This is a genomic window from Vibrio sp. V31_P5A7T61 (assembly GCF_009904895.1).
GTDB lineage: Bacteria > Pseudomonadota > Gammaproteobacteria > Enterobacterales > Vibrionaceae > Vibrio > Vibrio metschnikovii.
The window spans coordinates 1-110024 of sequence record NZ_WXWI01000051.1; the positions used below are offsets into that span (position 1 = coordinate 1).

A 110024-nucleotide genomic window follows, 5' to 3' on the forward strand; every position below is an offset into this window, starting at 1 on the left:
GTATTCACTCTGTTTAAATTAATCCAATAAACATGCCAACTTTTCAAACGAACTCAATGAAAATTTTAAACCTTTATAATCAATAAGTTAATTTCAATTATTTACAAAACTCTCTTTCGTTCAGCACTGATAACATACCGTTGCCGCTTTTTTTGCCGCTCCGCCTGCTGTCGACTGGCAAAGGAAAGCCGACCGAAGACAAGATGAGATTTAAAGCAAAAAAACACCTCTCTTTTCGCACTGATGGCATAGCACATAAGGCACAAAGATAGGATTTATTAACCTTTCGAGGTTAAGCGTTGTTCGAGAGAAACAAGTTCTTGTCCCGAACTCAAACAACGACTTAATGATGCTGAGCAAGCGATTCTCACTAACCTCTAAAGGTAATTAAATAGGGTTAAATCTTTCGCTTTGCCAAACGCCAATTGAGAGGCTTGCAGCGCTCTCGAGTTTTCATTAAATTCAATCACTGCTTGCGAGTAATCGAGATCTTCAAACTGACTCTTCGAGCGAGCCAGACTGATTTTAAAATCTTCATGCTGATCTTCTTGTAGATCTAAGGTGCTCAATCGAGCACCGACATCCGAACGAACTTGGTTTAAATGAATAAAGGCAGTGTGTAATTCTTCGGTGATTTGATGAAGCTTGCCAGTGGTTGAAGCATCGGAAACAGAACCTTTCGAGTACTCAATGGCTTTTTTAAAACTATCAAATACTGTAAATGTTTTACGTGGATTCAGAGTGATGCTGTCTCCGGCTGTGATACTGCCTTTGATATTAATAGTGAGACCTTGATATTGAACCCCTGTTCTTGGATCAAAGTCATTAACCTCGACAACCTCACCATCACGCTCTAACTGATAAGCAAAGCCGCCATTGAGCATATCCACAAACGTTACCGTATAGCTGGCATTATCACCGTCATCACTGTTCGTTGCCCGCTCAAGCAATAATTCCGATCCTTCTTGTAATGCATACTCAGGTTCAAAATCACCAAATGGATTATTAATATCCATAAACATTTGGTTGCCTGGGGTATTGAAGGGCATTTCTAAATTATTGGAGATACGCATTTTTCGCTGATAATCATCACCGTAATAGGTCACGTTACCTTGATTATCTCGAAAAAAAGGTTGGTTCTTCGGCCGAGTTCCCGCAAAAATAAAATTACCCGTTTCGTCTTGTACATTGGCAAGATTCAAAAAGTTATTAGCAATTTCTTGAATTTGCCGCGCCTGAGTTTCACGATCTTCGGGAGATAATGAACCGTTGATCATTTCCATGACCATACGCTTGGCTTTATCGGTAAACTCTTCGGCATTAGAAATGATCACTTCTTGGTGCTCAAGACGATTACGAACCAGTACAATGGCATCTAAGTATTGGCGCAACTGCTCTTCTTGTTGTGTTACATTTTGAATGTAATGCGTCGCGAGTGGGTTATCTCCGGCAGACAAAAGCTTTTTTCCCGAAGCTAATTGCGCTTGGTTGTGATGAACTTTATTTTCTTGGCGACGTAAATCGTTTTGCACCGACTGATAGTTATGGAAGCTAGAAATTCGATTTAACATTTACTTGTCCCCCTACCTGAGCTGCAAAATGGTATTAAACGTGTCATTTGCAGCCTGCATGATGCGCGATGAGGCCATATAAGCATGCTGAAACTTCATCATATTTGCTGCTTCTTCATCCAAGTTAACTCCAGACACTGAGCCAATACGCGATTCCGCCGCCTCTTTTTCTAAACGAGCCACATCGGCTAAGCGAGTCGAAGTCGAGAGTTTTAAACCGAAATCGGTATTCAAGTTATGATACAAACCGATAATGGTTGACTCATTGTCATTCATTTTTTTGGTCGTTTGCAGATGAATCATCTTGCGTAAATTACCGTTATCACCTTCCGCCGGATTTAAATTGGCGGTAAATTTATCATTCTCAATCGCCCCTCGAGTCAGGGTAAAGACGGTCGGTTGACCACTCGCTTGTTGAGCAGGGATAACTATCGGTAACTTTGATTGGTCGTCATTAAATAAATAAGGTTGCGTTGCGAGCAACTGGCCATTTTTGTCCACCACACGAATTTGCATCTCATGATCGCCAGCACCTGTATTAGGGACAAGATAAGCTTCAAATTCTTTGATATCACCAACTTGGTCAATTTGAAATTGGGCACGCCCTTGAGCAAAAGAAGTCGAGGCTTGATAGCTTTGGGCGGCAATCTTTGTCGGATCATTGGTTGCCATCTGAATCTGAGCGGCGCCATCACGGGTTGGGCGAACGATGACTCGCTCACCAATTTCTGGTGGAGTATTGACCTGAATACGCAAGCCATCTAAATAAAGATTACCTTGATTAAGTGCGAGGATCTGTTGCTTGCCATCTGGTAACGTCGCCACATAATGACTGCCTGTATAAGACAGAGCAAACTCGCCACCTTTTAACTGACTAAGATCATCGATGTACACTCGAATATCAGCATTCGAATCACTGGCTGTGGCAATACGTGAACGAGCATTGACTTCAGAGTTAACATCGGAAAAAAGCAGCCCACCAACATTACCACGCAGATCTAAACCTTGGCTTTGTAACTCGTTGACCTGATGAGCAAAAGAAATTGATAAACGACCGATTTCATCCAGTAATCCAGGAATATGTTGATCACGCATTTCAAATAGCGCAGCCATCTTTCCGCCGATCTCTTTTTCAGAAATAGACTTTAATGTATTTCCTTCAACGACTGCCAAGCGACGCTGTTTGACATCTGGATAACCGTCAATCATTTTTAATTGACTCGCTTCCGTTCCCGAGACAAGGGTATGTCCGCTACCAATATGAATATTAAAACCTTCAGCACTGGTACGGGGTGTTACCGTTACTTTGGTATATTGGGAAAGTTCAGCGACTAATTTTTCATGCTCATCCATCAAATCATTATGTGGACCAGGCACACGCATCATTAGCCGCTGTAAATCACGTATTTCTAACGCTAACTGGTTGATTCGCTCTATACCAACGTCGAGTCCTTTATTAGTGATATCAAACTGACGTCGCACGGTTTCATGAAAATCATTCAAATTTTGAGTAACAAGATTCGCTTTTTCGAGCACAACTTTGCGCACCCCGACATCATTGGGGGTGTCGGCTAAACTTTTTACTGAATCAAACCATTCGTTAAGATTTTCGGGGATTTTCTTAGAGGCAACAGAAGAGAGTAACTTAGAGAGCATATCTAAGTTTTCTTCAGTATCGCTATTAAAAGCGTGGTTGGTTGTGGCAAGATTCAGCTCTTTAACGGCAAACTGATCCCAAGAGCGGCGAACATTTTCCACATGTACGCCCATCCCATAGGTTTGACCACCGAGTTGGCGAGGTGCATTGGTCCCTTGGATCACAGACTGACGGCTGTAACCCTCGGTATTAACATTCGCAATGTTATGACCCGTGGTATTGAGTTGTCTCTGAGCCGTTAATACGCTCTGCGCACCAAGATTCAGAAGATCAGACGCCATACTTGCCCCCAAAAAACCGATTAACGCCAGTCGTTACTGACCCCATTACTACTTATAAAAGCAATAACTATGCCAATGAATGAGATTAGTTAACTAGAGGAAATATAAAAGATAAAACTGAAGCGCTAGAAGAAACTGGTTGCGAGGCCAACCAGCCAAAGCCTATTTCTATATTCAATAAGGTACGAAATGAAAGGATGTTTATTGCGCTAAGTGAATGATCGCCAAGTCAGAAAAAATCCAATATACCCAAACGACTTGGAATTACAGGTAGGCAGCAAGTGAGTGAATCCCCATGAGCATTAGCTGTTATCCATTTGATCGATCTGCGCTTTTACTCGCAATACTTTATCTGCATAATGAGGATCGGTCGCATAGCCAGCTTGATGAATACCATGAATAAACGCTTCACTACTTCCACCATGCTCTAAGGCGGTGCTGTAGCGAGGATTATTTTCTAAAAAGCGTAAATAATCATCAAAACTGTCTTGGAAGCTTGGATAAGCGCGAAAAGCGGCTTTTTCCATAACCGGAGTTTGATCGTAATATTCTAAGGTTTGAGTGGCAACACGCTGCCCCTGCCAACTTCTATCAGCTTTAATATTAAATAAATTATTACTGCTTCCACGGCCATTACTGACCATTTTTTGTCCCCAACCGGTTTCTAAAGCAGCTTGAGCAAGCAGTAAAGAAGCATCAATACCTAACGCTTGTGCCGCTTTATCGGCGTAAGGTTTGAGTGATGTGACAAAAGATTGTGGTGAATCAAAACGGTATTCATGAGCCGGTGATGAAGATGCCGCCACTACGCTATTATTGGGCCGCTCAGCCGCCACCGATCGCGCTTGTTGGACGCGATTCATCGCCTCTTGGAAACGGTCGTTATCTTGATCGGTAGGGGCGACATTATCTGCCGCCGTCAGCTGTGCAACAATCATATCGGCCAAGCCTAACGAACCTGAGGCGCTTAACTGACTGACCATTTGCTCGTCTTGCATTTGTCGATAAAAATCTTCGTTATTACTGCTGAATAAATCCGATTTAAACGCTGAGTTCGCATCGCGCATCGACTTTAACATCATGGTGGTAAAAATAGCCTCAAACTGTCTTGCAGCGGCAGTCAGTGCCTCTTTTTCAGCGCCAGCATCACCATTGAGTGCTTGTTGACGTAATTTATCTAGGCTGGCGATATCATGAATAAAGCCGATATCATTGGGGTTATTCACCATCACGAACTCCTTAGATAATAATTAACTGACCTTGAATGGCACCAGCTTGTTTTAATGCTTGTAAAATTGCCATTAAATCTGACGGAGCAGCCCCGACTTCATTCACAGCCCGGACCAATTCATCTAAAGTCGTTCCGGTTTCTAACTTAAACATTTTTCCTTGCTGCTCAACGACTTCAATATCTGTATCGGGAATGATCGCCGTCTCTCCTCCAGCAAAAGGATTGGGTTGATCAACGCCCCAGTTTTCTTTGATCGCCACAGTCATACCGCCGTGAGTCACAGCGGCGGGTCTTAAACGTACATGCTGACCAATCACAATCGTTCCGGTTCGTGAATTGACGATAATCTTTGCCGCCATATCCGCAGGTTCAAACTCAAGGTTTTCTACGGCAGAAAGAAAAGCCACTCTTTGCGAGACTTCTCGAGGTGCACGAACGCGTACTGAAGTTGCATCAATGGCTGAGGCCATATCTGGGCCTAAAAATTGGTTTACGGTATCGGCCATTCGTTGTGCCGTCGTAAAATCCGATTGGAAAAGATTAAAAGTGATAAAATCACCACGACCAAAAGGCGTTGGAATTTCTCGCTCGACTATCGCCCCATTAGAAATCATACCAACCGTTGGGTTGTTGCCAACCAAACTTGACCCATCCGCTCCAGTCGCACTAAATCCACTGACCACTAAATTGCCTTGAGCCACAGCATACACTTGGCCATCCAGTCCTTTTAAGAAAGTTTGTGTCAATGTACCACCACGTAAACTGCTCGCTGAGCCTATCGACGATACGGTGACATCAATTGTCTGTCCTTGCTTCGTAAACGGAGGCAGTTCCGCCGTCAACATGACTGCGGCAACGTTTTTGGTATTGGTTCGTGTGCCAGGCGGCAATTGAATGCCAAAGTTTTGCAGCATGGCGCGAAAACTTTGATCAGTAAACGGGTTTGATTCTCCTGTACCGGGTAACCCCGTCACTAAACCATACCCGACTAATTGGTTACTACGCACACCGGCTACTTGTGCAACATCTTTAATTCGCGTGGCATGAGCACTGCTTGCCATGAACACCATTAAGAGCAATAAAATTTTTTTCATCATCGTTAACCTTCTCTCAATGTGGATACGCATCGCCATGTGATCATTTTATCGTGTCAAAAAATCGACTTATATTGACATACTATAAAGAGACATTAAAAAATCGTGCCAAGAATCCAGGCTCTTGCATATCTTGATTCGATCCGGTACTGGAGTATTGAATTCGAGTATTAGAGATACGATTAGACGCTATCGTATTGTCGTAACCAATATCATCTGGACGCACGGTGCCACTTAAACGAATGTATTCATCACCCGTGTTGAGCATTAACCACTTTTCGCCTCGAACCACTAAATTGCCGTTAGATAAAACATCAATGACTTCAACGGTAATCGAACCTTGTAAATTATTATTTTGGTTTGCTTGCGCACTACCCGAAAATTGATTGTTATTTTTCAAAGCGTAAGAGAAGTTGTAATCACCAATGGTCAGCTCCTGACCACCAACACTGAGTGGGTCCATCGATGCGTCATTATTTTTAGTTAATTTAGCATCCGCGCTTTTGGTTGCCTTGGTGTTTTCATTCAACGTCACAGTAATAATGTCGCCAATCCCTCGCGGCTTAGCATCACTGTATAAACTCACTGCTCGAGCGAGATTAAACAATGATCCCGTCTCAGCAGCATAATGCTCAGGCTTGGCTTTCGGATGAATAGGAGCCCAAGCAGGGTCGCCAGCAACAGGGTCATTTCGATTACGTAAGGTATCGAGTAACCCAGAACTACCGTCAGACGATCGATCCCCCTCAACCGCATCCACTACCGTTGTACCTTGCACCACATCTGCCGTTTCAAGTGGTGCTGGTAATAAACTGCATCCAGAAAGTAATGTCACGAAGGCTAAACTGAGTAAACGTTTCATCATCATAGTCTCTTAGTCAGTGATTAGAGTTGTTGATTAACAAAACTCATCATTTGATCCACAGAAGAGATCACTTTAGAGTTCATCTCATAGACTCGCTGTGCTTCAATCATATTAACCAGCTCTTCAGTCACATTAACGTTAGAGCTTTCCAACATGGATTGACGGATATTGCCAAGCCCATCCAAACCAGGAACGCCTTCTTGTGGATCGCCACTGGCACCCGTCGGTAAATATAGGTTTTGCCCAACAGGTTCTAAACCACCTGGGTTAATGAAATCCACGATAGTGATTTGTCCTAAGACTTGGTTCTCTTGCTGACCACGTAAACGCACCGAAACTTCACCGTCATTACCCACAGTGATCGAGATAGCATCTTCTGGAACAACGATTTCTGGTTGTACTAAATAACCAGCTCCAGAAGTCACGATCGCGCCTTCCGCATTCAACGTAAATTGACCGTTACGGCTATAGCCGATATTGCCATCCGGCATGAGGATCTGGAAAAAACCATCGCCTTCAATCATCATATCTAGGCTATTATTGGTGGTCTGGACATTACCGTTAGTGTGAACCTTCTGCGTTGCCACAACCTTCGCCCCAGCCCCTAGCATTAATCCGCTCGGTAACTCGGTATTTTGTGAAGACTGACCGCCAGGCTGATTAATATTTTGGTAAAACAAATCCTCAAACACCGCTCGGCTCTTTTTAAAACCCACCGTTGAAGCGTTAGCTAAGTTGTTTGAGATGGTGGCAATATTGGTCTGCTGGGCATCTAAACCCGTTTTACTTATCCATAATGCAGGTTGCATACTAAATTCCTCTCACTTAGCTCATACGCAGTAAAGAGTCAGACGCTTTGTCCATCTCTTCTGCCGTGCTCATCATTTTGACTTGCATTTCAAACTGACGCTGTAAATCAATCAGATTGGTCATCTCTCCCACTGCATTGACGTTGCTGCCCTCAAGAGCGCCAGTCAACACTTTCACTGTGGCATCGGCTACGTATTCTGCATTAGGATCTTTGGCTCGAAATAAGCCATTAATATCTTTAAATAGAGAACGATTATCAGGCTTGACCAATTTAATACGATCAACGATTTCCATCGCGTCTGCGGGCGCTCCCTGTGGGCGAACCGAGATAGTACCGTCATTACCTATCTCTACTTTATTCAATGGGATTGGCAAAGTAATCGGCGCACCCAATTCACCTAACACTAAATGACCATTACCATTAAGTAATAAGCCATTTTGATCAATGCGTAGATTACCGCTGCGCGTTAAACCTTCATTACCCGTTTTATCTAATACTGAAATCCAGCCATCACCTTGAATGGTAATATCGAGTTCTCGTCCTGTGGTGATCACGCTGCCTTGGTCAAAGCGGTGCCCAGGGCGCTCTGTCATGCTAAATACGCGACTAGGTAGCCCTTCACCATACGCTTGCATTGAACGAGCTTGTTCTAAATCAGCTCGAAAGCCCGTAGTACTGACGTTGGCAAGGTTATTGGCTCTTAGCTGCATCGCCTGCATATTTTGTTTAGCGCCACTCATGGCAAGGAACAGTGCGCGATCCATCAGACGTTCTCCACAATCATTAATTAATCATAAATAAGCAATTGGCGTGCCATTATTTTTACACTTATTAATCAGTAAGTTAAATAAGATAAAATGACAGCGGCGCAATGAAAAGCGGCAATTTAACGGCAAGAGAAGACAGAGGATGCCATGTGGCATGCCGTTCTACCTAAAGAACGAGTTAAGGTCGAACGAAGAGAAAAGACGAACAAAGAAGTACATGCCTAAGTAGACAAAGCAACTTAGGCATGTTGAATCGAATAAATCTAGAATTAACGGATTTGTAAAATCGTTTGTTGTAATCCAGTATGCACTTCTAAAGCCCGCGAGTTAGCCTGGAAGTTACGCTGTGCAGAAATAAGATCCACCAGCTCTTGGGTCATATCAATGTTTGACTGCTCAAGCACACCATTACTGATCGTACCAAATGAGCCTTTGCTTGATTCACCCCAAATTTTAACGCCAGATTGCTGAGTAGAATCCCATTGCGTGCCACCTTTTTTATCCAAACCTTGCTCATTAGCCACTCGAACCATCGCTACTCGACCTAAGGTCACATTTTGTCCATTTGAATAGGTGGCCAGTACACTACCGTACTCATCAAAATCGATTTTGGTCAAAAAGCCCGTGGTCGCACCATCTTGATCAAACTTCGTTAATTCAAATGGCGCAGCAAATTGTGTAGCCCCGTTGAGGTTAAAGGCTAAAGTCTGTGAACCATCCGCACCATTTAGATCAATTGGGTTATCACCCTCCCCAAATGCAGCAGAAACAATCGGGTTACCGTTATTAATGCTAGCTAACGTTCCGTCATTATTAAAGCGTAACGTATGGCCCACATGACCATTTGGAGAAACCGCATCTCCGCCAGCGATATTGAGTGGTTTTTCACCAGTTTTATCGGTAACGGTGTAGTAGGTATTCCACTTATTATTTTCATTTTGATCTTTTAAATAATAGGTGGTGAGCTTATAAGGTTGCCCCATTGAGTCATAAATGGTCGACGACGTGGTGCGGTTATAAGTATCAGGATCGGTAATATCAAATAGCGCAGGATCTTTTAAATCACCGTTCGCAGGTAAGTTAGCCGAGAGTTCGATATTGCCGGTTTGCTTTGGTTTACCAAACTGAGCAGGAATATTGATCGGCTTAGGCTCATACGATAAAACCTCTCCATTATCAGGATTTACTTCATAACCGAGTAAATATTGATCGTTTGAGGTGACCATATAGTTATTCTTATCAAGGTGAAATGCACCGTTACGAGTCAATTCATTTTGCTGAGGGATTAAGCGATCTTTAGCAACTGCAAAAAATCCGGTACCGGCAATACGCAAATCCATCGGGTTATTGGTATAAATACTCGACCCTTCATGAAATTGTTGCGCAACCTTACTCGCCTGAACACCTTGGCCTGGTGTAGTTTTTGAATTGGTAAATAGCGACGTTGAATACACATCACCAAACTCAGCCCGCGACTCTTTAAAGCCGTAGGTGTTCGCGTTGGCAATATTATTACTGCTGGTATTCAAATCTAATTGAGCAGCAGAAAGACCGCTTAACGATATATATGACATAACAAATTCTCCTGTTTGGCGAGCATAATTATGCTTTGCCAACTCCTAGTACTTCAGCAAGTCGCACTGGTGATTCAAAACCAGCAAGATTGAGCAGTACATTACCGTCGCCTTTACCGAGTAGAACACTATTGACATTCGCGTAGGTTGATACGCCAAATTCGGCATTTTCACCACCGAGCAAACCGGAGGCTCTGACTCTATATCGACCTTCAGGCAATGGATTTCCATTTTCATCATTACCATCCCATTCGACACGATTATCACCGCCAGGTTTTGCACCAACATCAAAAGTACGTACTAATTGGCCAGCTTCATTTTCAATGCGAATGAATAAGTTTTGTACTGCTTGAGGCAATTTGACCATTGCCGCCATACCGCCAACATCCGACTTCATTCCAGCAGAACCGGGAACCAGAACATCTCGTCCTACTAGCGACGAAGCCTGTAGCGCCTGATTAGAAGTCATTGCCGAGTTTAAACTTTCAAATTGACCGTTCATTTTGCCAATGCCATCAACGGTGGCAAAAGAGGCCATTTGAGCAATCATTTGATCGTTACTAACGGGTTTAAACGGATCTTGTTGTGCCAACTGTTTGGTCAATAACGAGAGAAAATCCTCTTGTTTCAACTCTTGTTGCCCAGTCGTCTCCGTGGGCTTTTTCTGCTCTTGCAGCGCTTTCAGTTGGTCGATATAGGACAAGCCGCTTTGACCAAGGTTATTAATGCCAGCCATTTGCTACCTCCTACCCTTATTGACCCATCTGCAGCGTACGCAGCAGCATCTGTTTACTTGCATCGGCCACTTGAACGTTTGTTTGATAAGAACGTGAAGCAGAAATCATATTGGCCATTTCTTCCATAACATTAACATTGGGCTTATAAATAAAGCCTTCATCGTTGGCCAAAGGATGATCGGGATTGTATTCCGCATTTAGCGGTTTATTACTTTCGACAATCCCTAACACTTTTACCGGAACATTCGGGTCACGATGATAACGGGCTTTATTTAACTCTGCACCGAACACCGCGTGACGGGCTTTATACGTTTCTTTCGCCGAACTACTAACACTGTCTGCGTTCGCTAAGTTACTGGATGTCGTATTTAGACGAACAGATTCAGCACTCATTGCAGAACCAGTCACATTGAATACATTAAATAAGCTCATCTAATTAATCCCCTTTAATCGCTTTTGATAGGTTCTTAAACTTACTGCCTAAAAACTCTAGAGAAGCTTGGTGGCGCAGTTGATTTTCCATAAAGAGGTTACGCTCTAAATCAACATCAACCGTATTGCCATCTCCGGTATCCGGTTGAGTCGGAATGCGGTAAAGCATTTCCCCTGTCACCGTTTTTGAGGCAGGAATATGCCGACCGTCCGTACGGCTAAGACTAATGCTTGCCCCTGAACTTGCCGCCTTTAATGCTCGATCAAAGTCCATTCCTTTTGCTTTAAAGCCCGGAGTGTTCGATTGTGCAATATTGGTCGCAATCACTTCTGCATTGCGTGCACGAACACCAACCGTATGTTGATGGATACCGAGTGCTTTATCAAAAGAAATAGTCATGTTTTGCCTCTTTGCTAAGAACCGACCGTTACTTGATTTAAAAAGCAAATTACGTACCAAGTTTTAGATGCTTTAGGAAATTAGTGGTTCATTACACGCTGGGGTACTTTAGTCTGTCTTACTATCATAGAACATGTTGCTAAAAGAAAAGGCCAACGATACGACTTTAGGTTAAAGCAAGAATTTAGCCATATTGAGCTTAATGATAAACAAAACCCGGCATACCGCCGGGTTTACGAAGATCACTCTGTTGTGTTTATTTTAGCTTATAAATAATACCGGGATTACAGCGAACCATATCAAAACGATCCGTCAGCCCAGTCAATGACTCTGAAGCTCCGAGCAATAAATAGCCGCCAGGATTTAAACTACTCGCCATCTGATTAAGTACTTTTGATTTCATATCCGGTGCAAAGTAGATCAGTACATTACGACAAAAAATAATATCGAACTTGCCCAAAAGAGCGTAACTTTCCATTAAGTTTTGAGGCCGAAAGTTAACCAATTTTTTTACGTTATCTTTGACTCGCATTCGACCATCACCGTTCTCTTCAAAGAAAGCTCGACGACGCTCTGGCGATAATCCTCTGCCGAGTGCTAGATTATCGTAAATACCCAATCGACACATATCTAGCATGCTGCTGGAAATATCGGTCGCCGTGATCGCCACACTCGGAAGCATACCTGGGCGCTTTTGCTGAACCTCTAAGACTGTCATCGCCATCGAGTAAGGCTCTTGACCTGAAGAACTCGCCGCAGACCAGATTTTAATCGGTCTTTTGCTTTTCGCAACTTCAGGCAATAAACGTTCAGCCAACACCGTGAAAGGGTATGAATCTCGAAACCACAAGGTTTCGTTCGTGGTCATTGCATCGACCGCAGCGACTCGCAATTCACGATTTCTGCCCGTCACGACATCGCGCAACAGATCAGACAATGAGCTGAGCTTAAACTTATTGACCAGTGGACTAAGACGACTTCTCACTAGGTATTGTTTACTGTCGCCCAGCACGATACCGCACTGAGACTCTAAAAACCGACAAAAATCGCGATACTCTTGATCGCTGATAGTAATAGCAGTCATGTAGTTCTCTTTATTCTACTAGCGCAGCTTTCACCGCGTTGCCAAGCTCATCGGGATTGAATTTAGCGATGAAAGAGTTGGCACCGACTCTTTCAACCATTGCTTGGTTAAATACCCCACTCAGTGACGAATGGAGAATAACATATAAATTTTTCAATTCATTATGACGTCGAATCTCTGCAGTTAAGGTATAGCCGTCCATCTCAGGCATTTCAATATCCGAAATCACTAAACAGATTTGCTCATAGATACTGCCCTCTTCAGCCATACTTAATAGTTTTTCATAAGCATCTTTGCCGTCTTTGGTGAGAATACACTCAAAACCAATCGACTCAATCGCTCTTTGCACCTGTTTGCGTGCCACACTTGAGTCATCAGCAATAAGAATTCGGCGTACAATCGGTTTTTCTTGCTCAGCATGAGCAATATCTTCCCCAATCGATGCATTCATAATTTCGTTGACCGGGGCGATTTCAGCGAGGATTTTTTCTACATCAAGAATTTCAACCAACTCATTATCGATATTGGTGACGGCTGTGAGGTAATTGCCTTTACCTGCCGCTTCAGGTGGTGGCAATATCGCTTCCCAACGCATATTGATGATTCGCTCAACGGAGCTAACTAAAAAAGCTTGAATCGAACGGTTAAACTCGGCGATAACTACAAAGCTTTTATCAATATCAACCGTTGGACGGCCCCCAACGGCTAAGCTAAGATCGATCACAGAGACCGTTTGGCCACGGATATGAGCAACACCTTTAACTAAGCGATGTAAGTTTGGCATGGCAGTGAGCTTCGGGCATTGCAGAACCTCTTTAACCTTAAATACGTTAATACCATAACGTTGACGCCCGTTAAGACGGAAAGTCAATAATTCTAGTCGGTTTTGACCAACAAGTTGCGTACGCTGATTCACAGAATCAAGAATACCCGTCATAAGCTCATCTCCATCTCAAACTTTTATAGGAAAAAAGTGGTAGTCTAAATCAGGCTATGAAGAAATCAGAGAAACGAACTATGAATTCGAAGACCCGTTTATTTTCCCATTCCCCAACTAAGTGTAGAGGGTTCTACCACTTTTTTTATAACTCTATCGGCTTTTTATTATTTTTCTTTAGTCTCTCGGTTTTTTCTGCAACGCCAGAGCAAATCGAACAGATTCAGCGAGCAGCCGAAAGTCATGTCATCAACACCGTCGATAAGCCGATAGGCGGTGAACTGGTCGTCAATGCGGCCAACATTGATCCTCGGATCTTTGCTACCGATTGTCCTAATGAGCTACAGACATCGTCCTCATCTCATAGCGGCTCTGCTAGTAATATCACTGTATTGGTTGAATGCCCAGCAGATAACTGGCGAATTTATGTTCCCGTGAGGCTGACGATGACCGTTCCTATGGTGACGGCTCTTAATGCTTTATCCAGAGGACAAACGATTACGCAAAATGATATTACTCTTAGTATGGTAGATCTGCTTCGCTTTCGACGGCAAGGATTTTCCTCACAAGATATGGTAATTGGAGCAAAAACGAAAAGAAACTTACAATTGGGTGACGTGATCAATCGTAATGATATTTGTGTCGTTTGTCGAAATGAAAGCGTGTTGATCAGAGCCGTTAGTAACGGGATGAATATCACAACTAGAGGCACCGCTCTCTCTGATGGTAACCTAGGAGAGCAGATAAAAGTGAAAAATGATCGTTCAAACCGTATAATAGATGCACAAGTGAGCGGAATGGGGGAAGTTACCGTACAATTTTAATCCCTTTACGATCATTTTTTTATCGATGAGTAAACAAAGCACTAAAGTTTTCTCTCTCTCCGTCGATATGACGGTACCTATAGATCAATTTTAAAGGCTCGTTTATGGCAGGTATTGATAACATACGCTCAGGTCAATCGTTGGTTACAACGAATCGTTCACCTGCTCGTTCAGACACAAATACAGCAGCATCATCAACATCGAGTGCCGCTCGCTCACAATCATCTCAACAAGATGCGGTATCTCTAAGTACCCAAGGCAGAGCGATTGGTGAAATGCACAGTGAAATGGCGGCAACGCCAAGCTTTGATACGGCAAAAGTAGCGGCGATTAAAGAAGCCATAGCAAATGGCTCTTATGTCGTTGATGCTGAAAAGCTCGCAGATAATATGATTAAGTTTGAGAAAGAGTTGGGCGGTTTTTAACCATCACCACACTTTCAAGTCAGACCGATGCATAAAGGTGGTTGATTTATGGCAGCATTAAACGATTTAGTTGCATTCCAATTGAAAAATGCTCAAGAGCTTTCAGCGGTATTGGAACAAGAAAAAATAGCTATTACTAGCCGCGTTTCTGCCGATATCGAGTCAACAGCGAAACAAAAGATAGCCTTAATTACTCGATTACAGCAAACCGATCAACGTATCGCGAGTCATCCCCATCTTAATCAGCTCACGGAAGATGAATATTTACATAGTACAATGACTCAAATTCGCTCCATTATTCACGATTGTCAGCAAGCCAACCTAGTGAATGGTGAAGCACTGGCAAGAGCACAAGTCAGTTTTAATAAGCTGAATAATTTGATGCAGCAAAGTCACGGCAAAATCGGCATGACTTACAATGCGACAGGTCAAACTCATACCGTTTCTACCTTAGGCACCAACCTTAAAGCTTGATGATCCCCGTTCCGTTTTTATCCGCTATTTTTTACTCGCCACTATTCTAAAGTCACTGATAGCTTGCCAACTCAAACCCACAGCATAAAAAAAGCGGCCACAGCATTTGCAGCCACTTTCGTATATTCTGGAGAAAGAAAAGAGTTAAAATAAGGTTTGCTGACGTTTTTCTGGGACCTGCTGAACTTCGCCATAACTACGTAATCGATCCATTTTACGGATATCTAACCGCAGTTCAGTTACATAGCTATCGCCAACTTTATAACTGCGAACAACCTCAGCCCCCCGAATCACACCATCTACAGCGCCGGAAGTGAGCTCAGTACCTAAACGTTGATCATGCAAATCAGCACGGCCACTGACCCGCATACCATAAACTTGTTCTGCTAATTCACGGTAAGCATCTATTTTAGAAGCACGCATTGCTCGCACTTGCTTTTCCTCATCATCACGGCCTCGTTGCTCACTGATGCTGGCATAACCGACTGCCGTCAACCAATCATCTTCACGCATCGCCTGCAATGGCTGGCAACCGCTGAGCAATATGACGATGGTCAGAAAAAAAAGTAATGGTGATTTCATCATATTCTCCTAAGGGCGCAAGATAACACTGTATGGACGAGTCATTGTCGGATCAGAACGAATAAGTACACCGTCTTGCGTACGAATGGTATTCAACGTATCTAAGTCACGTCCAATGCGATCAGCCGGCAAGAAACCTTGGGCAGTCGCAACCACGATTCTCGATTGCATACCAACCACTCGAGCATTAACCAATACCCCCCCTTCTTGACGGAGCATAGTACCCGTTAATACATATTGAATTTCTTGCTCTTGAGCCAAATCTTTCCAGTCTCGACTAAAAGCAAAGTCACCTTGACGAGTGACTTGAATTGTCCCTGTGGTTTTAAAATCTACCACTTTAAAGCCGCGACGCTGGAACTGATGAATTAATCCTTCAGATACAGAGTTACCTAACCAATTGGTGGTATCCATATCTTGTAGATCCACAAACGAAGTCACCGCGATCGGGGTACGAGCCGTCACACTGGTATTGGACTGAACGAGATCTTCTGTCAAACTATCAATAAAGAAATCCAACGTATGACGTGGACTTTCTATTAACATAAATTGTGAGCCAGAATACGGCTCTTTACCATTATAAATTGGCGCATAAGCACACGCCGTCAAAAAGACTACCGGTACTAAACCAAGCCATTTTTTCATTTTCTTCATCTCCAGATATACTAAGGCTATCGTCCCGTTCACCCGTTTTGACAAAACTGGAACGCTCTTTGCTTTTCTCAATCTGTCTTTGATTCAGAATTGCGCACCTACATCAGCTAACACTTACTAAGCAAGATTTATACCCAACTGGTAACTAATAATGAAAAAAAATGTTTATTTTTTAATCTCAATGCTTTTCATGGCTTTTTTTGCCACCAAAAGTCATGCCGCTTGGTACGAAGTGACTGGCACCGCAACGATCGTTTCCTCTGAAGAGGTCGCTAGATTGCATGCTCTGGAAGATGCGCTGTATAAGGCGGTGAATTTTGCCGGGGCAGATATTGGTAGTATTAGTCATTTAATGCCTTTACTCGAAACCGATAGAAAGGAATATTTGTTTAATAACCATGAAGTTCGTTATATCTCCGTTGAAAATCGTAAGGTTCGCGGCAATGTCATGAAGGTTACGGCTCGTATCGACATTTATCCATCGGCAAGGGCTTGCCACAAAGAACAATACAAAAAGACCTTTTTAGTCGGCAATATTGATCTTGCTTCGCCACAACAAGCGGTGATGGGACAAATTTACACCATCGGTGATGATTTTGCTGATGTCCTCGATAGACAAATCGCTCAGCAATCTCATAGCTTTGTCTCTGTTGGAACCACTGATTACGATATCAATTATCGCAACCCGACTCGCATACAAATGATCGCACAAGATACCGGGGCTCACTATATTATCGGTGGGGTGATTAATGATTTAACAGCAACGATTGAACAGAAGGTTTTGCGAGATGATGTTATTAATCGTCAGTTTGCTCTCGAAATGCAAGTCTTTGATGGCAAAACGGGCAGTGAAATCTTGAGAAGAAATTATCGAGAAGTTGCGAGCTGGCCGTTTGCAAAAACTAGCCAAGTCGATACTCGTAGCGCCCGTTTTTGGGCATCTACCTATGGTCAAATGTTGTTACGGGTGAGCCGGAACATTATGCTAGATCTCGAATCTGAAATCTCTTGTAAAATCACCTTACCAGAAGTCGTCGCCAAATTTGGGCAAACCGTCAGTATCGATCTAGGTCGTATTCATGGCGTGAAAGAAGGGGATAAATTACAACTTTGGCATACAGGATCGTTTATCGATCAGAACGGTTTGCCTCGTAATAAGGTGTCGCAAAGTGATATCACCTTAACCGTCTCGCGTGTCTATGAAAAAAATGCAGAGTTGACGGTTGATCAGCCTGAACTGGCGTCAAGCATTCAGATTGGTGATGTTATGCATAAACAAGTGTCATTTTTAGAATAATTTCGTGACTAACTGGTCATTCAACCAGCGAATACCATCAAAAAAATGCACAATTTGGCGTATTGATGAGATACAATTAATGCGCCAAATTAATCAAAGCTCCCGTAGCTCAGTAGGATAGAGCGGTCCCCTCCTAAGGGACAGGCCACTGGTTCGACTCCAGTCGGGAGCGCCAAGATTGTTCGTTGTTCCCTGCCATTTTTTCGCACAATGTTGACCTGACGTTGATGAAGCTTTTTTTTATTCCTCTAGACTAAATTGACTGTCTCTATTATTTTTGGCCTACTCTTATTATTAACAAAGAACTCTATAGCGTAATCGGCATGACAAAAAGTAATCTCCAAACGAATACTGGCCATCGCTTTATCTCAAAAGCGAAAACGGCTTATAAAGTTCACATCCACACTCCCGATGATACCGTGTTACACCGATCAGTCGGTTATATCCGTTTAGGGGAAGAAAAAGGCTTAAAAAAAGCCATTAAACTGCGTAATGAGCTAGGGCGTGAAATGTGGGGCAAACACTGGCGACGAATTCTCAAAGATCCGTACCTCATGACTCGATTGCCACATAGCCTGGAACCGAAAATTATTTATAAGCCAAGACCCACTAAAGAAAATCCAAACTATCGTGACGCTTGCTATATCGCCGCCTGGCGTGATTACAATGAGCAAGGTGAATGTACCTTTAGAAGTGTCGTTTGTTCAATCAGTAAACACGGTAAACTTGCCGCTTATACGAAGACCAAAAAAGCCTTATTGGATGCTTATAAAGATTGCCTTGATATTTTGATCTTTATGGGCCGCTTAAACAGTATCGACTTAAAATAAGAAAGCTCACCGAAGTGAGCTTTCTTGCTGTATTAATCAACTACATGATTATTGTTTAACTTGATAATCAAACTCTGGAATAGTGATGTCAACCCGACGGTTAAGCTCACGTCCTTCCGCTGTACTATTAGAAGCGATAGGATTCGTCTCCCCTTCTCCTCGCCAAGTCAAGCGAGATGGCTGGATACCCTGCTCAACTAACGCATCCGCAACGGCTTTCGCTCGTTTTTCTGATAACGTTTGGTTGTATGCTGCAGGACCAGTAGCGTCAGTGTGCCCAGTAATTACTACCTTAGCTTGCGGGTATTGATTTAAAAAACGAACCAGCTTAGTCAATTGCTGTTTACTTTCTTGATTTAAACTAACACTATCAAAAGCAAAACTGCTGCTATCAAGTCGTTGGAAGTCATAGGTTTTATTGACGAACACAGGTCCAGTTTCTACGATTTCTTCAACAACAATCACTTCTTCAATCACCGTGACGGGGCGACTTTCAACCACTTGAGTCGGTTGGGCTGCGGCACCAAAACGGTAACTCACACCAAGTGACACGGTGTTAGCTTCTGCTCTGGTTTGATCGTTATTGATATCCGTTAAAACTTGATATTCCGTGCGTAAGGAAACATTTGGGCTGACATTAAATTCTAGACCAGCAGCAGCAAGAAACGAGTAGTCACTTTCATCACCATAATCGACATAAGCACCACCGAGCTTAGCGTAAGCACCGACACTTGGTGATAAAGAAAGAGTAAACTTAGGCGCCAAAGTAATCGCTTTCACTCTATCATCGGCCAATCCGATACCAGTAAATTTGCCAAGCATGTCATAACCCGCTTCCACGGCTAACCATTCATTCAGGTTGTAACCAAGAAAAGCCCCCATGCTGGTATCTCTGTCTTCACAAACCTCACCAGCTCGACAGGAATCATTCAACCATGTTTGTCCTAATTTGCCGCCTAAATATACGTCTGCCATTGCAGAAGAAGACGCCGCCATTAAAGACGCTGATATCATCGCCACTAACTTTTTCATAATCCTTTCCTTTTGACTAATTATTATCATTAGCATGACCAAACCGGATTGTAACTAACCAACAACAAAACGCTAAGGCCTCCGTTACCAAACGGACCACTGCTGTATCTATTACTCATCGAGAGGTGCCGTTGAGTAACCCACGGTTTAATATCTATTAACCAAGGTCATTTATCAACCGCCAGATTCATAATACCTGAAGAATGTTAAACCAATGTCATGTGAATTAAAAATAAGCAATAACACACACAAAAAATAGAGATTAACCAAATTAAAAGGGGTTAATAATCGTTAATGCGCTGATAACAAACTTGCTCCATAAAAAAACCGCAGCTTCAATCGGCTGCGGTTTCAACACTATGGATTATTCTCAATCGTGTTATGCGTTTGCTTCACGCTCTGCAATAAAATCTAATGCCATTTGAATACGTTGTACTACACGCGCTTTACCAATTAAATGCATAACCACATCAACAGAAGGTGATTGCCCACCACCGGTGACCGCGACTCGTAGTGGCATACCAATTTTACCCATACCAATAGCCAGCTCTTCACACACTTGAGCAATCACTTGATGCAACGCGTCAACACTCCACTCTGGTAATGCGTTAATCTTGGTTAATGCCAATGCCAGTGGCTCTTTGGCAACACCGCGTAAATGTTTTTTCGCGGCATCGGCATCAAACTCAGTGAAATCTTGGTAGAAATAACGCGATTGTTCTGCCAGCTCAACCAAGGTATGGCAGCGCTCTCCAACTAATTTAACCACTTCAGATAGGACTGGACCTTGCTGCTTATCAATACCTTGCTGAGTAAAATGCCACTCTAAATGTTTAGCGACGTATTCAGGATCTGAGGTTTTAATGTAGTGATTATTCAACCATAACAACTTGTCGGTATTAAAAGCCGAAGCCGATTTAGAAATGGCATTAAGACTAAACAGATCGATCATCTCTTGACGAGAAAAAATCTCTTGGTCGCCATGTCCCCATCCTAAACGCACTAAATAGTTGATCAGCGCTTCTGGCAAATAACCTTCATCACGATATTGCATCACCGACACCGCACCATGGCGTTTGGATAATTTGGCTCCATCATCGCCCAAAATCATCGCACAGTGAGCAAATGTTGGAATCGTCGCTCCCATCGCCTGATAAATATTAATCTGACGAGGCGTGTTGTTGATATGGTCTTCACCGCGAATCACATGGGTAATCCCCATATCGACGTCATCTACCACGACACAGAAATTATACGTCGGTGAACCATCGGTACGACGAATAATTAAATCATCCAGTTGATCGTTACGAATTTCAATTCGGCCACGGATTTTATCATCAAAAATCACGCTGCCTTCTTTGGGATTTCGGAAACGAATCACGCATGGATCGCCCTCTTTTGCAGCTTCATTCACCGCTTTGATTTTAGGATGATTGGCATCATAACGAGGCATCTCTTTGTTCGATTCTTGCTCGGCACGAATCTCATCAAGCAGCTCTTTGGAGGCGTAACACTTATAAGCTTTATTCTCAGCCAATAGCTGTTCAACCACTTGGTTGTAACGGTCAAAACGCTTCGTTTGATAGTAAGGCCCCTCATCCCACTCGAGGCCCAGCCACGTCATCCCCTCAAGAATCGCATCGACTGCCGCTTGAGTAGAACGCTCGAGATCGGTATCTTCAATACGTAGAACAAATTCACCACCTTGACTCTTCGCATAGAGCCAAGAATATAGAGCGGTACGAGCGCCCCCTACGTGTAGATAGCCTGTTGGGCTTGGAGCAAAACGAGTTTTAACCGTCATTATTGATTACCTTTTTCATAAACTTCAGCCAAAGCTTGGCATGAGCGAAATTTTGCGCGCCATTCTATCACTCCCACTGCACAGACCCAAGAAACTTCAAAAAAGTCATGATCATTCGCTTGACCTTACCTTAAGGTCAAGGTTTATCCTACTTCCAATCAGTCAGGAGAGATAACAATGCATCATTACGCTTTATCTTTATCAGGGTTAAACTGTATGGGCTGCGCGCGCAAGCTAGAGAGCCAATTACACAGTGAGTTTACCCTGCACATCCATTCGTTGTCGCCCACATTCATTGAACTCGATGTAGACACCTCGCTTGATAATCTGCTGCGCTGTATCGAGTCTTTAGGTTATCAAGCGACATTAAGTCAGTCGCTAACAAAAGAGGAAGCCTCGATTACGACGCCAACAACCGTTGGTGACAGCGCAAAAGAACCTATCCCCCTCGAACCGACATCAGCGACAATTAGCACCTATTTATTGATTGAAGGAATGACTTGTGCCAGTTGTGTGGCTTCGGTAGAGAAGGCCCTCACTGCACTTCCCGGTGTTAATAAAGTACAAGTCAATTTAGCCGAGCAAAGTGCATTAGTACTCAGTCAGCAACCACTCACTGAGCAGTTATTAATCGCAGTAAAACAAGCAGGTTATCAAGCTCAATCGGTCGATGATCCTCTTGAACAGCAAACTAAACAGCAACAACAATTGACGATGATGCAACGATTACACCAACGCAACGCGATGATAGGCCTTGTACTTGGTGGCCCGATGATGCTGTGGGGGATGGCTGGCGGTAGCATGATGATCGATAATCGCTATGATCAACTAGGTTGGGGACTGATTGGCGTGGCATGCTTAGCAATGCTCGCTACTGCAGGACGTGTGTTTTTTGTCAATGCTTGGCAAGCACTACTCCACCGTCGAGCCACGATGGATAGCTTGGTTGCTTTAGGAACGGGAGCAGCATGGTTTTATTCGATGTTAGTGGTTGTCTTTCCTGAATGGTTTCCCGCCGCAGCGCGGTATGTCTATTTTGAAGCTTCAGCGATGATCATTGGTCTTATCTCTCTGGGTCATTATATTGAAACGAAAGCCAAATCAAGAACCACCCAATCGCTGCAAGCCTTAATCAATCTACAGCCACAACAAGCCATCTTGGTGACGGATCAAGGTGAACAAATCATGGCTATTGCTCACATACAGCAGGGTATGATGCTGCGTATTAAACCCGGAGCAAAAGTTCCAGTTGATGGTGTAGTGATCGACGGCGATTCTTATATTGATGAAGCGATGCTGACTGGTGAGCCGATTCCCGCCCATAAAATACCGGGCAATACCGTTTCCGCAGGTACCATCAATCAAGATGGCAGTTTATTAATTGAAGCCACAGGGATCGGTTCACAAACCATGTTGGCTCGTATTATTCAAATGGTACGTCAAGCACAAAGCAGCAAACCTGCCATTGCCAAACTGGCCGACCAAATTTCGGCCGTATTTGTCCCTATCGTGGTGGTGATAGCTTGTATTGCAGCGGCAATCTGGTTTTGGTTTGGTCCAGATCCTAAAGCCAGTTATATGCTCGTGGTCGCAACCACCGTGTTGATCATCGCTTGCCCCTGTGCCCTCGGTTTGGCAACACCACTTTCCGTTACGGTTGGTATCGGTAAAGCAGCAGAAATGGGCATACTGATTCGTGATGCCAACGTTTTACAATTAGCCAGTAACATCGATACTGTGGTTTTTGATAAAACGGGCACGTTAACGCAAGGCAAACCTAGCGTTCAACACGTCGTTAGCTTTGAAGATGACGAATCGGCATTGCTCAGTTTAGCCTTTGGCTTAGAGCAGTATTCAGAGCACCCACTGGCTAAAGCCATTTGCGAATACGCACAGCAGTACAGTGGAACGGCCGCAAATATTGCACAGTTTGAGAATCAGCGTGGTAAAGGCGTTCAAGCGTCTTATCAAGGTGATACGGTACATTTAGGCTCATTAAGCTACATGCAAGAGCTCGCTATCGATCTCAGTGTTGCGCAAAGTACCATTCAATATTTTGCGGATCAGGCATGGACTCCCGTCGCTATCGCTCGACACCAGCAGTTGATTGGGATGATAGCCATTGCTGACCCTATCAAAGCCAGCGCAGCCAAAGCCGTTAAAGCACTACAACAAATGGGGATTCATACGGTAATGCTGACTGGCGATCAGTACAGTGTTGCCGAGTCAATCGCCAAGCAACTAGGTATCGATCAAGTCATTGCCCAAGTCCTACCTGAACAAAAGGCGCAGCATATTGAGCAGTTACAGCATCAAGGCCGGCACGTAGCGATGGTTGGAGATGGCATCAATGATGCACCTGCTCTGGCACAGGCAAATATTGGTATCGCAATGGGCAGCGGCAGTGATGTGGCGATAGAAAGCGCACAAATGACATTACTGAACTCTTCACCGTTAGCCGTCGTTAATGCCATCGACCTGTCTAAAGCGACCTTAAGGAATATGCAACAAAATCTATTTGGTGCTTTCATTTATAATACGCTCGGTATCCCAATTGCGGCTGGAATACTCTATCCGGCATTTGGTTTTTTACTCAGTCCGGTCGTGGCTGGTGCCGCAATGGCTTTATCTTCAATTACTGTCGTAACCAATGCTAACCGCCTTCGTTTTAGCAAAGTACGCTACCATGATTGATGGCTAAACACTCAGAAGATAAAAAAAGCCTCTCGATAGAGAGGCTTGAGCGTATATCATTCGTTTATGACAGTAACCCGACTGAATCGCATTCCGCTTGCCGACGTCGAACGAAGCGCGACTTCGCCACTCACTTGAGGAGGATTGCTAGCATCAAAATCAGACCATTGCTGTCCATCCAATGAATATTGCAGGCTCACACCTGGAAATTGAACATTCATGGCTAAATAGCCATTATCGATACGTGCTCCCGGTACTGGTAGACGGTAATCGATACCCGCTTTTTCAAGCTTCGCCAATTCACGCTGACCCAGCACGTTGGCAAAGCGGTTGTAATCTTGGTTAAGCGCTGCTTGGTTAACAAGTTGGCTGTCTTGTGAATACTCAACCCCTACTTTGTAGTCATTTTCCCACTCAGCTCGGTGCCACGCACGTTCAGCCGCGGCTAATACGCGAGGGAATACCATGTACTCATATTGCTCATCATTGCGCACCGTCTCAGACCAAAGCTGTGCCGATAGACCATAGAAGGGTTTGCCTTGTACTTCACCTTTGCCCGTAAAACCATTCCCGTCGCGATCGAGTGAAGTTTCCGCATTTTGTGGCATGTTCTCAGGTGCGAAACTGAACATTTTACGCGTATCGGTAGCACGTGTAGCCCAATAGTAGCCGCGCTCTTTTGGATCGGCTTCATACGGCATATCCATATAAACGTAATCTGGGTTAGAAACAATCACGTCATAGCCTTGTTTGGCCCATTCGTAAACCGATGCGCTGCCGCCCCAATATAGAGTGTCCCAGAAGTTAACACGTTTATTCGTGGTGGCGAAAGCTTCTGGACCTTCACTGTACTTCAGACCATCTTGCCACGCTTGGAAGCTTGGGATGCCTTTCTCAGCGACAATTTTAGAGACTTGCTCTGCAAAGAAACTTGGCAGGTGACCAAAATCACTCACGGTACCGTCTGCAATCAGTATCTGACATTGTGGCGACTGTGCGAATGGCTTGTCTTGCTTAGCGAGATCTATCGTGCCTTTCCAGTCAACTTTATCTTGAGCGTTTACGTCTTGAAAGCCTGCGCCAAGCTTGATGTTTTTCGCTTCGTCGCCACCAAAGTGCCATGTGGTTAGCGGTGCACCTGCTTCGATGTGCATGGCGGCCACTTCAGAAATCACTTTATCGACAAAGCGCCTTGAGGATTCCATACAAGGGTTAATGAAGCTTTGTTTATCATAGAACTGAACCGTGGTCACATTTGAAGTATCTTGCGGATCCATCAAACGGTATTCATTCGCTTGTATTTGCTTACCTTGTGCCATTAGTCGCTCGTAACGTGCTTCCATTGAAACCACCGCTGCGCGAGCGTGCGCTGGCATATCAATTTCAGGAATGACTTCAATATGGCGCGCTTTGGCGTACTTAACAATATCGATATAGTCGGCTTTACTGAAATAACCAGAGCCAAAGTTATCCGATGTCGGTCCAGAGCCTAGCTGAGGCAACAAGCAATGCTTCTCTTCCAGATCAAAACAACGCTTAGCGCCTACCTCGGTCAATTCTGGCAAACCGGGGATTTCTAGACGCCACCCTTCATCATCGGTTAAATGAAGATGAAGTTTATTCATCTTGTACGCCGCCATTTGGTCTAGCGTAGCTAAAATGGCTTGTTTGGAATGAAAATTACGCGCGACATCAACCATTACGCCGCGATACTCAAAACGAGGAGCATCTTGAATAAACAACTTTGGTAAAGCATCAGGCTGTTGGCTGTCGATAAGACCAAAGATAGATTGTACTGCGTAAAAAGCACCCGCCTGGTCAAACGCTTTAATCACAATACCGTCGCCTTTGATGGTCAACTCATAAGCCCCTGATTTTGCTAATTCACCAGTGAAACCTGCAGGAACAACCGTAACGCTGACAGGAAGCTCACCACGAACATTTATCCCGATCACGGCTGCGCGATGTTGAATTGCGCTGTATTGGGTGGCATTGAATGCTTCTTTAGGCAACGCGATGCCTGCCGCAATATCCACCACGCCTTGACCTGCTTCAACGAGCATCGGGGTTGGGAGTAACGTAGTGGAAACCTCTTGTTTTGCTAGGTCGGCATTCTGCTCAAAACGCGATATCGCGTTGGCAAAAACGTTATTGTCTTCTGGAGTCCGTTTTAAATTATTACCGTCAATACCGCTCACAAACGAAGCAATATCTTCGGTATTCAGCGATGCAATAAGCCTAGGCTCTGCATTAGGAGCGACCACAAAAGCACCTGGCATAAAATCAGTGTCAAACAGCGTCCAATATTCACCGATGAGTGGTAAAACGACCTCTTCACCCGCCGCAAAACCGGCAAATTTCTCTGTTGGCTCTAGTTTATGTAAATCACCCGTCACGCGAGAAATTTTAAACTGGTCATTCTCCACATCCAAAATCAAGCGAATACTGTGAAAGTAGATAGCCCAGTCTTTCGACTTTATCGCCTCACCTTGATTAAGAAGCGTCATATTAACCTTATTACATGAAGCCCATTCTGCACCGAGAGCTTCACAAGCCAAGCCGTCATTAGCGCCGTGGTTTGTGACGACGTGATATTGAATACCCAAATTGCCCGCCAGTGAATTGACTAGCGCTTGATTAGACGTGCCCATCATTGAACATCCCGCTAATACTGCGGTGACTGAAATGGCGATTACACTCTTGTTCAACATAGAATTACCTTCTTTCGGTTGGAAATACAGGAAGGAGTAAACTCTTTTTCCTCCCTTGATGACGGCATTATCCGATGATTGCCATGATTCATCTTCCAACCATAACGCGAGTTATTTTGTGGCGTAAAATTAATCATACTAAGCAGTGATCACGTTCAAATTTTAGGTTTTATGAAAATAAAAAATCATTATTTATCATTAGGTTAAAGTTAACGTCAAAATCGACACTTCTATTTTGACGAGATTACTGCGATCTCAATCACATCAATGTCATAATCCTATCTACTTATTGAGATAATGATCACCTTTCGTAGCAGCAATCGCTGATCGTCAACTTAAAAATAAAAGTAAATTTGTGATTAAGATCTTAAGTTTATAGTCATTCTGATTATGTTATTTACGCTAGAGTATCTCTTTAACTCAAGTTTAAGGTGAACGCTATTTTGTTGAATTCTCGATTACTCTCTTATTTAGCCATTTTTTTCGCCTTAGGCCTTCATGCTGAGCCACTCTACTGGCAAGCAACAAAAGGAAATTTTTCTTTTGATATCGTTGGGTCTATCCATGTGGGTAAATCATCCATGTACCCCTTGCCGAGCACTTTGTATGAACGCCTCGCAACCAGCAATGGTTTAATTATTGAAGTCGACCTAAGTGATTTGAAGGCTATTACCTATCCAATCCCTTCCGTAACCAGTCAACAAATACTGACCACACAACAATATCGTCAGTTGGATAATATGGCGCAACGACTCAAACAAAACACAGATAGATTGGCCAATCTTCCACCATGGAGTAGCGCGCTACAACTGCAGTTTTTACATCTCCATCAGCTGGGTTATTCTGCAGAACAAGGGGTTGACCTACATTTTATTCGTCAAGCCAAGCAAATCGGTATAACGCTACTTCCTTTAGAGACCGCACAATATCAAATCGATGTGTTAACGAATTTACCTAATGACGGACAAGAGCTATTGATAGCGCTACTCGATGAATGGGAAAACCAACACAGCATGACTGAATGTCTGCTCGAAAGCTGGCAAAGTGGCGATAGCGTAAAGCTAGAACAGCTTTTAAAACAGACGAAGATGTCAGCTGAGATGGAAGATTCATTGATTATCAAGCGCAATCATCAATGGGTAGATAAGCTAATTTCGCCAGACTTTCTTCCTTCATCATCTGGCCATTATCTCGTTGTCGTGGGGACACTTCATTTGGTGGGGAAAGATAATGTATTAACGTTATTGCAAGACCAAGGTTTTGATCTCATTCAACGTAATCAAAGCCAACAAGCAACTTGTTTTCCAGCTAAGCAATAACGAAAAAGCCCCAGCACAATGGCTGAGGCCTTAAATATGGTCGGTGAAGAGGGATTCGAACCCCCGACCCTCTGGTCCCAAACCAGATGCGCTACCAAGCTGCGCTATTCACCGTTCTATGTTGGGTATGTTACCGATTCTTTTTTGTGAAGCAAGTCCTTTTCGACGCTTTTCAATTTTCCGGATGACGTTCGAACAAAACTTGAACAAAGCGAACAAAATGTGATTAAAGACACACAAACTTAAACATAAATGCAACCAATTAACTACATTTGATCTAGATCAGCGTCAAAACTTGGGCAGGGTTTTAAGGTGTCAGGGTCTTTAAACACTTTGTGAGAAACAGAGACGTCAGACCTAAGTAACGACTGGGTAATGCTATCCGCTTAATCTACAGACGGTCAGCCTCAGGCTACTTTTAGCCAGTTTAGTGGTTTACAAAGTGATCAAGGACAAATCTCCTCACTAGATCGCTTAGCTTCGATTGTTAAATAGTCTCACGCTATGCACCGAAGTAGATAATTTGTCTACTTCGGTTTTTTTTAATAACAAACTGATCAACGCTTTCTCTGCATCGGTATAATCAACTTACCAAGCCAATTGCGAATTTAAGGTGTGATGATGCCTAACGATGATTTAGAACTATTTCAGCAAATGATGGATGATGTGAAACCACTGGCTCACGATGTCGCACAACTTAACAAACCGCATACTATCACCGAAGCACAACTCGCCAAACGCCAAGCAGCCATCACGTTATCGACGCAAGAACCGGATTATCTTTCCATCGATTGTGCCGCCATGCTCAAACCTGATGACATCATTGAATATAAAAAAGCAGGTATTCAGGATGGGGTGTATAAGAAACTCCGCTTAGGTAAATACCCCTTACAAGCACGACTAGACTTACATCGAAAAACCCTCAAACAAGCTCGCGACGAAGTGATTCACTTTATCGCTCAATGCATAAAAATGGACTTGCGAACCGTGCTCATCGTCCATGGTCGAGGGGAGCGCTCTACCCCACAAGCGTTAATGAAAAGCTTTGTCGCCAACTGGTTAACTCAAATTGATGAAGTACAATGCGCACATAGTGCACAACGCTTTCACGGTGGAAGTGGTGCGGTTTATCTGCTGTTAAAGAAAAGTAAAAATCAGAAAAGTGAGAATCGAGAACGCCATCAAAAACGGCTTGGTTAAAGTGCAATAACTGGTAAAATGCTCCGTTCATCTACTTCATTTCATTTTTTCACCATTCCGTTGAGAAACGTCAGGAGTTTTCATGTCATCGTTAACCGAAAAACGCTTAAATAAATACATTAGTGAAACGGGCTTTTGTTCGCGCCGTGAGGCCGACAAACTGATTGAGCAAGGTCGTGTAACCATTAATGGGCAACTGCCACCAATGGGCAGCAAAGTCACTGAACACGACCAAGTATGCATTGATGGCAAACCGGTCGGCTATAAAGAAAAACCGATTTATATTGCGTTAAATAAACCGACTGGCATCACCTGTACCACCGAACGAGATGTCCCTGGTAATATTGTCGATTTTATTGGACACAGTAAACGTATATTCCCCATCGGTCGCCTCGATAAACCCTCTGATGGGTTGATTTTTTTGACTAATGACGGTGATATCGTTAATAAAATTTTACGTGCCGGTAATAACCACGAAAAGGAATACGTGGTACGGGTCAATAAACCGATTAGTGCAGAATTTATTCGTCAAATGTCTGCGGGGGTCAATATTCTTGATACCGTCACCCTACCGTGTAAAGTGGTTCAAGAGACCCAGTACTCATTTAGAATTATCCTTACCCAAGGATTAAATAGACAAATTCGTCGCATGTGTGAAGCACTGGGTTATGAAGTGTTTAAACTACGTCGTGTACGTATTATGAACATCACACTAGATGGCATACCGAATGGTCAATGGCGTTATTTAACCGATGCCGAAGTCAATGAGATCCTCGCGATGTGCGAAGGCTCAGTCAGTACTGAAGAGGCATCAAAAACCGATAGTTCAGGTAAACAGATCCGCAAAGCCACCGATGCAAAATTGTTTGATAGTCGATTGGCGCAATCCAAAACCACCTCCGAAACTCCCCACAAAACGTATCAGGGGCGTCAAGCCCATGAGTTTCGTCATGCGCCAAATTCAAAAAAAGGGCGAGAACAGCGCCAGCAGCACGGCGACGTTAAACGTAACGACAATACTGCTCGCTCTGCACGCCGTAATCCAACCCGGAAAGCCGGCACGCTGAGCTTGAAAAAATAGCAGACCTTGAAACATGATGAGGAGCCAAGGCTCCTCATCATGTTTGTATTATTTAGCGAATTAAAAAACGCCGTTATTTAGTACCAAAAATCTTATCGCCAGCATCTCCCAAACCAGGCACGATGTAGCCTTTGTCATTGAGTTTCTCATCAATGGCGGCGGTGTAAAGTTCAACATCTGGATGCACTTTTTTCAGTGCTTCAATGCCTTCTGGCGCTGCGACCAAGACTAGCACTTTTATTTGATTACATCCTTTCTCTTTTAGAAGATCAATCGTTGCAATCATCGAGCCACCAGTCGCCAACATAGGGTCAACCACCAGCGCAATACGCTCTTCAATGTTCGATGCCAGTTTATTAAAGTAAGGCACTGGCTCAAGTGTTTCTTCATCACGGTAGATGCCGACAACACTGATTCTTGCGCTAGGAATATGCTCTAGTACCCCATCCATCATACCAAGGCCCGCACGTAGAATCGGGACAACAGTGACCTTTTTACCTTTAATTTGATCAACAGCAACAGGACCATCCCAGCCTTCAATCGTCACTTTTTCTGTCTCAAAATCTGAAGTCGCTTCATAAGTTAATAAACTGGCAACCTCAGTCGCTAGCTCACGAAAACGTTTAGTGCTGATATCACCTTCTCGCATTAAACCCAGTTTATGTTTGACTAGAGGGTGTTTCACTTCAACAACTTTCATTTTCATCTCCGGCATAATTTAAATAAACTTTTCGATTATACACGCATTTCTACCTATTTTAAGCGTTTAAATCTGGATAAAAAAACTGACGCAAACGTTTTCCTTTTTGATTTAAGCCCTGTAGAATAGCGGCGTTTTCATATCCAATTAGATCGAGGACTTCCCCCGTGAGCGGTAACAACACTTCTCTTAGCTACAAAGATGCCGGTGTAGATATTGATGCAGGCAACGCACTGGTTGAACGAATTAAAGGCGCAGTAAAGCGTACTCGTCGTCCTGAAGTTATGGGTGGCCTTGGCGGCTTTGGTGCCCTGTGTGAACTTCCAAGTAAATACAAGCATCCGGTTTTGGTTTCTGGGACCGATGGCGTAGGGACAAAACTACGCTTAGCTTTGGATATGAAAAAACACGACACCATCGGCATCGATTTAGTGGCGATGTGCGTCAATGATTTGATCGTACAAGGTGCAGAACCGCTGTTTTTCCTTGATTACTATGCGACCGGAAAACTGGACGTCGATACAGCAGCGGATGTCGTCTCTGGGATTGCCGATGGCTGTGTCCAAGCGGGATGCGCGTTAATCGGCGGAGAAACAGCAGAGATGCCGGGAATGTACGAAGGCGAAGACTATGACGTCGCTGGGTTCTGTGTCGGTGTGGTTGAGAAAGAAGCGATTATCGATGGTTCCAAAGTGGCCGTGGGTGATGCACTCATCGCTGTCGGTTCCAGTGGTCCTCACTCTAATGGCTACTCACTGATCCGTAAAATTCTTGAAGTCTCGGGCGCTGATAAGAATGAACGATTGGCTGGTAAAACCATCGGTGAACATTTACTTGAACCAACCCGAATTTATATAAAATCTGGCTTAAAGCTGATTGCTGAACATGATATTCACGCCATTTCTCATATTACTGGCGGCGGTTTCTGGGAAAACATCCCACGAGTATTACCGCAAGGAACTAAAGCGGTGATTGATGGTAGCAGTTGGCAATGGCCAGCGATTTTCACTTGGCTACAAGAGAAAGGCAATGTAGCAACGCGTGAAATGTATCGTACGTTCAACTGTGGCGTCGGCTTAGTGATTGCCCTACCTCAAGCCCAAGCACAAGCGGCGGTTGAGCTGCTACAGCAAGAAGGTGAAACGGCATGGGTTATCGGTCAGATTGCTCAAGCACAAACCAATGAAGAGCAAGTAGAGATCAAATAATTCATGAAAAGTATTGTTGTTTTAGTTTCAGGAAATGGTTCTAATTTACAAGCGATCATCGATGCTTGTGAGACAAGTATCCATAATGGCAAAGTAACGGCTGTTTTTTCAAACAAAGCAACAGCATACGCTTTAGAGCGAGCGAAAAAAGCGGGAGCCGCAGCGCATTTTATTGATCCTAAGGCCTATGAAACTCGTGATGCATTTGACGCTGATTTAATGAAGTGGATGGATGAATATGCGCCAGATTTAGTGGTACTCGCTGGCTATATGCGTATCTTAAGTAGTGATTTTGTTCGCCATTATTTTGGTCGGATGATCAATATCCATCCCTCATTACTGCCTAAGTACCCAGGGTTAAACACTTATCAAAGAGCGATTCATGCTGGCGATGAAGAACACGGTACTAGCGTCCACTTTGTTACTGAGCAATTGGATGGCGGCCCGGTGATTTTACAAGCCAAAGTGCCTATTTTTGATAACGATACGGTAGAAAGCCTGACTGCTCGAGTACAATCTCAGGAGTATCGGATCTATCCCTTGGTCGTACAGTGGTTTGTCGAAGGACGCTTAACCATGACGAATGGCAAAGCCCTTTTGGATGGTCATATTTTAGGGATTCACGGCTACGCGGATCAGTAGCTCACGCCACGACATAACCAAGGGGAGTATCAACTCCCCTTGGTATTAATGAAACTTTTTAGCCTAACGGTTCAGTCGGGGCCTGATTACCCGGCTTGGCTTGGGCAAAGGCGACCGCAGTCAATTGGTCAACATTCGTCGCCACTCGCTCACCTAAGTGGAACAAATTAAACTCGCCTGGCTTCATACGTTGCCATATTTCATTTCCTGTCAAAGGTTGAGTAGCAATCACCGAGACTACATCATTAGGCGTCGTCTCTTCTTGAAAATTCACTTCAACATCTTCATCAATCAATGCCGCATGGCCAAAGGGGGCACGGCGAGTGATCCAGTACAGATGGTTAGTACAATAACTCATCAGATAATCGCCATCAGACAAAAGCATATTAAATACGCCTTTATCACGCAGTTGATCGCATAATTGACTCACATACTGGAAAACCGACAGCATATTGTCGGGGATCTGCGGGTAACGCTGCTCTAACTTATCCAGTAACCAACAAAATGCCGCTTCACTATCAGTTTGACCAACCGGGCGATGACGCCCTTGCGCCAAACGCTGATAATCAACCAGTTGACCATTATGCGCAAAAGTCCAATATCGCCCCCATAATTCACGCGTGAACGGGTGGGTATTTTCTAAGTTAACCGCCCCACGATTCGCTTGACGAATATGGCTAATCACTGCACAACTTTTTATCGGATAGTTCTGCACCAACTGAGCGATTTGTGACTGACAACTGGGCGCTGGATCTTTAAACGTCCGAAAACCACGACCTTCATAAAAGGTTATCCCCCATCCATCACGATGGGGACCCGTTTTACCGCCGCGTTGCATTAAACCCGTAAAGCTAAAGCAGATATCGGTCGGAACATTGGCACTCATACCGAGTAATTCACACATGGTTTATATCACTCCTAATAAACCCTCGGCGATTAGATTCACTCTCAGCAAATCCATCGTTCGATTTATGCCATCTCTTTTTCAATCAGTTGGATAACAATGTGAATGATTTTAATGTGCACCTCTTGGATGCGATCAGCATAACCAAAATGTGGGACGCGAATTTCTACATCAGCAAGGCCAGCCATTTTTCCACCATCTTTTCCGGTGAGGGCTATCGTCTTCATCCCTTTCGCCTTCGCCGCTTCAATCGCTTTTAAAATGTTGCCTGAATTACCCGAAGTAGAAAGACCAAACAGCACATCGCCTTTGCTTCCCACGGCTTCTACGTAGCGCGAAAAAACGTAGTCATAACCAAAATCATTACTTACACAAGAAAGATGGCTGGGATCTGAAATCGCAATTCCAGGATAACCCGGACGATTGTCACGATAACGACCCGTTAACTCTTCAGCAAAATGCATCGCATCACAATGCGAGCCGCCATTACCACAAGACAGTACTTTCCCACCCTGTTTAAAAGAATCAGCAATCATTTTTGCTGCAGCTTCAATTTGCGCAATATTGTGATCATCGCTTAAAAAGGCATTCAATACTTCGGCGGCTTCATTAAGTTCACTGCGAATTAAATCATGATACATAATCTGGTCTCTTGGTTATTCTGCTGACAGGTAAGTTTCAATTAGGGAAACTCAGGTATGTCATTGAGTTTACCCAAACGAGATTCTCTGTCGAGAGTCTGTTCTCAACAAATTGACCGAATCCGATGATATTTTCTATGCAAAATTGACGCTTGACGCACAATTTGCAGTTTTCTTTTCACTGAGATCACTTTTTGACCGGTTTGATGTTTTACATTTCATTAATATATTGATTACAATCCTACTGGTTAGACCACTTCACCCATCAGGTCTCATTGAGTCTGTAAAAGGAAATAATTATGGATATCTTGCTCTCTACACTCGGCATATTGCTGGTATTAAGCGCTTGCTTATACCATCGTACGTCGCTATTTACTGGATTAGTCGCTTTAACCCTAACCATGTTTGGCTTAACCCTGTTTGGCCCGATTGGTTTCTTTGGCTGGGTTATCTATCTAGCGGCAGTCGCTATTTTTGCCGTTCCATCCGTTCGCCAAAGCTTAATCAGCGGGAAAGCTCTACGGGTTTTTAAAAAAGTATTACCTGCCATGTCACAAACGGAAAAAGAAGCACTCGAAGCGGGTACCGTGTGGTGGGAAGCCGAGCTGTTTAAAGGTAAACCAGACTGGCAGCAACTGAAAAATATCAAAGCTCCAACACTGAGTGCGGAAGAACAGGCTTTCCTTGATGGCCCAGTTAACGAAGTCTGCGCGATGGTGAATGACTATCAAGTCACTCACGAGTTGGCCGACTTACCCCCTGAAGTCTGGCAATATCTTAAAGATCATAAATTTTTTGCGATGATCATTAAGAAAAAATACGGCGGTTTAGAATTTTCAGCTTATGCACAATCTCTGGTACTGCAAAAATTAACCGGCGTTTCTGGAGTGCTTTCCTCCACCGTTGGTGTTCCAAACTCTTTAGGCCCAGGTGAGCTGTTGCAACATTATGGTACTCAAGAGCAGAAAGACTACTATTTACCTCGCCTCGCGGAAGGTAAAGAGATCCCCTGTTTTGCACTCACTAGCCCAGAAGCGGGATCGGATGCTGGCTCTATTCCAGATTTTGGCGTGGTCTGCAAAGGCGAATGGGAAGGGAAAGAAGTGCTTGGTATGCGTCTCACCTGGAACAAGCGTTATATCACTTTAGCCCCCGTCGCTACCGTACTTGGCTTAGCTTTTAAACTGCGAGATCCTGATGGTCTACTAGGGGATACGCCTGAGCTGGGCATCACCTGTGCTTTGATACCCACTCACTTAAAAGGTGTTGAGATTGGTAATCGTCATTTCCCGCTCAATGTGCCTTTCCAAAATGGTCCAACCCGAGCGACCGATCTTTTTGTTCCCCTTGATTTCATCATTGGTGGGCCAAAAATGGCTGGGCAAGGCTGGCGTATGCTGGTTGAGTGTTTATCGGTTGGTCGTGGTATTACTCTTCCCTCCAACTCAACGGGTGGCCTAAAAACCGCCGCCCTAGCAACCGGAGCTTATGCGCGTATTCGCCGTCAGTTCAAGCAACCGATTGGTCAAATGGAAGGCATTGAAGAACCGCTCGCGCGTTTAGGGGGCAACGCTTATGTGATGGATGCAGCGAGTAATTTAACCGTAGCAGGCATCGATTTAGGCGAAAAACCGTCGGTTATTTCAGCGATAGTGAAGTACCACTGTACTCATCGTGGTCAACGTTCAATTATTGATGCGATGGACATCGTCGGCGGAAAAGGGATCTGCTTAGGCCCTGCCAACTTTTTAGCGCGTAGTTACCAAGGTTCACCGATTGCCATTACCGTTGAAGGGGCGAATATTTTAACTCGTTCCATGATCATCTTTGGTCAGGGAGCCATTCGCTGCCATCCTTATGTATTAAAAGAGATGGAAGCCGCTTACTCAGACCGTTCAGACGCTGTAGAGCAGTTTGACCAAGCTCTCGCTGGCCATGTTTCCTTTACTTTAAGTAACCTAGTGCGCAGTATTTGGTTTGGGATTACCGATGGCTATGGCTCGGCAGCGCCAAGCAAAGGCCCCACCAAGCGTTATTACCAAAAACTTAATCGTTACAGTGCCAACTTAGCATTACTGGCCGACATTTCGATGGCGGTATTGGGTGGTTCACTCAAACGTAGAGAGCGCTTATCCGCCCGCCTTGGAGACATATTAAGTCAATTGTACTTAAGCTCTGCGACTCTAAAACGCTTTGAAAATGATGGACGACCAAGTGAAGATTTACCATTCGTTCATTGGGGACTTCAAGATAGTTTGAAGCAAACTGAATTAGCGATTGATGAGTTCTTAGCTAACTTCCCTAATCCTGTTATTGGTAAGTTGCTTCGCGTTCTGATTATGCCTATTGGACGAGTTCGCAAAGCGCCCAATGACCATTTGGATAGTCAGGTTGCTCAGATCTTGCAAACCCCTAGTGCTGCACGTTCACGCTTAGGACGTAATCAATACTTACTGCCAACCGAACACAACCCAGCAGGTAAGATAGAACAAGCGTTGAGTATTATTCTCCAAGCTGAGCCAATCTTTACTAAGATGTGTGAGGCGCTCAATCAGCGTCGTCCTTTTACTCAATTGGATCAGCTAGCGAAAATCGGTTTAGAGAAGCAGTTGCTTACTCAGTGGGAAGCGGATCTATTGATTGAAGCTGAGGCCCATCGCCTATACACGATTAACGTTGATGATTTTGACCCGCAGGAACTTGCAGCAAAAAAGTCTCACCCCAAACTCGAAGAAGTCGCGTAACTTCAAACGAGAAAAAGGGGACCACTCAATCAGAAAAAACGAGCGTTTAGCGTTTGCTCAATAAACAAAAAGGAGGCTCGCCTCCTTTTTTGTTGCGGTTATTTTCTTTTCTTCACGATTGTGGTTTACGGTTTTTTCGGAATATTTAGATTCATCTCTTGTATGGCTACCGCTTTCGCTTTCAGCTTACGACGAATAAACCACCCAGCAAGCGCAACAATAATAACGAAAAAATTACCCAAAATAATGTACATCATCGTACGGCGGCGAGCTTGCTCTTGCATATGTTGAATGAGCTTTTCTTGCTCTAAACGACGAAGATTTTCTAACTCAGCTTCTTGCATACGCCGAGTCGTCGCTAAATCAATTTCGCTTACCACCCCATAGGTTTGCTCTCGAATAGGGAAGATGAGTGGTCTTTGGGTCGCTAAATCCGTCGCATAAACTTGCCCATTCCACGCAAAATTACCAAATTGCTTCTCATTAGGGACCATTAGAACAACACCTAAACCAGAGGGGTCGGCTTGCCCTTGGGCAAGAAATGGCGGTTGTCCTAACTCTCGATGCTCGATATGCGCAACCATAGAACCAGGCTCTATCATGCCTCGTTCACCATTAAAACTAATTTGATGAGCAACACCTTGAGTTCGTGACTGAATAAAGGTGGCCACAACTGGAGCGGGATAAACCAAAATTACCTGTTCTTGAGCACGTAAAAAGACACCATTGCCCGAAGTGATGCGCACACGGTACTTACCCGGTTCAGGGGTTATCGGTAAAGCGACGGTAAAAACACCATCACCCGGCTTTTCATCTAATCCTCGACCATCATCGGTAAATTGCCCAATTACTTCGGGAATTGGACGCATTTCTTGAGGTAACTGTTGTTCATCGTCGACATAACGAGTAAAGGTCACGGTAAGCTTAACCCGATCAAGGAAATCTCTTAATAACAGCGGCTCGCCGTCCGAGGTTAAACGCGCGGTAAATTTAATCGTTTCATCTTGATATAAGCGATGCGGTAATTGTTCGGTTTGAAGCTGCAAATGCGAAATCAAACGCACGTGGTTATTGGGCGAAATCTGGCCTATAGCTTGCCACGGCCCCGGCATCGGTTTATCAATCGAAACGATATCCATTGATGACTCTTGATACCAACGAACGTAATCAGGGTGACGAGAAGCATAATACTTAAAACCGTCTGGGCGAACTAATACCACAGGACGGGAGTTTTGCTCTCGATAAATGACAAAGGTGATTTGTGAAATCGTAGGATCCACCCGAAAACGGTTATCAAGCAAGGTAAGCGATGATTCATTGCTGGCAAAACTTCCTATACTGCATAACAAACTCAGTATCACTATTCCTAGCCGTAACATACTCTCTCCTACTGACGCCAGAGGCAAATTCCACTTTTTTCAACCACATCCAAACGTTGTTGGTGAGCTTCTATTTCATCGGCCGATGCACGTAAAACCTTAAGGTTTTTCCTCCCACCTTGTACGCGCTGCACAAAACTCCCAGCCGGCTCGCCACTTTGTGAACTAGCAGAAAACTGTAATGAAGTCTGCCCACCAGTCATTAATAAATAAACATCAGCGAGGATTTCCGCATCGAGCAAAGCGCCGTGCAAGGTTCGATGTGAATTATCTATCCCATAGCGATCACAAAGAATATCGAGGTTATTGCGCTTACCGGGGAAGATTTTCTTCGCCATCGCCAAGGTATCGGTAATTTTGCAATACTGCTCAGTTTTGCCAATCGCAGCGTTGACTTTGGCGAACTCATAATCCATAAAGCCGACGTCAAATGACGCGTTATGAGCCACTAACTCCGCCCCTTTGATAAAGTCTAAAAACTCCTGATGGACTTCTTTATATTGCGGCTTATCGACTAAGAAGGCATCGGTAATACCATGAACTTCAATTGCTTGCGGTTGAATCTCACGATCTGGTTTTAAATAAACATGGAAATGCCGTCCGGTTAATTTCCGATCGATAATTTCAACCGCGCCGATCTCAATGATCCGATGGCCTTCATAATGAGGTCCGCCTTCAAAGTTCATACCTGTCGTTTCGGTATCAAGTACCACAATACGATTGTGTTGCGAATTGCTGCTAGTATTCATAAGGATATCTATGTCAGACTATGCCAATTGTGTGAATAATCCAATAGTATCAAATCATGAACAAACAAGTGGAAATTTTCACTGATGGGTCGTGTTTAGGCAATCCTGGCCCGGGTGGCTATGGCGTAGTGTTACGCTATAAAAAAACTGAAAAGACCTTATCGAAGGGCTATCGCCTCACCACCAATAATCGAATGGAAATGCTCGCGGCGGTCATCGCTCTACAAAGCTTAAAAGAGCCCTGCGATGTCATCCTAACCACCGACAGCCAATATGTTCGTCAAGGCATCACTCAATGGATTCATAACTGGAAACAACGAGGCTGGAAAACGGCGGATAAAAAACCAGTGAAAAATGCCGACTTATGGCAAGCCTTAGAAAAAGAAACCGCGCGACATCAGGTCGATTGGCGCTGGGTAAAAGGGCATGCCGGTCACCGTGAAAATGAAATGTGTGATCAATTGGCACGTAGCGCGGCGGAAAACCCAACGGAAGACGATGTCGGTTATCAACCCTAAATTCATGACTATTAAGTCAACTTAGAGTGGCACATAGGCTCGCTATCGTCTGGTTCAACCAGCGCTTGGAAATATCATCAACTATTGATCTTCTGACTTGACCCGATAGTTAAAACCAACTGGCGAAAAACGTCGCTTCAAACGCCAGTGTGGTTTAATGGGTTTAAGTGGATAAGTTCGCTTGCGAGCAACAATAAAATATAAGCTTCCTAACGGACTTGCCCAGCCACCCATCGCATTTTCTAACCAGGCCCAAAGCGGACGATATTTCTGCATCGGAAAAAGCGCGTATTGATCACATTCTAAAACTTGATAGTTCAGCACACTGAGCCAATCTTTAATGCGGCTCGAAGTAAACATACGCCCACTCCAAGGAAGGTTATGTTTACGCCAAGGCATCGTACTGGCAAGGCCAGTTAAACTGATCGGATTAAAACCAGTAATAATCACATAACCGTCATCAATCAATACTCGGTCGACTTCACGCAAGATACGGTGCGGGTCGTTACAGTAATCTAATTGATGGGCAATAATCGCAACATCAATGCTCTTTTCTAAAAAGGGTAAATCATAAGCATCAGCGATGACCGTATGGAGCGGATTATGGATATCCAGATGAACTTGGTGTTGAATAGTACAATTACCGCTGGACAGCTCACAGCTCAAACCGCCCAATTTTAGCATGTGATAACCGAAAAGCTTTGGACACCACTCGTCAAGCCGGGTTTGAATAGACTCACACACCCACTGGCCATTTTTTAGTTGGGACCAAGAGTGAGGACTCTCAATTTTTTTTTGACTGCGTGCTGGTTTCATTGCTAAATCGCTTTACCACGTGACTGGAGATAACTCATGTTACACATCAAAAGCATACCCGCATTTAACGATAATTACATCTGGCTGATTGAAAATAGCGATCGCCGTTGTGCGGTGGTCGATCCGGGGGATGCTCAACCTGTTTTAGCTTACCTACGACAGCAGGAATTAACCTTAGAAGCTATTCTGATCACCCATCATCATCATGATCATATCGGTGGTGTCGCCGAATTAGTCCGCCAATATCCTCATGTGGATGTTGTGGGGCCAGCTCAAGAACCCATTCCCACCCTCACTCATCCCGTTGAAGATGGTGATCAAATTGAATTATTTGACGAACGTTTTATGGTCTTAGGACTTCCTGGACACACTTTAGGCCATATTGGTTATGTCGGTGACAGTAAGCTTTTTTGTGGCGATGTGCTGTTTTCTGCAGGCTGTGGGCGGGTATTTGAAGGCACGATGGAACAAATGTTTTCCTCACTCAATAAATTATTAGCATTACCTGAGGAAACCGAAATCTATTGCGCTCATGAATACACCGCCAGTAACGTCGCTTTTGCGATGGCCGTTGAACCTGATAACGAACAGTTACAAATTTATCGCGACACCGTGATTCGCATGCGTGCACAAGGTCAAGCAACACTCCCCACCACCTTACAACGTGAAAAATGGGTCAATCCCTTCTTGCGTACCGGGGTTCCGAGCGTGATTAAGTCAGTAGCCAATCGTACTGAACAACATGATCCACTCGCTATTTTTAGCGCTTTACGTGAGTGGAAGAATGAATTTTAACGATTTGCTACTTGTCATCCGCTTAATACGACAAGTATTATCAGCAGCCAATTTATGACAAGGCTGTGTGATATGCGAGTACAATTCAGCTGGGTAATTGCACTGCTATTAGCAGGTTGCCAGCTTACCCAGCCAGAGATCGAGACCAGTTCAGAAACCAATCAACGCAAGGTAAAGCCAACCGATCAGCAGGTTCAAGTACAAAAGTCACCCAAAAAAACCGCTAAACCTCACGTCGTGGCGCCTAAAATTGACGTCCGCTCACCACAAGAGCAAGAGGATGTCTGGCAACGTATCGCGATGCAGCTAAGCATGCCGATTGCTGACGATCCTACGGTCGATTATTACCGTAACTGGTATCTCAATCATCCCAATCATCTCGCCACTGTTGCCAAACGTGCCGAACCGTTTCTGTACTTAATTACTGAAAAGATTGAACAACGCGAACTGCCGTTAGAGCTCGCTTTACTGCCAATCGTAGAAAGCTCCTTTGATGCCTTTGCTTACTCTCATGGCCAAGCCGCAGGGTTATGGCAGTTCGTACCAGCGACGGGCAACATGTTTGGTTTGGAGCAAAATTTTTGGTATGACGGCCGTCGAGATGTGGTTGCCGCCACTGATGCTGCGCTCGAATATTTAACCCGTTTGAATCAGCGTTTTGACGGCGACTGGTATTTGGCCATTGCGGCCTATAATAGTGGTGGCGGCCGGGTCTCGAGTGCAATAAGAAAAAATACTCGACTCGGTAAAGAGACAGACTTCTTCTCTTTAGATCTGCCCAAAGAAACCAGCAGTTATGTGCCTAAACTTCTCGCACTGGCAGATATTGTCGCCAATCAAGAACAGTATGGGATTTCCATTCCTAGTATTAGTAATCAACCCGTATTAGCCTTGGTTGATCCTCAAGAGCAGTTAGATTTAGCTATCGCGGCCAATTATGCGGGGATCAGCGTTAAAGAGTTACAAAGTTACAACCCTGCCTATAATCAATGGGCGACCGCCCCAGAAGGCCCGCATCAACTGTTAATACCCGTCGATAGAGTCGATGAGTTTAGTGAACAAGTTGAATCAAACCGTGGTCAAGGGATGAAGTTGGTTCGCTATCAAGTACAAGCCGGCGATAGCTTGAGTGTGATTGCTCAGCGGCATAATACCACCACGCAAATCATTCAAACCGCTAATAACCTCACTAGCCATACCATTCGTGTCGGACAACATTTAATGATCCCAACCTCTGTCACCGATGAAGAGGCTTATGCATTAAGTGCTAATAATCGCCTAGCAAGAACACAGTCGTTAGCACGAGGTCAATACCAACTTAACCACACCGTACGCAGTGGGGAAAGCCTATGGACCATTGCTCGCGCGCACAATGTCTCTTACCAAGCTTTGGCGCGTTGGAATGCGATGAGCCCGCAAGATACGCTACGAGTCGGTCAACAACTGGTCATTTGGAAACAAAGTAGTGAAGGCGCAATTATTCGCACCGTGTTTTATCAAGTACGCAGTGGCGATACCTTAAGCGATATCGCTTCGCGTTTTAAAGTCAACACCCAAGATATCGTCAAGTGGAATGAGCTTGCTAATCAACGATATCTACAACCGGGACAACGCTTAAAACTGTACGTGGATGTAACGCAAGTAAGCGTGTGAATGGGTTCAGAGAGTGATACGTAACGTATCACTCTTTTTTTGTAGATTAAAAAGACAAACACTTACCTTGTGATGATTGACCCCAAAATAGAAACCTTGGTGTCAACCAGCCTACTTCGAGTATCGATAACTTTCTCATCAGCTGTGCTAAATTAACTACTCGTCTTTATCTTGAGTATGCCTATCAACGTACGGCCAATAGTGATGTCCTGCACGAATGAGCAGCGTCGCTGCCGCTAAAATAAATGCCGCGAAAGAGAGCCAAACAACGGGGACTGCATCCAAATCTTTCATACCGAGGGTAATATAGCGGGCGATGGCCATCATCGCGATGTAGATAGGATAACGCACAGGAATTTTGCCATTAACCACAAATTGCTGCACCATCGCCAACACTTCGAGATAAATGAACATCAACAGAATATCGGTCAGTAATACTTGTTTTTCAACAAAAACATGTATGAACTCGTGTCCAATTGCATATACCGTTGCCAAAGTAATAGCAATAAGTAGTACCGCTTCCAGTAGATGAAACATTTTTAAAAATGGACGGCTAAACGATTTAGGTAAATTTGACGGCATAGTGGCTTATCCAAGCAAATCAAAATAGATAGGTGTTGAGTTTATCATGCCTAAGCGCAGATTGATTAAGGGATTAGAGAAGAACTTAAGCATCCTTTCCCGCTCAACCCTAGGTCACGTTCTCAGTCGTTCTTCAATATTTTCATTTAACCACACCTCATTTTTTGAGCAGTTCAAAACTAAGTTGTGAACGAACAACGCAAGTAGTAGACTTGCCATCGGATATGCCACTAGTTTTCAATATGTTATCGTTAACTAACTAAATCTTACTAAGCTTTCCTCAATAAAAATAATTAAATAAACCTAGGCTAGGTTCTCTCGATGCAACTAATATCATCTTTACGCTCACTGTTGACGAGCACTCTTCCGGTCGACCAAAAACAGCAAATGCTCATCGCGTTAGTGATCAACACCTATCCATCGCAACAGCGTGCTGACCTTTTCCTCTCGGTGACAGACTACCGTAAACAACAATTAGTCGATCTTTTCCCTGAACATCACAATACAAGTTTCTCGGTATTATTTGAGCTGATCGACTATCGCGAACTCATTCAACGCTATCCGAATACCCTGTCCGAGGAGATAGCACTACTTGAGCAAATCGTCGGCGAGTGTTATTCACATTGGCTGGACTTTTGGTGTGAATGTGAGATAGCCACCATCAAAGCGAACTCCGTCATTGATACTGCCGCCGGTGAGATTGAGCTACCACTGGAAGATCAGGCTTACTATGGCTTATTGATCGATAACATAGAAAATTCCGATCTTCTAGTCACTACGCCTAGTCACCCGCAAAAAATGCTCATCAAAGAGGCCATCACTTTAAGCAATCTTGAGCTGTTTATCCAAGGTGAAAAGTGGTACGAGATGCTGCCCCTCTTGTCATTATCACAAATGGGTAAACACTTTGTGTTGCTCAAATACCCCAATAATGGCAAGGTGCCCACCCTAGTCGCTTCAATGTTAGTACAAGATTGGGCATCGAATCAGACTTGGCTCAGTTATGCACCGCAGTTTAGTAATCCACAGTGGCAATTCTGCTTGCCCGCACAGGGTTATGATGTTTTCTCGACCTTATCGATTTTCCAACCAGCGCTGTCAAAATGCGACTCTCTACCAGAATTCGATCAGCAATTTAGGTTACGATTATCCGCTAAAAATAGGGTCTGTGAAGTACTACGCTTTACCGTCAGTGGTAATACTCAGCAAAAACTCTATTTCCTCTATCTTGCGCAAAAAGAGCTGATGAGTGTGATGCATCAGTTTGGATACAAAATTGGTTTTACTATTATTGAACAACCTTTCATGCTTAAATTTTATCAAGCAGTTGATTCAAAAGCATATTTCCACTCTGGGTGTTGTGATTTAAATAATAACGGCACAAAGACTTACCGAGGATTCTGGAATTTCGAAGTCATCAATAAAGTATTCAAAGAGACTAATTATCGCGATTATAAACAAGCAGTTCGTCAAACTAGACTGCACGCTGTAATCAAAAAGGAAGAGTATGCTTGATATCAATTTAGGCGCCATTCTCTACGCTAAAGCGATTGCGCTTCTTGCTACCGTAGCGATGGTGTTGGCTTGGCTCACCTACTATTGCTATCGTCTGAAGCAAAAAAACGCGTTAATTTGGGGAACGTATCATGTTCCTTATATTGCATACTCAATATGTATTATCGCGTGGATAAGCAGTAACGCTTACTTTCACACCGATTTGCTCCCCGAACTTGGCGCTTCAGTGGCAGTATTAGTTGCAAAATTAGCCAATCTTGCCTCACTCTTTGCCTTCGCCTTTGCTTATTACTTTTCTTGCCAGCTCGCCGCCGAACAGCGCAATGGTAAAATCCATCTGTGGCAAAAAATCATTTTTGTCACACTGTCGGTCTATTCTCTCTTTATTAATCTAAGACCAGAACTGACGGTTGAACATGTAGAAATCTCAGGTCCAAGCCAATTCATCATCGAATTTGGTCCTCATACCTCACATTTCTTTATTGTCTTAGTGATATTTATTGTGCTGACTCTGACCAACCTAGTCCTGATGCGAGCGAATAGCAGTCGAGTCACATTAGCCAGAACCAACTATATGATTGCAGGTATTTTGGTATTCATGATCTCTACTGCAACCATTCACCTTGGTATTACTTACTTCATGGGTGACTTTTCACTCACTTGGCTACCACCAGCACTCTCGATCAGTGAAATGTTATTCGTGGGTTATGCCCTATTGACATCACGCTTCTACAGTGTGGAATATCTTGCTTATCTATGCCTCAATACCCTGTTGGTGTGTGGCGTGTTAACTATCCCTTTAGGCATGGTCTTCATGCCTCTTACTGACAACAGTCAGTGGCTGTTTGTTATCCCATTTTGTGCGCTGATCGGTGTGACTTGGGCCCCACTCTATAAAAGCGTGAGTCGTTACGCCGCGTTACTGATTTACGGTAATCGACAAACTCCCGTTGAACAAATTCTCGCTTTGGAGGAAGACTTCAAGTTATCCATCGATGATGCGATGCGCCGTTTAGGTGAGTTATTACAAATACCAAGTGATAAGCTGCGCCTCGTGAGCAGTAATCACAGCGAAGCGGTTTATGCACGTTACCTTTCCTCTAAACAAACGGCTCTGGTTTTTGATGAACTGTTTGAAAAACTGGATAGTAAAGTCACTGAAAAAAGCTCAGTCAAAGCACTTTATGACAAGATGAGCGCCAACAATACCGCATTAGTGATGCCACTATTCGGTCACGGAAAATCGGTGACGCATTTATTGATATCGCCACACAAAATCAACAATCAGATGTTTTCTCATGAAGAAATCTCGGCTCTTCAAACCTTGCTAACCCGAATACAAAGTATTATTGAGGCAGATCGCCGTATCCATCAAAGCCGAGCACTGGCCAATTCGATTGCTCACGAAATGCGTAATCCACTGTCTCAAGTTCAGTTGTGTTTTGAGATGTTAAAAAAACACGTTGAACATCAAGCACCAGCCCAGCAAATAAAGCAAGATATTGAGAGCGGCCAAGCGGCCATTCAACGTGGGCGTCAATTAATTGATATTATCTTACGTGAAGTAAGCGATAGTTCACCAGAACACGAACCCGTTACGATGACCTCGATTCATAAAGCGGTCGATCAAGCTGTCAGTCAGTATGGTTTTGAGAACGAAAAAGTCGTTGAGCGAATTCATTTACCACAACAAGATGACTTTGTTGTTAAGCTCAATGAAACCTTATTTAATTTTGTCATTTTCAATCTCATTCGTAATGCCATCTATTATTTCGACTCTTATCCCAACAGCCAAATTAAGATCACAACCCAAACGGGTACTTATGAAAACATATTGATATTCAAAGATACCGGTCCAGGGATTGATGAGACTATTGCTGATAAGATCTTCGATGATTTCTTCTCTTATCAAAAAAGTGGAGGCAGCGGTTTAGGGCTCGGTTATTGTCAACGTGTTATGCGCTCCTTTGGCGGCCGAATTGAATGCAAGTCTAGGCTGGGGGAATTTACCGAATTCCACCTATCCTTTCCTATTGTGCCCAATGCCCCACAAGCAGACTCGCTTCGCACGCCTTATTTCGACGATTGGCAATCGAATCAAACCGCTACGGAAGATAACTCCTTTCCTTCACCGGTTGTCAATTCATTATCAAGCCATAATTCAACGCCCACCGTACTCATTGTTGATGATAAAGAAATACAGCGTACATTGGTTAAACTGTATTTAGATCAACTTGGCATTAGTAGCTTACAAGCCAACAACGGCGAGAGTGCGGTAAATATCGTTAAAGCTCATTCTATCGATTTGATTTTGATGGATATCCAGATGCCAGTCATGAATGGGTTTGAAGCGAGTAAAATCATCAAAGCACATTTCCCCGCCATTCCGATCATTGCACTATCGGGAGAATCAGGGAACCATGAGCTCAAAATGATCAGTCTATTGATGGATGGCCGCCTAGAAAAACCGACTTCCTTACCGGCATTACAAGATCTGATTCGCCATTGGTTTAGTAAAAATGTGCTATCGAATACTGAGTATCAATAATCCAACCATAACCAAGCTACAATCAACAGGCTGACACTGCGAGGTACAAGCAAGCTGTATTACGGCTTACAATATCTATTAATCAAGGCCTATAAACGAAAAGATACCAACATTGGATTATGATCAGAAGCATCGGATTCCGGCGCTTGAGCTTGCTCTAAGGTTAATCCTTTATAGAATACATGATCCAGAGGTAACCCCGTCATAAATCTCAACCGTTGATCGGGAGTAAATTCGACTTCTTTCATTTGTAGTGACAACAGTGCCGACTTTAAAAACCGTGCTCGCTGTTGATTCCAACTATTAAAATCGCCGGCAACAATCATCGGCCCATTGTGTTTTCTTAACGCACTAAGCAGGGATTCAAGTTGCTCACGATAGGCTTTTTGTCCATAGGTAAAATTAACCGCATGCAAATTAACCACGGCTAAGGTTTGGCCATCACTCAGCGCATAATGAGCAAAAATACCCGATTTAGGTAAACGTAACCAAGGCTCTAGTTGAGTATAAGCACAGGCTAAGCGAGGCATACGATAACTAAGGTTGAGCACCCCAGAAGAAGCGCCAAAGACGCGAAACGCATCCACATAAGCTCCGTCCCAAGCTTGTTGACTGATCCACTGGCGTAGCTCAGCAGTCATATTCGCTTCTTGCAATAAAAGTAACTGAGCATGCTCGCTGTATCGGGTCAATTCACTTGCCCAATTGTCACGGTTTTGTTTGTAGATATTCCACACCAATACCGTTAATTGACCGTCATTATCAATCGGCTCTGCGTCAGGGTTCTGATAGCAGACTAAATCTCTCCCTAGTGTATCTTGACCTAAGGTGAGCAGTTGTGGCTGTTTCGAGATCGAAAATATAAGATGAAAAATAATCGTGACCGTAAGCGTTATAATAACTGGTAAAAGTAAAAGATAGCGTTTTTTCATTAGACTCACCAGCATAGAAAACTAACGCTTTCACTTCTTATCATCTGACACCTAAGAAGCGAAAACCGTCTTTACAATCTCATCAAACAATGATTAGATCGCATCTTCATCTTCTTCACCAGTACGGATACGCACCACTCGTTGAATATCACTGACGAAGATTTTACCATCACCGATTTTACCGGTTTGCGCCGTTTCAATGATGGTATCAACACATTGATCGGCCATTTCTTCACTGACGACAATTTCTAATTTCACTTTTGGTAAAAAATCCACCATATATTCCGCACCGCGATAGAGCTCAGTATGCCCCTTCTGGCGACCAAATCCTTTCACCTCAGAGACCGTCATCCCTGTGATCCCCACCTCAGCCAGCGCTTCACGGACATCATCCAATTTGAATGGTTTGATAATCGCTTCAATTTTCTTCATGTTCATCCCTTACACGGTTTCGTTCTCAGAGTTTTATTCGGGTAATCCAAACGCAATCTTGAATACCTTTAATTTATGCTGCGTATTATCGGTTAGCGATGGGTAACAATCAATACAAAGCCTAAGCATTACCCTGCTTGCGCTCATTTCCATCCAAAGCCGTGATCGGCGACTTATCCCACAAAAACCGGCACTCTTGCCCTGAAAAATCACGATCGACAAATAAATCGGCGATAGCGACGACCCTATCGTGCTCGAGTAAAATCGGCATACGACGCCGTTGCCAACTAGGAATCGCGTATTCTTGAAACAGCTTTTTCAGTTTCCGAGAGCCTGCCCGCCCCACTGGACAAGCGCTTAGTCCTGTCGGATCAAAGATCACTTGCAAAGCCTCAGGCTCCTCCGGCAAACGGATATTACCTTGTCGATCTAACGACAAGGTTAACTTACCAAGCTGATCGGGTAGTACGAGTGGGGTATCTAAGCGGATCTCTTGCCGCCACTCACTGATATCGGCAACGGAAGTAACACAAAAAAGAAGATCATTAAAACGACGAATATCATACGCTTTGAGATGTAAAATCGGGTTAGCGCCCGCCTCTGCCAGCGCCACTTGACTCCAGATCATCTCGGTATGCTGACGACTGGGTAGCACACGCTGCTGCTGGGTTAACCATGCACGGATCAGTTGTCGCCGCATGGCATCGCTACACTCTTTTAGTCCTTGAATCGATAACGCACCATCAGAGTTAATCATATTCGCCAGTTTTTCCGCCAGCAACTCTTCAATTAACGTTTCTTGTTCAGCACATAATTCGGCACTGCGTTGCACCGCCTGACGAAAAGAGGGCCAGCGCTGAGTAAGGATTGGCGCAACTTGATGCCGTAAAAAGTTACGGTCATAGCGTAAATCGGCATTGCTTTCATCATTGACTGACGATAATTGATGACATTGGGCAAACTGCTCAATCTGTTGTCGAGTGACGGCTAACAGTGGCCGAAGTAATTGCCCCTGACTAAAGGAAGCACAGGCAGCCATAGCCGATAATCCCTTAGGGCCACTCCCTCGCTTCAAAGCCAAGAGAAAAGTCTCTAGTTGATCATCAGCATGATGACCCAATAGCAAGGTGTCTTGCTGATTGACGTATTGTGCTAATACCCGATAACGTGCATCGCGTGCTAATTTTTCAATACTTTCGCCGCTATCGCGCTCAAGTGCGACGTATTCAACATCAAAGGAGATATGGCTTTGATTACACCAAGTTCGGCATTGCTCAACCCAATGATCGGCATTACGACTCAATCCATGATGGACATGCACCGCACGCACGTTAACCGTATTCTGGTCCCGATATTGGGCCAGTAAATGCAGCAGCACTCGTGAGTCGACACCACCACTGAGTGCCAAAACCAAGTCTTTTGTATCGTGGGCTTGCAGTTGATGAGAAAAATGCCGGTACAAATCCATACTGATCTTCTTAGGTCGAGATAAATAATCCTCAGTGTATCGCTAGAGACATCAAAGCAAAAGGGCTGGATTCTCTCCAGCCCTTTCAATTCAATGGCAGATAACTAAACGTTTTGCCACAGCAATCAGCCTGATTGCTTAGCAGTAACCATAGCTCATCAAACGCTGATAACGACGAGCCAACAAAGCATCATGCTCTAAACCTTGTAGATCGGCGAGCTGGCGAAGCAAAGTGGCCTTCAGATTATTAGCCATTTGTAGAGGATTACGATGCGCACCGCCAAGAGGCTCTTCAACCACTTCATCAATCAAAGCTAATTCTTTTAAGCGAGGCGCAGTTAAGCCCATCGCATCAGCCGCTTGCGGCGCTTTATCAGAATCGCGCCATAAAATTGAAGCGCACCCTTCAGGAGAAATCACCGAATAAGTTGAATACTGTAGCATATTCACATAATCACCAACGCCGATGGCTAACGCACCACCAGAGCCACCTTCGCCAACAACGTTACAAATGATCGGTACTTTTAAACCCGACATCACTTTCAAGTTAGTCGCAATCGCTTCTGACTGACCACGCTCCTCAGCCCCAACGCCTGGGTAAGCACCGGCCGTATCAATAAAAGTGATGATAGGCATATTGAAACGCTCTGCCATTTCCATTAAACGCAGCGCTTTACGATAACCTTCTGGCTTTGGCATACCAAAGTTACGTCTAACTTTTTCGCGTGTTTCACGACCTTTTTGATGGCCAATGATCATCACAGGTTGATCATCCAAACGGGCAATACCCCCGACAATAGCTTTGTCATCGGCAAAGGCTCTGTCACCCGCCAACTCATCGAATTCAGTAAAGATATGATTGACATAATCAAGGGTATAAGGACGCTGAGGATGGCGTGCCAATTGAGCAACTTGCCATGCGCCTAAATCACCAAAAATTTTCTTTTTTAGTTCTAAACTTTTCTTCTCTAATTGTTCGATCTCTTTTTCAAGATCAACCGAAGAACTTGCACCATGACGAGAGACATCGCGTAGCGCCTGAATTTTCGCTTCAAGCTCGACAATAGGTTTTTCAAAATCTAAAAAATTTAGGCTCATCTACCGATCCTTTTTTACTCAGCTCGTCAATTGCGCAGCTGAATTTAGTTAAATTCGAGTTCTACTTGGTCTTTACCAAGTAACTGTTGTAATTCATCTAGCAATGTATCACTCGGCGTTACCCGCCATTCCGTACCCAACGTTAAACGCGCCCTCGCATCTGAGCGTTGATAGTATACATTGACAGGAACAGTGCCTGCTCGGTGAGGCTCTAAGATTTGACTAAAGCGCTCAAAAAATTGCTCATCGATTTGCGATTGTGCAATCGATACCGATAAACCACGGGCATATTTTTCACGCGCGCTACCCAAGTCCATGACTTCGCGCGCAGACATTTTAAGGCCACCGTTGAAGTCATCAAAGCTGACCTGTCCGGAAATCACCAGAATTCTATCTTTTTCTAACAATTCTGCATACCTATCTAAGGCATCAGAATAAAGCATGACCTCAATACGTCCGGAGCGATCATCTAAAGTCATTAAGCCAATCCGGCTTCCGCGCTTGGTGGTCATCACTCGAGCGGCAATCACCAAACCCGCTAATGTTAACGATTGATCACGCCGTGTCGGCGTGGCTTCATTTAAGCGACAACTGGTGTATTTAGGTAATTCTTTTAAATACTGGTTAATCGGGTGACCCGTTAAGTACAACCCTAATGTTTCTCGCTCCCCTTCAAGCCAGACCTTTTCCGGCCAAGGAGGAACTTGAGTATACTTTTGCTCAACCTCTTCGGGAGCATCGGTCAAGACACCAAACATATCCGCTTGGCCAAAGGCCTCCGCTTGATGATGTTGACTGGCCGCTTTTACTGCATCGTCTAACGAGGCCATCATCGCCGCACGATGGGGACCTAACCTATCCAATGCCCCCGCAAGGATCAATTTCTCAATCACCCGTTTATTGACTTTTTTAAGGTCGATCCGCGCACAAAAATCAAACAAGTCTTTAAAATAGCCGTTTTTACTGCGCGAGTCTAAAATCGCTTCGATAGGCCCTTCACCAACGCCTTTGATCGCCCCGATACCGTACACAATCGCCCCGTTCTCATCAACATTAAAACGGTATAAACCAGAGTTAATGTCAGGCGGTAATACGGTTAAGCCCATACGTTGGCACTCATCCACCAAACCAACCACTTTCTCGGTGTTATCCATATCTGCGGTCATCACCGCCGCCATAAATTCAGCAGGATAATGGGTTTTTAACCATAAGGTTTGATAAGACACTAAAGCATAGGCCGCAGAGTGGGACTTGTTAAATCCATAACCGGCAAATTTCTCTACCAAGTCAAAGATTTTCATCGCCAACTCGCCATCTACACCGTTGTTTTCAGCCCCTTCTTTAAATATGGCACGCTGTTTAGCCATCTCTTCCGGTTTTTTCTTACCCATCGCACGACGCAGCATATCCGCGCCACCTAAGGTATAACCTGCTAGCACCTGAGCAATCTGCATGACTTGCTCTTGATAGAGGATGATGCCGTAAGTCGGTTCTAAAATTTCTTTTAATGACTCATGTTGCCATTTTTCATCTGGATAAGAGATCACTTCACGGCCATGTTTACGATCAATAAAGTTATCCACCATGCCTGACTGCAAAGGCCCAGGACGAAATAGCGCTACCAAGGCGATAATATCTTCAAAACAGTCCGGTTTTAGACGCTTGATAAGCTCTTTCATTCCGCGCGATTCCAGCTGGAATACGGCGGTCGTTTCAGATTTTTGTAGTAATCGGAATGAAGCTTCATCTTGCAGCGGAATCGCTTCAATTCGCAACGGCTCTTCACCAAGAGCGGTGCGGCGCGGATTAATTAAACCCAATGCCCAATCAATGATGGTTAACGTGCGCAGACCTAAGAAGTCGAATTTCACTAATCCAGCGTATTCAACATCGTTTTTATCAAATTGAGTAACTGGATGATGACCTTCTGCATCGCAATACAGCGGCGCAAAATCGGTGATCGTGGTCGGCGAAATCACCACGCCGCCGGCATGTTTACCGGCATTTCGAGTACATCCTTCAAGAATACGACACTTATCGATCAGCTCTTTGACTTCTTCATCGGCGTCATACAACTCTTGCAGCGCAGGCTCCGCTTTAAAGGCTTTTTCGAGCGTCATGCCGGGATCGGGTGGGATCAACTTAGAAATACGATCAACAAATCCGAAAGGATGCCCCAATACCCGCCCGACGTCACGAATCACCGCTTTTGCCGCCATGGTACCAAAAGTAATGATCTGGGATACCGCATCACGACCGTATAATTCAGCCACGTGATCAATCACCTGATCTCGCTTATCCATACAAAAGTCGACATCAAAGTCAGGCATCGAGACCCGCTCTGGGTTAAGAAAGCGCTCAAACAGTAGGTCATATTCAAGGGGATCAAGATCAGTGATTTTCAGCGCATAAGCCACCAAAGAACCGGCACCAGACCCACGACCAGGACCCACTGGTATATCATTATCTTTTGACCATTGAATAAACTCCATAACGATCAAAAAGTAACCCGGGAATCCCATCTGGTTGATCACTTGTAGCTCAATATCCAAACGTTCATCGTATTCAGGGCGACGCTCGGCACGAACTTGTGGATCGGGGAACAAAAATTCTAGACGCTCTTCCAATCCTTGTTTGGATTTCACGACCAAAAATTCTTCAATTGCTAACCCGCCCGTCGGAAAATTAGGTAGGAAATACTCACCTAAACGCACGGTCACATTACAACGTTTAGCAATTTCAACACTATTTTCTAGCGCTTGCGGAATATCCGCAAACAGCTCACACATCTCTTGCTCGGTGCGTAAATATTGCTGAGGGCTGTAATTTTTAGGTCGTCTTGGATCCTCTAAAGTATAACCATCGTGAATAGCAACGCGAATTTCATGGGCATCAAACTGCTCTGCGTTTAAGAAAACCACTTCATTGGTCGCCACAACCGGTAATTGCGTTTGTTCTGCTAAGTCGAGAGCAAAATGTAAATAGCTCTCTTCATCCGCTCGCCCTGTGCGCACCAGCTCTAAATAGAAATGATCGGCGAAATACGTTTGATAAAACTCTACGCACTTTTCCGCTAACGCTTGGTTGCCTTTTAATAACGCTCGGCCGATTTCACCATTTTTACCACCAGAAAGTATGATCAAACCTTCGGCGTGTTTCACCAACCACTGTTTATCAATCACTGGTTGATGCTGAACATGACCGCGCAAATACGCTTCTGAAATCAATAAGGTGAGATTTTTATAACCAATATTATTTTTGGCTAAAATAGTGATTTTGGTCAGTTCATCAGCAAACTCATCGGAACGAAGCGTAAAATCAGCACCAATAATCGGCTTAATCCCGCAACTATGCGCGGTGCCATAAAATTTCACCAATCCACATAAGTTTGTAAAATCGGTCAGGGCCATGGCTGGCATCCCCATCGCCGCCACTTGCTTAACCAGAGGGGGGACTTTGGACAAACCGTCCACCATGGAGTAATCACTATGCACACGTAAGTGGATAAACTTTGGGTCTGACATTCAATTGAATCCTAGGTGTTTCGAAGGGGCTAGATCGTGCAATAGCGCTATTCTACGTTAAACCGCAAGCGCATAAAACCATCAGGGGAAACCTGACGCTATAAACCCAATGCACGCTTGACGGGGGAAAAACTGCGCCGATGCTGATCGATCACGCCATGCTGCTCGATGGCGGCAAAATGCGCTTTGGTCGGGTAGCCCTTATGCTGCGCAAAACCAAACTGCGGGTAAAGCAGATCGAGTTCGGCCATCTCTTGATCGCGCACGACCTTAGCAATGATCGAGGCCGCGCTGATCTGCGCGACTCGTAAATCGCCCTTCACCACGGCTTCAGCGGCCATCGGCAACTTAGGCACTTTATTACCGTCGACCAAGACTAAATCAGGTTGAATGGCTAAGCCCGCTACGGCACGCTGCATGGCGAGCATCGTCGCTTGAAAAATATTCAGTTGATCAATTTCACTTGGTGAGCAGCGACCTACTGACCATGCTAACGCTTTCGCTTGAATTTCTGGTAGTAACGCAAGGCGTTTCTTTTCTGACAATTTTTTAGAGTCATTCAAACCGTTAATCGGTTGCACTGGGTCTAAAATCACCGCAGCAGTGACCACATCCCCAACCAGCGGCCCACGTCCAACTTCATCGACCCCTGCAATCCAGTGATAGCCAGTCGGAAGAATAAAAGGGGGCAGATCGTTATTGGCTTTTATGGTCACGCGGTTATTTTCCTATTAATGTCAGTACCGCTTGCGCGGCTTGTTGATCCGCATCTTTGCGGATCCAATGATGCATCTCTGTGAATTTATCTAATAATGCTTGGTTATCGCTTTGCAATAATCGAGTTAACTCGTGATACAGGTTATCAACACTGCACTCTTGTTGTATAAACTCTTTCACCAGCTCTTGCCCTGCTAAAATATTCGGCAGCGAAACATAAGGTATTTTAACTAATCGTCTCGCTAAAAAAGCGGTAATCGCATTGACTTTATAACCGACCACCATCGGCCGTTTGAGTAACATGCACTCCAATGCGACGGTGCCAGAAGCCAGCATCACCACATCCGATGCCGTAATCACATGACGAGCGGTATCATCGATTAAGGTAAAATCCAGCTCTGGGGCTACTTGCTGCCAAACCGCTTCAAACTGCTCGCGCCGCTGTGAGTTAACCAGCGCGACGACAAATCCTAACTCTGGGTAGGTTTGATGCAGTCGTTGGCACGTTTCAATAAACGGCTTAGCTAGCAGCTTCATTTCTCCGCTACGACTGCCTGGCAAAACCGCAAGCCAGCGCTTTTTCTCATCTAACCCTAATAAACGCTGAGCCGCTTGCTTATCGGGCTGAAGTGGTAAAGCATCGGCCAAGGTATGGCCAATAAACTCACACGGTACGTTAAACCGATCATAAAACGCTTTTTCAAACGGTAAAAAAGCGAGCACGAGATCCGTTGCCGCGGCAATTTTAAAAATTCGCTTCTGACGCCAAGCCCATACTGAAGGGCTGACATAATGCACCGTTTTAATTCCCGCTTGCTTTAAATCTCGCTCCAAGCGTAAATTAAAATCCGGCGCATCAATTCCGATAAAGACATCCGGTGGATTTTGCGTAAAATGCTGTACTAACTCGGCTTTAACTTTGAGCAAACGAGGCAAACGTCCTAGCACTTCCACCAAGCCCATGACGGCTAATTCTTCCATATCAAACAGAGAATGGCAGCCTTGATCAATCATTTTCGGGCCGCCAATCCCGACAAACTCAGCATTAGGATAACGGGTTTTGATCGCTTTAATAAAGCCTTCACCGAGGGTATCCCCCGACAATTCACCCGCAACAATACCAATACGTAAAGGTTGTTGTTCCATTTCTCAATGCCTCTTGATAGGTAATCGCCATAAAATGCAAAAGATCGCCGATAAATGGCGATCTTTTGTCTAACGCCAAGTCTAAAACTAACGGATGATACCGCGAGCCGAGTTAGCTAAGAAATCAAGAAAACGTTGGACCGCAGGGAAACTTGCCGCTTCTTTAGCGATTTCCACTTTGGCTTCTTCCAAAGTGAGTCCATTACGATACAAGGCCTTATAAGCACGGCGAATCGCATGTATTTCCGCTTTCTCAAAACCACGACGCTTTAAGCCTTCAACATTAATGCCAAAAGGGGCACAGTGGTTACCTTGCGCCATGACAAAAGGAGGCACATCTTGTACAACGATCGATCCACCGCCCAGCATACAATGATCGCCAATGTGGCAGAATTGATGAATGGCTGACATACCACCAATGATGGCTTGATTGCCCACCTTGACATGCCCAGCTAAGGTTGCGTTATTGGCAAAAATACAACGATCACCAATCACACAATCATGAGCAACGTGTGCATTAATCATAAATAAGTTATCACTGCCAACAATGGTGATGCCTTTATCTTGCACGGTACCACGATGCATAGTGACACTTTCACGAATGGTATTGCGATCACCGACAATCAGTTGAGTATCTTCACCCGCGTATTTTAGATCCTGACAGGCTTCACCAATTGAGGCGAATTGGAAGATGCGGTTGTCTTTACCAAGCTTAGTTGGCCCTTTGACAACAACGTGCGATAACAGCTCAGTGCCGTCACCAATCTCCACTTTGCCATCAACATAACAAAATGGACCAATCTTAACATTTGCGCCAATCACTGCGCCGTCTTCGACCACCGCGGTTGGGTGGATTTGTGCCGTTGGATGAATCATATTAAAACTCTCTGCGTGCACATTTTAGAACCGCGGAGCAAACTACGTCACCATCGACTTTTGCCACTCCGTTAAAAAGAGCAATGCCTCGGCGCTCTTTGATAAATTCCACTTCAATCATTAATTGATCGCCAGGGCCAACTGGTTTACGAAACTTTGCATTATCAATGCTTGCAAAATAGTACAGCTCGTTTTCTTTTGGTGCACCGAAAGTTTTAAATGCCAACAACCCAGTCGCTTGAGCCATGGCTTCTAAAATAAGCACGCCAGGGAAAACCGGCAACTGAGGGAAATGACCAGTAAACTGAGGTTCATTCACCGAAACATTCTTTAGCCCAACAAGGTATTTACCTTCTTCATAATCAGTCACACGATCGATCAATAAAAAAGGATAACGGTGCGGAAGCAGGCTCTGAATTTCAGTGATATTCATCATTTTCTTTTCAGTAGTCAAAGTCATATTCCTATCAATAAATAGATTAAATGCGATACCCTGCTCTCAAAGACAGGGAAAACTGTCGCCGCTTAAATCATCACGAAAACAGGCCCAGAGCAGAGCAAATAAGTTGGCTGATATTATATACTCAAACCGCTGAGAGTGGCAGGCAGCAGGTTAATCAATCTGACTGAGGTTCTCGTCAGAAAACACCAAACTAGCGTCGCCGACACGCGATACTAACCATCAACAAACCAGAGATAGAGATAAAAAAGACTCGCGTACGGCGAGCCTTTTTAGCAAATCAAACCATTATGAGTGACTGATTTGCTCAAATTGCTTTTCTAAGGCTTTTAATCGTTTGTTCATCTCTTCAATTCGATGCACCCGTGCGGCGGTTTTACGCCACTCTTTATTCGGCTGCAGTGGAATACCAGATGAATAGATACCTTTCTCTTCAATACTGCGCATCACCATGCCCATGCCGGTAATGGTAACCCCATCAGCAATAGTAATGTGACCATTAATGACTGTCGCACCGCCAATAATGCAGTATTTACCAATATGAGTACTGCCAGCAATCACTGTACCACCAGCAATCGCGGTGCCATATCCGATGTGTACGTTATGCGCAATCTGCAATTGATTATCCATGATCACATTATCTTCAATCACGGTATCATCTAACGCGCCACGATCAATGGTTGTCGAGGCACCAATTTCAACGCGATTGCCAATCCGCACCGTGCCCACCTGAGGGATTTTTACCCATTCACCACGTTCATTGGCATAGCCAAAACCGTCAGAGCCGATCACGGTGCCAGATTGGATCAAACAATCATCACCAATCTGTACGCCATGGTACACGGTGACATTCGCCCACAGCTTAGTGTTATGACCTAATTGTGCGTTATGGCCGATAAAGCATCCAGCGCCGACCACCACGTTATCACCGAGAACCACTCCCGACTCAATCACCGCATTTGCGCCAATCGCCACATTTTTACCCAATTGGACATCTGTCGCAACAACCGCACTCGGTGCGATCCCGACCAACGCTGGTTTAGGTGTTTTATCTAATGCCTGAGCTACCTTAGCAAACGCAATGTAAGGGTCAGCGACCACTAATACATTCGATGGACACAACTCTCGTTCCGATTCTTTCACCATCACTACTGACGCTTGGCACAACTTAAGGTGTTTAGCGTATTTAGTATTAGAAAGAAAGGTGACATCCCCTTCCTTGGCCCTATCCATTGGCGCGACCGCGCTTACTTTCACGTTAGCATCACCATATAGGGTGCCGCCGGTTATGGTTGCCAAATCGGCTAAAGTTAGTGTCATCATAGTCATCGAATATTATTTAATTGCTTTAATTACTTGCTCAGAAATATTGTACTGTGGTTTACCGTATTGCATAGCGCTAACATCAACAATCAAGTCATAACCTTCTTTTTCCGCGACTTTTTGTACAGCGTCTTGGATAATTTTAAACAATTTTTGTTTTTCTTCTGCTTCACGACGTGCAGAAGCCCGCTCCAGAGCTTGGGCTTTCATCTGGTACATATTATCCAACTGCCCAATTTCCATACGCAATTTTTCAACGTCATCTTGGCTCATCAGCTCAGCATCACGTCTTAATTTTTCAATTTTCGTCTTAGCTTGAGCTTGAAGACTTTGTAGCTCTGCAGCTTTGTCTTTAAACTCGTCCTGCATTTTCTGCAAAACCACTTCACGTTGTGGTAACGCTTGAAATACTTGTGCGGTGTTAATAAAGCCTACTTTTTGCGCAGCCTCAGCAGCATTGGCAAAAAAAGCAGAACTAAGAATGATCAGGCTAACACTGGCCGCTTTAACGGTATTTTTTAACATACTTTCCTCTATTTAGAAGGTTCGTCCGATAGTAAAAGTGAAGAACTCTTCATTATCACCATCGTATTTTTTAATAGGTTTCGCCAACGAAAAGACTAAGGGCCCCATCGGTGACATCCATTGCAGTGCGACACCATAAGATGCGCGATATTTGCTTGGGTCGGAGTAATCGTAGTAGTACTGATTACCAAACGAGGCATTAGAGCGATAATCAAACTCAGTATCCCATACACTAGCGACATCAACAAAAACACTGGTGCGGACTTGACTACGTGCTTCATCGGATGCGAAAGGCGTCGGCACAATTAATTCTAAGCTGGCCAGGGCAATTGCGTTACCACCGACTGAATCTTTGGTCGCCGTATCTTGACCATTGCTTGAGCTAGAGTAGTCTCGATATACCGCTTTAGGACCCGCCGAGTTAGAGCCAAACCCACGTAAGGTGGTAAAACCACCGGCATAAAAGTTTTCATAAAACGGATAAAGGTTATCTTTACCGTCCGTTTGACCATAACCGTTACCATAACCCAAACGACCACGCAGTAGCAGAGTAAACTCATGTTTTCTGGTTAATGGGAAGTACTGACGCACATCGTATTGGAGCTTGAAAAACTGTGCATCGGACCCCGGAGTGGTCATTTTCGCAAACGCACGCTGATGGTTACCGGCGGTTGGGAAAAAACCTCGGTTAAGGTTATTTCGAGTCCAAGCAACGTTGACATCAAAATCATCGGTGATCAACTCTTTCGGATCACAATCACCTAAGTTGCACAGGAACTGCTCAACTTGTAAATAAGGCGATAAGTTACCAATTTTGTTATGGGTATAGCCAACACCGAATTCAAAACGATTGAGTTCATCAAACGGGAATCCCCAAGTCAAACTGGTGCCATAACTTTGGTTGGTATAATCAACAATCCCTGCTTCTGAAGCTTCAAACTTGTTGTAGAAAACGCGGCCGCCAAGACTTACACCATCAATGTTCCAATAAGGATCACGGTATTCAAGTGTAATATTTTGTTGATAGTCGTTAGTGGTTGCTGTGACACCGACACGGTTACCGGTTCCTAAGAAGTTATCTTGGGTTAATCCGACAGTAAAACTCACCCCCGATTCGGTACCATAACCAACACCAAAGTTAATACTTCCCGAGTTAGCCTCTTTGACGGTATAGACCAAATCAACTTGATCGTCTGAACCAGGAACACGAACCGTTTGTACATCAACCGTTTCAAAAAAGCCCAAGCGGTTTAAGCGCGTTTTTCCGGTATCAATCGCACGCGAATTCAACCAACTGCCTTCCATTTGACGCATTTCGCGGCGTAGGACTTCATCACGAGTGGCGTTGTTACCGATAAAACGAATATCACGGACATAAATACGTTTACCGGCTTCAACATGCACGATGAGAGAAACTTGTTGGGTTTCATCATCAAACTCCGGAATGGTCCGGACTTGAGGATAGGCATAACCGGCCTCACCTAGGACGCGTTTGACACTTTCTTCCAATTGCGTCACCGCCGAGCCCTGATAAGTCTCACCTAACTCAAAGGGAATCTGGGCCTTAAACTCATCTTCTTTGCCAATCAACTCGCCACGAAATTGAACCTCTTTTACCGTATACGGTAAACCTTCATTCAAATTCAGGGTGATGTAGACACCTTTTTTATCTGGAGAGATAGAGACGTGGGTCGATTCAACTTGGAACTTCAAATAGCCTCGGTCCAAGTAAAAAGTACGTAGTGCTTCAATATCTGCTGCTAGTACCTGCTTTTGATACTTATCATCAGAGAGGAAGTTCCACCACGATAGATCGACATTCAGGTTGAAGCGAGATAAAAGATCTTCATTACTGAACACTTCATTACCGATAAAGTTAATCTGTTGAATTTTTGCCGAAACACCCTCGGTAAAAATAAACTTCAAATCAGCTCGATTGCGCGGTAAGGGCGTAACCACTGCTTTTACGCTAGCGTTATATTTACCGACGCTGTAATAAAAATCTTCTAAGCCTTTTTCGATATTGCTCAGTTTAGTACGATCCAAAGCCTCACCAACTCGAATACCAGAAGCTTCAAGATTTTGTTGCAGTTGTTCTTGTTTAATCGCTTTGTTGCCAGAGAAAGAGACACTCGCAATGGTTGGACGCTCTTGAACTTGTACGATCAACGCGGAACCATCGCGCAGAACTTTCACGTTTTCAAAGTTACCCGAGGCATACAACGCTTGGATAATTTGTGCAACATCTTGAGAATCAACGGTATCGCCAATTCGCACAGGCATTCTCAATAACGCAGCCCCGAGAGCCACTCGCTGCAGTCCTTGAATCTGAATGTCCTGCACTACAAAATTTTCGGCACCACTAACGGATACGCTTGTTGCGAGCAGTGTCGCGAACAGGATTTTTTTCATCGCCATATTTGTTTTAGTTAGTCCTTACTACAACCATTGCCTAATGCGAATCAATCACAGGCGAGTAAAATCGTTAAATATCGCTACCGCCATTAAGGAGAAAATGATCACTCCTCCGAGTCGATAGCCAATTTCTTGTATTTTTTCCGGAACAGGGCGTCGAATCACCGCTTCAATCGCGAAGAACAGTAAGTGCCCACCATCAAGCATTGGCAGAGGAACCAAATTAATAATCCCCAAGTTTATACTGATCAAGGCCAAGAAACCGAGAAAATAAACTAAGCCATAATCAGCCGTTGTCCCTGCACCTTTAGCAATAGAGATCGGCCCACTAAGATTATTCAGTCCCACATCACCGACAATCAGCTTTTTCAGCATACTGATGGTTAAGTCGATCACTTGGCCTGTCTTTGCAAACGCTTTACCGATCGAGTCGATCACGCCAAACTGTAACTCAAAGCGATACCCCGGCGGCCATTCAGCCATTTGCGGAGCGATACCAGCAAACCCTATCGTTTGTCCAGATACGCTTCGTGCATCAGGAACCAAAGTAAGCGTTAACCGTTGCTGATCACGTTCGATCCCTATCTCTAACGTTTGATTAGGATGTGCTTGAATTTCCGTAACCGCCTGTTGCCAAGAGGAAACCGCTTGACCGTTAATGTGCGTTAAGCGATCGCCTACTTGCAGTCCCGCTTTAGATCCAGCACTACCAGCAGAAATCGTCGCTAATACCGTCGATACTTCAGGTACAAAAGGTTTAAATCCTAGCGCTCCCATAGCAGACTCTGTTTCTGGGTTAAAGTTCCATGACGCTAGGTCAAAAGTCTTGATTTGCTCGATGCCAATGTCATCTGGAGAAGCGACGGTCAAGGTTAGGCTCTGGTTACCAATATGGCGAATTAATCCCATATTGACTGACTCCCAATCCAGCGTCTTCACGCCTGATACGGCCTTAATTTCCATACCAGGCTTTACTCCGGCCTCTGCAGCAATCGAGTATGGCGCGACGTCACCAATCACCGGTTTGACCGCAGGTACACCAATAATAAAAACCAACCAGTAAGCGAAAAGAGCGAACAAAAAGTTAAAAGCTGGCCCCGCAGCAACAATCGCTGTGCGTTGCCATAATGATTTTTTATCAAAAGCGAATGGATACTGCTCGCGGGGAATATCGTCTACTCGGCTATCGAGCATTTTGACGTAGCCACCGAGTGGAATAACCGAAATACTGTATTCAGTTCCGTCTTTACCCATACGTTTCCAAATCGCTCTTCCAAAGCCAATTGAAAACTTTTCTACTTTAACGCCGCACTTTCTTGCCACCCAAAAATGCCCGTACTCATGGACGGCGACTAAAATGCCTAAGGCGACAATAAAGGCAACGAAGTTCCATAAAATGCCACTCATAACATACGCTCTTTCAAGTGTTGATTAGCCAGACTGCGCGCCATTGTATCTAGCTCGAGTAGGCTTTCCAAGTGATAGGAATGTAAAGGACTGTTTGCCCCGCACACGGTCGACAATACCTTTTCATTAATCACAGCAATATCAGTAAAACGAATCTGCCCTCGTAAAAAGGCCTCAACGGCCACTTCATTCGCCGCATTGAGCGACGTAGTGGCATGCTGGCCGAGATAACACGCGTCTATCGCCAATTGCAAACAAGGGTAACGCTGATAATCAACCTCCATAAAGGTCAACTCACTTAAACGAGTAAAGTCTAGCGGTTCAACGCCTGCACTGACCCGCTGAGGATAGGCCAGCGTTTGTGCAATTGGCGTCGCCATATCTGGCTCGCCGAGCTGTGCAATCACCGAACCATCCCGATATTGGACCATTGAATGGATCACTGATTGAGGGTGGATCAAAACCTTAAGCTGTTCACGAGATGCGTTAAATAGCCACTTAGCCTCAATATACTCAAGCCCTTTGTTCATCATGGTTGCAGAATCAACCGATATTTTGGGCCCCATCGACCAATTAGGGTGAGCAATCGCTTGTTCTGGAGTCACTTGAGCTAAAGTCTCAATATCGGCATAACGAAATGGCCCGCCGGACCCCGTCAGCAGAATATGGGAAACGCCCTGCTCTTGTAAATTACAGCGTCCGAGCTGAGTTTGAATATCAACGGGTAAACATTGAAAAATCGCATTATGTTCACTGTCGACGGGCAATAATTCAGCCCCATAGTGCTCAACCGCATCAATAAATAACTGCCCAGACATAACCAAGGCTTCTTTGTTAGCTAAGAGAACTCGCTTCCCGGCTTTAACCGCGGCCATCGTCGGTAACAGACCTGCGGCACCGACAATCGCCGCCATCACAGTATCAACATCATCGCTAGCAGCAACATGACACATTGCCTCTTGGCCATACAACACTTCGGTTGGCAGTGAAAGTCCAGCCAATTGGGAGGATAACAACTGTGCCGCTTGTGGCGTCGCCATTACGGCATACTTAGGTCGCCATGTTTGGCAAAGCTCGCGCATTTTGTTGACATTACTACCCGCCACCAAAGCAACCACACTAAAGTGATCAGGATTCTCGTCCACCACTTTAAGGGTGCTCGCACCAATAGAGCCAGTGGCTCCGAGAATGGTTAATTTACGCATCACAAAAACCGTCATGGTTTATGCTGATGAAGGCGTGCTTCACCAGCATTAAAATAAGAAATAGCATAAAGCAAATACAGGGAAAGCAGCCGTCAGACTATCCACTCGGTCTAAAATACCACCGTGACCAGGAATGATTTTACTGCTGTCTTTAATGCCAGATACCCGCTTAAACATACTTTCCACCAAATCGCCCAAGACTGAGATCACTACGGTAACCAAAATGGTCAATAGCATGATAGTGGTAGACGCAAATTGAATATTAAACCAACTGGCGCATAACCAACCCACCAACATGGCAGCAATAACCCCACCGACTAAGCCTTCAATAGTTTTATTCGGACTGACAGCTGGAGCCATTTTACGCTTGCCAAAACTTTTGCCGGAAAAGTAAGCCCCACTGTCCGCAGCCCACACAATCAAACAGACATAAAGTACCAATTTCGCCCCGTGATAACTGTCGGAGACAATATGTTCAGAGCGTAAAAAAATCACACTCCAAAAGAAAGGCAATAATGTCAGTACGCCAAAGAGATGACGCACAGCATTGGAATTTTCCCAGCAAGCTCGTGATTTAGGATAGGTAATGGCTAAACCACTAGCGACAATCCACCATAGTGAGCCGATCACTAAGATGCCATAATGCATCGGTTGCAAGGCACTTAATACCGAAAGCTGAGGTACAAGCAGCCAATAACTTATGGCACCAACCACCAGACCGGGTAATAAGGCAAGATAACGAGAGGAAGAAGAAACGAATTGCGTCCATTCCCATAAGCCCAATAACGTTACTACGCCCAACGCCAAAATAAAGCCAGATTGCGGGAGCCAAAAAATGCCAGCAATCACTAAAGGGGCAAGTAAAAGCGCAGTAATAATTCTTTGCTTCAAACTGAGAAGTCCTATTTTATGGTGTCATTAACGCTTTGACTTGCTCACCGGTACAACCAAATCGGCGCTCACGATTAACAAACCAAGTCACAGCTTCAATTAAACTTTCTTCACCAAACTCAGGCCAATAAACAGGAGTAAAATACATTTCTGCATAAGCCAACTGCCAAAGAAGGAAGTTACTGATCCGGCATTCACCACTGGTGCGAATCAGTAAATCCACTTCAGGAAGATCAGCCATCGTTAAATGTTCAGCGATCAATGTCTCGTTAATATCCGTGACACTGAGTTCATCACGACTGATTTTAAGAGCAATATGGCGCATCGCCTGAGTGATATCCCATTTTCCACCGTAATTCGCCGCAATATTAATCACCATGCCCGTATTATGCTGAGTCAGCGCTTCAGCTTGGGCGATTTTACTTTGTAACCGCTCACTGAATCGACTGGTATCACCAATAATACGTAAACGCAGGTTATTTTTGTGCAGTTTTTTGACCTCGGTCGATAAGACACGAAGAAATAACTCCATCAACACGCCGACCTCTTCCTCAGGACGTCGCCAATTTTCACTGCTAAAGGCAAATAAAGTCACGGCTCTTATCCCCAGTTTTGCTGCGGTAGAAACCGTTTTACGCACCGCAGCAACCCCGTTTTTGTGACCAAAGATCCGAGGTTTACCTTGTGCTTTTGCCCAACGACCATTGCCATCCATAATAATGGCGATATGCTGAGGGAGAACATCTAACGAGAGCTGCGAATTTTGCATAGAAACGTAATAAAGAAAAAAGATGGTGAAGAGTAGCATAAAAAAACGCTGTGCTGTGAGCACAGCGTTTTCCTGTTAAGGTTTTGTAGAAATTAAACTTCCATGAGTTCTTTTTCTTTAACCGCTAAGATGTCATCAATTTTCTTGACAGCCGCATCGGTCAGTTTTTGAATTTCATCTTGAGCCTTACGCTCTTCATCTTCTGAAATTTCTTTATCTTTCAATAACGCTTTTAGATCGTTGTTGGCGTCACGACGAATGTTGCGCACGGCTACTCGACCACCTTCCGCTTCACCACGGACGATTTTAACAAGATCACGACGACGCTCTTCCGTTAATGGTGGCAGTGGAACACGAATCACGGTTCCTGCTGACATTGGGTTTAACCCTAAATCAGACATAAGAATCGCTTTTTCAACTTTTGGCGTAAGTTCTTTATCAAATACCGTAATCGCTAATGTACGTGCATCTTCAGCAATCACGTTGGCAATTTGGCTTAGAGGTGTTGACGCACCGTAGTACTCAACAGAGAGGCCAGATAGTAGGCTTGGGTGAGCGCGACCAGTACGAATCTTTGATAGATTGTTCTTTAGCGCTTCTACACTTTTATCCATACGCTCTTGAGCGTCTTTTTTGATCTCATTAATCACAATATCACCTTAATTCTTATTTCATTTCGAGAGTGATTATACAGCGGAGCTGATCAGCGTACCTTCCGCTTCACCCATAACCACACGGCGTAATGCGCCAGGCTTGTTCATATTAAAGACACGGATTGGCATGTTGTGATCGCGAGCCAGAGTAAAGGCCGCCAAATCCATCACTTTAAGTTCTTTATCCAGTACATCGTTGTAACCCAGCTTATCATACAGTTGCGCATCTGGATTGGCTACAGGGTCAGCACTGTAGACACCGTCTACTTTTGTCGCTTTGAGAACCACGTCAGCTTCAATTTCGATACCACGTAAACAAGCGGCAGAATCGGTTGTGAAAAACGGGTTACCCGTACCAGCAGAAAAAATTACTACACGACCTTGACGTAATTGACTGATCGCGTCAGCCCAATTGTAGTCGTCACATACCCCTTTAAGTGGGATAGCAGACATCACGCGCGCATTCACGTAAGCTCGATGTAGGGCGTCACGCATTGCAAGGCCATTCATCACTGTCGCCAACATGCCCATATGGTCACCCACAACACGGTTCATTCCCGCTGCCGCTAAGCCTGCACCACGGAATAAGTTGCCACCACCAATGACGACACCCACTTGAACACCTAATTCGACCAATTCTTTTACTTCTTGTGCCATACGATCAAGCACGGTCGGATCGATACCAAAACCTTCTTCACCTTGAAGCGCTTCACCGCTCAATTTTAATAAAATACGTTGATATGCGGGTTTAGGGTTTGTTGTCATGGACTTTACCTTTCAAAAAGTATCGTTAGTTAACAGTCATAAATAAACTTACTGCGTAAATGTATTGATGATCATTACCATCGTGAGTTCGAAAACCGCTCTCTTTAACCGTCGAGGGAGTGATATTCGTAAAAAGACCGCAGCCATGGCCACGGTCTTTATCTTGGTCATCAAAAAGGCAATTAACCTTTCTGAGCCATAGCCACTTCTTCAGCGAAGCTCAGGCCTTCTTGTTTTTCGATACCTTCACCTACTTCTAGGCGAACGAAAGTCGATACTGAAGCGCCTTTCTCTTTCAAAATTTCACCAACAGTTTTCTTTGGCTCCATAACGAAAGGTTGACCAGTTAGAGAAACTTCACCGGTGAATTTCTTCATACGGCCTTCAACCATTTTCTCTGCGATCTCTTTTGGCTTGCCTTCGTTCATTGCGATTTCAACTTGAACTTCACGCTCTTTCGCAACAACATCAGCCGGTACATCTTCAGGATTAACGTATTCAGGGCGAGAAGCCGCTACGTGCATCGCGATGTGTTTTAGAGTTTCTGCATCGGCATCACCAGCAACCACAACACCAATACGAGAACCGTGGCTGTATGCAGCCAAAGCTTTACCTTCAGCGTATTGAACGCGACGGATATTGATGTTTTCGCCGATTTTAGCAATAAGAGTAACACGAGCATCTTCAAACTGTGCTTGTAGCTCTTCTAGGCTTAGTTTTGATGCTAACGCTGCTTCAGCGACTTCGTTAGCGAATGCTAGGAAGTTGCCATCTTTAGCAACGAAATCGGTTTGACAGTTGATTTCAACCAAAGCGGCAGAACCTTCTGCTTCTTTGATGATGATCGCGCCTTCAGCAGCGATATTACCTGCTTTTTTAGCCGCTTTTGCAGCACCGCTTTTACGCATATTTTCGATGGCAAGTTCGATGTCACCATTGGTTTCAACGAGTGCTTTCTTACATTCCATCATACCTGCGCCAGTACGTTCACGCAGTTCTTTTACTAGAGCAGCAGTAACAGCCATTCTCTATTCCTCAGTTGATTCAGGATTAAAAATTGGGGGCCTAATGATTTGGCCCCCAATACTAACTATGACTTAGCCCATGTAGTATTCTACAGAAGGCTAAGTAAGACTAAGAGCCGCTATTATTCCGCTTCTACAAAGCCGTCTTTTTCAGCAACTGCCGCTACGTCTTTGTTACGACCTTCGTTTACTGATTCAGCTGCAGCGTTCAGGTATAGTTGAACGGCACGGATCGCATCGTCGTTACCTGGGATGATGTAATCAATACCATCTGGGTTAGAGTTAGTATCAACAACAGCAAACACTGGAATGCCTAGGTTGTTTGCTTCTTTAACTGCAATGTGCTCGTGATCAGCGTCGATAACGAATAGAGCGTCAGGTAAACCGCCCATATCTTTGATACCACCAAGAGATTTCTCAAGCTTGTCCATTTCACGAGTACGCATTAGCGCTTCTTTCTTGGTTAGCTTGTCGAAAGTGCCATCAGTCGCTTGAACTTCAAGTTCTTTTAGACGCTTGATTGATTGACGAACGGTTTTCCAGTTAGTTAGCATACCACCTAACCAACGGTTGTTTACGTAGTATTGATTGCTTGCAATCGCTGCTTCTTTTACTGCTTCAGAGGCTGCGCGCTTAGTACCTACGAAAAGTACTTTACCTTTTTTGTCGCCGATTTTCACTAGCTCAGCCAGTGCTTCGTTGAACATTGGTACGGTTTTTTCTAGGTTGATGATATGAACTTTGTTACGAGCGCCAAAAATGAATGGTTTCATTTTTGGGTTCCAGTAACGAGTCTGGTGACCGAAGTGAACACCAGCTTTTAGCATATCGCGCATTGATACAGTTGCCATGAAATAATCCTCTATGGGGTTAGGCCTCCACATCCCCCATGTCTCCGACTCCTCAACGTTTATAACGCTGGAAGCACCCCGGAACATGTGTCGGAATGTGTGTGATTTAAAGATAAATGTGTGTGGACTCGGGCAGTTTCGCCGTTACGAAGAAATCAGGCCGATGTTCCGGCGCGTTTTATATCATATTTAGCACTAATCTGACTAGCAAAAATTGTGGCGTAGGTGCTTGGATTGAACCAGCGAGAGCGATGATAAGCAAGAAAATCCATCTTACTATCGATCATCAGGAGATGCGTCATTTAACCTAGCTAACCATCGCGCTTAATCATTCTTATTTACACCGCTTCTTGCGCTTCCTTTTCTCACTGTTACAATATTGCGATTAGCACCCAGTGCCTAAAATTTGAATAGAGAAAGCCGATGTCTGTAAAAATTAAAAATGCTCAAGAAATAGAAAAAATGCGTGTAGCGGGGCGATTGGCTGCGCAAGTTTTAGAAATGATTGAACCTCACGTCAAAGCTGGCGTGACCACTGAACACCTTAACCAACTTTGCCACGATTATATTACCGAAGTTCAAGGCGCTATTCCTGCCCCTCTTAACTATCATGGCTTCCCAAAATCGATTTGCACATCGATTAACCATATCGTGTGCCATGGCATTCCGGCTGAACAAGACACGCAATTTGGTCAACTGCTTCGCCCTGCCGTCTTAAAAGAGGGTGACATTATGAACATCGATATTACCGTCATTAAAGATGGTTATCATGGTGATACCTCAAAGATGTTCTTAATTGGTGATGTGCAGCCAGCCGACAAACGTTTATGTCTAGTCGCTCAAGAGTGTCTCTATTTGGCCTTAAAAAAAGTGAAACCAGGCGTACAACTCGGCGAAATTGGTACCGCGATAGAGAAATACATCAAAACCAATAATAAAAATAACCCGCGTTCAAAATTCTCGATTGTTCGTGACTACTGTGGTCATGGTATCGGCGCAGAGTTTCATGAAGAGCCACAAGTAGTGCACTACAAAAATAGTGACCGCACACTGCTTCGTGAAGGGATGATTTTTACCATTGAGCCGATGATCAATGCGGGTAAATTTGGTTGTCGCTTGGATGATGAAGATAACTGGACCGTCTATACCGCCGATAGTAAGAACTCGGCTCAATGGGAGCACACCATTTTGGTTACCGCAGATGGCTGTGAAATTCTCACGCTACGTGAAGAAGAGACCATCCCACGTATTTTCCACAATGCTTAATCCTGCCCGATAGTCGGTAAAGGGAGCTTGAGCTCAGCGCTTGATTTCTGTTAGATTGAGCATTCACACTGAGTTCACTCCCTGGCATGGACCGCACTGTTATGGCTTATTTATCCCCGCTGAATTACACCGATCAACAGCTCACGGTTGAGCAATTAAAACAGCAACTCGACCTTTTTTCTGCCTACCAGCGCCAAGCGTTTCTCTCTCGCCATCCGGTCAGTGATCTCGTGGTTGGCCGTGCCGATTATATGGATATGCTCCTGAATCGTCTTTGGCAATATTTTGGGTTTGATAAACTCAATGACCTCTGTCTGGCCGCTGTTGGCGGATACGGAAGAGCTGAATTACATCCCTTATCAGATATTGATATTTTAGTCGTCTCTACGACCCGATTAGCCGATGATATTGGCAGTAAAGTCAGCCAATTCATTACCTTATTATGGGACTTGCGCCTAGAAGTCGGCCATGCTGTACGTACTGTAGAAGAGTGTATTGAGATTGGTAAAGCGGATTTAACCGTGGCCACCAATTTGCAAGAGGCACGCTTGTTGTGCGGCAGTGACCGTATTTTCCAACGTTTACAATCAGCCATTCATAGCGAATCTTTTTGGCCAAGTGAATGCTTCTACCAAGCTAAAATAAAAGAGCAACGTGAGCGTCATGCCCGTTATCACGATACGGCCTATAATCTTGAGCCCGACATTAAATCAACGCCTGGCGGTCTAAGAGATATTCATACCTTAAGCTGGGTTGCTCGTCGCCACTTTGGGGCGACATCACTCTATGAAATGAGCCGCTTCGGCTTTCTTACTGACGCTGAATTTCGTGAACTGGCCGAATGCCAAGATTTTTTGTGGCGAGTTCGCTTCGCTCTGCATCTTGAACTAAAACGTTATGACAATCGACTCGGTTTTGCTCATCAAGCTCAAGTCGCCGAACATCTTGGATTTACTGGCGAAGGCAACCGAGCGGTCGAAAAAATGATGAAGGAGTTCTATCGCACCTTACGCCGCGTATCTGAACTCAATAAAATGCTCTTGAAGTTGTTTGATCAAGCGATCTTAAACCGTGGTGAAGAAGTCAAAGCAGAGATCATTAATCACGACTTTCAGCGTCGTGGTTCATTAATTGAAGCTCGAAAGCCCGCTCTGTTTCAAGCTCGACCTGAAACCATTCTCGATATATTTTTGCTCATGGCCAATGACTCGAGCATTGATGGGGTTGCCCCTTCTACGATGCGTCAATTAAGAACCGCACGGCGACGATTGAACAAATTTTTGCATACGATTCCTGCTGCGCGTGAAAAGTTTCTCGCGCTGACCCGTCACCCTAATGCGCTTCACAAAGCGTTTGGACAAATGCATAAATTGGGCGTATTGGCCGCTTATTTACCGCAATGGAGTCAGATAGTTGGGCAGATGCAATTTGACTTGTTTCATGTTTATACCGTTGATGAGCACAGCATTCGTCTACTAAAACATATCCATCTGTTTAATGACCCGAAAAACCATCAACGTCATCCTATTTGCTGTGAGATTTTCCCGAAAATACAAAAAAAAGAACTGCTGATCCTCGCGGCCATTTTCCATGATATTGCCAAAGGCCGCGGCGGCGATCATTCAGAAATAGGTGCGAGTGAAGCTTACGATTTTTGTATCGAACACGGCCTCTCTAAGCCAGAAGCAAAACTGGTGGCTTGGTTAGTCCAAAATCACTTATTAATGTCCGTCACGGCTCAACGGCGCGATATTTATGATCCAGACGTGATCATCGAATTTGCTAAAAAAGTCCGCGATGAAGAGTATCTGGAATACTTGGTCTGTTTAACGGTGGCTGATATTTGCGCCACTAATCCAGACCTATGGAACAGTTGGAAACGAACCTTACTGGCGGAACTCTTTTACTCAACGCAAAGAGCCTTAAGACGCGGGCTTGAACACCCTGTTGATGTTCGAGAACGAATTCGTCATAACCAACAAATGGCGTCGGCACAGCTACGTAAAGAAGGCTTCCATAGCCGTGAAATCGAGCAATTGTGGCAACGATTTAAAGCCGATTACTTTTTACGCCATACTCACAAACAAATAGCATGGCATGGTATGCACATTTTAACGCACTCATCGCCTACTGAACCTTTGGTCTTAATCAGTAAAAAAGCCACGCGCGGTGGCACCGAAGTGTTTGTGTATACCAAAGATCAGCCCGCATTGTTTGCAACGGTGGTCGCAGAATTAGACCGTCGAAACCTGAATGTTCATGACGCGCAAATCATGACCAGTAAAGATGGCTATGTTTTAGATACCTTTATGGTCTTAGATCACAACGGCCAAGCAATTGAAGAAAACCGTCATCATGCGTTAATTAAGCATTTAACTCATGTATTGACCGATGGCCGTCCAACAAGACTCAAAACGCGCCGTATCCCACGTAATCTGCAACATTTCACGGTTCGAACTCAGGTCGATTTCTTACCAACAAAAAGCAAAAAACGCACTTTAATGGAGCTGGTTGCTCTCGATACGCCGGGATTACTGGCCACCATAGGAGCGACGTTTGCCGAATTAAACTTAGATTTACATGGGGCAAAAATCACTACCTTAGGAGAGCGCGCAGAAGACTTATTTATTTTAACCAATCAACAAGGGGCTAAACTCACAGACCAAGAGCAAAGTACCCTACGTGAACGATTAATTGATACTATTGCTCAGCTCTCTTCTTCTCACCAAGAAGCTTTATCGCCTTAATCACTCAAAACAATGCAGAGGATGCTTATGTTTCCACAACTCACCAGCTTGGGAATCGATCAACCCCATACGATTGAACGTTACTCATTGCGCCAAGAAGCGCAAAAAGATGTGCTAAAAATCTATTTCAAGAAACAGAAAGGTGAGTTTTTTGCTAAAAGTGTCAAATTTAAATACCCAAGACAGATCAAAACGGTTTTGGTCGATGGCGGTACTCACCAATACCGAGAAATCAGCGAAATCAATCGTACTCTTACTTTAGTCATTGATGAATTGAACCAACTCACACGTAATGAGAACGCCGGAGATAACGGCGGTGAGGTGGACGTTAAACAAAAAATATTGAGTGATTTACGTCACTTAGAGAAAGTAGTGGCCAGCAAAATTGCTGAAATTGAAGCCGATCTGAACAAACTTTAGTTTGGCTTACCCATAAGGGAGCCTCTGCTCCCTTATGGGTGACTGATCAACACGACGTAACTGTGCTTAGTTTAGCCATCCCGCCCACTGCCCAACAAAAAACAGCATGATAGCCGCCATGATACCCGCGACGATATCATCGAGCATAATTCCTACGCCACCTTCGACTTGTTTATCTAGCCATCCAATTGGCCATGGTTTGACCATATCAAAAAAACGAAAGAACACGAATCCCGTAACAATCCATTGCCAATCAAAGATTGGCAATTGCAGTAACGGAACAATAGACATGGTGATCCAAAAACCAGCAAACTCATCCCAAACAATCGAACCATGATCGTGAACTTGCATATCTGTTGACGTCACTTGGCAAATTTTCACACCGAGAATACACGCCATTAAGACGACGAAAAGATAGGCAAATAAGGGCAGTTGCACTAGAAGTAGATACAGAGGAATAGAAGCTAATGTCCCCATTGTGCCAGGTATGATCGGCGATAAACCACTGCCAAATCCGGTCGCCAGTAGATGCCAAGGATTGCGTAGTGAAAGACGAGAAAGAGGATGGCTCATGCGGATTCCTTAAAATGATCATAACCAGTCAACGACCAGTCGACTTTTTGCCCATGGTTGAGTAAGTCAAACACGCCATGAGGACGAATTTGACCAATGCAGGTGATAGGCGTCGCAGTATGTGCCAAAGCACTTGCTAACGATCCTTTATTCTCTTCAGGCACCGTAAAGCAGAGTTCGTACTCTTCACCACTGGTTAATGCATACTGCTGCGCAATAAGCGGATCACCCGTGTACTGCACTAACGCTTCAGACAACGGCAAAGTATGCAAATCAAGACTCGCTCCCACTTGAGAAGCACTTAAAATATGGTTTAAATCCGCGACTAGGCCATCAGAAATATCAATCGCTGATGAGGCTAAATTGAGCAAGGCTTGTCCAGCGAGAACTCGTGGGGTCGATACGTAATGACGTGACTCTAACACTGATGCACAAGGTAGAGCACGTTTACTCGCATCGAGTACCACCTCAAGTCCCGCTTTACTGTCGCCGAGTTGACCTGTGACATAAATCCAATCCCCGACTTTTGCACCAGAACGTAACAAGGCTTTATCTTGCGGTACAAAACCTTGCACGGTGAGAGTGATACTCAACGGACCTTTGGTGGTATCACCACCAATCAATTGTACATTGTAGTAGTTCGCTAAATCAAAAAAGGCGTCACAAAATGGAGTAAGCCAATTGGGGTTAATCTCAGGTAAAGTAAGTGCCATCGAGACCCAAGCAGGGGTTGCCCCCATCGCGGCTAAATCACTGATATTAGAAGCAAGGGCTTTATGTGCCACCCATGCTGGATTAGCATTAGCCAGAAAATGAGTCCCTGCAACTAAGGTATCGGTACTGATAGCCAGCCGAACATTCTCTGGTACATTGACGATTGCACAATCATCCCCCAGAGCTAAATGGACATCTTTACGCTGTGGTTGACGTGCCGCCAAATAGTGTTCAATAAAGTTAAATTCACCTAACATGGATGATTCTCTAGCCAGACCAACGAATCCACCGAATGATTCATTCATACGATGTAAATGCGGTTAGTAAAACTAAGCCCATCAATAACACTCGCTCAACCGTTGTAGATGGACTCATTGGTCGATTTTATCTATAAAAAAGGCCAGCGAATGCTGACCTTTTATGCCAAAACTGATTACGCTTTTTTGCGTACATGAGGGGCTGCTTTATCAAGCACGCCATTCACAAACTTATGGCTATCTTCTGCTGCAAACACTTTTGCTAGCTCAATGGCCTCGTTAATCACGACCTTATAAGGAACATCTTCGCGTCGAGTCATTTCATACATCGCTAGACGAAGTAGCGCAAGTTCCATCATATCCAAATCTTGCATCGGACGAGAAACAAAAGGACGTAGTTTGCTATCTAGCTCGGTATGATTGAGCACAACGCCGACAAGCAGATCACGGAAATAGGTCACATCGGTTTGTGGAGCCGATAGCGCAGGCTCTGCTGCATGATGTTCTTCTTCATCATACTTACCACCGGATAAGAACTGCTCTTCAATAGTCGCCACATTCTCTTTAGTAATTTGCCACGAATAAATAGCTTGTAGCGCAAATTGACGTGCATTACGACGTGCGGCTGGTTTCACACTGGCCCCCATTAGGAATCGATTTCAGAAAGAACGTTTATCATCTCAAGTGCGCTAAGTGCTGCTTCTGCACCTTTATTACCAGCCTTGGTTCCTGCGCGTTCAATAGCTTGATCGATAGTATCAACAGTTAATACACCAAACGCGACAGGAATACTGAATTCCATCGACACTTGGGCTAACCCTTTATTCATTTCACTGCAAACATAGTCAAAGTGTGGTGTACCACCACGAATAACCGAACCCAGTGACACTATCGCATCAAATTTGCCTGTTTTGGCAACGCGCTGAGCCACCAGTGGCAGCTCAACCGCACCAGGACAACGAACAACGGTAATATTCTCGTCGCTAACTTGACCATGACGCTTTAAAGTATCGATGGCACCAGACAGCAGACTTTCGTTAATAAAACTGTTGAAACGAGAAATCACAATCGCAACTTTGGCATGGGGGGCTGGGAAACCACCTTCGATCACTTTCATAAGCTTTCCTTTAACTCTGTTCATCAAGTGAGAATCGCCGGATTCTAGCACAAATTTGTGAACGATATCTAATAGTAATTTGCCGCCACAAGGGCGGCCTATCATGCAGACTTAACGAGCCGAACGTAGAATAACTGGCTTACTCGCTGATATACTCGACAACATTTAAGCCAAATCCACCCAAGGCGTGGTATTTCTTATTCGCTGAAGAGAGCAAACGCATATCACTGACGCCTAAATCGGCAAGGATCTGTGAGCCAACCCCGACCCGTCGAGATGTCCCTTGCTTTTTCGCCATCGTTGGGGCTGCGCCTTTATCTTGTTGCTCAAACATTTTAACGCGATGGATAAGCAGATCAGTGGACTCTTCATTACTAAGAATCACCAAAACGCCCCCTTCTTGACCAATACGTTGCATGGCTTTATCCAAAGTCCAACTACGATCGGCACTGCGATCGCTACGTAATAAATCAGTGAAAGTATCTTGTAAATGAACACGCACTAAAGGCGCTTGCTGACTCACGCTCTCTTTGCGCAAAGCAAAATGAATTTGGTTATCAATAATATCGCGATACGTCACCAGCTCAAATTCACCGAATTCGGTTGGCAATTGGCATTGCGCGACCCGTTCGATAGTGGTTTCTGTATTATTACGATACTCAATTAAATCGGCAATGGTACCTAATTTGATGTCGTGTTTTTTAGCAAAAACTTCCAGATCGGGACGACGAGCCATACTGCCATCGTCATTGAGGATCTCGACAATCACTGACGCAGGCTCAAGCCCAGCGAGACGCGCTAAATCGCAGCCCGCTTCGGTATGACCTGCGCGGGTGAGCACCCCGCCATCTTGCGCTGCTAATGGGAAAATATGCCCAGGTTGGACTAAATCAGCCGCTTTGGCCTCTTTTGCCACGGCAGCTTGCACCGTACGTGCGCGATCGGCCGCTGATATCCCCGTCGTCACGCCTTCTGCTGCTTCAATCGATACCGTAAAGTTGGTGGTATATTGTGCGTTATTGTCTTGCACCATCGGGGCTAGCCCTAAGTGCTGACAACGGCTTTTGGTCATGGTTAAACAAATCAACCCACGCCCATGAGTCGCCATAAAATTGATCGCTTCTGGTGTGATATGCTCAGCGGCCATGATTAAATCGCCTTCATTTTCGCGATCTTCATCGTCCATCAAGATAACCATTTTGCCTAAGCGAATATCTTCGATAATGTCTTGTGGGGTACTAATTGACATGACTCTTGTCCTATATTTTGTCTTATTGCGTCACGTATGATTACGCAAAACCATTTTGTTGTAAGAATTCCATTGTCATTCGAGAAGGTGATTCGGACTCATTCTGACCACCGACCAATAAACGTTCTAAATATCGAGCAAGCACATCCACTTCGAGGTTCACCTTGCGACCAGGTTGAAAGCCGTCAATGGTCGTTTCTAACGAGGTATGCGGCACGATGGTCAGCTTAAAGGCATTTTTTCGTAACCCATTGACGGTTAAGCTAATCCCATCAATAGTGATCGAGCCTTTTTCAGCAACATACCGAGTTAACTCATTCGGTAAGCTCACCCACAATTCAATCGCACGCCCCACCCATTGGCGTTCAATAATTTCACCAATCCCATCAACGTGTCCCGACACAATATGCCCACCAAAACGCGTCGTCGGAAGCATGGCTTTTTCTAAGTTGAGTTTTTCTCCGACTTGATAGTGAGCAAACGCTGATTTATTGAGTGTTTCTAATGAGAGATCGGCACAGTAATGTTGAGAACTGACATCAATAACGGTTAAACACACACCGTTAGTAGCAATGCTATCGCCGAGTTTAACATCACTCATATCAAGTTTTCCCGTAGCAACGGTAATGGTGACGTCTTCACCTTGGCGAGTCATCTCAACCAAGGAGCCCACAGCTTCTATAATTCCGGTAAACATAATCAGTTATCTTATTGGGTTGAGGTGAGAGTTGCGGTTAGGCGAAGATCTGGGCCGACCATTCGACAATCTTGAATGACTAATCCTAATGCTTGATCCATATGAGTAAAACCTAAGGCGCCTAATAAACCACGGCCGTCACTGCCCATGATTTTTGGCGCAAGGTAGATGATTAGTTCATCTACCAGTTGCTGCTCAAGCAAGCTTTTGGCCAATGTTGGCCCAGCTTCTACCCAAAGATGATTGATCTGATACTGTTCAGCCAAACTGGTTAAAGTATCACGCAGATCGAGCTGTTGATGTTCATTCAATGGCACACACAGTTCCGCGTCTTGTTCTGCTACACGAATTACCGGTGAAGCGGTGGCATAAAGAGCCAGTGATTGGTGCAATTGATGCTGGCGGTCAAGTATCACACGAGTTGGCTGGCGAAGTTCAGCATGAGGGTATTGCTGTTGCACATCGGCTGGTAATTCAGACCAACGCACCGCTAATGAGGCGTTATCGGCGACCACCGTTTGACTGGTTGATAACACCGCTCCTGCTTGCGCTCGATATACTTGAACATCTTGCCGTGCTTGAGCTGAGGTTATCCATTGACTTTCACCATTAGCCAGTGCCGTTTGTCCATCTAGACTGGCCGCTAATTTTAGCTGAACATAAGGCATTCCGGTTTGCATCCGTTTAATAAACGCCGGATTGAGCGCCTTGGCGTCCGCTTCTAATAAACCAACTTCCACCTCAATTCCTGCTTCTCGCAACATAGCAATGCCGCGTCCAGAAACTTGTGGATTAGGATCTTGCATCGCGCAAATCACCTTTGCTACTCCGGCTTGAATTAACCCTTCAGCACAAGGAGGCGTTCGTCCGTAGTGAGAACAAGGCTCTAGTGTCACATAAGCGGTCGCACCACGAGCGTGCTCTTTAGCCATCCGCAAAGCGTGCACCTCGGCATGTGGTTGACCAGCTCGATAATGGAAACCTTCGCCAACAATGCGGCCTTGTTGAGTAATCACACACCCAACCTTTGGATTCGGCGCCGTGGTAAAGCGTCCGCGCTGAGCAAGTTGAATGGCTCGCGCCATCATTTGATAATCGACAGCAGAAAAGTTTGACATCATCGGACTCACGTTCAATTTTCTAATTTAGCAATCTCTTCACCAAATTCGCGAATATCTTCAAAACTACGATAAACCGAAGCAAAGCGAATGTATGCCACCTTATCTAACTCTTTTAGTTGTTCCATCACTAAATTACCGATCAATTCACTCGGAACTTCCCGCTCGCCGGTGGCGCGTAATTTAGATTTAATGGTACTGATCGCTAACTCAATCGCATCGGCGCTAACCGGGCGTTTTTCTAAAGCGCGTAGCATCCCACCGATCATTTTTTCTTCATCAAACGGCTCTCGATTACCGTTGGATTTGATGACTCTTGGCATCACTAGCTCTGCGGTTTCAAACGTGGTGAAACGTTCGCTACAAGTCAAACATTGCCGACGACGGCGCACTTGGTGACCATCAGCCACTAGACGAGAATCGATAACTTTTGTTTCGTTTTCAGAGCAAAAAGGACAATGCATATTACCTCCCTAGCAAGGTGATCAGTGTACCGGAAATGGGCATATGAACAAAAGGAAAAGGGGCCAACAAGCCCCTTTTCCTGATTGATTTAGTCAAATTTGTTAAGCGCCTCTATCGATAAACAGCAGCTCATCATATTCAGTAGTTAAATGGCTTTAACTGCGTAATAAATAATTTCCTTTACCAACCCATTTGTAACTGGTCAACTCTTCAAGTCCCATTGGGCCTCGAGCATGCAGTTTTTGGGTCGACACAGCGACTTCTGCCCCTAAACCAAATTGCGCACCATCGGTAAAACGAGTCGAAGCATTGACATAAACCGCAGCAGAACCCGCGGTATTAACAAACCGCTCAGCATTGAACAGATCGTTAGTCATGATAGCATCGGAATGGCTGGCATTATGCTCACGCATATGATCGATCGCCTGCTCAACACCACTAACGACTTTAACACCTAAGGTATAACTTAACCATTCGGTATCAAAATCTCCCGCTTGTGCGAGGCGAATATTGTTTGCCTCGGGAAGCAGTGCTTTGGCATGTTCATCGACAACTAACGTCAGTTTATCGTGCAATTGATGCTGCAGTTTTTCTAACAAAGGTTGAGCGATCGCTTGATGAACCAGTAAGGTATCTAATGCGTTGCAGGCTGATGGACGTTGCATTTTGGCGTTTTCAATCACCGCAAGCGACTTATCAAGGTCGGCACTCTCATCAACAAAAATATGGCTGATACCAAAACCGCCAATGATCACTGGAATGGTGCTGTTTTCCTTACACATTTTATGCAGCCCAGCACCACCACGCGGAATGATCATATCGACATACTGATCCATTGTTAATAATTGAGTAACGTATTCACGCTCGGGTTGACTGATATATTGAACGGAAGCCATAGGGAGTTCAGCTTTGCTCAAAGCTAACTGAATCACTTTAACTAACTCAAGATTGGAGAAAAAAGTCTCTTTACCACCACGTAATATCGCAGCATTACCGGTCTTTAAACATAACGCGGCAATATCAATCGTAACATTAGGGCGAGCTTCGTAAATAACGCCCACCACACCAAGGGGAACACGACGACGAGCTAATGACATGCCATTTTCAAGGACTTTACTGTCAATTTCACTGCCGACAGGATCAGGCAAACTGATGACATTACGCACATCATGGGCGATGGCCTGTAAGCGTGATTCATTAAGCAGAAGTCTATCGAGCAACGCTTCACTTAAACCTGACGCTTGCCCTAAAGCAATATCCTTGGCATTCGCCGCTAAAATAGCGTCCATATTCGCTTCTAATTCATCCGCAATTATCGCGAGTGCTTGGTTTTTCTGCGCAGTTGAAGCGGTAGCAAGTTGAAACGAGGCCGATTTTGCCGCCTTACCCATTTCGATTAAATCCACGATTCTTCTCCCTATTCTTGAATTACAACCATATTATCACGGTGAATGACTTCAGCGCCGTAATCATAACCAAGAATATCAATGATCATGGTGCTGTGTTGTCCGGCAATTTTACTCAAGTCGCGACTGGAATACGTACTGATACCACGGGCAATCAGATGCTGATGTTGATCTTTCACGCAAATGACCTCGCCGCGCGCAAACTCCCCCGCGACTTTAATAACCCCTTTAGCCAACAAACTGCTGCCTTTACCAAGTAAGGCATTAACCGCGCCTTGATCAATGTACACATCGCCAGCAGCAGCAGGCCCCGCTAAAATCCAACGTTTACGATTTTCTAGTGCTTCTTCAAGAGCTAAAAAGCGTGTGCCTTGTGGCGTGTCGCTTAACGCATCAAAAATGACATTGGGCGCTCGGCCAGCAGCAATAATCACTTCAATCCCAGCTCGACGAGCAATATCGGCCGCTTGCAGCTTAGTCGCCATGCCTCCGGTGCCTAATGTTGTGCCACTTCCACCCGCGATTTTTCGCAACGTATCATCAATGGTTTTAACCTCTTTGATTAACTCAGCATTGGGGTCTTTACGCGGATCGGCGGTGAACAAACCTTTTTGATCGGTTAATAATAAAAGCTTATCCGCTGCACACAAAATACCGACTAAGGCCGAGAGATTATCGTTATCACCGACTTTAATTTCATTGGTTGCAACAGCATCGTTTTCATTGACCACTGGAATAATGCCGTGTTCGATCAGCGCATTAATCGTATCTCGCGCATTCAAAAAGCGCTCTCGATCTTCCAAATCAGCACGAGTTAACAGCATTTGACCAATTTTTATGCCGTAAAGCGCAAATAACGACTCCCACGCTTGAATCAACTGGCTTTGACCAACGGCAGCCAATAACTGTTTACTCGATATGGCTTGGGGCAATGCGGGATAACCTAGATGCTCTCGACCCGCAGCAATCGCTCCTGAAGAGACAATCACCACACTGTGGCCTTGTTTTTTTAATTCAGCACATTGACGGACTAACTCAACCATATGTGCACGATCAAGTGCTAACGTTCCACCGGTAAGAACACTGGTTCCTAGCTTCACAACGATGGTTTGTAACGCTGTTTGGCTCTGTTGATTCATTGTCATGATTTTGTCTGTTGAAGAAAACATTTAAGAGGTGATGTTTTAGCAATCCAGCGCCTCTTACACAAGCAGAAAAGGTGCTAAAGAGCACCTTTTTTTAGTGGGAATTATTTCTTACTCTGCTAAGCACTCAATGAGCAGTAAAGGAAGTGCTCTTATTAACACGATAAAATGCAACAACCCAATCATTAAGTGATAACGCGGTCATGATGAAAAAGCAGGCAACCTATAATTAAGCAAATTCAGCCGACTGTTGATGGAGCGATAAACTTAATTCAAAACGTTGCTGCAAAGTTTGAGCTAACTTTTTATGGAAATCCTCTTGGGTACGAATCACTTCAGGCAGCGCCGCTGCCGTCGGTTTACTCTCTTCCCATTCGCCTGCGAGATTATATCGGCCGATACGGTAATTAGCCTCAAAGCCCGTCTCGGTCGTCGTCAACTCCATCCACCAGCCCCAAAATTCACGTTTTTCGGGCGATTTTTTATCATTGATACAAAAAGCCAAACAATCAAACCAATAAATGCCTTCCTGGCACTGCCCTTCCCGTAAATAGGGACCAATCGCTTTTAACGTCGATAATAAACGATAATGAGTAGGGTATTTTGCTGCCTCTGACATGTAGACTCTCCTTGTTAAGAATGATTATTGCTTTTAATAATCATACGCTTAAAAACGTAGATAATTCACTCTTAACTAATTTAAGCCAAAAGTCATTCGCAAAGTTGTTCTTCCAGCCACTTTATCGCTAAATCGAGGGATTGCTCATATCCTCGTGTAAGACTTTCACTCTTTATCTGTTTTGATTGCCCACCTTGACTAAAAGTCGCAATCAAATGGTTATCACTAGCAGGAGAAACCGGATCGCCCTCCATTGCCAACGCCAAAATAGGCACTTTAGTACGTCGAGTCGCGAGGAAGCCTTGTACTTTCAATGACCACGCCATCAGTTGAGCCGATAAACTCGGAATATCTACCGCATGTTTACCAATTCGCGACGCTAACACATCCATGTACATTTTCGACATTAGCTTCATTTTTTGCTGAGAAACAAAAATATCATGCACCGGAGCGCCGATAGCGACACACGCTTTAATTTTATCTGATTCAATAAACGATAATCTGACCATCGCATTACCACCAAAGCGAAAGCCAATTAAACCAACTCGACGATGATCAACCCAAGGCAAGGGCGCTAATTGATTAAGTACCGCTTGGTGTAAACAGGAAGAATCTTGCGTTAATGACCAATGATTACTGTGGCCAACAGAAGGCATATCAATCGTTAACATCGCAATATTTCGTTTAGCCAGATAATCCCGAAAGAGACGCCACATATCGGTTTGCAAACTATCAAGACCGGCACTAACGATCACCACGGGTTGTGGCTCATCGGTGTGTGATAAGTGTAGGTGGCCAAGAATTTTCTTACCTTGATAATCAAACTCTAATGGCTTAATCGTATACTGCGTCAGTTCAGAGGCTTGTTTATAAGCGGCATTGGCTAACACTCGCGCTTGAATAGCTAAGGTATCATTTTTTAAATGGGGATAACCGGCAATACTGTAGCAAAGGGAAGCACTAAACATACGTTCTGCCGCCGCTTCTCCCGTTAAGGCTTCACTTTGCTTATGATAACGCCCGCCGAGCTTTGTCCACTCATAAGTCCAGTTACCACTATGATAACCAATCACCGTATCTAACCACTTTTCATGACTACGAGAATGCTCAGATGAAGCCATGTTGGCGAGGACTTCTTCTTGGTCAATTGGATTAATTCCTAACCAAGCCCACTGTAAACGACGTAAATTTCGATACCAAGAAAAAGGGTCCTGCTCCATTTTCTGTTCAAAAAACTCACTACTGCTCGGCATGTATTGCGTGAGAGAGGAAGTCTCTTTCGCCTCTTTATGCTGTTGAAAGAGCGTTTCAGATAGGTTGATATTACTTGATTCAGACATGATGCATCTCATTATTAAACCGCTTAGACCTTATAGTAATCAAAAAAAAGGCCCTTTGCAGGGCCATATGTCGATTAATTGCGGGAAACTAGTAATGAATCAATAATTGTCGTTATTTTTGCTTACGATTCACTGGTTCAACATAAGCTAAAGCCATATCCCAAGGTTGTTCAATCCAAGTATCTTGTTCAATATCGACTACGTATTCATCCACTAAATCTTTACCTGCTGGTTTAGCACAAACGGTCACAAATTTAGCTTTAGGGTACATTTCACGTATTTTGCGTGCCGTATCACCGCTGTCGACCAAATCATCGACAATAAGAAATCCCTCACCATCATGCTCAGGTGCTTTCAGTACGGTCATATCACGTTGATGATCATGATCGTAACTTGAAATACAAACGGTATCAACATAACGAATGCCAAGTTCACGCGCTAAAATAGCTGCAGGAACCAACCCACCGCGACTCACACCGAGGATACCTTTCCATTGCTCAGCAGGCATTTGACGCTGGGCTAATTCACGGCAAAAATTTTGCATATTGTCCCAAGTGATTACGAATTTTTTACTCATTGTGATTGAACCTAATTATTTGAAAATAGAGCCTATTTACGCTTCAAGAATAAACTTAATAACAAAGACGATCGCCATAATCCAAACACTAAGCGAAACGTGTCGACCTTTGCCACTCAATAGTTTAATCACGGCGTAAGAGATAAAACCAAGTGCGATACCTTCAGCTATTGAGAAGGTTAAAGGCATTAATAAGCAAGTCACTACCGTCGGTGCCGCTTCTGTAAGATCTCGCCAGTCGATACTTACCAAGCCGGACATCATTAGAATCGCGACATAAAACAACGCACCCGCCGTAGCGTAGGCAGGGATCATTCCCGCTAATGGCGAGAAGAATAATGCAAGTATAAATAAAATGCCAACAACTACCGCTGTTAAGCCCGTGCGACCGCCTGCAGCCACACCTGAAACACTTTCGACATAAGATGTGGTATTCGAGGTGCCCAATAATGCGCCGACAGACGTCGCTGTCGAGTCAGCAAGCAATGCTCGATTTAAACGTGGAATTTTACCATCTTTACCAATGAAACCCGCTTTGTTTGCCACTCCAACGAGAGTTCCAGCGGTATCAAACAGGTCAACAAACAAGAAAGCAAACACAATTGAAATCATGCCGATTTCAAATACGGCTGAAAAATCAAGCTGCATGAAAGTTGGAGCAATACTTGGTGGCGTAGACATGATGCCTCCCCAAGTCACATCGCCAACAATCAACCCTAAAATAGTCACCGCTAAAATAGCGATCATTACCGCCCCTTTAACACCGCGATGAACCAGAGCAATCGTGAAGAAAAAGCTTAACGCCCCCAACACAGCAGGCAACGAGGTAATCGCTCCCATTGACACCAAAGTTGCCGGGTTATCGACCACAATGCCAGCATTTTTAAGCGCGATAAATGCTAAAAACAAGCCAATGCCGGCAGAGATACCCGTGCGTAACGACATTGGAATCGAATTAATGATCCATTCACGAATCTTAAATAGACTCAATAGGATAAATAAAATACCTGAGCAAAATACCGCCGCTAACGCCACTTGCCACGTATACCCCATGCCAAGTACAACAACATAGGTAAAGAAAGCATTTAACCCCATGCCAGGGGCTTGTGCTATCGGGTAGTTAGCGACAAAACCCATAATAAAACAGCCAATCGCTGCCGCTAAACAGGTCGCCACAAAGACAGCACCACGGTCCATTCCTGCATCCGCTAAAATTGCCGGATTCACAAAAATAATATAAGCCATGGTCAGAAACGTCGTGATCCCGGCAATGATCTCAGTGCGCACGGTTGTGCCATTTTCACTGAGTTTAAACAGTTTTTCCAACATGGTAGAATCCTAATACAGACAAAGTAAACGGTTGCGTAATCGATTGGCGAGGATTATAAAGTTATCAACAGATAAATTCCATACACAACTACTATCAATCTGTAGGAAAAAAACGACTTTATCTATGCTAAAAACGTGACAGCGCCAGACCAACGTTCGTGAAGTGATACTCGCGAGGACAATGCTCATCTGCTGAGAAAAGGATTATTACGGATCGTTAAGCATAAAAAAACGCCATCTGAGTACAGATGGCGGTGAATTATTTTAATCACTGTAGATTAACAATAGATTCTAATATAGGGGTGAACAAAACTACATAACTTTCAAGTGGTTAATTTAATAACCAAAACTTGATGGATAAGTAAAGTTGCTAGTAAAAACAGAGTTGTTTTTCCAGAACATTACACAAGATAAACCTTTATTCATAACTATCACCTTTAAAATCAAACGTCATTAAGTTGATTTCTCAGTTCCTTGGAGGCGATAAATCGGACTCATCCTTTGAGCATTTTTTCTTCACTTGGGAAGTTGGTTACAAATATACCACCAAGAAAATTAATTACAACACTTTTGGTGACTAAAATCACAAAAAGTACAAAAAAACACTAATCCCGACGAAGTTTGGTAATTTAATTACACAAATATCAGTAATAATGTCTTCACTCCTCACTCAACATGGGGAGACCCTCTCGTCCTTAAAGCCTCAAAACGATTGAACAATACGTGTATCATTGACACTCAATAAGCGGAATGTTTCACGCTGTCGTCATCGTTCAGTCGAATAAACAAAAGATAGCCTTGATCGCGACTCACTGAACAACGATGAACAATGTGACTAGCGTAACGAACGTGGTAAATCTCAAGCAGGAAAAATGGTAGCCATCGAGAAGGATAATAAATCCACTACTCCCAGATCTCGCATAGTGGTATGCTATTTCATATTATCGTCTCACCTCCGATCTCAGTTTATTACTCTGCAAAACATCCATAAATATGCACATTGATCGGGGACAATCACAAAAAGGAGTTATCAGTGTCTGAATTCCATTCTGAAATCAGTAGTTTATCACCTAGCCCTGTTTGGCAGTTTTTTGATAAAATTTGTTCTATCCCTCATCCCTCTAAACATGAAGAAGCACTGGCTCAATACATTATTGATTGGGCGACTCAGCAAGGCTTAGAGGTTCGTCGCGATCCGATCGGCAATGTGTTTATCAAAAAACCAGCCACTGCAGGAATGGAGCACAAAAAAGGAGTTGTACTCCAAGCACACATTGATATGGTTCCGCAAAAAAATGAAGAAACGCAACATGACTTTGCGACCGACCCAATCCAACCTTATATTGATGGAGAATGGGTAACAGCAAAAGGAACCACATTAGGTGCAGATAATGGCATTGGCATGGCAGCCTGTTTGGCCGTACTTGCCTCTAATGAGATCAAACATGGTCCGCTTGAAGTTTTATTGACCATCGATGAAGAAGCCGGCATGACAGGTGCATTTGGTCTGCAAGCCGGTTGGCTAGAAGGCGATATTCTTCTTAATACCGATTCAGAGCAAGAAGGTGAAGTCTACATGGGCTGTGCCGGCGGGGTTGATGGCGCACTGACTTTCGCCATCACTCGTGAAACGATTCCCTCTGGCTTTGTCACCCGACAATTAACCTTAAAAGGCTTAAAAGGCGGCCATTCAGGTTGTGATATTCATACTGGTCGCGGTAACGCCAATAAATTACTTGGTCGTTTTCTTGCCACTTACGCTCAAGCATTAGATCTGCGTTTAATTGAGTTTCGAGGTGGGAGCTTACGTAATGCGATTCCAAGAGAAGCTTTTATTACCGTCGCTATCCCGGTAGAAATGGAAACTCAGTTAGAACAAGTGTTTAATGATTACCAGCAATTATTAGTCGCTGAACTGGGTAAAGTGGAAACCAGTCTTACCACCTTTAATCAAGCAAAAGAAACCACTCAAGGGGTATTCTCAAGCGCCGATCAGCAAAGCTTCATTGCCGCACTGAATGCTTGTCCGAACGGCGTGATCCGCATGAGTGACGATATTCAAGGAGTGGTAGAAACCTCGCTTAATGTCGGCGTGATCACAACCGAAGCAGAGCAAGTGAATGTGCTATGTTTGATCCGTTCATTGATTGATTCTGGACGCAGCCAAGTTGAAGGGATGCTAACCTCTATCGCCGAATTAGCCGGTGCCGACGTTCGTTTTTCAGGAGCCTATCCTGGTTGGAAACCCGATGCTGACTCAGAAATCATGGCCATCTTCCGTGATATGTATGAAGGCATTTATGGCCATAAACCTAATATCATGGTCATTCATGCCGGATTAGAGTGTGGACTATTCAAAAAACCATACCCACATATGGATATGCTTTCCTTTGGCCCAACGATTAAGTTCCCTCACTCTCCAGATGAAAAAGTGAAAATAGATACTGTAGAGCTATTTTGGCAACAAATGGTCGCTTTATTGGAACATATTCCAACAAAACCCTCTGTCTAATCGATAATTATGATAGGCTTTGTTCTGAACCGAACAAAGCCTATCATTCAAATGAGGCTAATTTTCACTCAACCCGTTGGTACTTGCCGGCGTAACAGGTTATACGATGCAATCAAACGCATTGATTGGATGAGTGAATTATTCAGTCACAAAATAAAGTAAGCGGTGTATCAATTTTTTTTTATCGATACGAATAATTTTATTCATTAGCTGCGGATTTTATCTGCTGCTAGAGTTCGCTCCCTTGAATTTTCCCGAGTTATTCACCTAACTCGATTCAAGCTGATGACTCGATGACTATCGTATCGAGATGCTGCTAATTTTCTTCCCTTATGGGCCATTCCTGAGCAGCATCAACTGTGCTCAAATACACAACCATATTCAAAAAAATGACCATGACAAAAAAAATGATTGTTGGATGGAGAGAAACACTTAGCCTTCCTGATTTAGGCATTGAAAAAATAAAAGCCAAAATCGATACTGGCGCAAGAACCTCTTGTTTACACGCTTTTAAAGTAGAAAGCTTTACCAAAGATGACGCGCTATGGGTGAGATTTTGGATTCATCCATTACAACATAATGTTGATAAAGTCACCGTCTGTGAAGCCGAAGTGATTGATGAACGTATCGTGCGTGATTCCGGTGGGCACGAGGAATCCCGCTATGTGATCAAATCCGATCTTTGTCTCGGTGGTCAACGCTGGCCGATCGAAATAACGCTAACCAATCGTGAGAATATGGCGTTTCGTATGTTACTCGGCAGAACCGCAATGCATCACAAACTGATTGTCGATCCTACACAATCTTTTTTAATCCCTTTCGAGGAAAATAAATAATGAAAATTGGTATTCTATCGCGTAACGCTTCTCTGTACTCCACGAAGCGCTTGATTGAAGCATGTAAACAGCGCGGTCATGAGGTAAAAGTCATTGATGCCTTACGCTGTTATATGAATATCAATTCAGACCAACCCGAGATCCATTTTAAAGGTGAAGAGCTCGGTGGTTTTGATGCAGTGATCCCAAGGATCGGTGCTTCAGTCACCTTCTACGGCACCGCAGTATTACGTCAGTTTGAAATGATGGGGGTTTATCCTGCCAATGAATCTGTTGCCATCAGCCGCTCACGTGACAAGTTACGTTCAATGCAGCTACTTTCTCGTAAAGGCATTGGTATGCCGATCACTGGCTTTGCCAGCAAGCCTGATGATGTCAAAGACTTGTTAGACATGGTCGGAGGGGCTCCTGTAGTAATTAAATTGCTTGAAGGTACCCAAGGTATCGGTGTCGTATTAGCTGAAACCCGAAAAGCGGCTGAAAGTGTCATTGAAGCTTTCATGGGCCTGAAAGCCAACATTATGGTGCAAGAGTACATTAAAGAAGCGGGTGGCGCCGATATTCGATGCTTTGTTATCGGTGATAAAGTGATTGCCGCCATGAAGCGTCAAGGTGCTGAAGGTGAATTTCGCTCCAATTTACATCGTGGGGGAACCGCATCGTTAGTAAAAATTACCCCTCTAGAACGCAAAACAGCGATTGATGCTGCTAAGATTATGGGACTGAATGTTGCTGGTGTCGATTTACTTCGCTCAGAACGAGGCCCATTGGTTATGGAAGTCAATTCATCACCGGGCTTAGAAGGCATTGAAGCCGCAACAGGGAAAGACATTGCCAGCCTGATCATCGAGTTTATCGAGAAGAATGCGGCCAGTAGAAGGACAAAAACACGTGGTAAAGGCTAATCGAAATACGGATTATCAATTTTTGGGGGAATCCATTCCCCCAGCAAGTAAACGAGTCATTGAGCTCGAAGCTGCGAAACTGTACACCCACTCTCCTCTATCCATCCCCATAGAAATCATCCATGGCATCTCGAAAGGTCCGGTCCTTATGGTCAATGCCGCGATTCATGGAGATGAACTTAATGGGGTCGAGATCGTTCGACAACTGATCAACTCGCTTGACCCAAAAAAGTTAAGAGGGACATTAATCACTGTCCCGATAGTCAATGTGTTTGGCTTTATTCATAAATCTCGCTACCTTCCTGATCGGCGAGATCTTAATCGCTGTTTTCCTGGCAGTGAAAAAGGCTCACTCGCCTCACGAATGGCGCATAACTTCTTCTCTCAAGTCGCACTTAATTGTGATTACATCATTGATTTACATACAGGTGCCATACATCGAACTAATTTACCACAAATTCGCGCTGATCTGAGTAATCGTGAAACCTTACGTATCGCTGAAGCGTTTGCTACGCCAGTTATTTTAGATTCACCACTGCGTAATGGCTCCTTACGCAGCGAAGCCGAAAAAGCTGGTATTACCGTATTGACCTATGAAGCGGGTGAAGCATTACGCTTTGATCCTATCGCTATCCATGCTGGAATTGTCGGCGTAAAACGCGTCATGCAAGAAATCGGTATGCTGCGCCTAAGTCGCAAAAAACGCCCAACCTCAGTCATCGCCAAATCCACCAGTTGGCAGCGAGCAGAAGCCGACGGCATTTTGCGAACCCTCGTTTCACTTGGCGATAAAGTCGAAAAAGGCCAAGTATTAGCCTACATTAATTCACCACTCGGTAATGTAGAAGTTGAAATAAGAGCTAGCAAAGGTGGGATTGTGATTGGTCAACAAACACTCCCATTAGTCAATGAAGGCGATGCGGTCTTTCATTTGGCTTATTTCAGTCAAAGTGACGAGATGGTTGAGCAAGTTGTCGGTGATTTTATTGAAGAAGTGACCGATAGTGATTTAGAACCATTAACGACTGGGCAAATCATGCCACCATCCCCGGTCTGATCCAATAATGCCCTTGTGGTTTATCAACAAGGGCATTTATCTATCTTGCGGTTTATTATCAGCTAGGTAAAAGAAGCCCAAATTACGGTTGTCACCAAAAGCGGACAAACAAATTTGACATACCACGGCCAGATTTTCGCAAACCAACTACCAGCGAACTCGGGATAACCGTGTTGCAACTCTTTGAACTTAGCATGACGACTCCATACCCAGCCGCCAAATAGGCAGAACATTAATGCCGCTGTCGGTTGTAAATATTGAGTTGCCGCCATCGCAACCAAGCCAAATAGACTCGCAAAGTTATACACTATCACGACGCTAAATAACGCAATCAAACCACCCAATACCCAACTGGTGCTTCCCCGTGGCGTATTAAAGCGCTCACTTACCAAAGCGACGGGACATTCCAACATCGAGATCGACGAGGTTAATGCGGCAATGGTTAATAATAAGAAAAACACCACCGCAAACAGTTGCCCAAGCAAACCGAGACTATCGAACATTAATGGCAAGACGGTAAACACTAAAGTATCCGAGCTCAGTAACGAACCATCTTGAGCATAAATTTGTACACCATTATGCATCGCCACAAACATTGCTGGCATCACCACTAAACCAGCAATAAACGCGACACTGGTATCAACCAAAGTAACGCTCATCGCCATCTTCGGTAAGTTCTCTTTTTTACTTAAGTAAGAGCCGTAAATCAACATCGAACAACCGCCGATCGTTAAAGAGAAAAAGCCTTGTCCCATCGCCGCTAAAATGAGTTTTCTATCCCACACTTTTTCAAAATCAGGTACTAAGTAATGTTTTAAACCATCCATAGCCCCCTGCTGCATCATGATATAAACAAACAGCACGGCAAATAAAACGAATAACGCAGGCATCAAGCGTGTTGACCACTTCTCAATACCTTGTTTGACTCCGCTACGAACAATCAAAATGGTTAATAAGTAAAAAATCAATGTGCCTAATAGATTACGTTCGACGGAAAAACCTTTAAGCCACGAGCTAATATTGGTCAATCCCAACAGATCAGTAATCGCGGCGAACAGAAAACAGATGATCCAACCACCAACGATACTATAAAACGCCAACACCGCGCTGGGTACACTTAATCCTACCCAGCCAACGAAAGCACCAACCTTTTTACCTAAAGGATGATTGGTTAGTGAGCGCATACTATCGACTGGGTTAGCTTGACCTGATCGACCAATTGCCATCTCCACCACTAACATAGGAAAAGCGACGACAAAAATAAGCACTAAATAAACAAAAAGGAAAGCGCCACCACCATTGCTGGCCGCTTGAGTAGGAAATCCCCAAATATTCCCAAGCCCCACCGCTGCTCCTGCGGCTGCTAAAACAAAACCAAGTCGAGAACCAAAGGTTTCCCGTGAACTACCTTGTGTCATAACCACTCACACATCATCAAACTAGTAAGCTAGTACAATAATCGAAAATCAATCCATCGACAATCGTTATCTTATGATTCATTCAGTAATGAGAAGTTTTTTAATCTAGGGATAGATTGATGTAATACTTGCTCTTGTTGCTGCAATTGCGTTAGCGAGCTACACAGCGCAGTCACTTCACTGGTCAATTGTTGTGAGTAATCATTTAAACGTTGCGTGACATGGATTTTAAGATCATCCATTTGCCGAGTGAGTTCAGTCAGATTCATTCCTCCTTGGCGCTGCATTTTTTGCGCAATCACCATAAAAGCATCCGATAAAAATTGTTGACTGATTGCTTGCTGAGCTCGTTCAAATTCTTGCTGCCACTCTTTCTCGGTGACTGAAAATTTTTGCGCAGGAAACACCCATTGTTCTTGATGATGATAACGAGCCTCTACCTCACTAAACAAGGCTTCGATCCGATACTGCACATTATCAAAAGCTCCAGGAGCTTCAAGGCGAGCCGCCACATCTTCTAATAGGATACGGCTACGCTGTAAGTTCTTATTGGTTAATTGTTGAGTCTCAGCCAAAATCGAATCAATCTGTTGTCGATAATATCTTAACACCGCTTGTTGTTGATTCGTTACTCTTATTGGCTGCCCCGAAATTAACAGTTCATTTTGTTGGGTGATCACTGCGTGTTGATCAGTGCGATGAATTTCGATCTGCTGCGCAGTCATACGCAGTTCATTGTGTAATTCAACAGGACAGGTGATTGCCCATAATGAAGGGCTAACCATAAGCCCACACAGTAACAATAATTTTTTCATATTTTCCTCAAACTTAGTCGCGTGCATCTTATCCTAACGAAATGTCGACCTAGTTAGTGAATTGTCATAATCTGGCATGAAACATTCAGATAACGTTTGATGTCACTGCTGCTGATATTAAAAAAAGCTTAATTGAACGAAAGGTTCTGGCGGTTTTAAGGTGACATTGAGTCCCAGTAAGCGTATTCCTCGCCCTTTTTGACGCTGAAGGACATCAGCTAATAGCGATTTAAAATCATTGCGCTCTAGCTGAGTTTGTCCATGCTCAATCGTCGTGAGTTGAAAATCAGCAAACTTAACCTTAATGCCTTGCTTGATGATTCCTCGTTGCGGGCAAGAGCGGTTCAGTCTTCGTTCAAGCTCAGGAAATAGAGTTTGCTCAATGAGTTGCCAACATTGTTCGTAAGTTTGAATATTTTCACTCAAGGTACGCTCAACCCCGACAGACTTTCTTTCACGCTCAACAACTATCGGCCGCTCATCAATGCCATGACTTTTTTTCCACAGTGAAGCTCCCAAGCGCCCAAAGCTAACCAACAGCTGTCGATAGTCGCTATTTTTTATGTCTTCACAGACATAAAATCCAGCTTGATGCAGTTTCTCTAAACTCACCTTACCAACACCTGGGATTTTACCTAAAGGTAAACCATCAATAACGCCTTGTACTTGTTCAGGTGTTATTACGCACAGTCCATTTGGCTTATTGATATCAGAGGCAATTTTGGCGAGAAACTTAAGTGGCGCAACGCCGGCAGAGGCCGTCAACTGGAGTTCATTCCAGATATCACGCCGAATCGCTTCAGCAATTAATGTGGCGCTGCCATAATAAGTCTGAGCATCACTGACATCTAAAAACGCCTCATCTAATGACAGGGGCTCTATAATCGCAGTATAACGCTGAAAAATCTGTTGGATATGTTGCGAGATAGTTTTATAGACCGACATTCTACCCGGCACCACCAATAAGTGGGGGCATAGTTTGATCGCCTGAGCCGTTGGCATCGCAGAATGAATACCAAAACGTCGCGCTTCATAATTACATGTACTGATCACACCGCGCTGTTTCTCATTCCCTCCGACCGCTAATGGTCGATCTCGATAGGTAGGATTATCACGCATTTCTACGGCAGCGAAAAAACAGTCCATATCAATATGAATAATTTTACGAATCGATTCACCCATCACGCATCACGAACAAAACTGTATGTATGAACAGTATAGATATTTCGTTATGAAATGCATATAAAAAAACACCTCGCCCAGATGGCGAGGTGTTGATTACTTGATTGAGAAAAGCGTTAATGGCTTTACCCTTCCTCCTTGAAGCGGCAGCGGTGTTGGTTGCGTTCGTACACCCCAATCATATAGTCTGCCTATGCTCATGGCGATTTACTCACTTGCCGCCTACCTGCAACTCCAAGTTGTTTGGGTATATTCATCGCACATAAAAAGATTAAGCAATTCGGTCTTTTTCCCATGCTGCTAACCGTTCAGCACGAGCTGCGGCACGTGCTTCTCGTTTTTTACGAGCATCACAAGGTTCAGGGCAATTACAAACCTTTTCAATACCAACCGCACCAAGACCGCCACAACTGCCTTTCACGACTTTCTTTTGAAAAATATAGCCTACTGCCATTGCAGCAATCACTGCCATAAAGACAGCAAATGTTATAAAAAAAGTACTCATCGTAACTGACTCACTCTTTATTTTGACCGATTAAGATAAGGCTGAAATGCACTAGAAACCACCTCTCTAAAGCCATCATCTGTTTTAATAATCATAAATACGGGGATTTGATTTAACTCAGCCACCGCCATCGCCTTTTCTTCACCTAGCACCATAAGACCCGTTGAAAGACCATCAGCGGTCATGCTCGATTTATCCAGAACCGTGACTGAAACCACTTTATTATCGATTGGATAACCCGTTTGTGGATTAATAATGTGTGAATAACGCATACCATCGCGTTCAAAATAATTCCGATAATCACCAGAAGTGGCAATAGCCATATTACCGGGTTCAATTATCTCTTGAACTGAGCGCTCTTGTACAGACGGTTTTTCAATCGCAATTCGCCAAGGAATGCCTTGAGCATTAAGGCCCTTAAGGCGCATTTCTCCGCCAACTTCAACCATGTAATTCTCAATCCCTTGCGATTCGATAAAGTCGGCAACAACATCAACTCCCCAACCTTTGGCGATGGTTGACAAATCAACGTATAAATCAGGGATAGCTTTACTTAAAAAATGCCCAGAAATGGATAAATGTTCTATGCCTGTTTTGGCTTTTCGTGCGGCTAACTCTTGCTCACTAGGTACTGTATCTCGGCGCGCTTCGGGACCAAAGCCCCATAAATTAACCAAAGGCCCGACCGTCACATCTAATGCTCCCAAGGTGAGCGCATTCAGTCGAATTGCCTCTTTCACAACCATTGCCGTTTGCTCTGAGACCTGAAAAGGCTCGCTACTTTGATGTTGATTAAAGCGACTGAGTTCAGAATCTTCACGGTACGTTGACATCTGGTCATTGACTTGCTCTAACAAACGATCGATCTCTGTTTGTAAATGAGATGAGTCAGGAATACCTGCTTGTTGAGTGTACTTTATATTGTAGGTCGTCCCCATCGTTGGCCCATTTAAATGGACCAATTCAACTGATTTTTCACATCCAGCCATAAAAATTAGCGATGCGAATGCAACAAGCCATTTCTTCACTTATTAATACCTCATTAGATCATGAACTCATAGGTGTGTTTTATCCCTTACCACTTTCAGCCATAGTAGTGGCAACATTCGTTCATTCTCATCCGTTATCTTTACGTATCGAAATTCACTTACCTGTCGCCTAACGACAACTTAACGTCGTTTGAGTATATGGCAATCAACAGACCTATTTTCTCACGTTATACTCTCGGCAGAAAAATAATGGCTGACTCATCTGAGCCAGCCATCGGTTTTGCGATAATTAGCGATTAACCGCCAAAATCATCCAGTAGAATATTCTCATCTTCTACACCGAGATCTTTCAACATGCCGATAACCGCAGCATTCATCATCGGTGGCCCACACATGTAGTATTCACAATCTTCTGGCGCATCGTGATCGCGCAGATAATTTTCATACAATACATTATGGATAAAGCCAGTATAGCCATCCCAGTTGTCTTCAGGCATCGGATCAGATAATGCACAATGCCAAACGAAATTCGGATTTTCTGCTGCCAGACCATCAAAATCTTCAACGTAGAACATTTCACGTTTAGAACGCGCACCGTACCAGAAAGACATCTTACGTTTTGATTTCAAACGCTTAAGCTGGTCAAAAATATGCGAACGCATTGGAGCCATGCCAGCACCACCACCGATAAACACCATTTCTGCATCAGTATCTTTAGCGAAGAACTCACCAAACGGACCAGAAATAGTACATTTATCACCAGCTTTCAGTGACCAAATATACGAGGACATTTGACCTGGTGGCACATCAGGATTATTTGGCGGCGGCGTTGCAATACGCACGTTAAGCATAATAATCCCAAACTCTTCAGGATAGTTAGCCATTGAGTAAGCGCGAATGATATCTTCATCAACCTTCGACTCGTAGCGGAACAAGTTAAACTTGTCCCAGTCACCACGATACTCTTCTGGAACATCAAAATCAGAGTATTTAATGTGATGTGCCGGTGCTTCAATCTGAATATAGCCACCAGCTCTGAATGGTACTGACTCACCATCCGGAATCTGTAGCTTGAGCTCTTTAATGAAGGTTGCTTTGTTATCATTAGAGATAACTTCACATTCCCAACGTTTCACCCCAAAAATCTCTTCTGGAAGCTCAATATCCATATCGGTTTTCACTGCGACCTGACAAGCAAGACGCTCGCCTTCTCGGGCTTCACCTTTACTGATATGATCAAGCTCGGTAGGCAGAATATCACCACCGCCCGATTTGATTTTTACTCGGCACTGTCCACAAGAACCACCGCCACCACAAGCTGAAGAAACAAAAATTCCTGAACCCGCTAAGGCACTGAGTAACTTGCCACCTGGCTGAGTTAAGATGGCCTTATCTGGCTCACCATTAATTGAGATGGTAATGTCACCTGAAGGTACCAGCTTGGACTTAGCGAATAAAATCACTAATACCAACGCTAGAACGATAATGGTAAACATCACGACACCAAGGATAATACTTAGCATTGACTATTCCTTTATTGTTGCGGCCTACCCGACTTACAGTTGAACACCAGAGAAAGACATAAAGCCTAACGCCATCAAACCTACCGTGATAAACGTGATACCTAAACCACGTAATCCTGGAGGAACGTCTGAATATTTCATTTTCTCGCGAATGCCCGCAAGCGCAACAATCGCCAACATCCAACCGACACCAGAACCAAAGCCATAAACAATCGACTCAGTGAAGTTGTAATCGCGTTGTACCATGAAAGACACACCACCAAAGATGGCACAGTTCACCGTAATTAAGGGTAAGAAAATGCCTAGCGCGTTGTATAGTGGTGGGAAGAATCGGTCCAACACCATTTCTAAAATTTGAACTAAGGCAGCAATTACCCCAATAAAGGTGATGAAATTCAAAAAGCTCAGGTCTACTCCGTCGACTAACGCGCTGTCTTTCAACACCAAGTTATAGAGTAAATTGTTCACCGGCACGGCAATGGTTAGAACCACAATAACCGCGACACCTAAGCCAAAAGAGGTTTTTACTTTCTTAGATACCGCCAAGAAAGTACACATCCCTAAGAAAAACGATAGCGCTAAGTTCTCGATAAAGATCGAACGAACAAGCAAACTAATATAATGTTCCATTGCAGTTTTACTCCTTCGCTTCGACTTGTGCTGGTTTCACCGTACGGATAGCCCAAATCAAGAAACCGATTAAGAAGAAGGCCGATGGCGCGAGCAGCATCATACCATTTGGCTGATACCATCCGCCGTTACTTACCAGTGGCAAGACTTCTAAACCAAACAGTTGACCAGAGCCAAGCAGTTCGCGGAAAAAAGCAACCGTGATCAGGACAAAACCATAACCTAGTCCATTGCCGATACCGTCAATCAATGAGGGTAAGGGCGCTGATTTCATCGCAAACGCTTCGGCGCGTCCCATAACGATACAGTTAGTAATGATCAAGCCAACGAATACCGATAGTTGTTTAGAAATATCGTATAAGAAAGCTTTTAAGAACTGGTCAACCACGATAACCAACGAAGCGATAATCGCCATTTGCACGATAATCCGCACACTATTAGGAATGTGATTACGAATAATAGAAACAAACAAGTTAGAAAATGCAGTTACAAAGATAACCGCAAGTGTCATAACAAAAGCAGTTTCTAGCTTAGTTGTTACCGCTAATGCAGAACACACACCAAGCACTTGTAGTGCAATTGGGTTGTTGTCCAACACTGGCGCTAACAAGCTTTTTTTCATTTCTTTTGCGTTAGCCATTAGTTCAGGCCTCCGTCACGAACTTTTGCAAGGAATGGACCAAAGCCCATGTCACCCAACCAGAAGTCAAACGTATGTTGTACACCATTAGCCGTCAGTGTCGCTCCAGACAGTCCATCAACACCGTGAATAGATCCTTCAGGCGCACCACCTTTGTAGACGCGAAGCGCTGGACGATGATTTTCATCAAACAATTGCTTACCTACAAATTGTTGACGCCATCTTGGGTTTTCTACTTCACCACCAAGCCCAGGAGTTTCACCCTGCTCGTAGTAAGTAATGCCCGCAACAGTATTACCATCCATTTCTACAGCAACAAAAGCGTACATCATCGACCATAAGCCGTTACCGTGCATCGGTAAAATAACTTTGGAGTACCCTTCATCGCCTTTAACTAAATAGACAACACCAAGATTAGAGCGACGTAGGATTTTAGCTGGGTCTTGATCGGCTGGTAGACGAATAGACTCACTAGGATTACGCGACGCTGCTCGCTGGTCAAAGTTTGCCGCATCTCCCTCAACAAAATTACCGGTACTAAAATCGACCAAACGAGGCACGATATTGGAGCGGAACTGTGCTTGAATTTCTTGCGGATTACGAGCTTCTAAGCCCGCCACCGAGACAATATTACTTTGCATATCAAGCAAAGCATTATTGGTTTGGCGGTCTTTTAAAATGATCGCTGAAGCAGAAACCACAATCGAGCACACTAGGCTCAATGCGATAACAACCAACAGCGTTTTTTTAATGCTATCGTTATTACTTGCCATAGCGGGCTTCTCTCCGTTTGATATTTCTCTCTACAACCAAATTGTCGAACAGAGGTGCAAACAAGTTTGCAAACAGGATAGCCAACATCATCCCTTCAGGATACGCTGGGTTAACCACACGAATGAGGACACACATAGCACCAATTAAGATACCATATGCCCACTTACCGTTATTGGTAAACGCGGCGGAGACAGGATCAGTCGCCATGAAAATCATACCGAATGCAAATCCGCCCAACACTAAATGCCAGTGCCAAGGCATACTAAATAGAGGGTTAGTATCAGAGCCGATCACATTAAATAAGGTTGCTAACGCCACCATACCAATCATAACGCCGGCAATAATACGCCATGAGGCGATACCCATATAGACGATAAATATACCGCCTAATATCAGCGCCAGTGTAGATACTTCACCAATCGAACCTGGAATATTACCAATAAAGGCATCCATCCAAGTGATCGTCTCACCGGTTACCGTATGTACAAGACTACCTGAACCACCTTGCGCCCACTGGCTAAGTGCAGTTGCACCCGAGTAACCATCAGCAGCCGTCCATACTGTATCCCCTGAAATTTGTGCTGGATAAGCAAAAAACAGGAAAGCACGGCCAGCCAACGCAGGGTTTAGGAAGTTACGTCCAGTACCACCGAAAATTTCTTTCGCAACCACAACACCAAAGGTAATACCTAATGCCGCTTGCCAAAGTGGTAACGTGGGTGGAACAATCAGAGCAAACAGAATTGAAGTAACAAAGAAACCCTCATTCACTTCATGTTTGCGTACCATACAGAACAATACTTCCCAGAAACCACCAACAATAAAGACGGTTGCATAAATTGGTAGGAAGTAAGTTGCCCCGAGCAACATTTTGGAGCCCCAGCCTGCCTCAGCAGAAATGGTACCACCCAGCATTTCGGTCAACCAGTAGTGCCAGTTGCCTGCGATTGCTGCTGCTAAATCCAGCTGACCAGATGCAGACATGTGCAATAGGGCAGAAATGGCTTGGCCGCCTGCGTTGTACATTCCCCAGAAAGTAGCAGGGAATACCGCAAACCAAACCATGATCATGATGCGTTTTAAATCAACGCTATCACGCACGTGTGAGCTTTTTTTCGTCACTAGGCCCGGTGTATAAAACAACGTTGCAGCAGCTTCATACAAAGCAAACCACTTCTCATGTTTTCCACCTGGCTCAAAATGAGGCTCGATGTCTTCAAGAAACTTTTTAAGGCCCATGAAAATTACCCTTCCTTCTCAATCTTGTCGAGGCACTCGCGCAGCAAGGCGCCATATTCATACTTGCCTGGACATACAAAGGTGCACAGCGCGAGATCTTCTTCGTCTAACTCAAGAGCCCCTAAACGCTGAGCGTTATCGGTATCACCCGCACACAAATCGCGCAGTAGCAATGTTGGTTCCATATCGAGCGGCATGACTTTTTCATAGTTGCCAATAGGAACCATTGCTCTATCACTACCATTGGTGGTGGTAGTCATATTAAACAACTGACCTTTAAAGAAATGACCTAAGAATGCTCGTGTCACAGAGAAGCGGGTTTTACCCGGCATCGCCCAACCAAACAGTTCTTTTTCTCGGCCTTCACGCAAAACGGAGACTTGCTTATGATAACGACCAAGGTAAGCATGGGGACCAGAAGCCTTTGTACCAGACAATACGGAGCCTGATATTACTCGTACATCGCCTTGCATTAATTCACTATGAGTTAGCTCATCCAAACTTGCGCCCATTACGGTACGTAGCAAACGTGGATTATTCACCACTGGCCCCGCCAATGAAATCACTCGTTCATTGTACAGTTCACCGGTTAAAAACAGCTTACCAATAGCAATTACGTCTTGATAATCGATGTTCCATGCCACATTTTGCGCATTAACAGGATACAAGAAATGCATGTGCGTCCCGACTAAGCCAGCTGGATGTGGGCCATCAAAAACATGCTCATGCACATTCTGTTGAGCTGAACGAGGCAAGCTTACGTTCGATTTACAAACATAGACTTTATCTTCAGTGAGTACTGAAAGCACGTCTAGACCTGCAGTGAACGCCTCTGGCTGCTCATTAATGATAACACTTGGCTCTGCGGCTAATGGATTGGTATCCATGGCCGTAACGAAGATCGCTTTAGTGTGAGAATTAATGGCTGGTACCTTGCTGAACGGACGAGTTCGTAGGGCTGTCCACAATCCAGAGTCGACAAGTTGAGAGGTCACCGCTGCGCGGTCTAAACTCGCTAACTGGCTCGCGTCAAATTTATTGAAGGTGATTTGCTCATCGCCCATCTTTTCAATCACAACGGACTGAAGGACTCGCTTAGCACCACGATTAACTTCAATAACTTTGCCACAAACAGGAGAAGTAAAAACGACACCTGGGTTCTTCTTATCTTCAAAAAGAACTTGTGCTTTTTTCACTTCATCACCCACGCGAACATGCATCGTTGGACGCATACCCACGTACTCTTCGCCAAGCAAGGCGACTTTGGTGATGGCTTTGCCATCATGAATCACCTGGGAAGGAGCTCCAGCAATGGGAAGGTCCAAACCCTTTTTTATTGTAATCATACGCACTTGCACTACTTTTTTATTGGGAAAAAGATTCTTTCATTGCGTAAAATCGAGAACGAGACGGGCTAATTGACTTACATGCCAGTCAACACGATCTAACGCTCTCTAGACACGACATTGATAGTGTCCGTTTTTGGCTGTTGTTAATGCCAAAACCGCAACATCCTTCTTAAAATCCGATTACCAGTCTGTAATGAGATTTGTCAGGTGCAATAGTCTAGCATCTTTTAGGAACTGGATGCCATGACCAATCCCCGCTTCATTCGCTTTATTTATCAAGAAATAGCTAGCAAGGAATGATAAATAATCATAAATATGACCTATCGCACAGTTAACCTTAGTCAGTTAACTTACGAGCAGAATTATTTGATGATTGGTAGAGAAAATGCACCACCATGGTCTGCTTAACAATACAATACGCAAAGGCTGATAACGGCGATCACTCACTTATTTAAGTTCATTTTTAGAACCGCCCATACACATAGGACTATCAGGAGCCCCACCTTGCAATTGGTTCCATTCTTGTGGCGTGTAAGTATGAATAGCTAATGCATGGATAGAGTGAGCAAGCTCATCTTTTAACACTTGATTAACTTGTCGATGACGAGTAATCAAGCGCTGTTCGACAAAAGTATCGCTAACAATAATGACTTTAAAGTGGCTTTCTGAACCGGCAGGGACATTATGCATATAGCTTTCATTCAACACTTGTAAATGCTCTGGTTGAAAAGCCTGCTGTAATTTCATTTCGATGGTTTCTTGATGCATGATGAGTCCTCAACGGCACAATGTCTCATTTATATGATGCTGCGATTCTACTCTTGCTTAATGATAAGGAAAAGGTTTTGGTTTCTTGTTCCCTCTCCATTTGAGACAATGTTGTCGCCTTTCTTTAATCGATAATTAACGAACAAGATGAAAACAGAATTAACCTTGGATAACCGAACTTTAACGCTTCATCGATTTCCCATTCGCAGTAATGAAACGCTACAAGCTTGGGATGCGGGTGATGAGTATTTGATCTCTCATCTTAAAACGCTCAATCTACAACCTAATCGGCATATTCTTGTTCTGAATGATCATTTCGGTGCACTAAGCTGCTATTTGTCTTTCGAACATCAAATCACTATGTTGAGTGATTCATTTATTGCCCAACAAGCTACGATAGCGAATTTACAAGCCAATGGTTGTCCCGCTATTCATCTCGATAATACGATGGCATCGATCCCGGATAACATCGACCTTGTATTGATGCAAATTCCTCGTAATAACCGTCATTTAATTTGGCAATTGAGCCAATTAAGAGCCTCTTTACCCGCTCATTGCCCTGTAATAGCCGTCAATAAAGCAAAAGAAATCCATACCTCTACATTACAACTTTTTGAACAATATTTAGGCCAAACACAGACTTCTTTGGCGTGGAAAAAACATCGTCTCGTCTTTTCTCAGCCCGATGTTCAGCCCCTTCCCTCGATAGAAGAAAGTATTTGCTGGAGCATTGATGATAAAACGATTGAATTAACTAATCTGCCTAATGTCTACTCTGCTGAACGTTTGGATCAAGGCGCGCGTTTACTCTTAGATTATTTACCTCAAGATGACACCTTAGAGAGTATTATTGATTTAGGATGCGGCAACGGCGTTTTATCGGTCAAACTCGGGCAACTGAACCCACAAGCCAAAATAATCTCTGTTGATGAAAGCTTTATGGCGGTGGAGTCAGCGAAACGAAATCTTGAGAAAAATTTATCATCACAGCATCGTTTTGAATGTTTGACGAATAATTGTTTAGATGGCTTTCCCGATCACAGCACAATGTTTATCGTTTGTAATCCACCGTTCCATCAGCAACAAGCCATCACTGATCATATTGCATGGCAGATGTTTTGTGATGCTAAGCGTGTTCTTTCTAAACAGGGTAAGTTGTTAGTGATTGGTAACCGTCACCTCGGTTACGATATCAAGTTAAAGCGACTATTTGGTAATACGCAGGTGAAAACTATCGCTAGTAACGCAAAATTTGTTATCTTACAGGCTATTAAGTCATAAGTATTACCGTTCACTACAGCAAAGGATTTGATCATGAAGAAATTGGTTATCGCCGCCTCAATTGCACTCTTAACCGCTTGTGCCGCACCAAAGCAAGAGCAAATTAACTTTATGCCTCAAGCAGTATTAAGTAGCAGCAATATTGTTAACAATGTCAGCTTTACCTTAGTCAGCAAAGATGTTCGTTCTGCGCAGTATGTGGCATTAGTCGACAGTGGACGCAATCATATTGAGCCAGTGCATGCGAAACAAAATCTACGTATTACCTTAGAAAATACTTTAGCTGAACAGTTTGCTTCGCAAGGTTTCCGTTTAACGGTGAATAGTGAAAACAATCTGGCGTTAGAGATTCAAGAGGCGTTAGTTACTGTCAAACACTCAATTACCTCGCATGAAATGAACGCCAGTGTCACTCTTGAGTTAACCGCCGAAACGCCTAAAGGTAAGCTAGTAAAAAGTTATCATGGTACAGCGAAGCGAAGCGCTGCTTTAAGTGCATCAAATCAAGATATTGAAAGAGTATTCAATGATGTTGTTAATTTAGTACTGAAAGAAATTGCCAACGATAGCGAGTTGCAAAGCTATATGAAGGATCGTTTCAATGGTTAAAAAAATAGCCGCCGCCATTCTAACGATGTTCAGCATTACTGTATGGGCAGAACCACAGGTTAAATTTGAGACCTCTATCGGTGATTTCATCGTAGAGCTTGATTCACAATTAGCACCAATTACCAGTGAAAATTTTTTACATTATGTGCAAGATGGTAGTTATATCGGTAGTCAATTCCATCGAGTAATCCCTGGGTTCATGGCTCAGGGTGGAGGCTTTGACGCCAAATTAGAACCATTAAAAACCCACCCACCGATTATCAATGAAGCTCATAATGGGCTACGCAATGATACGGCAACAATTGCCATGGCAAGAACCGCTAACCCAAATTCTGCCACACGACAATTTTTTATTAACCTTGCTGATAATCAATTTTTAAATCCCACCCAACGTCAAGAAGGCTATGCCGTTTTTGGTAAAGTGATCAGTGGCTTTGAAACTATCCAAATGATGGCCAAGCAACCAACTCGAACGATAGGCCATCTGAATGATGTCCCTGTAACCCCAATCGTCATTACCAATGTGACAGTCATTGTTGATTAATTTCTTCCCCCTAACTTAAAGTTAGGGGGAACTCTGTAAGGATAAGGCTCATGCCGAGCGGAACTCAATATCTTACTTGGTCACAAACCATTAAAAGTTATCTTGATCGTCGTCTTTTATGGGTATTTCTACTTGGTTGCTCAAGTGGCTTCCCTTGGGTATTGATCGGTTCAAACATGTCTGGATGGCTTAAAGATGCAGGCTTATCTCTAGCCGCTATCGGATACTTTGGTAGCGTATTTTCCGTCTATGCCATTAATTTTCTTTGGGCACCTTTAGTCGATCGAGTAAAAATCCCATTCTTATATAAAAGACTAGGACAAAGACGAAGCTGGATATTGTTTTGCCAACTTCTGGTTTTTATTTTTACGTTGCTGATCGCAGGGGTTAATCCGGCGACCAATCTTATTTTAACATCAATGTTTGCTCTGGCGATCGCTACCGCATCAGCGACACAAGATATTGCCATTGATGCTTTTCGCATTGACACCTTTCCTAAATCAGAACAATCAAAGTTGCCTCAAGCTTCAGCAATGGCGGTGATTGGATGGTGGACTGGATATTCTCTACCCGGATACTTTGCTTTTATTAATGCCGATAGTGTGGGTTGGAACCAAGTCTATTACGGAATGGCGGCAATCGTATTATTGTTAATGCTGTTCACCTTATTTGTCGGCGAACCAACGTCTCATCGAGATCGATTACAACAACAAGCTGAGTTACGACACGGTGAAGTCATTCAATCTAAAGCCGCGACATGGCTCACCGTGACATTATTTGAACCTTTCATTGATTTTTTCCGCCAAAATGGAACTCGAGTGGCGATCACTCTATTACTGTTTGTCTTTCTGTTCAAAATTGGAGAAGCATTTCTGGGTAGGATGTCGATTGCTTTTTATAAAGATATCGGATTCACCAATGAACAAATCGGATACTACTCTAAGTTGATTGGTTGGGGATTAACTATGCTATTTACGTTTGTCGGTAGCATGTTCAACGTAAGATTTGGCATTATTAAAGGATTAATGATCGGCGGAATAGCGATGTCGGCAAGTAATCTTATGTTCTCTTGGATTGCTGAAGTCGGCCCGAATGAACATCTTCTGCTCGCTACAATTGTTGTTGATAACTTTACTACCGCTTTTTCTACTGTAGCTTTCGTTTCTTTCTTAACGGTAATGACAGGGCAAGCTTTTTCCGCTACTCAATATGCTTTACTAGCATCACTAGGCAACTTTGGCCGTACAACGCTTGCTTCATTTAGCGGTCAAGTTGCTGATTATCTTGATAATTGGTCACTATTTTTCGTATTAACTGCAGTTATGGTCGTACCCAGTCTACTCATGCTGTACTCATTACGTCATTATTTTAACAACATGCTCAACACGGCAAGAAAGCATCAATTATCAGAACTTGATTCACTTGATCGCTCAGAGAAACAAAGCAAGTGATAAAATTGGCTCCCTTAGAATATAAGCTTCTAGAGGGAGCAATTAGCGATGTGTTTTACAATAGCGCAGTAATGAGTGACATTATAGCGATCACTTTTTAGCCAACCCCTTGCAATGAAAATAGTCCTGCATATAAGGCCTCGATTCCTGAGCTAATTTATTACAAGTTTGCTCAGACCAACCTTGTTGCTTACTATTGCTTGAACGAGTTTGATAGTAATCAAGCATAATTTGATCGTACTGTTTAACACGCCCAACCTCTAAAGGCTGATAAGCATTTTCATGTACGATCACTTCTGGACTTAATCTTGGCTTTAATTGCGGGTGTTGATCCGGATGACCTAAACACAAGCCAAAAAGCACTGCACAATAAGGGGGTAATTCTAATAATTGATCAACCTCATAAGGCGAATTTCTTAATCCCCCGATGTAAACACCACCTAATTGCAACGATTCTGCTGCTAGCAAACAATTTTGTGCCATAATGCCCGCATCAATAGCCCCGATCAGGGTCAGCTCCATAAATTCTGGATGCACGTTATTATCAAGCGTGTAATGACGTTGATAATCAATACAAAATACTAAAAATTCGGCGGCGCTAGCGACATAAGGTTGGTTACCCGCAAGTTCAGCCAATTTAAGGCGCTTCTCTTGCTCAGTAATGCGTATAATGGATACCGCTTGCAATAAACTCGAAGAAGAGGCAGCGATACCCGATGCAATAATGGCATCCAACTGTATTTTACTGATTGGTTGATCTTTAAAAGCACGGATAGAACGATGTGAGGTAATGGTATCAATAACTTGATTCATGAACGTCTCTTAATAATGCTGAGCATTATCATAATAGTGATTCGGTTTTAATGCGGTAAATATCACCGCAACGTCAACTTGACTACTCAAGACTTGACGCACTTGATCGGTAATTACCGATGCGACTTGGTCTTGAACATTTTGTCCTCTATCAAACCAGAGCACTTCAACGAAAGGATAAGCCTGACTGACAGCCCCATCAAAGAAGAAAGTACTGTAGATATATTCAAAGGTGAAGTCCTCGCGAGGAGCATTGATTAGAGGCTGTAACTCGTTAATTAATGTCGCTGACAAAGCTTGGACTGTTTGCGGTTCTAATGCTCGAAATCGAATATGTGGCATACTTTACTCCTTTTGTTGTCATTTATCATAACAGCTTATAAATTGAACTTCGATAGACTACCAATCATTTACCACTGTTAAATAAAAAGAAAGGATATGGATTACTTTCGACTTTCATGTATCCGCCTTTGTCATCAAATAAGTAAATAACCGAAAATAAAAAAGCCTTAACATTGCTGTTAAGGCTTACGATTTGCTATTAACACCCAACACACGCATCTTTTGGCGATTAGCGGGATCCGCTGCTTTGGAGGCTGCCGAACTTAAAAATATTGTACCTAGATCAAAAAAGGTCTCAGTCAAACGACTAAGACCTTTTGTATCTGGCAGGGGTGGAGAGATTCGAACTCCCAACACGCGGATTTGGAATCCGCTGCTCTACCAATTGGAGCTACACCCCTAAATAATCTTACAACTAAAGCCTTGCTGTTTAGCAAAGCTCTTTATCAGTGGCGGAGCGGACGGGACTCGAACCCGCGACCCCCGGCGTGACAGGCCGGTATTCTAACCAACTGAACTACCGCTCCACATTGTCTTGTTACTCGATAAAGTCTGATTG

The 110024-nt window shown here is 44.1% G+C and carries 101 protein-coding genes and 4 tRNA genes; 29 read left to right on the forward strand and 76 right to left on the reverse strand.

Annotation, left to right across the window (positions count from 1 at the left end; all coding sequences use genetic code 11):
* Window positions 1-377: 377 nt before the first annotated feature.
* The 13 genes from flgL to CAG58_RS10990 all read right to left on the reverse strand — a co-directional run bounded on the left by flgL (window position 378) and on the right by CAG58_RS10990 (window position 13441).
* A complete protein-coding gene (flgL, locus tag CAG58_RS10930) occupies window positions 378-1571 on the reverse strand; it encodes a flagellar hook-associated protein FlgL (protein ID WP_004394718.1) in 1194 nt (397 codons plus the stop codon).
* 12 nt (window positions 1572-1583) lie between these two features.
* Entirely contained in the window at window positions 1584-3509 is a 1926-nt protein-coding gene (flgK, locus tag CAG58_RS10935) for a flagellar hook-associated protein FlgK (protein ID WP_154170399.1), read from the reverse strand.
* Window positions 3510-3811: 302 nt separating this feature from the next.
* On the reverse strand, window positions 3812-4738 hold the full coding sequence (gene flgJ, locus CAG58_RS10940) for a flagellar assembly peptidoglycan hydrolase FlgJ (RefSeq protein ID WP_161426402.1): 927 nt from the start codon (window positions 4736-4738) through the stop codon (window positions 3812-3814).
* Window positions 4739-4748: 10 nt separating this feature from the next.
* The gene (locus CAG58_RS10945) at window positions 4749-5834 is read right to left on the reverse strand and encodes a flagellar basal body P-ring protein FlgI (RefSeq protein ID WP_040904112.1); all 1086 of its coding nucleotides are present in this window, start codon (window positions 5832-5834) and stop codon (window positions 4749-4751) included.
* An 82-nt stretch (window positions 5835-5916) separates the two neighbouring features.
* Window positions 5917-6696 (reverse strand): flagellar basal body L-ring protein FlgH, encoded by a 780-nt coding sequence (gene flgH, locus CAG58_RS10950; RefSeq protein WP_158139058.1) that lies wholly within the window; start codon window positions 6694-6696, stop codon window positions 5917-5919.
* A 23-nt stretch (window positions 6697-6719) separates the two neighbouring features.
* Complete coding sequence (gene flgG / locus CAG58_RS10955; RefSeq protein ID WP_040904110.1) at window positions 6720-7508, reverse strand: flagellar basal-body rod protein FlgG; 789 nt, start codon at window positions 7506-7508, stop codon at window positions 6720-6722.
* 16 nt (window positions 7509-7524) lie between these two features.
* Complete coding sequence (gene flgF / locus CAG58_RS10960) at window positions 7525-8274, reverse strand: flagellar basal-body rod protein FlgF (protein WP_004394712.1); 750 nt, start codon at window positions 8272-8274, stop codon at window positions 7525-7527.
* 272 nt (window positions 8275-8546) lie between these two features.
* Complete coding sequence (flgE, locus tag CAG58_RS10965; RefSeq protein WP_161425076.1) at window positions 8547-9851, reverse strand: flagellar hook protein FlgE; 1305 nt, start codon at window positions 9849-9851, stop codon at window positions 8547-8549.
* A gap of 28 nt (window positions 9852-9879) precedes the next feature.
* On the reverse strand, window positions 9880-10587 hold the full coding sequence (locus tag CAG58_RS10970) for a flagellar hook assembly protein FlgD (RefSeq protein ID WP_004394710.1): 708 nt from the start codon (window positions 10585-10587) through the stop codon (window positions 9880-9882).
* A gap of 16 nt (window positions 10588-10603) precedes the next feature.
* Window positions 10604-11020, reverse strand: coding sequence for a flagellar basal body rod protein FlgC (gene flgC / locus CAG58_RS10975; protein ID WP_004394709.1), 417 nt, complete (start codon window positions 11018-11020; stop codon window positions 10604-10606).
* Between the two features lie 4 nt (window positions 11021-11024).
* On the reverse strand, window positions 11025-11420 hold the full coding sequence (flgB, locus tag CAG58_RS10980) for a flagellar basal body rod protein FlgB (protein WP_004394708.1): 396 nt from the start codon (window positions 11418-11420) through the stop codon (window positions 11025-11027).
* A 256-nt stretch (window positions 11421-11676) separates the two neighbouring features.
* Window positions 11677-12504 carry a protein-glutamate O-methyltransferase gene (locus CAG58_RS10985; protein WP_154170393.1) on the reverse strand — a complete coding sequence of 276 codons (828 nt, stop codon included), beginning with the start codon at window positions 12502-12504 and terminating at the stop codon, window positions 11677-11679.
* Between the two features lie 10 nt (window positions 12505-12514).
* Window positions 12515-13441, reverse strand: coding sequence for a chemotaxis protein CheV (locus CAG58_RS10990; protein WP_158138789.1), 927 nt, complete (start codon window positions 13439-13441; stop codon window positions 12515-12517).
* Window positions 13442-13497: 56 nt separating this feature from the next.
* Here CAG58_RS10990 and flgA point away from each other — a divergent pair, with 56 nt between their 5' ends.
* The 3 genes from flgA (at window position 13498) to CAG58_RS11005 (ending at window position 15164) form a co-directional block, all read left to right on the forward strand.
* Window positions 13498-14265: a flagellar basal body P-ring formation chaperone FlgA gene (gene flgA / locus CAG58_RS10995; RefSeq protein ID WP_158138790.1), complete on the forward strand. Its 768-nt coding sequence runs from the start codon at window positions 13498-13500 to the stop codon at window positions 14263-14265.
* 104 nt (window positions 14266-14369) lie between these two features.
* A complete protein-coding gene (flgM, locus tag CAG58_RS11000) occupies window positions 14370-14690 on the forward strand; it encodes a flagellar biosynthesis anti-sigma factor FlgM (protein WP_004394705.1) in 321 nt (106 codons plus the stop codon).
* Window positions 14691-14738: 48 nt separating this feature from the next.
* Window positions 14739-15164 carry a flagella synthesis protein FlgN gene (locus tag CAG58_RS11005; protein ID WP_004394704.1) on the forward strand — a complete coding sequence of 142 codons (426 nt, stop codon included), beginning with the start codon at window positions 14739-14741 and terminating at the stop codon, window positions 15162-15164.
* 144 nt (window positions 15165-15308) lie between these two features.
* Here CAG58_RS11005 and flgP read toward each other — a convergent pair whose 3' ends face one another.
* The gene (flgP, locus tag CAG58_RS11010) at window positions 15309-15749 is read right to left on the reverse strand and encodes a flagellar assembly lipoprotein FlgP (protein ID WP_443084092.1); all 441 of its coding nucleotides are present in this window, start codon (window positions 15747-15749) and stop codon (window positions 15309-15311) included.
* Window positions 15750-15755: 6 nt separating this feature from the next.
* Window positions 15756-16391, reverse strand: a complete 636-nt coding sequence (locus CAG58_RS11015) for a FlgO family outer membrane protein (protein WP_004394702.1) — start codon at window positions 16389-16391, stop codon at window positions 15756-15758.
* A 160-nt stretch (window positions 16392-16551) separates the two neighbouring features.
* Between CAG58_RS11015 and CAG58_RS11020 the strand changes: the two genes are divergently transcribed.
* The 3 genes from CAG58_RS11020 to CAG58_RS11030 all read left to right on the forward strand — a co-directional run bounded on the left by CAG58_RS11020 (window position 16552) and on the right by CAG58_RS11030 (window position 18527).
* Complete coding sequence (locus tag CAG58_RS11020; protein WP_161425078.1) at window positions 16552-17697, forward strand: flagellar assembly protein FlgT; 1146 nt, start codon at window positions 16552-16554, stop codon at window positions 17695-17697.
* Window positions 17698-17795: 98 nt separating this feature from the next.
* Window positions 17796-17872 (forward strand) — tRNA-Arg (locus CAG58_RS11025).
* Window positions 17873-18020: 148 nt separating this feature from the next.
* On the forward strand, window positions 18021-18527 hold the full coding sequence (locus tag CAG58_RS11030) for a hypothetical protein (protein ID WP_004394700.1): 507 nt from the start codon (window positions 18021-18023) through the stop codon (window positions 18525-18527).
* A gap of 48 nt (window positions 18528-18575) precedes the next feature.
* Here CAG58_RS11030 and CAG58_RS11035 read toward each other — a convergent pair whose 3' ends face one another.
* Window positions 18576-19559, reverse strand: coding sequence for an OmpA family protein (locus CAG58_RS11035; RefSeq protein ID WP_154170385.1), 984 nt, complete (start codon window positions 19557-19559; stop codon window positions 18576-18578).
* Between the two features lie 379 nt (window positions 19560-19938).
* The gene (gene gltX, locus CAG58_RS11040; RefSeq protein ID WP_161425079.1) at window positions 19939-21363 is read right to left on the reverse strand and encodes a glutamate--tRNA ligase; all 1425 of its coding nucleotides are present in this window, start codon (window positions 21361-21363) and stop codon (window positions 19939-19941) included.
* A 177-nt stretch (window positions 21364-21540) separates the two neighbouring features.
* Here gltX and CAG58_RS11045 point away from each other — a divergent pair, with 177 nt between their 5' ends.
* A complete protein-coding gene (locus tag CAG58_RS11045; protein WP_161425080.1) occupies window positions 21541-24057 on the forward strand; it encodes a heavy metal translocating P-type ATPase in 2517 nt (838 codons plus the stop codon).
* A 56-nt stretch (window positions 24058-24113) separates the two neighbouring features.
* On the opposite strand, the gene CAG58_RS11050 is transcribed toward CAG58_RS11045, so the two are convergent.
* On the reverse strand, window positions 24114-26768 hold the full coding sequence (locus tag CAG58_RS11050; RefSeq protein ID WP_161425081.1) for a beta-N-acetylhexosaminidase: 2655 nt from the start codon (window positions 26766-26768) through the stop codon (window positions 24114-24116).
* A 443-nt stretch (window positions 26769-27211) separates the two neighbouring features.
* On the opposite strand from CAG58_RS11050, the gene CAG58_RS11055 reads away from it, so the two are divergent.
* On the forward strand, window positions 27212-28087 hold the full coding sequence (locus CAG58_RS11055; protein ID WP_161425180.1) for a TraB/GumN family protein: 876 nt from the start codon (window positions 27212-27214) through the stop codon (window positions 28085-28087).
* 37 nt (window positions 28088-28124) lie between these two features.
* Here CAG58_RS11055 and CAG58_RS11060 read toward each other — a convergent pair.
* Window positions 28125-28201, reverse strand: a tRNA-Pro gene (locus CAG58_RS11060).
* A gap of 507 nt (window positions 28202-28708) precedes the next feature.
* Between CAG58_RS11060 and smrA the strand changes: the two genes are divergently transcribed.
* Window positions 28709-29287: a DNA endonuclease SmrA gene (smrA, locus tag CAG58_RS11065; protein WP_161425179.1), complete on the forward strand. Its 579-nt coding sequence runs from the start codon at window positions 28709-28711 to the stop codon at window positions 29285-29287.
* 82 nt (window positions 29288-29369) lie between these two features.
* On the forward strand, window positions 29370-30368 hold the full coding sequence (gene rluF / locus CAG58_RS11070; protein ID WP_161425178.1) for a 23S rRNA pseudouridine(2604) synthase RluF: 999 nt from the start codon (window positions 29370-29372) through the stop codon (window positions 30366-30368).
* Between the two features lie 73 nt (window positions 30369-30441).
* Here rluF and upp read toward each other — a convergent pair whose 3' ends face one another.
* Window positions 30442-31068 (reverse strand): uracil phosphoribosyltransferase, encoded by a 627-nt coding sequence (upp, locus tag CAG58_RS11075; RefSeq protein ID WP_004394693.1) that lies wholly within the window; start codon window positions 31066-31068, stop codon window positions 30442-30444.
* 167 nt (window positions 31069-31235) lie between these two features.
* Here upp and purM point away from each other — a divergent pair, with 167 nt between their 5' ends.
* On the forward strand, window positions 31236-32276 hold the full coding sequence (gene purM, locus CAG58_RS11080) for a phosphoribosylformylglycinamidine cyclo-ligase (protein WP_158138798.1): 1041 nt from the start codon (window positions 31236-31238) through the stop codon (window positions 32274-32276).
* 3 nt (window positions 32277-32279) lie between these two features.
* Window positions 32280-32918: a phosphoribosylglycinamide formyltransferase gene (purN, locus tag CAG58_RS11085; protein WP_154170371.1), complete on the forward strand. Its 639-nt coding sequence runs from the start codon at window positions 32280-32282 to the stop codon at window positions 32916-32918.
* A 58-nt stretch (window positions 32919-32976) separates the two neighbouring features.
* Here purN and CAG58_RS11090 read toward each other — a convergent pair whose 3' ends face one another.
* The gene (locus CAG58_RS11090; RefSeq protein WP_004394690.1) at window positions 32977-33822 is read right to left on the reverse strand and encodes a class II glutamine amidotransferase; all 846 of its coding nucleotides are present in this window, start codon (window positions 33820-33822) and stop codon (window positions 32977-32979) included.
* Window positions 33823-33887: 65 nt separating this feature from the next.
* The gene (gene lpcA, locus CAG58_RS11095; protein ID WP_004394689.1) at window positions 33888-34463 is read right to left on the reverse strand and encodes a D-sedoheptulose 7-phosphate isomerase; all 576 of its coding nucleotides are present in this window, start codon (window positions 34461-34463) and stop codon (window positions 33888-33890) included.
* Window positions 34464-34762: 299 nt separating this feature from the next.
* On the opposite strand from lpcA, the gene fadE reads away from it, so the two are divergent.
* On the forward strand, window positions 34763-37207 hold the full coding sequence (gene fadE / locus CAG58_RS11100) for an acyl-CoA dehydrogenase FadE (protein ID WP_161425177.1): 2445 nt from the start codon (window positions 34763-34765) through the stop codon (window positions 37205-37207).
* Window positions 37208-37332: 125 nt separating this feature from the next.
* Here fadE and CAG58_RS11105 read toward each other — a convergent pair whose 3' ends face one another.
* Complete coding sequence (locus CAG58_RS11105) at window positions 37333-38586, reverse strand: TIGR03503 family protein (RefSeq protein ID WP_161425176.1); 1254 nt, start codon at window positions 38584-38586, stop codon at window positions 37333-37335.
* 8 nt (window positions 38587-38594) lie between these two features.
* Window positions 38595-39335, reverse strand: coding sequence for a DNA polymerase III subunit epsilon (gene dnaQ / locus CAG58_RS11110; RefSeq protein ID WP_161425175.1), 741 nt, complete (start codon window positions 39333-39335; stop codon window positions 38595-38597).
* 56 nt (window positions 39336-39391) lie between these two features.
* Between dnaQ and rnhA the strand changes: the two genes are divergently transcribed.
* Window positions 39392-39853 carry a ribonuclease HI gene (gene rnhA / locus CAG58_RS11115; RefSeq protein WP_154170369.1) on the forward strand — a complete coding sequence of 154 codons (462 nt, stop codon included), beginning with the start codon at window positions 39392-39394 and terminating at the stop codon, window positions 39851-39853.
* Between the two features lie 81 nt (window positions 39854-39934).
* Here the strand turns inward: rnhA and CAG58_RS11120 are convergent, their stop codons facing one another.
* Entirely contained in the window at window positions 39935-40669 is a 735-nt protein-coding gene (locus CAG58_RS11120) for a class I SAM-dependent methyltransferase (RefSeq protein ID WP_154170367.1), read from the reverse strand.
* 36 nt (window positions 40670-40705) lie between these two features.
* On the opposite strand from CAG58_RS11120, the gene gloB reads away from it, so the two are divergent.
* Window positions 40706-41464, forward strand: a complete 759-nt coding sequence (gloB, locus tag CAG58_RS11125) for a hydroxyacylglutathione hydrolase (protein ID WP_154170365.1) — start codon at window positions 40706-40708, stop codon at window positions 41462-41464.
* A 72-nt stretch (window positions 41465-41536) separates the two neighbouring features.
* Window positions 41537-43117 (forward strand): LysM peptidoglycan-binding domain-containing protein, encoded by a 1581-nt coding sequence (locus tag CAG58_RS11130; RefSeq protein ID WP_154170363.1) that lies wholly within the window; start codon window positions 41537-41539, stop codon window positions 43115-43117.
* Window positions 43118-43273: 156 nt separating this feature from the next.
* Here CAG58_RS11130 and CAG58_RS11135 read toward each other — a convergent pair whose 3' ends face one another.
* A complete protein-coding gene (locus CAG58_RS11135) occupies window positions 43274-43699 on the reverse strand; it encodes a phosphate-starvation-inducible protein PsiE (protein WP_154170361.1) in 426 nt (141 codons plus the stop codon).
* Window positions 43700-44020: 321 nt separating this feature from the next.
* On the opposite strand from CAG58_RS11135, the gene CAG58_RS11140 reads away from it, so the two are divergent.
* Both CAG58_RS11140 and luxN read left to right on the forward strand, forming a co-directional pair.
* Window positions 44021-45214, forward strand: coding sequence for an acyl-homoserine-lactone synthase (locus CAG58_RS11140; protein WP_161425174.1), 1194 nt, complete (start codon window positions 44021-44023; stop codon window positions 45212-45214).
* Entirely contained in the window at window positions 45207-47762 is a 2556-nt protein-coding gene (gene luxN / locus CAG58_RS11145) for a quorum-sensing autoinducer 1 sensor kinase/phosphatase LuxN (protein WP_161429618.1), read from the forward strand. Before CAG58_RS11140 ends, luxN begins: the two co-directional genes overlap by 8 nt.
* A gap of 89 nt (window positions 47763-47851) precedes the next feature.
* On the opposite strand, the gene CAG58_RS11150 is transcribed toward luxN, so the two are convergent.
* The 20 genes from CAG58_RS11150 to rpsB all read right to left on the reverse strand — a co-directional run bounded on the left by CAG58_RS11150 (window position 47852) and on the right by rpsB (window position 70244).
* Complete coding sequence (locus CAG58_RS11150) at window positions 47852-48694, reverse strand: endonuclease/exonuclease/phosphatase family protein (protein ID WP_158144770.1); 843 nt, start codon at window positions 48692-48694, stop codon at window positions 47852-47854.
* 93 nt (window positions 48695-48787) lie between these two features.
* Complete coding sequence (gene glnB / locus CAG58_RS11155) at window positions 48788-49126, reverse strand: nitrogen regulatory protein P-II (RefSeq protein WP_004394677.1); 339 nt, start codon at window positions 49124-49126, stop codon at window positions 48788-48790.
* Between the two features lie 121 nt (window positions 49127-49247).
* Window positions 49248-50594, reverse strand: coding sequence for a tRNA lysidine(34) synthetase TilS (gene tilS, locus CAG58_RS11160; protein ID WP_161426731.1), 1347 nt, complete (start codon window positions 50592-50594; stop codon window positions 49248-49250).
* A gap of 138 nt (window positions 50595-50732) precedes the next feature.
* A complete protein-coding gene (accA, locus tag CAG58_RS11165) occupies window positions 50733-51692 on the reverse strand; it encodes an acetyl-CoA carboxylase carboxyl transferase subunit alpha (RefSeq protein WP_158144768.1) in 960 nt (319 codons plus the stop codon).
* Window positions 51693-51736: 44 nt separating this feature from the next.
* Window positions 51737-55216 (reverse strand): DNA polymerase III subunit alpha, encoded by a 3480-nt coding sequence (dnaE, locus tag CAG58_RS11170; protein ID WP_115152663.1) that lies wholly within the window; start codon window positions 55214-55216, stop codon window positions 51737-51739.
* A gap of 98 nt (window positions 55217-55314) precedes the next feature.
* Window positions 55315-55932: a ribonuclease HII gene (rnhB, locus tag CAG58_RS11175; RefSeq protein ID WP_161425736.1), complete on the reverse strand. Its 618-nt coding sequence runs from the start codon at window positions 55930-55932 to the stop codon at window positions 55315-55317.
* A gap of 4 nt (window positions 55933-55936) precedes the next feature.
* Window positions 55937-57079 (reverse strand): lipid-A-disaccharide synthase, encoded by a 1143-nt coding sequence (gene lpxB, locus CAG58_RS11180; protein ID WP_154170347.1) that lies wholly within the window; start codon window positions 57077-57079, stop codon window positions 55937-55939.
* 87 nt (window positions 57080-57166) lie between these two features.
* A complete protein-coding gene (gene lpxA / locus CAG58_RS11185) occupies window positions 57167-57955 on the reverse strand; it encodes an acyl-ACP--UDP-N-acetylglucosamine O-acyltransferase (RefSeq protein ID WP_154170345.1) in 789 nt (262 codons plus the stop codon).
* A gap of 1 nt (window position 57956) precedes the next feature.
* Window positions 57957-58388: a 3-hydroxyacyl-ACP dehydratase FabZ gene (fabZ, locus tag CAG58_RS11190; RefSeq protein ID WP_170905122.1), complete on the reverse strand. Its 432-nt coding sequence runs from the start codon at window positions 58386-58388 to the stop codon at window positions 57957-57959.
* A 315-nt stretch (window positions 58389-58703) separates the two neighbouring features.
* Window positions 58704-59738, reverse strand: coding sequence for a UDP-3-O-(3-hydroxymyristoyl)glucosamine N-acyltransferase (gene lpxD, locus CAG58_RS11195; protein ID WP_161429619.1), 1035 nt, complete (start codon window positions 59736-59738; stop codon window positions 58704-58706).
* Between the two features lie 12 nt (window positions 59739-59750).
* Window positions 59751-60263 (reverse strand): OmpH family outer membrane protein, encoded by a 513-nt coding sequence (locus CAG58_RS11200; RefSeq protein ID WP_004394665.1) that lies wholly within the window; start codon window positions 60261-60263, stop codon window positions 59751-59753.
* A gap of 12 nt (window positions 60264-60275) precedes the next feature.
* Window positions 60276-62681, reverse strand: a complete 2406-nt coding sequence (gene bamA / locus CAG58_RS11205; RefSeq protein WP_154170341.1) for an outer membrane protein assembly factor BamA — start codon at window positions 62679-62681, stop codon at window positions 60276-60278.
* A gap of 48 nt (window positions 62682-62729) precedes the next feature.
* Window positions 62730-64085 carry a sigma E protease regulator RseP gene (gene rseP / locus CAG58_RS11210; protein ID WP_161425057.1) on the reverse strand — a complete coding sequence of 452 codons (1356 nt, stop codon included), beginning with the start codon at window positions 64083-64085 and terminating at the stop codon, window positions 62730-62732.
* Window positions 64082-65290: a 1-deoxy-D-xylulose-5-phosphate reductoisomerase gene (gene ispC, locus CAG58_RS11215; RefSeq protein ID WP_161425058.1), complete on the reverse strand. Its 1209-nt coding sequence runs from the start codon at window positions 65288-65290 to the stop codon at window positions 64082-64084. Before ispC ends, rseP begins: the two co-directional genes overlap by 4 nt.
* Before the next feature lie 48 nt (window positions 65291-65338).
* Window positions 65339-66181 (reverse strand): phosphatidate cytidylyltransferase, encoded by an 843-nt coding sequence (locus tag CAG58_RS11220; RefSeq protein WP_154170335.1) that lies wholly within the window; start codon window positions 66179-66181, stop codon window positions 65339-65341.
* A gap of 16 nt (window positions 66182-66197) precedes the next feature.
* Entirely contained in the window at window positions 66198-66950 is a 753-nt protein-coding gene (gene uppS / locus CAG58_RS11225; RefSeq protein ID WP_040904722.1) for a polyprenyl diphosphate synthase, read from the reverse strand.
* 92 nt (window positions 66951-67042) lie between these two features.
* Window positions 67043-67600 carry a ribosome recycling factor gene (frr, locus tag CAG58_RS11230; RefSeq protein WP_004394659.1) on the reverse strand — a complete coding sequence of 186 codons (558 nt, stop codon included), beginning with the start codon at window positions 67598-67600 and terminating at the stop codon, window positions 67043-67045.
* A 36-nt stretch (window positions 67601-67636) separates the two neighbouring features.
* Complete coding sequence (pyrH, locus tag CAG58_RS11235) at window positions 67637-68368, reverse strand: UMP kinase (RefSeq protein WP_004394658.1); 732 nt, start codon at window positions 68366-68368, stop codon at window positions 67637-67639.
* Between the two features lie 182 nt (window positions 68369-68550).
* Complete coding sequence (gene tsf / locus CAG58_RS11240) at window positions 68551-69393, reverse strand: translation elongation factor Ts (RefSeq protein WP_004394657.1); 843 nt, start codon at window positions 69391-69393, stop codon at window positions 68551-68553.
* Between the two features lie 122 nt (window positions 69394-69515).
* On the reverse strand, window positions 69516-70244 hold the full coding sequence (gene rpsB / locus CAG58_RS11245; protein WP_004394656.1) for a 30S ribosomal protein S2: 729 nt from the start codon (window positions 70242-70244) through the stop codon (window positions 69516-69518).
* A gap of 423 nt (window positions 70245-70667) precedes the next feature.
* Here rpsB and map point away from each other — a divergent pair, with 423 nt between their 5' ends.
* From map to CAG58_RS11260, 3 genes are all read left to right on the forward strand, one after another.
* Window positions 70668-71510 carry a type I methionyl aminopeptidase gene (gene map / locus CAG58_RS11250; RefSeq protein WP_004394655.1) on the forward strand — a complete coding sequence of 281 codons (843 nt, stop codon included), beginning with the start codon at window positions 70668-70670 and terminating at the stop codon, window positions 71508-71510.
* Window positions 71511-71611: 101 nt separating this feature from the next.
* Window positions 71612-74257 carry a bifunctional uridylyltransferase/uridylyl-removing protein GlnD gene (gene glnD / locus CAG58_RS11255; RefSeq protein WP_161425059.1) on the forward strand — a complete coding sequence of 882 codons (2646 nt, stop codon included), beginning with the start codon at window positions 71612-71614 and terminating at the stop codon, window positions 74255-74257.
* A 27-nt stretch (window positions 74258-74284) separates the two neighbouring features.
* Window positions 74285-74677 (forward strand): DUF3461 family protein, encoded by a 393-nt coding sequence (locus CAG58_RS11260; RefSeq protein WP_004394653.1) that lies wholly within the window; start codon window positions 74285-74287, stop codon window positions 74675-74677.
* Window positions 74678-74743: 66 nt separating this feature from the next.
* Here the strand turns inward: CAG58_RS11260 and pgpA are convergent, their stop codons facing one another.
* From pgpA to CAG58_RS11330, 14 genes are all read right to left on the reverse strand, one after another.
* On the reverse strand, window positions 74744-75250 hold the full coding sequence (gene pgpA / locus CAG58_RS11265; protein ID WP_161425060.1) for a phosphatidylglycerophosphatase A: 507 nt from the start codon (window positions 75248-75250) through the stop codon (window positions 74744-74746).
* The gene (gene thiL, locus CAG58_RS11270; RefSeq protein WP_161425061.1) at window positions 75247-76221 is read right to left on the reverse strand and encodes a thiamine-phosphate kinase; all 975 of its coding nucleotides are present in this window, start codon (window positions 76219-76221) and stop codon (window positions 75247-75249) included. The genes pgpA and thiL overlap by 4 nt, the downstream gene beginning before the upstream one ends.
* A 176-nt stretch (window positions 76222-76397) precedes the next feature.
* A complete protein-coding gene (gene nusB / locus CAG58_RS11275; protein ID WP_004394650.1) occupies window positions 76398-76868 on the reverse strand; it encodes a transcription antitermination factor NusB in 471 nt (156 codons plus the stop codon).
* A complete protein-coding gene (gene ribH / locus CAG58_RS11280) occupies window positions 76868-77338 on the reverse strand; it encodes a 6,7-dimethyl-8-ribityllumazine synthase (protein ID WP_004394649.1) in 471 nt (156 codons plus the stop codon). Before ribH ends, nusB begins: the two co-directional genes overlap by 1 nt.
* 139 nt (window positions 77339-77477) lie before the next feature.
* Complete coding sequence (gene ribBA, locus CAG58_RS11285; protein ID WP_161425062.1) at window positions 77478-78587, reverse strand: bifunctional 3,4-dihydroxy-2-butanone-4-phosphate synthase/GTP cyclohydrolase II; 1110 nt, start codon at window positions 78585-78587, stop codon at window positions 77478-77480.
* Between the two features lie 40 nt (window positions 78588-78627).
* Complete coding sequence (locus CAG58_RS11290) at window positions 78628-79284, reverse strand: riboflavin synthase (RefSeq protein ID WP_161425063.1); 657 nt, start codon at window positions 79282-79284, stop codon at window positions 78628-78630.
* A gap of 11 nt (window positions 79285-79295) precedes the next feature.
* Window positions 79296-80402, reverse strand: coding sequence for a bifunctional diaminohydroxyphosphoribosylaminopyrimidine deaminase/5-amino-6-(5-phosphoribosylamino)uracil reductase RibD (gene ribD, locus CAG58_RS11295; RefSeq protein ID WP_161425065.1), 1107 nt, complete (start codon window positions 80400-80402; stop codon window positions 79296-79298).
* A 14-nt stretch (window positions 80403-80416) separates the two neighbouring features.
* Window positions 80417-80866 carry a transcriptional regulator NrdR gene (nrdR, locus tag CAG58_RS11300; RefSeq protein ID WP_115152664.1) on the reverse strand — a complete coding sequence of 150 codons (450 nt, stop codon included), beginning with the start codon at window positions 80864-80866 and terminating at the stop codon, window positions 80417-80419.
* 156 nt (window positions 80867-81022) lie between these two features.
* Window positions 81023-82273 (reverse strand): glutamate-5-semialdehyde dehydrogenase, encoded by a 1251-nt coding sequence (locus CAG58_RS11305; protein WP_154170329.1) that lies wholly within the window; start codon window positions 82271-82273, stop codon window positions 81023-81025.
* An 11-nt stretch (window positions 82274-82284) separates the two neighbouring features.
* Window positions 82285-83418 carry a glutamate 5-kinase gene (proB, locus tag CAG58_RS11310; RefSeq protein WP_154170327.1) on the reverse strand — a complete coding sequence of 378 codons (1134 nt, stop codon included), beginning with the start codon at window positions 83416-83418 and terminating at the stop codon, window positions 82285-82287.
* Window positions 83419-83647: 229 nt separating this feature from the next.
* Window positions 83648-84037 carry a sigma factor-binding protein Crl gene (crl, locus tag CAG58_RS11315; protein WP_154170325.1) on the reverse strand — a complete coding sequence of 130 codons (390 nt, stop codon included), beginning with the start codon at window positions 84035-84037 and terminating at the stop codon, window positions 83648-83650.
* 92 nt (window positions 84038-84129) lie between these two features.
* Window positions 84130-85377: an esterase FrsA gene (frsA, locus tag CAG58_RS11320; protein ID WP_004394642.1), complete on the reverse strand. Its 1248-nt coding sequence runs from the start codon at window positions 85375-85377 to the stop codon at window positions 84130-84132.
* A gap of 112 nt (window positions 85378-85489) precedes the next feature.
* A complete protein-coding gene (gene gpt / locus CAG58_RS11325; protein ID WP_004394641.1) occupies window positions 85490-85954 on the reverse strand; it encodes a xanthine phosphoribosyltransferase in 465 nt (154 codons plus the stop codon).
* A gap of 36 nt (window positions 85955-85990) precedes the next feature.
* Complete coding sequence (locus CAG58_RS11330; RefSeq protein WP_004394640.1) at window positions 85991-87283, reverse strand: NCS2 family permease; 1293 nt, start codon at window positions 87281-87283, stop codon at window positions 85991-85993.
* A 1033-nt stretch (window positions 87284-88316) separates the two neighbouring features.
* Between CAG58_RS11330 and CAG58_RS11335 the strand changes: the two genes are divergently transcribed.
* From CAG58_RS11335 to CAG58_RS11350, 4 genes are all read left to right on the forward strand, one after another.
* Entirely contained in the window at window positions 88317-89795 is a 1479-nt protein-coding gene (locus tag CAG58_RS11335; protein ID WP_161425383.1) for a beta-Ala-His dipeptidase, read from the forward strand.
* A 395-nt stretch (window positions 89796-90190) separates the two neighbouring features.
* Window positions 90191-90631: an ATP-dependent zinc protease family protein gene (locus tag CAG58_RS11340; RefSeq protein WP_040904070.1), complete on the forward strand. Its 441-nt coding sequence runs from the start codon at window positions 90191-90193 to the stop codon at window positions 90629-90631.
* The gene (rimK, locus tag CAG58_RS11345; RefSeq protein ID WP_004394638.1) at window positions 90631-91536 is read left to right on the forward strand and encodes a 30S ribosomal protein S6--L-glutamate ligase; all 906 of its coding nucleotides are present in this window, start codon (window positions 90631-90633) and stop codon (window positions 91534-91536) included. Before CAG58_RS11340 ends, rimK begins: the two co-directional genes overlap by 1 nt.
* On the forward strand, window positions 91496-92593 hold the full coding sequence (locus CAG58_RS11350) for a succinylglutamate desuccinylase/aspartoacylase family protein (protein WP_202598275.1): 1098 nt from the start codon (window positions 91496-91498) through the stop codon (window positions 92591-92593). Before rimK ends, CAG58_RS11350 begins: the two co-directional genes overlap by 41 nt.
* A 62-nt stretch (window positions 92594-92655) precedes the next feature.
* Here CAG58_RS11350 and CAG58_RS11355 read toward each other — a convergent pair whose 3' ends face one another.
* The 12 genes from CAG58_RS11355 to bolA form a co-directional block, all read right to left on the reverse strand.
* The gene (locus CAG58_RS11355; RefSeq protein WP_040904067.1) at window positions 92656-94011 is read right to left on the reverse strand and encodes a sodium-dependent transporter; all 1356 of its coding nucleotides are present in this window, start codon (window positions 94009-94011) and stop codon (window positions 92656-92658) included.
* A gap of 71 nt (window positions 94012-94082) precedes the next feature.
* Window positions 94083-94826, reverse strand: a complete 744-nt coding sequence (locus CAG58_RS11360; RefSeq protein WP_161425436.1) for a DUF2884 family protein — start codon at window positions 94824-94826, stop codon at window positions 94083-94085.
* 117 nt (window positions 94827-94943) lie between these two features.
* Complete coding sequence (dinB, locus tag CAG58_RS11365; protein ID WP_154170317.1) at window positions 94944-96008, reverse strand: DNA polymerase IV; 1065 nt, start codon at window positions 96006-96008, stop codon at window positions 94944-94946.
* Window positions 96009-96279: 271 nt separating this feature from the next.
* Window positions 96280-96513, reverse strand: a complete 234-nt coding sequence (gene nqrM, locus CAG58_RS11370) for a (Na+)-NQR maturation NqrM (RefSeq protein ID WP_040904064.1) — start codon at window positions 96511-96513, stop codon at window positions 96280-96282.
* Window positions 96514-96530: 17 nt separating this feature from the next.
* Complete coding sequence (locus CAG58_RS11375) at window positions 96531-97541, reverse strand: FAD:protein FMN transferase (RefSeq protein ID WP_161426623.1); 1011 nt, start codon at window positions 97539-97541, stop codon at window positions 96531-96533.
* A gap of 257 nt (window positions 97542-97798) precedes the next feature.
* Window positions 97799-99025 carry an NADH:ubiquinone reductase (Na(+)-transporting) subunit F gene (nqrF, locus tag CAG58_RS11380; RefSeq protein WP_004394630.1) on the reverse strand — a complete coding sequence of 409 codons (1227 nt, stop codon included), beginning with the start codon at window positions 99023-99025 and terminating at the stop codon, window positions 97799-97801.
* A gap of 33 nt (window positions 99026-99058) precedes the next feature.
* Window positions 99059-99655 carry an NADH:ubiquinone reductase (Na(+)-transporting) subunit E gene (gene nqrE / locus CAG58_RS11385; protein WP_004394628.1) on the reverse strand — a complete coding sequence of 199 codons (597 nt, stop codon included), beginning with the start codon at window positions 99653-99655 and terminating at the stop codon, window positions 99059-99061.
* Between the two features lie 7 nt (window positions 99656-99662).
* Window positions 99663-100295 carry an NADH:ubiquinone reductase (Na(+)-transporting) subunit D gene (locus CAG58_RS11390; protein WP_004394626.1) on the reverse strand — a complete coding sequence of 211 codons (633 nt, stop codon included), beginning with the start codon at window positions 100293-100295 and terminating at the stop codon, window positions 99663-99665.
* Complete coding sequence (locus CAG58_RS11395; protein ID WP_004394624.1) at window positions 100295-101068, reverse strand: Na(+)-translocating NADH-quinone reductase subunit C; 774 nt, start codon at window positions 101066-101068, stop codon at window positions 100295-100297. The genes CAG58_RS11390 and CAG58_RS11395 overlap by 1 nt, the downstream gene beginning before the upstream one ends.
* On the reverse strand, window positions 101058-102308 hold the full coding sequence (locus CAG58_RS11400) for an NADH:ubiquinone reductase (Na(+)-transporting) subunit B (protein ID WP_004394623.1): 1251 nt from the start codon (window positions 102306-102308) through the stop codon (window positions 101058-101060). The genes CAG58_RS11395 and CAG58_RS11400 overlap by 11 nt, the downstream gene beginning before the upstream one ends.
* Before the next feature lie 5 nt (window positions 102309-102313).
* Window positions 102314-103654 carry a Na(+)-translocating NADH-quinone reductase subunit A gene (locus tag CAG58_RS11405; RefSeq protein WP_161426622.1) on the reverse strand — a complete coding sequence of 447 codons (1341 nt, stop codon included), beginning with the start codon at window positions 103652-103654 and terminating at the stop codon, window positions 102314-102316.
* A gap of 450 nt (window positions 103655-104104) precedes the next feature.
* Window positions 104105-104425 carry a transcriptional regulator BolA gene (bolA, locus tag CAG58_RS11410; RefSeq protein WP_161426621.1) on the reverse strand — a complete coding sequence of 107 codons (321 nt, stop codon included), beginning with the start codon at window positions 104423-104425 and terminating at the stop codon, window positions 104105-104107.
* Between the two features lie 147 nt (window positions 104426-104572).
* Between bolA and CAG58_RS11415 the strand changes: the two genes are divergently transcribed.
* From CAG58_RS11415 to CAG58_RS11430, 4 genes are read left to right on the forward strand one after another with little or no spacing between them, the layout of a single operon-like run.
* A complete protein-coding gene (locus CAG58_RS11415; protein ID WP_158138820.1) occupies window positions 104573-105706 on the forward strand; it encodes a methyltransferase in 1134 nt (377 codons plus the stop codon).
* A gap of 33 nt (window positions 105707-105739) precedes the next feature.
* Complete coding sequence (locus CAG58_RS11420; RefSeq protein WP_161426620.1) at window positions 105740-106315, forward strand: YajG family lipoprotein; 576 nt, start codon at window positions 105740-105742, stop codon at window positions 106313-106315.
* The gene (locus tag CAG58_RS11425) at window positions 106308-106859 is read left to right on the forward strand and encodes a peptidylprolyl isomerase (protein ID WP_161426619.1); all 552 of its coding nucleotides are present in this window, start codon (window positions 106308-106310) and stop codon (window positions 106857-106859) included. Before CAG58_RS11420 ends, CAG58_RS11425 begins: the two co-directional genes overlap by 8 nt.
* 50 nt (window positions 106860-106909) lie before the next feature.
* On the forward strand, window positions 106910-108310 hold the full coding sequence (locus tag CAG58_RS11430; protein ID WP_154170303.1) for an AmpG family muropeptide MFS transporter: 1401 nt from the start codon (window positions 106910-106912) through the stop codon (window positions 108308-108310).
* Window positions 108311-108400: 90 nt separating this feature from the next.
* On the opposite strand, the gene nfsA is transcribed toward CAG58_RS11430, so the two are convergent.
* From nfsA to CAG58_RS11450, 4 genes are all read right to left on the reverse strand, one after another.
* Window positions 108401-109123, reverse strand: a complete 723-nt coding sequence (gene nfsA / locus CAG58_RS11435) for an oxygen-insensitive NADPH nitroreductase (RefSeq protein WP_158138822.1) — start codon at window positions 109121-109123, stop codon at window positions 108401-108403.
* Between the two features lie 9 nt (window positions 109124-109132).
* Window positions 109133-109465, reverse strand: a complete 333-nt coding sequence (locus CAG58_RS11440; RefSeq protein WP_154170301.1) for a DUF1904 domain-containing protein — start codon at window positions 109463-109465, stop codon at window positions 109133-109135.
* A gap of 324 nt (window positions 109466-109789) precedes the next feature.
* Window positions 109790-109866: transfer RNA gene (locus CAG58_RS11445), tRNA-Trp, on the reverse strand.
* Window positions 109867-109915: 49 nt separating this feature from the next.
* Window positions 109916-109992, reverse strand: a tRNA-Asp gene (locus CAG58_RS11450).
* Between the last annotated feature and the right edge of the window lie 32 nt (window positions 109993-110024).

What these genes read in the sequence shown, in the direction of transcription:
- flgL (WP_004394718.1), bottom strand. Translation starts at nt 1,571, where the DNA reads ATGTTAAATCGAATTTCTAGCTTCCATAACTATCAGTCGGTGCAAAAC.
- flgK (WP_154170399.1), bottom strand. Translation starts at nt 3,509, where the DNA reads ATGGCGTCTGATCTTCTGAATCTTGGTGCGCAGAGCGTATTAACGGCT.
- flgJ (WP_161426402.1), bottom strand. Translation starts at nt 4,738, where the DNA reads ATGGTGAATAACCCCAATGATATCGGCTTTATTCATGATATCGCCAGC.
- CAG58_RS10945 (WP_040904112.1), bottom strand. Translation starts at nt 5,834, where the DNA reads ATGAAAAAAATTTTATTGCTCTTAATGGTGTTCATGGCAAGCAGTGCT.
- flgH (WP_158139058.1), bottom strand. Translation starts at nt 6,696, where the DNA reads ATGAAACGTTTACTCAGTTTAGCCTTCGTGACATTACTTTCTGGATGC.
- flgG (WP_040904110.1), bottom strand. Translation starts at nt 7,508, where the DNA reads ATGCAACCTGCATTATGGATAAGTAAAACGGGTTTAGATGCCCAGCAG.
- flgF (WP_004394712.1), bottom strand. Translation starts at nt 8,274, where the DNA reads ATGGATCGCGCACTGTTCCTTGCCATGAGTGGCGCTAAACAAAATATG.
- flgE (WP_161425076.1), bottom strand. Translation starts at nt 9,851, where the DNA reads ATGTCATATATATCGTTAAGCGGTCTTTCTGCTGCTCAATTAGATTTG.
- CAG58_RS10970 (WP_004394710.1), bottom strand. Translation starts at nt 10,587, where the DNA reads ATGGCTGGCATTAATAACCTTGGTCAAAGCGGCTTGTCCTATATCGAC.
- flgC (WP_004394709.1), bottom strand. Translation starts at nt 11,020, where the DNA reads ATGAGCTTATTTAATGTATTCAATGTGACTGGTTCTGCAATGAGTGCT.
- flgB (WP_004394708.1), bottom strand. Translation starts at nt 11,420, where the DNA reads ATGACTATTTCTTTTGATAAAGCACTCGGTATCCATCAACATACGGTT.
- CAG58_RS10985 (WP_154170393.1), bottom strand. Translation starts at nt 12,504, where the DNA reads ATGACTGCTATTACTATCAGCGATCAAGAGTATCGCGATTTTTGTCGG.
- CAG58_RS10990 (WP_158138789.1), bottom strand. Translation starts at nt 13,441, where the DNA reads ATGACGGGTATTCTTGATTCTGTGAATCAGCGTACGCAACTTGTTGGT.
- flgA (WP_158138790.1), top strand. Translation starts at nt 13,498, where the DNA reads ATGAAGAAATCAGAGAAACGAACTATGAATTCGAAGACCCGTTTATTT.
- flgM (WP_004394705.1), top strand. Translation starts at nt 14,370, where the DNA reads ATGGCAGGTATTGATAACATACGCTCAGGTCAATCGTTGGTTACAACG.
- CAG58_RS11005 (WP_004394704.1), top strand. Translation starts at nt 14,739, where the DNA reads ATGGCAGCATTAAACGATTTAGTTGCATTCCAATTGAAAAATGCTCAA.
- flgP (WP_443084092.1), bottom strand. Translation starts at nt 15,749, where the DNA reads ATGATGAAATCACCATTACTTTTTTTTCTGACCATCGTCATATTGCTC.
- CAG58_RS11015 (WP_004394702.1), bottom strand. Translation starts at nt 16,391, where the DNA reads ATGAAAAAATGGCTTGGTTTAGTACCGGTAGTCTTTTTGACGGCGTGT.
- CAG58_RS11020 (WP_161425078.1), top strand. Translation starts at nt 16,552, where the DNA reads ATGAAAAAAAATGTTTATTTTTTAATCTCAATGCTTTTCATGGCTTTT.
- CAG58_RS11030 (WP_004394700.1), top strand. Translation starts at nt 18,021, where the DNA reads ATGACAAAAAGTAATCTCCAAACGAATACTGGCCATCGCTTTATCTCA.
- CAG58_RS11035 (WP_154170385.1), bottom strand. Translation starts at nt 19,559, where the DNA reads ATGAAAAAGTTAGTGGCGATGATATCAGCGTCTTTAATGGCGGCGTCT.
- gltX (WP_161425079.1), bottom strand. Translation starts at nt 21,363, where the DNA reads ATGACGGTTAAAACTCGTTTTGCTCCAAGCCCAACAGGCTATCTACAC.
- CAG58_RS11045 (WP_161425080.1), top strand. Translation starts at nt 21,541, where the DNA reads ATGCATCATTACGCTTTATCTTTATCAGGGTTAAACTGTATGGGCTGC.
- CAG58_RS11050 (WP_161425081.1), bottom strand. Translation starts at nt 26,768, where the DNA reads ATGTTGAACAAGAGTGTAATCGCCATTTCAGTCACCGCAGTATTAGCG.
- smrA (WP_161425179.1), top strand. Translation starts at nt 28,709, where the DNA reads ATGCCTAACGATGATTTAGAACTATTTCAGCAAATGATGGATGATGTG.
- rluF (WP_161425178.1), top strand. Translation starts at nt 29,370, where the DNA reads ATGTCATCGTTAACCGAAAAACGCTTAAATAAATACATTAGTGAAACG.
- upp (WP_004394693.1), bottom strand. Translation starts at nt 31,068, where the DNA reads ATGAAAGTTGTTGAAGTGAAACACCCTCTAGTCAAACATAAACTGGGT.
- purN (WP_154170371.1), top strand. Translation starts at nt 32,280, where the DNA reads ATGAAAAGTATTGTTGTTTTAGTTTCAGGAAATGGTTCTAATTTACAA.
- CAG58_RS11090 (WP_004394690.1), bottom strand. Translation starts at nt 33,822, where the DNA reads ATGTGTGAATTACTCGGTATGAGTGCCAATGTTCCGACCGATATCTGC.
- lpcA (WP_004394689.1), bottom strand. Translation starts at nt 34,463, where the DNA reads ATGTATCATGATTTAATTCGCAGTGAACTTAATGAAGCCGCCGAAGTA.
- fadE (WP_161425177.1), top strand. Translation starts at nt 34,763, where the DNA reads ATGGATATCTTGCTCTCTACACTCGGCATATTGCTGGTATTAAGCGCT.
- CAG58_RS11105 (WP_161425176.1), bottom strand. Translation starts at nt 38,586, where the DNA reads ATGTTACGGCTAGGAATAGTGATACTGAGTTTGTTATGCAGTATAGGA.
- dnaQ (WP_161425175.1), bottom strand. Translation starts at nt 39,335, where the DNA reads ATGAATACTAGCAGCAATTCGCAACACAATCGTATTGTGGTACTTGAT.
- rnhA (WP_154170369.1), top strand. Translation starts at nt 39,392, where the DNA reads ATGAACAAACAAGTGGAAATTTTCACTGATGGGTCGTGTTTAGGCAAT.
- CAG58_RS11120 (WP_154170367.1), bottom strand. Translation starts at nt 40,669, where the DNA reads ATGAAACCAGCACGCAGTCAAAAAAAAATTGAGAGTCCTCACTCTTGG.
- gloB (WP_154170365.1), top strand. Translation starts at nt 40,706, where the DNA reads ATGTTACACATCAAAAGCATACCCGCATTTAACGATAATTACATCTGG.
- CAG58_RS11130 (WP_154170363.1), top strand. Translation starts at nt 41,537, where the DNA reads ATGCGAGTACAATTCAGCTGGGTAATTGCACTGCTATTAGCAGGTTGC.
- CAG58_RS11135 (WP_154170361.1), bottom strand. Translation starts at nt 43,699, where the DNA reads ATGCCGTCAAATTTACCTAAATCGTTTAGCCGTCCATTTTTAAAAATG.
- CAG58_RS11140 (WP_161425174.1), top strand. Translation starts at nt 44,021, where the DNA reads ATGCAACTAATATCATCTTTACGCTCACTGTTGACGAGCACTCTTCCG.
- luxN (WP_161429618.1), top strand. Translation starts at nt 45,207, where the DNA reads ATGCTTGATATCAATTTAGGCGCCATTCTCTACGCTAAAGCGATTGCG.
- CAG58_RS11150 (WP_158144770.1), bottom strand. Translation starts at nt 48,694, where the DNA reads ATGAAAAAACGCTATCTTTTACTTTTACCAGTTATTATAACGCTTACG.
- glnB (WP_004394677.1), bottom strand. Translation starts at nt 49,126, where the DNA reads ATGAAGAAAATTGAAGCGATTATCAAACCATTCAAATTGGATGATGTC.
- tilS (WP_161426731.1), bottom strand. Translation starts at nt 50,594, where the DNA reads ATGGATTTGTACCGGCATTTTTCTCATCAACTGCAAGCCCACGATACA.
- accA (WP_158144768.1), bottom strand. Translation starts at nt 51,692, where the DNA reads ATGAGCCTAAATTTTTTAGATTTTGAAAAACCTATTGTCGAGCTTGAA.
- dnaE (WP_115152663.1), bottom strand. Translation starts at nt 55,216, where the DNA reads ATGTCAGACCCAAAGTTTATCCACTTACGTGTGCATAGTGATTACTCC.
- lpxB (WP_154170347.1), bottom strand. Translation starts at nt 57,079, where the DNA reads ATGGAACAACAACCTTTACGTATTGGTATTGTTGCGGGTGAATTGTCG.
- lpxA (WP_154170345.1), bottom strand. Translation starts at nt 57,955, where the DNA reads ATGATTCATCCAACGGCACAAATCCACCCAACCGCGGTGGTCGAAGAC.
- fabZ (WP_170905122.1), bottom strand. Translation starts at nt 58,388, where the DNA reads ATGAATATCACTGAAATTCAGAGCCTGCTTCCGCACCGTTATCCTTTT.
- lpxD (WP_161429619.1), bottom strand. Translation starts at nt 59,738, where the DNA reads ATGATGACACTAACTTTAGCCGATTTGGCAACCATAACCGGCGGCACC.
- CAG58_RS11200 (WP_004394665.1), bottom strand. Translation starts at nt 60,263, where the DNA reads ATGTTAAAAAATACCGTTAAAGCGGCCAGTGTTAGCCTGATCATTCTT.
- bamA (WP_154170341.1), bottom strand. Translation starts at nt 62,681, where the DNA reads ATGGCGATGAAAAAAATCCTGTTCGCGACACTGCTCGCAACAAGCGTA.
- rseP (WP_161425057.1), bottom strand. Translation starts at nt 64,085, where the DNA reads ATGAGTGGCATTTTATGGAACTTCGTTGCCTTTATTGTCGCCTTAGGC.
- ispC (WP_161425058.1), bottom strand. Translation starts at nt 65,290, where the DNA reads ATGCGTAAATTAACCATTCTCGGAGCCACTGGCTCTATTGGTGCGAGC.
- uppS (WP_040904722.1), bottom strand. Translation starts at nt 66,950, where the DNA reads ATGCAAAATTCGCAGCTCTCGTTAGATGTTCTCCCTCAGCATATCGCC.
- pyrH (WP_004394658.1), bottom strand. Translation starts at nt 68,368, where the DNA reads ATGACAACAAACCCTAAACCCGCATATCAACGTATTTTATTAAAATTG.
- tsf (WP_004394657.1), bottom strand. Translation starts at nt 69,393, where the DNA reads ATGGCTGTTACTGCTGCTCTAGTAAAAGAACTGCGTGAACGTACTGGC.
- rpsB (WP_004394656.1), bottom strand. Translation starts at nt 70,244, where the DNA reads ATGGCAACTGTATCAATGCGCGATATGCTAAAAGCTGGTGTTCACTTC.
- map (WP_004394655.1), top strand. Translation starts at nt 70,668, where the DNA reads ATGTCTGTAAAAATTAAAAATGCTCAAGAAATAGAAAAAATGCGTGTA.
- glnD (WP_161425059.1), top strand. Translation starts at nt 71,612, where the DNA reads ATGGCTTATTTATCCCCGCTGAATTACACCGATCAACAGCTCACGGTT.
- CAG58_RS11260 (WP_004394653.1), top strand. Translation starts at nt 74,285, where the DNA reads ATGTTTCCACAACTCACCAGCTTGGGAATCGATCAACCCCATACGATT.
- pgpA (WP_161425060.1), bottom strand. Translation starts at nt 75,250, where the DNA reads ATGAGCCATCCTCTTTCTCGTCTTTCACTACGCAATCCTTGGCATCTA.
- thiL (WP_161425061.1), bottom strand. Translation starts at nt 76,221, where the DNA reads ATGTTAGGTGAATTTAACTTTATTGAACACTATTTGGCGGCACGTCAA.
- nusB (WP_004394650.1), bottom strand. Translation starts at nt 76,868, where the DNA reads ATGGGGGCCAGTGTGAAACCAGCCGCACGTCGTAATGCACGTCAATTT.
- ribH (WP_004394649.1), bottom strand. Translation starts at nt 77,338, where the DNA reads ATGAAAGTGATCGAAGGTGGTTTCCCAGCCCCCCATGCCAAAGTTGCG.
- ribBA (WP_161425062.1), bottom strand. Translation starts at nt 78,587, where the DNA reads ATGTCAATTAGTACCCCACAAGACATTATCGAAGATATTCGCTTAGGC.
- CAG58_RS11290 (WP_161425063.1), bottom strand. Translation starts at nt 79,284, where the DNA reads ATGTTTACCGGAATTATAGAAGCTGTGGGCTCCTTGGTTGAGATGACT.
- ribD (WP_161425065.1), bottom strand. Translation starts at nt 80,402, where the DNA reads ATGTCAAACTTTTCTGCTGTCGATTATCAAATGATGGCGCGAGCCATT.
- nrdR (WP_115152664.1), bottom strand. Translation starts at nt 80,866, where the DNA reads ATGCATTGTCCTTTTTGCTCTGAAAACGAAACAAAAGTTATCGATTCT.
- proB (WP_154170327.1), bottom strand. Translation starts at nt 83,418, where the DNA reads ATGACAATGAATCAACAGAGCCAAACAGCGTTACAAACCATCGTTGTG.
- crl (WP_154170325.1), bottom strand. Translation starts at nt 84,037, where the DNA reads ATGTCAGAGGCAGCAAAATACCCTACTCATTATCGTTTATTATCGACG.
- frsA (WP_004394642.1), bottom strand. Translation starts at nt 85,377, where the DNA reads ATGTCTGAATCAAGTAATATCAACCTATCTGAAACGCTCTTTCAACAG.
- gpt (WP_004394641.1), bottom strand. Translation starts at nt 85,954, where the DNA reads ATGAGTAAAAAATTCGTAATCACTTGGGACAATATGCAAAATTTTTGC.
- CAG58_RS11330 (WP_004394640.1), bottom strand. Translation starts at nt 87,283, where the DNA reads ATGTTGGAAAAACTGTTTAAACTCAGTGAAAATGGCACAACCGTGCGC.
- CAG58_RS11340 (WP_040904070.1), top strand. Translation starts at nt 90,191, where the DNA reads ATGACAAAAAAAATGATTGTTGGATGGAGAGAAACACTTAGCCTTCCT.
- rimK (WP_004394638.1), top strand. Translation starts at nt 90,631, where the DNA reads ATGAAAATTGGTATTCTATCGCGTAACGCTTCTCTGTACTCCACGAAG.
- CAG58_RS11350 (WP_202598275.1), top strand. Translation starts at nt 91,496, where the DNA reads ATGCGGCCAGTAGAAGGACAAAAACACGTGGTAAAGGCTAATCGAAAT.
- CAG58_RS11355 (WP_040904067.1), bottom strand. Translation starts at nt 94,011, where the DNA reads ATGACACAAGGTAGTTCACGGGAAACCTTTGGTTCTCGACTTGGTTTT.
- CAG58_RS11360 (WP_161425436.1), bottom strand. Translation starts at nt 94,826, where the DNA reads ATGAAAAAATTATTGTTACTGTGTGGGCTTATGGTTAGCCCTTCATTA.
- dinB (WP_154170317.1), bottom strand. Translation starts at nt 96,008, where the DNA reads ATGGGTGAATCGATTCGTAAAATTATTCATATTGATATGGACTGTTTT.
- nqrM (WP_040904064.1), bottom strand. Translation starts at nt 96,513, where the DNA reads ATGAGTACTTTTTTTATAACATTTGCTGTCTTTATGGCAGTGATTGCT.
- nqrF (WP_004394630.1), bottom strand. Translation starts at nt 99,025, where the DNA reads ATGCTAAGTATTATCCTTGGTGTCGTGATGTTTACCATTATCGTTCTA.
- nqrE (WP_004394628.1), bottom strand. Translation starts at nt 99,655, where the DNA reads ATGGAACATTATATTAGTTTGCTTGTTCGTTCGATCTTTATCGAGAAC.
- CAG58_RS11390 (WP_004394626.1), bottom strand. Translation starts at nt 100,295, where the DNA reads ATGGCTAACGCAAAAGAAATGAAAAAAAGCTTGTTAGCGCCAGTGTTG.
- CAG58_RS11395 (WP_004394624.1), bottom strand. Translation starts at nt 101,068, where the DNA reads ATGGCAAGTAATAACGATAGCATTAAAAAAACGCTGTTGGTTGTTATC.
- CAG58_RS11400 (WP_004394623.1), bottom strand. Translation starts at nt 102,308, where the DNA reads ATGGGCCTTAAAAAGTTTCTTGAAGACATCGAGCCTCATTTTGAGCCA.
- CAG58_RS11405 (WP_161426622.1), bottom strand. Translation starts at nt 103,654, where the DNA reads ATGATTACAATAAAAAAGGGTTTGGACCTTCCCATTGCTGGAGCTCCT.
- bolA (WP_161426621.1), bottom strand. Translation starts at nt 104,425, where the DNA reads ATGCATCAAGAAACCATCGAAATGAAATTACAGCAGGCTTTTCAACCA.
- CAG58_RS11415 (WP_158138820.1), top strand. Translation starts at nt 104,573, where the DNA reads ATGAAAACAGAATTAACCTTGGATAACCGAACTTTAACGCTTCATCGA.
- CAG58_RS11420 (WP_161426620.1), top strand. Translation starts at nt 105,740, where the DNA reads ATGAAGAAATTGGTTATCGCCGCCTCAATTGCACTCTTAACCGCTTGT.
- CAG58_RS11425 (WP_161426619.1), top strand. Translation starts at nt 106,308, where the DNA reads ATGGTTAAAAAAATAGCCGCCGCCATTCTAACGATGTTCAGCATTACT.
- CAG58_RS11430 (WP_154170303.1), top strand. Translation starts at nt 106,910, where the DNA reads ATGCCGAGCGGAACTCAATATCTTACTTGGTCACAAACCATTAAAAGT.
- nfsA (WP_158138822.1), bottom strand. Translation starts at nt 109,123, where the DNA reads ATGAATCAAGTTATTGATACCATTACCTCACATCGTTCTATCCGTGCT.
- CAG58_RS11440 (WP_154170301.1), bottom strand. Translation starts at nt 109,465, where the DNA reads ATGCCACATATTCGATTTCGAGCATTAGAACCGCAAACAGTCCAAGCT.